116 protein-coding genes and 1 tRNA gene (1 of these 117 running past the window's edge) are annotated in these 88342 nt (G+C 69.1%); 37 read left to right on the forward strand and 80 right to left on the reverse strand.

Going from position 1 to position 88342, the window contains the following annotated elements; genetic code table 11:
- From AC07NB_RS13870 to AC07NB_RS13880, 3 genes are all read left to right on the forward strand, one after another.
- Positions 1–293: the final stretch of an NUDIX hydrolase gene (locus tag AC07NB_RS13870; protein WP_494571973.1), read on the forward strand. Its footprint begins 424 nt before the window's first position; the window shows 293 of its 717 coding nt (coding positions 425–717); the start codon falls outside the window, past its left edge; its stop codon occupies positions 291–293.
- 74 nt (positions 294–367) lie between these two features.
- A complete protein-coding gene (locus AC07NB_RS13875; RefSeq protein ID WP_494571974.1) occupies positions 368–1165 on the forward strand; it encodes a hypothetical protein in 798 nt (265 codons plus the stop codon).
- Positions 1155–1577 carry a DUF5990 family protein gene (locus AC07NB_RS13880; protein ID WP_494571975.1) on the forward strand — a complete coding sequence of 141 codons (423 nt, stop codon included), beginning with the start codon at positions 1155–1157 and terminating at the stop codon, positions 1575–1577. Before AC07NB_RS13875 ends, AC07NB_RS13880 begins: the two co-directional genes overlap by 11 nt.
- A gap of 151 nt (positions 1578–1728) precedes the next feature.
- Here the strand turns inward: AC07NB_RS13880 and AC07NB_RS13885 are convergent, their stop codons facing one another.
- Positions 1729–2295, reverse strand: coding sequence for a hypothetical protein (locus AC07NB_RS13885; RefSeq protein WP_494571976.1), 567 nt, complete (start codon positions 2293–2295; stop codon positions 1729–1731).
- A gap of 129 nt (positions 2296–2424) precedes the next feature.
- Here AC07NB_RS13885 and rpmG point away from each other — a divergent pair, with 129 nt between their 5' ends.
- Together rpmG and AC07NB_RS13895 are read left to right on the forward strand one after the other, a co-directional pair.
- Positions 2425–2592, forward strand: coding sequence for a 50S ribosomal protein L33 (rpmG, locus tag AC07NB_RS13890; protein WP_029417689.1), 168 nt, complete (start codon positions 2425–2427; stop codon positions 2590–2592).
- Between the two features lie 101 nt (positions 2593–2693).
- Positions 2694–2879: a hypothetical protein gene (locus AC07NB_RS13895; RefSeq protein ID WP_291838507.1), complete on the forward strand. Its 186-nt coding sequence runs from the start codon at positions 2694–2696 to the stop codon at positions 2877–2879.
- On the opposite strand, the gene AC07NB_RS13900 is transcribed toward AC07NB_RS13895, so the two are convergent.
- The 3 genes from AC07NB_RS13900 to AC07NB_RS13910 all read right to left on the reverse strand — a co-directional run bounded on the left by AC07NB_RS13900 (position 2876) and on the right by AC07NB_RS13910 (position 5010).
- On the reverse strand, positions 2876–3097 hold the full coding sequence (locus tag AC07NB_RS13900) for a hypothetical protein (protein ID WP_291838509.1): 222 nt from the start codon (positions 3095–3097) through the stop codon (positions 2876–2878). The genes AC07NB_RS13895 and AC07NB_RS13900 overlap by 4 nt on opposite strands.
- 176 nt (positions 3098–3273) lie before the next feature.
- Entirely contained in the window at positions 3274–4638 is a 1365-nt protein-coding gene (locus AC07NB_RS13905; RefSeq protein ID WP_291838512.1) for a PleD family two-component system response regulator, read from the reverse strand.
- Positions 4639–4644: 6 nt separating this feature from the next.
- The gene (locus AC07NB_RS13910; protein WP_291838517.1) at positions 4645–5010 is read right to left on the reverse strand and encodes a response regulator; all 366 of its coding nucleotides are present in this window, start codon (positions 5008–5010) and stop codon (positions 4645–4647) included.
- A gap of 191 nt (positions 5011–5201) precedes the next feature.
- On the opposite strand from AC07NB_RS13910, the gene AC07NB_RS13915 reads away from it, so the two are divergent.
- The 4 genes from AC07NB_RS13915 to AC07NB_RS13930 all read left to right on the forward strand — a co-directional run bounded on the left by AC07NB_RS13915 (position 5202) and on the right by AC07NB_RS13930 (position 8627).
- A complete protein-coding gene (locus AC07NB_RS13915; RefSeq protein WP_492312800.1) occupies positions 5202–6449 on the forward strand; it encodes a DNA polymerase IV in 1248 nt (415 codons plus the stop codon).
- 192 nt (positions 6450–6641) lie between these two features.
- Positions 6642–7100: a RidA family protein gene (locus AC07NB_RS13920; protein ID WP_291838523.1), complete on the forward strand. Its 459-nt coding sequence runs from the start codon at positions 6642–6644 to the stop codon at positions 7098–7100.
- Between the two features lie 148 nt (positions 7101–7248).
- Entirely contained in the window at positions 7249–8409 is a 1161-nt protein-coding gene (locus AC07NB_RS13925; RefSeq protein WP_494571977.1) for a GNAT family N-acetyltransferase, read from the forward strand.
- 11 nt (positions 8410–8420) lie between these two features.
- Positions 8421–8627, forward strand: coding sequence for a hypothetical protein (locus tag AC07NB_RS13930; protein WP_494571978.1), 207 nt, complete (start codon positions 8421–8423; stop codon positions 8625–8627).
- An 18-nt stretch (positions 8628–8645) separates the two neighbouring features.
- On the opposite strand, the gene AC07NB_RS13935 is transcribed toward AC07NB_RS13930, so the two are convergent.
- Positions 8646–9008, reverse strand: a complete 363-nt coding sequence (locus AC07NB_RS13935; RefSeq protein WP_492312798.1) for a phage holin family protein — start codon at positions 9006–9008, stop codon at positions 8646–8648.
- Positions 9009–9112: 104 nt separating this feature from the next.
- On the opposite strand from AC07NB_RS13935, the gene AC07NB_RS13940 reads away from it, so the two are divergent.
- Both AC07NB_RS13940 and AC07NB_RS13945 read left to right on the forward strand, forming a co-directional pair.
- On the forward strand, positions 9113–9550 hold the full coding sequence (locus AC07NB_RS13940) for an HIT family protein (RefSeq protein WP_291840063.1): 438 nt from the start codon (positions 9113–9115) through the stop codon (positions 9548–9550).
- A gap of 82 nt (positions 9551–9632) precedes the next feature.
- The gene (locus AC07NB_RS13945; RefSeq protein WP_291840060.1) at positions 9633–10037 is read left to right on the forward strand and encodes a DUF1761 domain-containing protein; all 405 of its coding nucleotides are present in this window, start codon (positions 9633–9635) and stop codon (positions 10035–10037) included.
- Between the two features lie 12 nt (positions 10038–10049).
- Here the strand turns inward: AC07NB_RS13945 and AC07NB_RS13950 are convergent, their stop codons facing one another.
- Complete coding sequence (locus AC07NB_RS13950) at positions 10050–10403, reverse strand: DMT family protein (protein WP_291840059.1); 354 nt, start codon at positions 10401–10403, stop codon at positions 10050–10052.
- Between the two features lie 61 nt (positions 10404–10464).
- Between AC07NB_RS13950 and AC07NB_RS13955 the strand changes: the two genes are divergently transcribed.
- Positions 10465–10540, forward strand: a tRNA-Thr gene (locus AC07NB_RS13955).
- Between the two features lie 12 nt (positions 10541–10552).
- Here AC07NB_RS13955 and AC07NB_RS13960 read toward each other — a convergent pair.
- The 3 genes from AC07NB_RS13960 to AC07NB_RS13970 all read right to left on the reverse strand — a co-directional run bounded on the left by AC07NB_RS13960 (position 10553) and on the right by AC07NB_RS13970 (position 13194).
- On the reverse strand, positions 10553–10969 hold the full coding sequence (locus tag AC07NB_RS13960) for a hypothetical protein (RefSeq protein ID WP_494571979.1): 417 nt from the start codon (positions 10967–10969) through the stop codon (positions 10553–10555).
- Between the two features lie 81 nt (positions 10970–11050).
- Positions 11051–12922, reverse strand: a complete 1872-nt coding sequence (gene feoB, locus AC07NB_RS13965) for a ferrous iron transporter B (RefSeq protein WP_291840054.1) — start codon at positions 12920–12922, stop codon at positions 11051–11053.
- Positions 12922–13194, reverse strand: a complete 273-nt coding sequence (locus AC07NB_RS13970; protein WP_291840050.1) for a FeoA family protein — start codon at positions 13192–13194, stop codon at positions 12922–12924. The genes feoB and AC07NB_RS13970 overlap by 1 nt, the downstream gene beginning before the upstream one ends.
- A 155-nt stretch (positions 13195–13349) precedes the next feature.
- Between AC07NB_RS13970 and AC07NB_RS13975 the strand changes: the two genes are divergently transcribed.
- The gene (locus AC07NB_RS13975) at positions 13350–13862 is read left to right on the forward strand and encodes a c-type cytochrome (RefSeq protein WP_494571980.1); all 513 of its coding nucleotides are present in this window, start codon (positions 13350–13352) and stop codon (positions 13860–13862) included.
- Positions 13863–13917: 55 nt separating this feature from the next.
- On the opposite strand, the gene AC07NB_RS13980 is transcribed toward AC07NB_RS13975, so the two are convergent.
- The 4 genes from AC07NB_RS13980 to AC07NB_RS13995 all read right to left on the reverse strand — a co-directional run bounded on the left by AC07NB_RS13980 (position 13918) and on the right by AC07NB_RS13995 (position 19955).
- Positions 13918–17151: an efflux RND transporter permease subunit gene (locus AC07NB_RS13980; RefSeq protein WP_494572026.1), complete on the reverse strand. Its 3234-nt coding sequence runs from the start codon at positions 17149–17151 to the stop codon at positions 13918–13920.
- On the reverse strand, positions 17151–18308 hold the full coding sequence (locus AC07NB_RS13985) for an efflux RND transporter periplasmic adaptor subunit (protein ID WP_494571981.1): 1158 nt from the start codon (positions 18306–18308) through the stop codon (positions 17151–17153). The genes AC07NB_RS13980 and AC07NB_RS13985 overlap by 1 nt, the downstream gene beginning before the upstream one ends.
- A gap of 103 nt (positions 18309–18411) precedes the next feature.
- Positions 18412–19194 carry a hypothetical protein gene (locus AC07NB_RS13990; protein WP_494571982.1) on the reverse strand — a complete coding sequence of 261 codons (783 nt, stop codon included), beginning with the start codon at positions 19192–19194 and terminating at the stop codon, positions 18412–18414.
- On the reverse strand, positions 19191–19955 hold the full coding sequence (locus AC07NB_RS13995) for a class II aldolase/adducin family protein (protein WP_494571983.1): 765 nt from the start codon (positions 19953–19955) through the stop codon (positions 19191–19193). The genes AC07NB_RS13990 and AC07NB_RS13995 overlap by 4 nt, the downstream gene beginning before the upstream one ends.
- 146 nt (positions 19956–20101) lie before the next feature.
- Here AC07NB_RS13995 and AC07NB_RS14000 point away from each other — a divergent pair, with 146 nt between their 5' ends.
- The 4 genes from AC07NB_RS14000 (at position 20102) to AC07NB_RS14015 (ending at position 23298) form a co-directional block, all read left to right on the forward strand.
- The gene (locus AC07NB_RS14000) at positions 20102–21244 is read left to right on the forward strand and encodes a DUF2336 domain-containing protein (protein WP_494571984.1); all 1143 of its coding nucleotides are present in this window, start codon (positions 20102–20104) and stop codon (positions 21242–21244) included.
- A gap of 31 nt (positions 21245–21275) precedes the next feature.
- Positions 21276–22058, forward strand: coding sequence for an NAD kinase (locus AC07NB_RS14005; protein ID WP_291839095.1), 783 nt, complete (start codon positions 21276–21278; stop codon positions 22056–22058).
- 78 nt (positions 22059–22136) lie between these two features.
- A complete protein-coding gene (locus tag AC07NB_RS14010; RefSeq protein WP_492312789.1) occupies positions 22137–22613 on the forward strand; it encodes an Hpt domain-containing protein in 477 nt (158 codons plus the stop codon).
- Between the two features lie 154 nt (positions 22614–22767).
- Positions 22768–23298, forward strand: coding sequence for a hypothetical protein (locus AC07NB_RS14015; protein ID WP_494571985.1), 531 nt, complete (start codon positions 22768–22770; stop codon positions 23296–23298).
- 28 nt (positions 23299–23326) lie between these two features.
- Here the strand turns inward: AC07NB_RS14015 and spbR are convergent, their stop codons facing one another.
- Together spbR and AC07NB_RS14025 are read right to left on the reverse strand one after the other, a co-directional pair.
- A complete protein-coding gene (gene spbR / locus AC07NB_RS14020) occupies positions 23327–24469 on the reverse strand; it encodes a SpbR family protein (protein ID WP_494571986.1) in 1143 nt (380 codons plus the stop codon).
- 79 nt (positions 24470–24548) lie between these two features.
- The gene (locus tag AC07NB_RS14025) at positions 24549–25349 is read right to left on the reverse strand and encodes a transglycosylase SLT domain-containing protein (protein ID WP_492312786.1); all 801 of its coding nucleotides are present in this window, start codon (positions 25347–25349) and stop codon (positions 24549–24551) included.
- A 173-nt stretch (positions 25350–25522) separates the two neighbouring features.
- Between AC07NB_RS14025 and AC07NB_RS14030 the strand changes: the two genes are divergently transcribed.
- Positions 25523–26257, forward strand: coding sequence for a TonB family protein (locus tag AC07NB_RS14030; RefSeq protein ID WP_494571987.1), 735 nt, complete (start codon positions 25523–25525; stop codon positions 26255–26257).
- On the opposite strand, the gene AC07NB_RS14035 is transcribed toward AC07NB_RS14030, so the two are convergent.
- Together AC07NB_RS14035 and AC07NB_RS14040 are read right to left on the reverse strand one after the other, a co-directional pair.
- Entirely contained in the window at positions 26258–27268 is a 1011-nt protein-coding gene (locus AC07NB_RS14035; RefSeq protein ID WP_494571988.1) for an NAD(P)/FAD-dependent oxidoreductase, read from the reverse strand.
- A 98-nt stretch (positions 27269–27366) separates the two neighbouring features.
- Positions 27367–29211, reverse strand: a complete 1845-nt coding sequence (locus tag AC07NB_RS14040; RefSeq protein WP_291835411.1) for a phosphoenolpyruvate carboxykinase (GTP) — start codon at positions 29209–29211, stop codon at positions 27367–27369.
- 114 nt (positions 29212–29325) lie between these two features.
- Between AC07NB_RS14040 and AC07NB_RS14045 the strand changes: the two genes are divergently transcribed.
- On the forward strand, positions 29326–30051 hold the full coding sequence (locus tag AC07NB_RS14045; protein WP_494571989.1) for a DUF938 domain-containing protein: 726 nt from the start codon (positions 29326–29328) through the stop codon (positions 30049–30051).
- Position 30052: 1 nt separating this feature from the next.
- On the forward strand, positions 30053–30808 hold the full coding sequence (locus AC07NB_RS14050; RefSeq protein ID WP_291835418.1) for a pseudouridine synthase: 756 nt from the start codon (positions 30053–30055) through the stop codon (positions 30806–30808).
- On the opposite strand, the gene AC07NB_RS14055 is transcribed toward AC07NB_RS14050, so the two are convergent.
- Both AC07NB_RS14055 and AC07NB_RS14060 read right to left on the reverse strand, forming a co-directional pair.
- The gene (locus AC07NB_RS14055) at positions 30805–31335 is read right to left on the reverse strand and encodes a dihydrofolate reductase family protein (protein WP_492312780.1); all 531 of its coding nucleotides are present in this window, start codon (positions 31333–31335) and stop codon (positions 30805–30807) included. The two genes, AC07NB_RS14050 and AC07NB_RS14055, sit on opposite strands and share 4 nt — an antisense overlap.
- A gap of 1 nt (position 31336) precedes the next feature.
- Positions 31337–32011: a glutathione S-transferase family protein gene (locus AC07NB_RS14060; RefSeq protein ID WP_291835424.1), complete on the reverse strand. Its 675-nt coding sequence runs from the start codon at positions 32009–32011 to the stop codon at positions 31337–31339.
- An 81-nt stretch (positions 32012–32092) separates the two neighbouring features.
- On the opposite strand from AC07NB_RS14060, the gene AC07NB_RS14065 reads away from it, so the two are divergent.
- Positions 32093–32533 (forward strand): MarR family winged helix-turn-helix transcriptional regulator, encoded by a 441-nt coding sequence (locus AC07NB_RS14065; RefSeq protein ID WP_291835428.1) that lies wholly within the window; start codon positions 32093–32095, stop codon positions 32531–32533.
- 4 nt (positions 32534–32537) lie between these two features.
- Here the strand turns inward: AC07NB_RS14065 and AC07NB_RS14070 are convergent, their stop codons facing one another.
- Together AC07NB_RS14070 and AC07NB_RS14075 are read right to left on the reverse strand one after the other, a co-directional pair.
- Positions 32538–32786 carry a hypothetical protein gene (locus AC07NB_RS14070; RefSeq protein ID WP_291835431.1) on the reverse strand — a complete coding sequence of 83 codons (249 nt, stop codon included), beginning with the start codon at positions 32784–32786 and terminating at the stop codon, positions 32538–32540.
- 211 nt (positions 32787–32997) lie between these two features.
- Positions 32998–33744, reverse strand: coding sequence for a MauE/DoxX family redox-associated membrane protein (locus tag AC07NB_RS14075; protein ID WP_494571990.1), 747 nt, complete (start codon positions 33742–33744; stop codon positions 32998–33000).
- 71 nt (positions 33745–33815) lie between these two features.
- On the opposite strand from AC07NB_RS14075, the gene AC07NB_RS14080 reads away from it, so the two are divergent.
- Both AC07NB_RS14080 and AC07NB_RS14085 read left to right on the forward strand, forming a co-directional pair.
- Positions 33816–34247, forward strand: coding sequence for a MerR family DNA-binding protein (locus AC07NB_RS14080; protein WP_494571991.1), 432 nt, complete (start codon positions 33816–33818; stop codon positions 34245–34247).
- A 170-nt stretch (positions 34248–34417) separates the two neighbouring features.
- The gene (locus AC07NB_RS14085; protein ID WP_494571992.1) at positions 34418–35086 is read left to right on the forward strand and encodes a hypothetical protein; all 669 of its coding nucleotides are present in this window, start codon (positions 34418–34420) and stop codon (positions 35084–35086) included.
- Positions 35087–35095: 9 nt separating this feature from the next.
- On the opposite strand, the gene AC07NB_RS14090 is transcribed toward AC07NB_RS14085, so the two are convergent.
- Positions 35096–35545, reverse strand: a complete 450-nt coding sequence (locus AC07NB_RS14090) for a MarR family winged helix-turn-helix transcriptional regulator (protein ID WP_494571993.1) — start codon at positions 35543–35545, stop codon at positions 35096–35098.
- Positions 35546–35689: 144 nt separating this feature from the next.
- Between AC07NB_RS14090 and AC07NB_RS14095 the strand changes: the two genes are divergently transcribed.
- The gene (locus tag AC07NB_RS14095) at positions 35690–36463 is read left to right on the forward strand and encodes an alpha/beta fold hydrolase (RefSeq protein ID WP_492312773.1); all 774 of its coding nucleotides are present in this window, start codon (positions 35690–35692) and stop codon (positions 36461–36463) included.
- A 69-nt stretch (positions 36464–36532) separates the two neighbouring features.
- Here the strand turns inward: AC07NB_RS14095 and AC07NB_RS14100 are convergent, their stop codons facing one another.
- Complete coding sequence (locus tag AC07NB_RS14100; RefSeq protein ID WP_492833985.1) at positions 36533–36817, reverse strand: hypothetical protein; 285 nt, start codon at positions 36815–36817, stop codon at positions 36533–36535.
- Between the two features lie 116 nt (positions 36818–36933).
- Positions 36934–37590 carry a glutathione S-transferase family protein gene (locus AC07NB_RS14105; RefSeq protein WP_494571994.1) on the reverse strand — a complete coding sequence of 219 codons (657 nt, stop codon included), beginning with the start codon at positions 37588–37590 and terminating at the stop codon, positions 36934–36936.
- Between the two features lie 107 nt (positions 37591–37697).
- On the opposite strand from AC07NB_RS14105, the gene AC07NB_RS14110 reads away from it, so the two are divergent.
- Positions 37698–38771, forward strand: a complete 1074-nt coding sequence (locus tag AC07NB_RS14110) for a S41 family peptidase (protein ID WP_494571995.1) — start codon at positions 37698–37700, stop codon at positions 38769–38771.
- A gap of 17 nt (positions 38772–38788) precedes the next feature.
- On the opposite strand, the gene AC07NB_RS14115 is transcribed toward AC07NB_RS14110, so the two are convergent.
- The 10 genes from AC07NB_RS14115 to crcB all read right to left on the reverse strand — a co-directional run bounded on the left by AC07NB_RS14115 (position 38789) and on the right by crcB (position 46628).
- Positions 38789–39049, reverse strand: a complete 261-nt coding sequence (locus AC07NB_RS14115; RefSeq protein WP_494571996.1) for a low molecular weight protein tyrosine phosphatase family protein — start codon at positions 39047–39049, stop codon at positions 38789–38791.
- A gap of 56 nt (positions 39050–39105) precedes the next feature.
- Positions 39106–39870 carry a hypothetical protein gene (locus tag AC07NB_RS14120; RefSeq protein ID WP_494571997.1) on the reverse strand — a complete coding sequence of 255 codons (765 nt, stop codon included), beginning with the start codon at positions 39868–39870 and terminating at the stop codon, positions 39106–39108.
- Positions 39867–41399: an acyl-CoA carboxylase subunit beta gene (locus AC07NB_RS14125; RefSeq protein WP_492312767.1), complete on the reverse strand. Its 1533-nt coding sequence runs from the start codon at positions 41397–41399 to the stop codon at positions 39867–39869. Before AC07NB_RS14125 ends, AC07NB_RS14120 begins: the two co-directional genes overlap by 4 nt.
- A gap of 149 nt (positions 41400–41548) precedes the next feature.
- Positions 41549–41848: a transcriptional regulator gene (locus AC07NB_RS14130; RefSeq protein ID WP_494571998.1), complete on the reverse strand. Its 300-nt coding sequence runs from the start codon at positions 41846–41848 to the stop codon at positions 41549–41551.
- Entirely contained in the window at positions 41845–42306 is a 462-nt protein-coding gene (locus AC07NB_RS14135; protein ID WP_291835361.1) for a hypothetical protein, read from the reverse strand. Before AC07NB_RS14135 ends, AC07NB_RS14130 begins: the two co-directional genes overlap by 4 nt.
- Before the next feature lie 79 nt (positions 42307–42385).
- Positions 42386–43159: an ATP12 family chaperone protein gene (locus tag AC07NB_RS14140; RefSeq protein WP_494571999.1), complete on the reverse strand. Its 774-nt coding sequence runs from the start codon at positions 43157–43159 to the stop codon at positions 42386–42388.
- A 14-nt stretch (positions 43160–43173) separates the two neighbouring features.
- Entirely contained in the window at positions 43174–43854 is a 681-nt protein-coding gene (locus tag AC07NB_RS14145) for an HAD-IA family hydrolase (RefSeq protein ID WP_494572000.1), read from the reverse strand.
- Positions 43851–45185: a putative 2OG-Fe(II) oxygenase gene (locus tag AC07NB_RS14150; protein ID WP_494572001.1), complete on the reverse strand. Its 1335-nt coding sequence runs from the start codon at positions 45183–45185 to the stop codon at positions 43851–43853. The genes AC07NB_RS14145 and AC07NB_RS14150 overlap by 4 nt, the downstream gene beginning before the upstream one ends.
- A gap of 25 nt (positions 45186–45210) precedes the next feature.
- Positions 45211–46245, reverse strand: coding sequence for an RluA family pseudouridine synthase (locus tag AC07NB_RS14155; protein ID WP_494572002.1), 1035 nt, complete (start codon positions 46243–46245; stop codon positions 45211–45213).
- On the reverse strand, positions 46242–46628 hold the full coding sequence (crcB, locus tag AC07NB_RS14160) for a fluoride efflux transporter CrcB (RefSeq protein ID WP_494572003.1): 387 nt from the start codon (positions 46626–46628) through the stop codon (positions 46242–46244). Before crcB ends, AC07NB_RS14155 begins: the two co-directional genes overlap by 4 nt.
- A 99-nt stretch (positions 46629–46727) precedes the next feature.
- Here crcB and AC07NB_RS14165 point away from each other — a divergent pair, with 99 nt between their 5' ends.
- The 3 genes from AC07NB_RS14165 (at position 46728) to AC07NB_RS14175 (ending at position 48691) form a co-directional block, all read left to right on the forward strand.
- A complete protein-coding gene (locus AC07NB_RS14165; protein WP_494572004.1) occupies positions 46728–46910 on the forward strand; it encodes a hypothetical protein in 183 nt (60 codons plus the stop codon).
- Positions 46907–47347, forward strand: coding sequence for a DUF2214 family protein (locus AC07NB_RS14170; RefSeq protein WP_494572005.1), 441 nt, complete (start codon positions 46907–46909; stop codon positions 47345–47347). Before AC07NB_RS14165 ends, AC07NB_RS14170 begins: the two co-directional genes overlap by 4 nt.
- A gap of 141 nt (positions 47348–47488) precedes the next feature.
- Positions 47489–48691 carry a hypothetical protein gene (locus AC07NB_RS14175; protein ID WP_494572006.1) on the forward strand — a complete coding sequence of 401 codons (1203 nt, stop codon included), beginning with the start codon at positions 47489–47491 and terminating at the stop codon, positions 48689–48691.
- Positions 48692–48707: 16 nt separating this feature from the next.
- On the opposite strand, the gene AC07NB_RS14180 is transcribed toward AC07NB_RS14175, so the two are convergent.
- From AC07NB_RS14180 to AC07NB_RS14205, 6 genes are all read right to left on the reverse strand, one after another.
- Positions 48708–49208, reverse strand: a complete 501-nt coding sequence (locus AC07NB_RS14180) for a CC0125/CC1285 family lipoprotein (protein WP_291835386.1) — start codon at positions 49206–49208, stop codon at positions 48708–48710.
- A 68-nt stretch (positions 49209–49276) separates the two neighbouring features.
- Positions 49277–50005: an RluA family pseudouridine synthase gene (locus AC07NB_RS14185; protein WP_291835388.1), complete on the reverse strand. Its 729-nt coding sequence runs from the start codon at positions 50003–50005 to the stop codon at positions 49277–49279.
- On the reverse strand, positions 50002–50424 hold the full coding sequence (locus AC07NB_RS14190) for a hypothetical protein (RefSeq protein WP_494572007.1): 423 nt from the start codon (positions 50422–50424) through the stop codon (positions 50002–50004). Before AC07NB_RS14190 ends, AC07NB_RS14185 begins: the two co-directional genes overlap by 4 nt.
- A gap of 52 nt (positions 50425–50476) precedes the next feature.
- Positions 50477–51205 (reverse strand): DUF72 domain-containing protein, encoded by a 729-nt coding sequence (locus AC07NB_RS14195; RefSeq protein ID WP_494572008.1) that lies wholly within the window; start codon positions 51203–51205, stop codon positions 50477–50479.
- Between the two features lie 33 nt (positions 51206–51238).
- Positions 51239–51691 (reverse strand): hypothetical protein, encoded by a 453-nt coding sequence (locus tag AC07NB_RS14200; protein ID WP_494572009.1) that lies wholly within the window; start codon positions 51689–51691, stop codon positions 51239–51241.
- Positions 51692–51758: 67 nt separating this feature from the next.
- A complete protein-coding gene (locus AC07NB_RS14205; protein ID WP_291835399.1) occupies positions 51759–53060 on the reverse strand; it encodes a replication-associated recombination protein A in 1302 nt (433 codons plus the stop codon).
- Between the two features lie 71 nt (positions 53061–53131).
- Between AC07NB_RS14205 and AC07NB_RS14210 the strand changes: the two genes are divergently transcribed.
- Complete coding sequence (locus tag AC07NB_RS14210) at positions 53132–53551, forward strand: VOC family protein (protein WP_494572010.1); 420 nt, start codon at positions 53132–53134, stop codon at positions 53549–53551.
- Here the strand turns inward: AC07NB_RS14210 and AC07NB_RS14215 are convergent, their stop codons facing one another.
- The 3 genes from AC07NB_RS14215 to AC07NB_RS14225 all read right to left on the reverse strand — a co-directional run bounded on the left by AC07NB_RS14215 (position 53552) and on the right by AC07NB_RS14225 (position 57209).
- Positions 53552–54925: a trypsin-like peptidase domain-containing protein gene (locus tag AC07NB_RS14215; RefSeq protein ID WP_494572027.1), complete on the reverse strand. Its 1374-nt coding sequence runs from the start codon at positions 54923–54925 to the stop codon at positions 53552–53554.
- A gap of 69 nt (positions 54926–54994) precedes the next feature.
- A complete protein-coding gene (locus AC07NB_RS14220; RefSeq protein WP_291837083.1) occupies positions 54995–56311 on the reverse strand; it encodes a TCR/Tet family MFS transporter in 1317 nt (438 codons plus the stop codon).
- Between the two features lie 61 nt (positions 56312–56372).
- The gene (locus AC07NB_RS14225; RefSeq protein WP_494572011.1) at positions 56373–57209 is read right to left on the reverse strand and encodes a helix-turn-helix domain-containing protein; all 837 of its coding nucleotides are present in this window, start codon (positions 57207–57209) and stop codon (positions 56373–56375) included.
- Positions 57210–57286: 77 nt separating this feature from the next.
- Between AC07NB_RS14225 and AC07NB_RS14230 the strand changes: the two genes are divergently transcribed.
- A complete protein-coding gene (locus AC07NB_RS14230; RefSeq protein ID WP_494572012.1) occupies positions 57287–58684 on the forward strand; it encodes a serine hydrolase domain-containing protein in 1398 nt (465 codons plus the stop codon).
- Here the strand turns inward: AC07NB_RS14230 and AC07NB_RS14235 are convergent.
- Entirely contained in the window at positions 58681–59922 is a 1242-nt protein-coding gene (locus AC07NB_RS14235; RefSeq protein WP_494572013.1) for an alkaline phosphatase family protein, read from the reverse strand. The two genes, AC07NB_RS14230 and AC07NB_RS14235, sit on opposite strands and share 4 nt — an antisense overlap.
- A gap of 99 nt (positions 59923–60021) precedes the next feature.
- On the opposite strand from AC07NB_RS14235, the gene AC07NB_RS14240 reads away from it, so the two are divergent.
- Positions 60022–60933, forward strand: a complete 912-nt coding sequence (locus AC07NB_RS14240; RefSeq protein WP_494572014.1) for an ABC transporter ATP-binding protein — start codon at positions 60022–60024, stop codon at positions 60931–60933.
- A complete protein-coding gene (locus tag AC07NB_RS14245; protein ID WP_494572015.1) occupies positions 60923–61795 on the forward strand; it encodes an ABC transporter permease subunit in 873 nt (290 codons plus the stop codon). Before AC07NB_RS14240 ends, AC07NB_RS14245 begins: the two co-directional genes overlap by 11 nt.
- 3 nt (positions 61796–61798) lie before the next feature.
- On the opposite strand, the gene AC07NB_RS14250 is transcribed toward AC07NB_RS14245, so the two are convergent.
- The 32 genes from AC07NB_RS14250 to rpsJ all read right to left on the reverse strand — a co-directional run bounded on the left by AC07NB_RS14250 (position 61799) and on the right by rpsJ (position 79752).
- Positions 61799–62275 (reverse strand): GNAT family N-acetyltransferase, encoded by a 477-nt coding sequence (locus AC07NB_RS14250; RefSeq protein WP_494572016.1) that lies wholly within the window; start codon positions 62273–62275, stop codon positions 61799–61801.
- Between the two features lie 100 nt (positions 62276–62375).
- Entirely contained in the window at positions 62376–63245 is an 870-nt protein-coding gene (locus AC07NB_RS14255; protein WP_494572017.1) for a hypothetical protein, read from the reverse strand.
- A gap of 72 nt (positions 63246–63317) precedes the next feature.
- The gene (locus AC07NB_RS14260) at positions 63318–63698 is read right to left on the reverse strand and encodes a DUF4180 domain-containing protein (RefSeq protein WP_492312747.1); all 381 of its coding nucleotides are present in this window, start codon (positions 63696–63698) and stop codon (positions 63318–63320) included.
- A gap of 72 nt (positions 63699–63770) precedes the next feature.
- Positions 63771–64190: a 50S ribosomal protein L17 gene (rplQ, locus tag AC07NB_RS14265; RefSeq protein ID WP_291837102.1), complete on the reverse strand. Its 420-nt coding sequence runs from the start codon at positions 64188–64190 to the stop codon at positions 63771–63773.
- A 108-nt stretch (positions 64191–64298) separates the two neighbouring features.
- On the reverse strand, positions 64299–65318 hold the full coding sequence (locus AC07NB_RS14270; protein ID WP_492312746.1) for a DNA-directed RNA polymerase subunit alpha: 1020 nt from the start codon (positions 65316–65318) through the stop codon (positions 64299–64301).
- A gap of 87 nt (positions 65319–65405) precedes the next feature.
- Positions 65406–65795, reverse strand: coding sequence for a 30S ribosomal protein S11 (gene rpsK / locus AC07NB_RS14275; protein WP_300292379.1), 390 nt, complete (start codon positions 65793–65795; stop codon positions 65406–65408).
- Positions 65796–65804: 9 nt separating this feature from the next.
- On the reverse strand, positions 65805–66173 hold the full coding sequence (rpsM, locus tag AC07NB_RS14280) for a 30S ribosomal protein S13 (RefSeq protein WP_492312745.1): 369 nt from the start codon (positions 66171–66173) through the stop codon (positions 65805–65807).
- A 110-nt stretch (positions 66174–66283) separates the two neighbouring features.
- Positions 66284–67069, reverse strand: coding sequence for a TonB family protein (locus AC07NB_RS14285; RefSeq protein ID WP_494572018.1), 786 nt, complete (start codon positions 67067–67069; stop codon positions 66284–66286).
- 101 nt (positions 67070–67170) lie between these two features.
- A complete protein-coding gene (locus AC07NB_RS14290; protein ID WP_494572019.1) occupies positions 67171–67893 on the reverse strand; it encodes an energy transducer TonB in 723 nt (240 codons plus the stop codon).
- Positions 67894–67986: 93 nt separating this feature from the next.
- A complete protein-coding gene (locus AC07NB_RS14295; protein WP_291837548.1) occupies positions 67987–68547 on the reverse strand; it encodes an adenylate kinase in 561 nt (186 codons plus the stop codon).
- 25 nt (positions 68548–68572) lie between these two features.
- Entirely contained in the window at positions 68573–69949 is a 1377-nt protein-coding gene (gene secY, locus AC07NB_RS14300) for a preprotein translocase subunit SecY (RefSeq protein WP_492312742.1), read from the reverse strand.
- A 105-nt stretch (positions 69950–70054) separates the two neighbouring features.
- On the reverse strand, positions 70055–70645 hold the full coding sequence (rplO, locus tag AC07NB_RS14305; RefSeq protein WP_492312741.1) for a 50S ribosomal protein L15: 591 nt from the start codon (positions 70643–70645) through the stop codon (positions 70055–70057).
- Positions 70646–70813: 168 nt separating this feature from the next.
- On the reverse strand, positions 70814–71011 hold the full coding sequence (gene rpmD / locus AC07NB_RS14310; RefSeq protein WP_291837541.1) for a 50S ribosomal protein L30: 198 nt from the start codon (positions 71009–71011) through the stop codon (positions 70814–70816).
- 5 nt (positions 71012–71016) lie between these two features.
- Positions 71017–71625 (reverse strand): 30S ribosomal protein S5, encoded by a 609-nt coding sequence (rpsE, locus tag AC07NB_RS14315; protein ID WP_291837538.1) that lies wholly within the window; start codon positions 71623–71625, stop codon positions 71017–71019.
- A 12-nt stretch (positions 71626–71637) separates the two neighbouring features.
- A complete protein-coding gene (gene rplR, locus AC07NB_RS14320) occupies positions 71638–71994 on the reverse strand; it encodes a 50S ribosomal protein L18 (RefSeq protein ID WP_291837535.1) in 357 nt (118 codons plus the stop codon).
- A gap of 3 nt (positions 71995–71997) precedes the next feature.
- Positions 71998–72531, reverse strand: a complete 534-nt coding sequence (rplF, locus tag AC07NB_RS14325) for a 50S ribosomal protein L6 (protein WP_291837532.1) — start codon at positions 72529–72531, stop codon at positions 71998–72000.
- 1 nt (position 72532) lies between these two features.
- Positions 72533–72931: a 30S ribosomal protein S8 gene (rpsH, locus tag AC07NB_RS14330; RefSeq protein WP_141626265.1), complete on the reverse strand. Its 399-nt coding sequence runs from the start codon at positions 72929–72931 to the stop codon at positions 72533–72535.
- Between the two features lie 15 nt (positions 72932–72946).
- Positions 72947–73252, reverse strand: a complete 306-nt coding sequence (rpsN, locus tag AC07NB_RS14335) for a 30S ribosomal protein S14 (protein WP_291837526.1) — start codon at positions 73250–73252, stop codon at positions 72947–72949.
- Positions 73253–73271: 19 nt separating this feature from the next.
- Complete coding sequence (rplE, locus tag AC07NB_RS14340) at positions 73272–73829, reverse strand: 50S ribosomal protein L5 (RefSeq protein WP_291837521.1); 558 nt, start codon at positions 73827–73829, stop codon at positions 73272–73274.
- Complete coding sequence (gene rplX, locus AC07NB_RS14345) at positions 73829–74137, reverse strand: 50S ribosomal protein L24 (protein WP_494572020.1); 309 nt, start codon at positions 74135–74137, stop codon at positions 73829–73831. The genes rplE and rplX overlap by 1 nt, the downstream gene beginning before the upstream one ends.
- 1 nt (position 74138) lies before the next feature.
- On the reverse strand, positions 74139–74507 hold the full coding sequence (rplN, locus tag AC07NB_RS14350) for a 50S ribosomal protein L14 (RefSeq protein WP_055832151.1): 369 nt from the start codon (positions 74505–74507) through the stop codon (positions 74139–74141).
- Positions 74508–74525: 18 nt separating this feature from the next.
- The gene (gene rpsQ / locus AC07NB_RS14355) at positions 74526–74777 is read right to left on the reverse strand and encodes a 30S ribosomal protein S17 (RefSeq protein ID WP_141626261.1); all 252 of its coding nucleotides are present in this window, start codon (positions 74775–74777) and stop codon (positions 74526–74528) included.
- Between the two features lie 9 nt (positions 74778–74786).
- Positions 74787–74984, reverse strand: a complete 198-nt coding sequence (rpmC, locus tag AC07NB_RS14360; protein ID WP_291837507.1) for a 50S ribosomal protein L29 — start codon at positions 74982–74984, stop codon at positions 74787–74789.
- Positions 74984–75424: a 50S ribosomal protein L16 gene (gene rplP, locus AC07NB_RS14365; protein WP_291837504.1), complete on the reverse strand. Its 441-nt coding sequence runs from the start codon at positions 75422–75424 to the stop codon at positions 74984–74986. The genes rpmC and rplP overlap by 1 nt, the downstream gene beginning before the upstream one ends.
- A gap of 3 nt (positions 75425–75427) precedes the next feature.
- Complete coding sequence (rpsC, locus tag AC07NB_RS14370) at positions 75428–76183, reverse strand: 30S ribosomal protein S3 (RefSeq protein ID WP_492312740.1); 756 nt, start codon at positions 76181–76183, stop codon at positions 75428–75430.
- Positions 76183–76563 (reverse strand): 50S ribosomal protein L22, encoded by a 381-nt coding sequence (gene rplV, locus AC07NB_RS14375; RefSeq protein WP_291837498.1) that lies wholly within the window; start codon positions 76561–76563, stop codon positions 76183–76185. The genes rpsC and rplV overlap by 1 nt, the downstream gene beginning before the upstream one ends.
- A 3-nt stretch (positions 76564–76566) precedes the next feature.
- Positions 76567–76845: a 30S ribosomal protein S19 gene (gene rpsS, locus AC07NB_RS14380; protein WP_141626256.1), complete on the reverse strand. Its 279-nt coding sequence runs from the start codon at positions 76843–76845 to the stop codon at positions 76567–76569.
- Positions 76846–76847: 2 nt separating this feature from the next.
- Positions 76848–77681, reverse strand: coding sequence for a 50S ribosomal protein L2 (gene rplB, locus AC07NB_RS14385; protein WP_492312739.1), 834 nt, complete (start codon positions 77679–77681; stop codon positions 76848–76850).
- A gap of 5 nt (positions 77682–77686) precedes the next feature.
- The gene (locus tag AC07NB_RS14390; protein WP_056450366.1) at positions 77687–77992 is read right to left on the reverse strand and encodes a 50S ribosomal protein L23; all 306 of its coding nucleotides are present in this window, start codon (positions 77990–77992) and stop codon (positions 77687–77689) included.
- Positions 77992–78666, reverse strand: coding sequence for a 50S ribosomal protein L4 (gene rplD, locus AC07NB_RS14395; RefSeq protein ID WP_492312738.1), 675 nt, complete (start codon positions 78664–78666; stop codon positions 77992–77994). Before rplD ends, AC07NB_RS14390 begins: the two co-directional genes overlap by 1 nt.
- Positions 78666–79424 (reverse strand): 50S ribosomal protein L3, encoded by a 759-nt coding sequence (gene rplC, locus AC07NB_RS14400; protein ID WP_492312737.1) that lies wholly within the window; start codon positions 79422–79424, stop codon positions 78666–78668. Before rplC ends, rplD begins: the two co-directional genes overlap by 1 nt.
- A gap of 22 nt (positions 79425–79446) precedes the next feature.
- Complete coding sequence (rpsJ, locus tag AC07NB_RS14405; protein WP_003164367.1) at positions 79447–79752, reverse strand: 30S ribosomal protein S10; 306 nt, start codon at positions 79750–79752, stop codon at positions 79447–79449.
- Positions 79753–80496: 744 nt separating this feature from the next.
- On the opposite strand from rpsJ, the gene AC07NB_RS14410 reads away from it, so the two are divergent.
- Both AC07NB_RS14410 and AC07NB_RS14415 read left to right on the forward strand, forming a co-directional pair.
- Positions 80497–81255 (forward strand): hypothetical protein, encoded by a 759-nt coding sequence (locus tag AC07NB_RS14410; protein ID WP_494572021.1) that lies wholly within the window; start codon positions 80497–80499, stop codon positions 81253–81255.
- Positions 81256–81531: 276 nt separating this feature from the next.
- Positions 81532–82284 carry an outer membrane beta-barrel protein gene (locus AC07NB_RS14415; protein ID WP_492312736.1) on the forward strand — a complete coding sequence of 251 codons (753 nt, stop codon included), beginning with the start codon at positions 81532–81534 and terminating at the stop codon, positions 82282–82284.
- 157 nt (positions 82285–82441) lie between these two features.
- Here the strand turns inward: AC07NB_RS14415 and AC07NB_RS14420 are convergent, their stop codons facing one another.
- From AC07NB_RS14420 to AC07NB_RS14430, 3 genes are all read right to left on the reverse strand, one after another.
- Complete coding sequence (locus AC07NB_RS14420) at positions 82442–83335, reverse strand: GIN domain-containing protein (protein ID WP_291838202.1); 894 nt, start codon at positions 83333–83335, stop codon at positions 82442–82444.
- A 146-nt stretch (positions 83336–83481) separates the two neighbouring features.
- The gene (locus tag AC07NB_RS14425) at positions 83482–84390 is read right to left on the reverse strand and encodes a cupin-like domain-containing protein (RefSeq protein ID WP_494572022.1); all 909 of its coding nucleotides are present in this window, start codon (positions 84388–84390) and stop codon (positions 83482–83484) included.
- An 8-nt stretch (positions 84391–84398) separates the two neighbouring features.
- Complete coding sequence (locus AC07NB_RS14430; protein ID WP_494572023.1) at positions 84399–85553, reverse strand: GNAT family N-acetyltransferase; 1155 nt, start codon at positions 85551–85553, stop codon at positions 84399–84401.
- Positions 85554–85718: 165 nt separating this feature from the next.
- Between AC07NB_RS14430 and AC07NB_RS14435 the strand changes: the two genes are divergently transcribed.
- From AC07NB_RS14435 to AC07NB_RS14445, 3 genes are all read left to right on the forward strand, one after another.
- Positions 85719–85886 (forward strand): hypothetical protein, encoded by a 168-nt coding sequence (locus AC07NB_RS14435; protein ID WP_291838195.1) that lies wholly within the window; start codon positions 85719–85721, stop codon positions 85884–85886.
- Positions 85883–86647: an SGNH/GDSL hydrolase family protein gene (locus AC07NB_RS14440; protein ID WP_492312733.1), complete on the forward strand. Its 765-nt coding sequence runs from the start codon at positions 85883–85885 to the stop codon at positions 86645–86647. The genes AC07NB_RS14435 and AC07NB_RS14440 overlap by 4 nt, the downstream gene beginning before the upstream one ends.
- Positions 86648–86720: 73 nt before the next feature.
- Positions 86721–87758, forward strand: a complete 1038-nt coding sequence (locus AC07NB_RS14445; RefSeq protein WP_492312732.1) for a L,D-transpeptidase family protein — start codon at positions 86721–86723, stop codon at positions 87756–87758.
- On the opposite strand, the gene AC07NB_RS14450 is transcribed toward AC07NB_RS14445, so the two are convergent.
- Entirely contained in the window at positions 87755–88264 is a 510-nt protein-coding gene (locus tag AC07NB_RS14450; protein WP_494572024.1) for a hypothetical protein, read from the reverse strand. The two genes, AC07NB_RS14445 and AC07NB_RS14450, sit on opposite strands and share 4 nt — an antisense overlap.
- Between the last annotated feature and the right edge of the window lie 78 nt (positions 88265–88342).

An 88342-nucleotide genomic window follows, 5' to 3' on the forward strand; every position in this document is an offset into this window, starting at 1 on the left:
CCGCCCTGTCCTATGTGGCCCGCGCCATCACCCCGCCGGGCCGCACCCGCCGCTTCGACGCCCGCTTCTTCATGGCCGACGTCTCGGCCCTGCTGCATCCGGAGCCGACGGCCGGCTCCGGCGAGCTGGACGAGATCGCCTGGCTGCCCCTGGTCGAGGCCCGGGCGCTGGACCTGCCCGCCATCACCCGCTTCGTCCTGGGCGAGGTGGCCGAGCGGTTGGCGGCCCCGGACCGCCCCCTGCCCTTCGTCCGCATGGTGCGCGGACAGCATGTCGTGGATCATCAGGACTGACGATCCCTGACCGGCGGCGACCGACGGTTGCCTGTTTCCGTTGACTGCGGTTTCCTCGGCGCGGGAGGATTTCCATGCGCCGCCACATCGCCCTCATCGTCGCCCTGTGTCTGACCGCCGCGCCCGCCTTGGCGCAGGAGGCGCCCGACCGGATCGAGGTCGTCATGCGTCCGGACGTCCTGTTCTACAGCATCGAGGACGGCGGCCAGGGCCGCTTCCGGTCCGGCGACAGAGAGGACTGGACCTTCCCCGTCAGCCACGAGGACTATGTCGTCATCCGCGACCTGCTGGAGCCCTACCGCGCCGAGGGCCTCGCCTGCGACAACCCCAAAGCGGACGTCTATCGGGACGGCTACCTGCTCTGGCGGGACAGTCGGGGCGAGGTCCGGCGCCCGAACGACAGCTTCTGCTACACCGACACGTTCAGCCGCAGGTCCATCAACAGCAATCGGGCCTATCGGCAGATGAATGACTGGGCCCGCGCCCGCTTCGTCCCGCCGCCCGGCCTGCCCGCACCGACCACCATGACCCTGGTCTGGCGCTCGTGGGGCAACCGGCTGGTCGAGTGGACCCTGCCGCGCGGCGGTGAGGGGCGATACGTGAACCGCGACGCCGAGCCGGTGACCTTCCCGGTGTCGGAGGAACAGTTCGACCGCTTCCGCGCCCTGTTCGCTCCCTATGAGGGCGTCCGTTTCGAGTGCCGGCGCGTCATCACCGACGGGGCATACGGCAGCGTAATCTGGTCCCAGCCCGGCCACGCGGACCAGTCCCTGAATTTCGACGCCGGCTGCGTCAGCGGCGACGCCGCCGACGTCTTCCAGCGGCTTGAGCAGGCCGAGACGATGCTGGACACGTTCAAGGGTGCGCGCTGACGTGGCCGACACCCCGATCACCCTGCGCCTGACCATCGCCGACCCGGTCGCCGGCGTTCGCTACAGCCTGCAGAAGGACGACGCGCCGCACGAGCCGGTCACGGCGACCGACGCGCCCCTGTCGTTCGAGGTTCCGATCCGCCTGGCCGACGACAACCGCGTCCTGGGCCCCTTCGTACGCCGCGAGGGTCCGGCGCGCCGCTTCGTCTACATCCGGATCGGCCAATCGGCGGGCGACCATGCGACGGAATGGAACCGCCGGGTCAAGATCGACATCCACGACATCCCGCCCGCCCTGTTGGACAAGGCCCGCGCGGGCGCCGTGCTGGAGGTGGTCCTGCCCGGCAGGGGCAAGGACGGCTCGCCCGCCTGCGCCACCGTCCGGCCGGTGAAGGGCTGGACCGCCGCCTGACCGCGTCCGTCCGATTCTGACGCACGCGCATGCCAGACTGACGGCGGTCTTTCCCACCGTTCATCGCGTCCCATCGCCCCCGCGCGCGATATCGTATTTTACGGTCTGGCCGACTTTGAAAACGGAATTCGGCCGGAAACGATCAACCCTATCAATCCGCCAGCGGCCGGGTCAGGTCGAACTCGACGCGGAAGAAGCGCCCGCCCGGACGGCGCAGCTCATAGGCGAAGGTCTGGCCGGGATGCACCTCAACCGCCCAGACATTGGTGGTCGAGACCTGGGCCCCGCCGGCCACGAACTGGTCGATCGAGGCCTGATTGACTGGAAATTCCTGTCGCGAGGCCGTTCCCGCCTCGGCCGTATCGCCGCCGTACATGTGATAGCCGTGGATGACCCCCTCGGGGTCCCGGTGATCGTGCCTGAGCCACAGGCCTTCGTCCGTCCGCGTCACGATCCAGCGCCGCGACCGGTCCCCGCCCACGGCGAAGGGGATCCCGACCTCGTTCAGCGCGCAGTCGCGCACGTGCATGACCAGCCGCTTGCCCCGGAAGTCGGCGTCAGTGGCGTCGGTCGACACCACCCGCCCCTCGAACCGCTGGCCGCACAGGGCGTTGAGCCGGGCCAGGAAGGCGTCCTGCGGATCCGTCGCCTCCTGCGCGAAGGCGGGAGCGGACAGGGACAGGGCGGCCGCGGCGGCGGCGAGAAGAAGCGCTTTCATGCCCGCCACCGTGACCTTTGAACGGCCGATGCTCAATGCGGCGTCGCGCCCGTTGACTTCCGGGCGCGCCTGAGTATGTTCCGCGCCTCTCATTTAGCGGCTTTCGCCGTCCGCAAAGGTAATTGTCCGATGGCCAAGCCGGCTTCCATCAAGATCCGCCTGAACTCGACCGCCGACACCGGCTTCTTCTACGTCACCAAGAAGAACGCCCGTACGATGACCGAAAAGATGGTCGTCAAGAAGTACGACCCGGTCGTCAAGAAGCACGTCGAATTCAAGGAAGGCAAAATCAAGTAAGCATTTGATTTGCTAACGATTTTCGAAGCGCCCGGTCAGCGATGACCGGGCGTTTTTCGTTGTCCGCCCCTCATCCGCGGCAAGGCGTGCTAGGGTGCGGGATGAGCGATCCTGAAGACGGCCAGACCGACGCCCCGCCCGAGGGCGAGACCCCCGTCCAGAGGGCCCTGCGCCTGAAGCAGGCCAGGATCGCGGCCCAGCCGAAGCCCCCGCGTGGCGGCAAGTTCCAGCGTGAACAGGCCGCCCGGATCGCCACCGGCAAGTCCAAGCCCTGGATGAGTCGCTAGGCGGGGTGGCCGTCCAGCAGGGAGCGGATGCTCTGCAGGGCCTTCACATCCCGCCCGTCCGCGCGACCGCCGAGGGAGACCTCGGGGATGATCACATCCAGCATCGCCACGGCTTCGGCGGGCGTCTTGGGGACATGATCGAGAATGACGCGCTCTAGGTTCTCGACCGCCCTGTAGGCGGCGTCGTCCGCTGAGACGCTGAGGTTGGAAAACTGCACTATGGCTTGGGAGAAGGATGCCCGGCCCATTGCTGCCCCTTTCCGACGAAGCTGAGGCGGTGCAGGCCGGGTCGAGGGACCGCGGTCCTGACGGCTGTTCGTCTAAGGTGAAGCTGTCGCTATTCGCGATTTCTGTCCAGTATCAACGTGTTTCAGAAGTTACAGAACGACGATCGTCAGGCCGCCCGGGCGATCACCTGGTTGCGCCCGCGCGCCTTGGCCTCGTAGACGCCCTCGTCGGCGCGCTTGAGCAGGGCGTCGGGGGTGTCGGTCACGCCGTTGAAGGCGGCCACCCCGACCGAGACGGTGATGGTCAGGCTCTCGGCCCCGCCCATGATCGGGAACGGCAGGGAGCCCACGTCGCGGCGGATCCGGTCGGCCACGCGGGTGGCGTCCTCCAGCGAGGCGCCCGGCATGACCACCACGAACTCCTCGCCGCCCAGACGGCACGGCAGGTCGATGGCGCGGACATTGGTGGCCAGGCGCACCGCGAACTCGCGCAGCACCTCGTCGCCGGCGTCGTGGCCGAAGCCGTCGTTGACCGCCTTGAAGTGGTCGATGTCCAGGACCAGCACGGCCACGGTGTCGCCCCCCTGCCCGGCCCGGCTGAGCAGGGCCTGCAGCTGGCCGGCCATGTAGCGGCGGTTGTGCAGCCCGGTCAGCGCGTCGGTGACCGCCATCTCCAGGCTGTAGTCCAGCTTCTGCTTCAGGAAGTCGGCGTAGCGCTTGCGCTTGATCTGGCTGCGCGCGCGGGCGTCCAGCTCCTCGGCGTCCACCGGGCGGGGCAGGATGTCGTTGACGCCCAGCTCCAGCGCCTTGATCAGCCGGGGCCGGTCGGCCGGATCGACCACCGCCAGGATGGGCACCCGCCGGGACGCCTCGTTCGAGCGCGCCTGGGCCACGAAGCGCAGGCCGTCGAACTCGGACGCCGAGACGTTGACGATCATCAGATCGACCGGACCGCGCGCGGCGATCAGGGCCGCCGCCGGATCGGGCTCGTGCACCGGGCGGTGTTCGTCGGACAGCTGGGCCACGATCTTGCCGGCCTGCAGGGCGCTGTCGTCCACGACCAGGACGCGCCCGCCCGAGCCGCGCAGACGGCCCGCGCCGTCGGTGTCGACGCCGAAGCGGCGGCCGCTTTCCTCGCGCTCGCGCAGCTCGTCCATGACCGCCTTGAGCCGCACCAGCGACTTCACGCGGGCGAACAGGATGACGTCGTCGATGGGCTTGGTGACGAAGTCGTCGGCTCCGGCTTCCAGTCCCTTGATCTTGTCCTCGCGCCCGTCCAGCGCGGTCACCAGCACGACCGGGATGTGACGCGTCACCGGATCGGCCTTCAGCCGGCGGCAGGTCTCGAACCCGTCCATGCCGGGCATCATGACGTCCAGCAGGATGATGTCGGGCCGCTCGGCCGAAGCCACCTCGATGGCCGTGTGGCCGTCCATCGCCGTCAGCACCTCATAATATTCGAGGGTCAGCTTGGCCTCGAGCAGGCGGACGTTCGGTTCGACGTCGTCGACGACAAGGATGCGCGCCGTCATGCCGCCCTACCCCAGATGCTTCCGGACGACCTCGAGGAAATGCATCACCGAGATGGGCTTGGAGATATAGGCCTCGCAGCCGCCCTGCCGGATCCGCTCCTCGTCGCCCTTCATGGCGAAGGCGGTCACCGCCACCACCGGGATATGGTTCAGTTCCTCGTCGTCCTTGAGCCATTTGGTGACCTCCAGCCCCGAGATCTCGGGAAGCTGGATGTCCATCAGGATCAGGTCGGGCCGATACTGGCGCGCCAGGGCGAGCGCCTGCAGACCCTCGCGGGTCTGAAGGGTTTCGTAGCCCTGCGAGTCGAGCAGATCATGAAACAGCTTCATGTTCAGCTCGTTATCCTCGACGATGAGGACCTTCTTCGACATCACCACCCGGCCTGTTCACCCCTCTCAGACGCGATTGCGCGGGGGCTTGTGCTCTTCCGAGACAGTCTCACCACGGTTCTCTTAAGTTGACGTGAAGCGCCGGTTTTCCCGTCGCCTGTCCGGTCGTGAAGGCGAATGGAGAGGCGGGCAGGATAGCTTGTGATCGGCCGCTCAGGCACAATCTCCCCTTCATGAAGTCCATCTGCCGCGACTGCCTCTGGACCAGCGACCGCAAGGCCGAGCGCTGCGGCGCGTGCGGGTCGCGGCGGGTCGTGAGCCATGACGAGCTGGACGGCCTGACCATCGCCCATCTGGACTGCGACGCCTTCTACGCCTCGGTGGAGAAGCGCGACCGGCCCGAACTGCGCGACGTGCCGGTGATCGTCGGGGGCGGCAAGCGGGGCGTGGTCTCGACCTGCTGCTACATCGCGCGGATGTACGGGGTGCATTCGGCCATGCCGATGTTCAAGGCGCTGAAGGCCTGTCCCGAGGCCGTGGTGCTGAAGCCCGACTTCCGCAAATACGTGCCCGAGAGCGAACGCATCTTCGGCCTGGTCCGCGAGCTGACGCCCCTGGTCCAGACCCTGTCGCTGGACGAGGCGTGGATCGATCTGGCGGGAACGGAACGGCTGAATGGCGGGCCGCCCGCCTTCCAGCTGGTCCGCCTGCAGAAGCGGATCGAGGACGAGATCGGCCTCAGCGTCTCCATCGGCCTGGCCCCCAACCGCTTCCTGGCCAAGATCGCGTCGGAGCTGGACAAGCCGCGCGGCTTCTCGGTCATCGGGGCGGAGTCCAAGGCCCTGCTGGCCCCCAAGTCAGTGCGCATCCTGCCGGGCGTCGGCCCGGTGTTCGGCAAGACCCTGCAGAGCGACGGCTACGCCACCGTCGGCGACCTGGCCGCCGCCGAGGTGCGGGACCTGGTCAAGCGCTACGGCGAGACCGGCCTGCGCCTTCACGATCTGGCCCACGGCCGCGACGCCCGCGCCGTCCGGCCCGAGCATGACCGCAAGGGGATGAGCGCCGAGACCACCTTCAACGACGACCTGACCTCGGCCCAGGACCTGGAGAGCGAACTCTGGCCCCTGTGTGAGAAGCTGGCCTCCAAGGCGCGCCGCGACGGCGTGGCCAGCCGGGTCATCGTGCTGAAGCTGCGCCGGACCGACTTCAAGATCGTGACGCGGCGGATCAGCCTGCCCGAGCCGGTGCAGACGGCCCGCGCCCTGTTCGCCGCCGGGCGCGACCTGCTGACGCCTGAGCTGGGCCTGCCCTACCGCCTGATCGGCATCGGCATGGGCGAGGTGGTCGACGCCGTCGACGCCCCCGCCGCCCTGTTCGAGAGCACCGAGGCCCGGACGCTGAAGACCGAAAAGGCCATCGACGCGTTGCGGGACAAGTTCGGGAAGAGCGCCGTTGTGGCCGGGCGGGCGTTGAAGGGCTGAGCTGGGTTCTCCCTCGCCCCCTGGGGAGGGTGGACCGAGAAGCGGGACGGGTGGACGCCGAGTTCTCGGACACGAACCCCGCCCTGTCGTCGCTGACGCCCCGACATCCCTCCCCACAAGGGGGAAGGAGAAGGTGATGACGCCTCCTTCCGCACAGGCTAAACCGCCCCCAAATCCCTTCTGGAGCTTCCCATGACCGTCGCCGCCCGTCTCGCCGAACTCGGCATCAACCTGCCGGAACCCGCCAAGGCGGTCGCCAACTATGTGCCCTACGTCCAGACCGGCAACCTGCTCCACATCTCGGGCCAGCTGTCGAACGACGCCGCGGGCGGGCTGAAGGGCACCGTCGGCGCCGACGTGTCCCAGGACGACGCGGTCAAGGGCGCGCGCATGTGCGGCGTCAACCTGCTGGCCCAGATCTCGGCCGCGCTGGACGGCGATCTGGAGCGCGTCGTGCGCGTGGTGAAGCTGGGCGGTTTCGTCCAGGTCGCCGGCGATTTCGAAGCCATTCCGGCCGTGATCAACGGCTGCTCTGACCTGATGGTCGAGGTGTTCGGCGACAAGGGCCGCCACGCCCGTTCGGCCGTCGGCGTCTACAAGCTGCCCCTCGGCTTCGCGGTTGAAGTCGACGCGATCGTGGAAGTCCGCTGATCTCAAAAACGGCCCTCATGCTCCGCTCATCCCGGCGAAAGCCGGGACCCAGTCCTGTCCAGCCTGACGCAGGCGTTTCAGGACGGGCGATGATGCGCACCCGGCAAAAGCTGGTCACCCAAAGCACTGGGTCCCGGCTTTCGCCGGGATGAGCGGAATGGGGTACCAGATCAGGGTCCACAATGCCGTCGCCGAGATCGGCCGGGAGGCGTGGGACGCCTGCGCGGGCCCGTCCGGCGATCCGTTCGTCAGCTTTGACTTCCTGGACGCCTGCGAGGCCTCCGGCAGCGCGGTTCCGCGCGAGGGCTGGGCCGGGCGTCACCTGTCGCTGGAGGACGAAGACGGCCGCGTGATCGGCGTCATGCCGCTCTGGCTCAAGGGCCACAGCCAGGGCGAATACGTCTTCGACCACAGCTGGGCCGACGCCTATGAGCGGGCCGGCGGCCGCTACTATCCCAAGCTGCTGGGCGCCGTGCCCTTCACGCCCGTCACCGGCCCGCGTTTCCTGGCCCATCCGGCAGCCGACGCCGCCACGGTGCGCGAGGCCCTCATCCAGGGCGCGATGACCCTGACGCAGCGGCTGGGCGCCTCGTCCCTGCACGTGAACTTCCCGACCCGCGAGGACTGGGACGCGATGGGGCAGGCCGGGCTGCTGAAGCGGCAGGACATCCAGTACGTCTGGCGCAACGGCGGCTATCAGAGCTTCGACGACTTCCTGTCGGCCCTGTCGTCCAGCCGCCGCAAGACGGTGCGGCGCGAGCGGCGCGAGGCCCAGGCCGGGCTGGATATCCGCGTCCTGACCGGGGCGGAGATCATGGAGGCGCACTGGGACGCCTTCTTCGCCTTCTACCAGGACACGGGCGAGCGAAAGTGGGGACGCCCCTATCTGACGCGCGACTTCTTCAGCCGCCTGGGTGCGACCATGGCGGAGCGGATCGCGCTGGTGATCGCCTTCCGGGACGAGACGCCCATCGCGGGGGCGCTGAACCTGATCGGCCGCGACGCCCTGTACGGACGCCAGTGGGGGGCGCTGGAGGAGGTGCCCTTCCTCCATTTCGAGCTCTGCTATTATCAGGCCATCGACTTCGCCATCGCGCGTGGCTTGTCGCGGGTCGAGGCGGGCGCGCAGGGGGACCACAAGATCGCCCGCGGCTACCTGCCCTCGCCCGTCTACTCGGCCCACTTCATCGCCGACCCGGCGCTGCGCGGTCCGGTGGCCGACTATCTGGAGCGCGAGCGCCCGGCCGTGGAGGCCGAGATGCACGCCATGGCGGAGGAGCTCTCGCCCTTCCGCCGGGACCTGGGCTGAGGAGCACCGAGATGAAGTACACCAAGGGTCAGATCGCCATCGTCGTCCTCGGATTGGCGAGCGTCGCGGCGCTGCTGGTCTTCACCTTCAGATCGACGATCATCGCAAGCAACGGCGCCTTCGTCCTGAGGCCGAGCGACTGGCAGACGCTCGGCCTCATGGTGGTCTGGCTCGTGGGCGGCGGCTACCTCCTGCGGAGATTTCGACGCCGCCGATAGGGCCGGGGATGTCGACCGTCAGTCGGCGCGGCGCGCGTCCGGACCGCCGATGAACCAGCCGGCGATCCAGCTGACGATGCCGGTGACGATGGCCGCGCCGATGCCGGCCATCAGGCCGTCGACCGCGAAACCGCCCAGCAGATAGGCGACCAGGCCGATCACCGCCGCGTTCACCACCAGCAGGAACAGGCCGAAGGTGACGATGGTCAGCGGGAAGGTCAGCACCGTCAGGATCGGCCGCACGATGGCGTTGGCGATCCCCAGCAGGATGGCGGCCAGGATCAGCGAGCCGCTGTCGCTGAACGACACCCCCGGAACGATCCGCGCGGCCAGCCACAGGGCCAGGCAGGTGACGAGGAACTGGACGATAAAACGCAGCATGGCCGATCTCCGATAGGAACCTTGACCATAACACGTGAACGCCGATGGGGCTCCCCTGCCCGCGCACAGATTGCTAGCGTGCGCGCCGAGAGCCGGAGCCCCACATGACCCTTCACGCGCCTTACGACCCCGACAACATCTTCGCCAGGATCCTGAAGGGCCAGATTCCGTCGGTGAAGGTGTGGGAGGACGCCGACGTCCTGGTGTTCATGGACGTCTTCCCGCAGTCGGAAGGCCATGTGCTGGTGGTGTCCAAGACCTCGACCGCCCGCAACCTGCTGGAGATCGAGCCCGAAGCCCTCGCCAAGGTCATGGAGGCCACCCGGCGTACCGCCCGCGCGGTCGAGAAGGCGCTGAAGCCCGAGGGCTTCCAGATCCTGCAGTTCAACGGCGAGGCCGGGGGCCAGACCGTCTTCCACCTGCATTTCCACATCGTGCCGCGCTGGGCCGACCGCCCGATGAAGGGCCACGGCCACGCCCCCATGGCCGACACCGAGGCGCTGCGCGCGCTGGCGGACCGCATCGCCGCCGAACTTGAGTGAACGCCGTTCATTGACGCCGGGCGGCGCGAGCGTAGCCTTTCTTCCTCAGCGGACTCATCCGCGGCCTTGGGAGGGGCATCCAATGGGCAAGCTAAACTGGCCGGGCATCCTGGTGGCGACCGTCGTCGCCTTCTTCGTCGGCTTCCTCTGGTACGGCGTGATCTTCGAGGCGCAGTGGAAGACCCTGACCGGCGTCACCGGCGAGGGCGGCGATCCGATGTGGATGCTGGCCGGCCTGGTCCAGACCTTCATCACCATGATCGGCCTGGGCTGGTTCATCGCCCGCGAGGGGTCGGCGGGCTGGAAGGGCGGGCTGAAGATCGGACTGGTCGCCTGCGTCTGCTTCGCCCTGATGACCTCGGCCTACAACTTCATCTACCAGACCTCGGACATCCGCCTGATCCACATCGACTGGAGCCACCTGCTGGTCATCTACCTGCTGGGCGGGGCGATCATCGGCGGGCTGAAGATCGGCAAGAAGGCCTGACCTGAGGGTGGCCTAGAGCGGCCCGCGGAAGATGAACCACGCCCCGGCGATGATCAGGGCGAAGCCGACGGCGTGGTTCATCGTCAGTTTCTCGCCCAGGAAGGTCACCGAGAAGACGGCGAAGACGATCAGGGTGATGACCTCCTGCATCGTCTTCAGCTCGGCGGCCGAATAGACCTGATGGCCGATGCGGTTGGCCGGCACGGCGAGGCAGTATTCGAAGAAGGCGATGCCCCAGCTGACGATCACCACGATCCACAGCGGCTTGGACCCGAATTTCAGGTGGCCGTACCAGGCCAGCGTCATGAAGACGTTGGAGGCGACCAGCATGAGCACCGGCGCGATGTGAGGAAAGGATATCGGCACGTGTCGCCTCCGCTTGCGTCCCGCCCCATGCGCCAGCATAAGGGCCGCCGTCAAACGGTTGGCCGGCTTAGCTCAGTTGGTAGAGCGCCAGTTTTGTAAACTGGATGTCGCGGGTTCGATTCCTGCAGCCGGCACCATCCCCTGCCCCTTCAGAAGACCAGCCCGGTCCGCGCCTCATGCAGGCGGGCGAAGTGGCGGGCGGCGGCCTCGCCGAACAGCACCGGATCGGCCGAGTGCGCGTCCTCGATCACCGCCAGCACCGCGTCAATGGCGTTCTCGCGCGACGGCGGGCGGTCCTCGGCCAGCCGCTCCAGCAGGGTCAGCAGAGCGTCGCGGCGAAGCAGGGCCTGGGCCTTGAGCACCTTGTCGCCGGCGGCGGCCCGGCGCGGCGGCAACGGGTCGTTGAAGACCGGAATCTCGAGGAAGCCGTCCTCCGCGGGCAGGGCCATGGCGGGCGCGACGGCGGCGGCCTTTCCCTGGCCGCAATGGCGGCAGAGCTCGGCTTGATGGACGTCGGACCACAGGTAGTCGTGGCGGCACGGCGACGGGTTGTTTGACGACTGCATGATCCGACCCCCGGTTGAAAGGGAGATCGACCGCGCGCGGCCGCCTTGTCAACCGGAGTTCGGCGACGGACGCGCCGGGGCTCAGCCTCCGCCCAGCGCCACGGACAGATGGTAGGTCACGAAGGCGGCCAGATAGGCCAGGCCGAACATGTAGACGACCATCACCCACATCCATTTCCACGAGTTCAGCTCGCGCTTGACCACGCCCAGCGTCGCCACGCACTGCGGGGCGAAGATGTACCAGGCCAGGAAGGCCAGGCCTGTGGCCAGCGACCAGTGCGACGCCAGGGTCGCGCCCAGCAGGCTGGTGGCGCTCTCGGGATCGGCGACGGCGTAGACGGTGCCCAGGGCCGCCACCGCGACCTCGCGCGCCGCCATGCCCGGGATCAGGGCGATGACCATCTGCCAGTTGAAGCCGATGGGGGCGAAGATGGGCTCCAGCGCCCGCCCGATCATGCCGGCGAACGAATAGTCGATGGCCGGCTGGGTCGCGCCCTCGGGCGGATAGGGGAAGGTCGCAAGCGCCCAGACGATGACCATCAGCGGCAGGATGATCCGCCCGGCCCGCTCCAGGAAGATGCGGGCGCGGAGCCACAGGTTGAAGGCCACGCTCTTGGGATCGGGCAGCTTGTAGGCGGGCAGCTCCATCATAAAGGGCTCGACCGCGCCCCTCCAGAAGATCTTGCGGATGACGAAGGAGACGATCAGGGCGCTGACGATGCCGGCGGCGTAGAGGCCGAACATCACCAGCCCCTGCAGACTGAGCACGCCCCACACCTTCTCGTTCGGAATGAAGGCGCCGATGATCAGGACATAGACGGGAATGCGCGCCGAACAGGTCATCAGCGGCGCGACCATGATGGTAGTCAGCCGGTCGCGCTTGGAATCGATCACCCGCGCCGCCATCACGCCGGGAATGGCGCAGGCGAAGCTGGAGAGCAGCGGAATGAAGGCCCGGCCGTGCAGCCCCGCCCCGCCCATGACCCGGTCCATCAGGAAGGCGGCCCGGGCCATGTAGCCGAAGTCCTCCAGCAGGAGGATGAACAGGAACAGGATCAGGATCTGCGGCAGGAAGACCAGCACCCCGCCGACGCCCGCGATCAGGCCGTCGACGATCAGGCTCTGCCAGATGCCGTCCGGCATGACGGTGGCGATCCAGGCGCCGAAGCCGCCCAGGACGCCCTCGATGCCGTCCATCAGCGGCGTCGCCCAGGTGAAAACCGCCTGGAACATGACGAACAGCAGGGCGACCAGGATCAGCAGGCCCGCGACCGGGTGCAGCAGTACGCCGTCGATCTTGCCGGTCAGGGTGTCCGGACGCTCGGGCGGCTTGACGCAGGCCTTCATGATGCGCTCGGCCTCGCGGGCCTTGCCGCGCAGGGCGTCGGCGTCCGGGGAGATCCACTCGCTCTCGGCGGTGGCCGACAGGGTCCCGGCGGCGGCGTCGACGGCGGCGATCAGTTCGGCGACGCCCCGGCGGCGCGTGGCCGTGGTCGGGATCACCGGCACGCCCAGTTCAGCCTGAAGCCTCTCCAGATCGATGCGCAGCCCCTGACGCTGGGCGATGTCGTACATGTTGAGCGCCAGCACCATCGGACGCCCGACGGCCTTCAGCTCCAGCACCAGGCGCAGGACCAGGCGCAGGTTGGTGGCGTCGGCGACGGCCACGATCACGTCCGGCGGAACCTCTCCGGCCAGCTTGCCCAGGACGGCGTCGCGCGTGACCTCCTCGTCCGGGCTGCGGGCGCGCAGGGAGTAGGTGCCCGGCAGGTCGAGGACGGTCAGGGCGCGGCCCTCGCCGGTGCGGATGTGGCCTTCCTTCCGCTCGACGGTGACCCCGGCATAGTTGGCGACCTTCTGGTGAGCGCCCGTCAGGGCGTTGAACAGGGCGGTCTTGCCGCTGTTCGGGTTGCCGACCAGGGCGACGCGGGGCGTGCGAACCTGCATGTCCATCAGGCGGCGGTCCCGTCCAGGCGGATCGTAAGGCTGGCGGCCTCGTGACGGCGCAGGGCGACGCGCATGTCGTCGACCTTCATGGCGATGGGATCACGGCCGAACAGGCCCTCGTGCAGCAGCTCCACGCGCGCGCCCTCGACGAAGCCCAGTTCGATCAGGCGGCGCTCCAGTTCGACGGCGTCGCCCTTGTGGTGGCAGTGCTCGCCGACCTGAACGATGACGCCGCGGGCGCCCTTGCGGGCCTCGCTCAGTTTGAGGGTGTCAGACATGGAACTCGTGGAAACGCCGGCGCGAAAAAGGCGCGCCTTTCCTGACAGTGATTATCAGGAGCGACACCTCAGCGTCCACCCCGGCCAAGCGTCGCAGGGCGGTTGTCCGGGCCGGTGTTTGAGCTATCACTGCTCCCGGATTCCGGAGCCTCCTCATGACCCGCCTCGCCCTCGTCCCCGCGCTCTCCCTGGCCGCCCTGCTGGGCCTGTCCGCCTGTAGCGACGGCGGGACCGGATCGGCCGCGCCCGCCGCGCCGCCGAAGCCGGAGCTGACCCCGGCGCAGAAGGCCGTCCTGCTGGCCGCCCTGCCCGCCCCGTACAATCAGGGCGACCTGGACAACGGCCGCCGCGTCTTCGCCCGCTGCCGCTCGTGCCACACGGTGACCGAGGGCGGACCGAACATGACCGGACCGAACCTGTACGGCGTCTTCGGGCGTCAGGCGGGGACCGCGGCCAAGTACAACTATTCGAACGCGGTGAAGACCGCCGGCTTCGTCTGGGACGCCGAAAAGCTGGATCACTGGCTGGAGAACCCGCGTACCTTCCTGCCCGGCAACAAGATGACCTTCCCCGGCCTGCCGGACGCGACCGACCGCCGCGACGTCATCGCCTGGCTGAAGGTCGAGACCGGATACGTTCCGGCGGGGGCTCCGCCGGCGGCTCAATAAAAAGCTATCGTCGTCCCGGCCTTCGCTGGAATGACGATGGCAGACTGGCTGGTCCCTACTCCGCCGCCGCCAGGCCCTTGTCGTTGGCGGTGGTCTCCTGGGCTTCCCACTCCTCGATCTTGCGGGCGGTGTATTCCGGCGACTTGGTGAAGCGCGCCAGCACGCCGTAGATCACGGGCACCACGAACAGGGTCAGCAGGGTCGCGAACATGGCCCCGGCGAAGATCACCACGCCGATGGTCTGGCGGCTGCCCGCCCCCGCCCCGTGCCACAGCACCAGCGGCAGGGCGCCGAAGGCGGTGGCGATCGAGGTCATGATGATCGGACGCAGGCGCAGGGTCGACGACTCGATGATGGCGTCGCGGATCGACCGGCCCTGGTCGCGCAGCTGGTTGGCGAACTCGACGATCAGGATGCCGTTCTTGGCCGCCACACCGATCAGGATGATCAGGCCGATCTGGCTGTAGATGTTCAGGCTGGAGCCCGCCATGACCAGGCCGAACAGCCCGCCGGCGGCCGCCAGGGGCACCGTCAGCATGATCACCGCCGGGGTGATCCAGCTTTCGAACTGGGCCGCCAGCACCAGGAAGACCAGCAGCAGGGCCAGGCCGAAGGCCGCGGCGACGGCGCCGCCGGCCTCCTGCTGGTCGCGCGCCGCCCCGCCCCATTGGGTCGTGACCACGCCCTGCGGCTGCTGGGCGGCGGTCTGGGTCAGGAAGGCGGTGGCGTCGGCGATGGTGTAGCCGGGGTTCAGGTCCGCGCTGAGGGTGATGGCGCGCTGACGGTCCAGACGGCGACGGTCGGGCGTGTCGCCCGAGGTCTGGGTCGTGACCACCGCCGACAGCGGCACCAGCTGGCCGGAGCCCGTGTTGACGTACAGGGCCTCCAGATCGCTGACGTTGCGCCGGTTGTCGCGCTGGGTCTGCAGGATGACGTCGTACTCCTGCCCGCCCTTCAGATAGGTGGTGGCGCGGCGGGAGCCGAACATGGTCTCCAGCGTGCGGCCGATGGACTGGGCCGAGACGCCCAGGGCCGCGGCCTTCTCGGGGTCCACGTCGACCAGCAGGCGCGGGGCGTTCGGCTCATAGTTCAGGCGCGGCCGCGAGAAGCCGGGGTTCTCCAGCGAGGCCGCCAGCATGGGCTGCAGCCAGTTGTAGATGTCGCCGTACTCCGCCCCCGTGACGATCATCTCGACCGAGTTGGAGTTGCCGCCGCCGCGCTGGAAGGCGCCGGGGACCGAGGCGTTGACCTGGGCGTCCGTCTGGCCGCGCAGCTTGCCGTTCAGTTCCTGGGCGATCTCGTCGGCCGAGCGGTGGCGAAGCGACCAGTCGGCCAGGATCAGGCTGCCGTTGCCGGAGTTGTAGCTGCCGCCGCCGAAGCCGGGCGCCGAAACCAGATAGCTGTCCGCCTCGCCGCTGGCCTTGTACTCGGCCAGGATGGGCTCCAGGCCCAGGACGATCCGGCGGGTGTAGTCGAAGCCGGCGCCCTCTGGCCCCTGGACGCGGATCTGCACCCGGCCCCGGTCCTCCGGCGGCACCAGTTCGTCCGGCAGGGTCAGGAACATGACCGTCGCGCCGGCCCCGACCATCACGATCAGGCCGATCACGCCCACGACCGCGATCCGGGTGCCCAGCAGGGCGCGCAGGGAATTGCCGTAGGACTCGCGCAGCTTGTCCATGGCCCAGTCGACGCGCTTGGCGACGAAGCCGCCGCTGTGCGCCGGACGCAGGATCTTGGACGCCAGCATGGGCGACAGGCTGAGCGCCAGGAAGGCCGAGAAGGCCACGGCCGCGGCGATGGCCGCCGCCAGCTCGACGAACAGGCGGCCGACGTAGCCGGGCAGGAACAGCAGCGGCGCGAACACCGCCAGCAGCACCACGGTCGTGGCCACGACGGCGAAGAACACCTGGCGCGCGCCGCGCTCGGCGGCGACCAGGGGCGGTTCGCCGTGGTCGATGCGGCGCTGGATGTTCTCGGTCACCACGATGGCGTCGTCGACCACCAGACCGATGGCCAGCACCAGGGCCAGCAGGGTCAGCAGGTTCAGCGAGAAGCCCAGCGGGGCCAGGACGATGAAGGTGGCCAACAGGCAGATGGGCGCCACGATCGACGGGATCAGGGCGGCGCGCAGGGTGCCCAGGAAGATGAAGTTGACCAGGGCGACCAGCGCCATCGAGATGCCGATGGTGATCCACACCTCGTCGATGGCGTGGCTGGTGAAGACCGAGTTGTCGGACCCGACGACCAGCTCCGTGCCCGGCGGCAGGCTGGGGCGGATCTGCTCGATCATCTTGTGCACGCCGTCGGAGATGGCCAGGTCGTTGGACTGGGCCTGACGGGTGACGGCCAGGCCGATCTGGTCGACGCCGTTGCCGCGGAACAGGCGGCGGTCCTCGGCGGGGGCCTCCACGACGCGGGCGATGTCGCCCAGACGGGTGACATAGGCCGCCTGGCCCTGGATGGCGCCGGTGGCGCCGCTGGGCAGGGCGTTGCTGTTGGTGGCCAGGCCGCTGGTGTTGTTCGAGGCGGCGGCGTTGGAAGCCGAGCCGCGCGTGCCGATGGGCAATTGGCGGAAGTCCTCGGCGCGGGCGTAGGTGCGCGCGACGCGGACGGTGTAGTCCTTCTGGCCCGACTCCAGCGAACCGGCGGGCAGTTCGACGTTCTGGGCCGTCAGGGCGGTCTCGACGTCGGTGACGGTCAGTCCGCGCGCGGCCAGGGCGGCGGCGTCCAGCCAGATGCGCATGGCGTAGCGCTGCTCGCCGTAGATCTGCACCTGGGCGGCGCCCGGCACGGTGGCCAGGCGGTCGATCAGATAGCGGTCGGCGTAGTCCGTCAGCTCCAGCCGGTTCAGGCTGGTCGAGCGCAGGAACAGGATGATGATCGGCTGGCTGTCCGAGTCGGCCTTGGCCACCTCGGGCGGATCGGCCTGGTCCGGCAGCCGGCCGACCACGCGCGAGACACGGTCGCGCACGTCGTTGGCGGCGTCGTCGATGTTGCGGTCCAGCGAGAATTCGATGTTCACGCTCGACCGGCCGTCGCGGCTGGACGAGGTGATGCGCTCGACGCCCTGGATGCCGGCGATCTGCTGCTCGATGGGCTCGGTGATCCGGCTTTCGATGACCTCGGCGGAGGCCCCGGCGTAGCTGGTGTTCACCGACACGATCGGCGGATCGACGTCCGGCAGTTCGCGCACCGGCAGGAAGAAGAAGGCCGCGGCGCCGATCACGCACAGCACGATCGCCGCCACCGCCGCCATGACGGGGCGGCGGACGGAAACGTCGGAGAGCATCATCGGGCGGCGCCCTGGGCCGGAGCGGCGCGGCCGCCCTGCCCCCCGCCTTGACCGCCTCGCCCGCCCGCTCCGCCGACGCGCACAGGGGCGTTGGGCTGGATGCGGTTCAGGCCCGAGCCGACCACGCGGTCGCCGTTAGTCAGGCCGGACAGGATCTCGACGAAGCCGCCCTCGACCGCGCCGGTCTCGACCACGACCCGCTGGGCCGTGGAGCCGCGCTCGCCGTTGGCGATGCGATAGACGAAGGCGCCGTCGCCTTCGTACTGGACCGCGGCCTCGGGCACGGCGATGCCCTGGCGCAGGCCCTGCTGGACGGCGACGCGGACGGCCATGCCGGGCCGGATGCGGGCGCCGGGATTGGGGATTTCGGCGCGGGCGGTGACCGAGCGGGTCGACTCGTTCACCCGCGTGTCGATCAGGGCGATGCGGCCGGTGAAGACCTCGTCGCCATAGGCGTCGATAGTGGCGGTGATCGGCGTCCCCGCCCGCAGGACGGCCAGGTAGCGCTCGGGGATGGGGAAGTCGACGCGGACCACGTCGATGTCGTCCAGGGTGGTGATGACGGCGCCCGGATTGACCAGGGTGCCCGGGGTGACGGTGCTGAGGCCCAGCACGCCCGCGAACGGCGCACGGATGGTGCGGTCCCCGGCGCGGGCCTCGGACGCGGCCAGCGAGGCGCGGGCCGATTCCAGCTCGGTCTCGTACTGTTCGACCATGGCTGCCGAGGCGAAACCGCGGTCGTTCAGGGTCTTGTAGCGCTCGTACATGGTCTGGGCGCGGGCGACCTGGGCGCGGTTGTCGGCGATGTTGGCGTCTTCCTCGCGGGCCTGCAGCTGGACCAGGGGCGTGCCGGCGGCGACGCGCTGGCCGTCCGAGAACATCACGCGGGTGATCAGTTCGCTGGTTGAGGAGGTGATGTTGACCGAGCGCCGGCCACGGGCGACGCCCAGGACGCGGATGCGGTCGCTGAACTCGCGCGGCGCGGCGACGGCTTCCGACACGGCCTGGCCGCGTCCGCCGCCGGGTCCGCCCCGGCCCCCGCCCGGTCCGCCGGCCTTCTCATCGTCGGCGAACGCCATGCGCAGCACGAGGGCGCCGACCATCAGGGCCAGGAGGATCGCCGCGGCGACGAGGAAGAAGTGACGCTTGACCACGCGGCGGGCGCTCCGGGACTTTGGGGACGTGCCGACTTAGCGGCTCTCGCCGTCGACGCAACTTAAGTTCATGTAACGGGTGCTGTTCCGAATTCCGTCGCGGTCAGAAGCGACGCCATAGCCCGATGACCGGACCGCCCGAACGCGGCGTCTCCCGCCCGGCCACGGCCTCGCGCCATCCGGCCTGGACGCTCCAGGATCCGAAGCGCCGGACCAGGGAGGTCTCGACCGACAGCCAGCGCGGCCCGCCGTCGTCGGCCTGCCCGCCGTACGCCTGGTTCAGCAGCATCCACTTGTCGCCGAAATGCAGGCCGAGCGTGGCGTCGATGCGGGTCTCGTCCGGCAGTCCGCCCCGAATCCGCCGCGCCGCCTCCAGCGTGACGAAGCCGCCGGTCGCCGCGCGGGACATCCACCGGGCCCGCCCGAACGAGCGGCCGGCCGAGGCGCGGACTTCCCAGTCCTGGCCGCCGACGCCGGGCGGGGCATAGCCGGCGTTGCGCCCTTCCCCGCCGTCGGCCACGCCGCCGTACAGGGCCACCGCCGTGCGGTCGTCGCGCCAGACCTGCCAATTGACGCCGATCTCCAGCGGCCCGCGGCCCTCGTAGTCGACGAAGGCGTCCTTCCCCGACTGCCAGTCGCCCTTGAAACGGACGGTCAGGCGATCCGTCAGGCCGTATTCGGCGAAGACCGAGACCACGGTGTCGCGGCGATCGGCGGGCAGGTCGGCGAGGCGGCCGTCCGGGTCGAACCCTTCGCCGGCCCGCATGTCTTCGAACTTGACGATCACCTGCCCGTCGCCCTTCGGCAAGGTCCAGGGACCGGCCGCGGCCGGGGCGGCGGCCCCAAGGGCCGCCAGCGTCAGCAGCAGCCCCCCGGCCCGCCTCACACGTCGTAGCCGGGCGACTTCCTGTGGAGCATACGCAACGCGCCCGGCCAGGCGAGGGCCGAAATGAAACCGATCCCCTTGCCCTGCTCCCGCGTCTCGGCCTGGGCCGCGTCGGGGGCGAACAGGACGTGTTCCCGCCCGCCGGACAGGGCCGCGATCTGCTGGGCGCAGGCGCGCTCGAGGAAGAACATGCCGATCCAGGCCGCCGCCGCCGTCGGACCAACCGCCAGGGTGCCGTGGTTGCGCAGCAGCATCAGCGGCTTGTCGCCGAGGTCCGCCACCAGCCGCTCGCGCTCCTCGTGGTTCAGCGCCAGGCCTTCGTAGCCGTGATAGGCGACCTGATGCTGCAGCAGGCAGGCGTTCTGGCCGATCGGCAGCAGGCCCTCCTGCTGCGCCGCCACGCCGACGCCGGCCACGGTGTGCAGGTGGATGACGAAATGTGCGTCATCCCGGGCCCCGTGGATGGCCGAGTGGATGGTGAAGCCCGCCGGATTGATGAAGTTCTCGGTCTCCTGGACGATGTTGCCGTCCAGATCGACCTTCACAAGGGACGAGGCCGTCATCTCCTCGAAATACCAGCCGTACGGATTGATCAGGAAATGATGCTCGGGCCCCGGCACGCGGGCAGAGATGTGGGTGAAGATCATGTCGTCCCACCCGTGCAGCGCCACCAGGCGGTACAGGGCCGCCAGTTCGACGCGGGTGTTCCACTCCGCCTCGGACACCCGAGACTTCAGGGAAGTCATTGCACCGTCAGCCATGGCCGTCGTCCTCGCCTCGTTCTTATGGCGCGCACGCTCGCCCCGGGGCGGGGCCGCGTCAAGATTCAGGTTCCGTTAACCGCCTCTTAGGTTGCAAGCGGTACGGTAAATCCTGCCGTAACCCTAACGGTGCGCCGGAGGCGTGTGTGACCGTTCTCGTCCAGCTCAATCCGTCCCGGCCCCCCGAGCGCGCGCCGCGCGCCGAAGACCTGCTGGCGCTGGCCCGAAACAACAGTCCCGACGCCCGCCAGAGATTGCTTCTGGGCGTCATGGCCCTGTGCGACGCCAGCCCGCCGGACGGCCAGCTGTCCCCCATCCTGGGCGAGATCTTCCTGTTCCTGGCCCGCCAGGCCGAACGCGACATCCGCAAGGCCCTGGCCAGCCGCCTGGCCCACGCCGACTGGGCCCCGCCGGCCCTGGTCAATGTGCTGGCGCTGGACGAGATCGAGATCGCCGCCCCCATCCTGGCCGCCAGCCCCGTGCTGCAGGACGAGGATCTGCTGAGGATCCTGGTCGAGGCCTCGCTGGACCACCAGATCGCCGTGGCCCGCCGTCCAGAGATCAGCGGCCGCGTCGCTGACGCCGTCATCGAGCGCGGCGTCCCCGCCGTCCTGACCGCCCTGGCCACCAACCGCACCGCCCAGATCAGCGGCGAGGGCTTCCGCCGGCTGGTCGAGCATTCGCGCCGCATCGCCGCCCTGCGCGGACCGCTGTCGCGCCACCCGCGCCTGACCGAGGCCCTGGCCGAACAGATGTACCACTGGGTCGGCGCCGCCCTGCGCGAGTCGATCGGCGCCCGCTTCCAGGTCGACGAGCGCAAGTTCGGAAACGCCGTGTACGACGCCGTCGAGGGCGTCATGCGCAAGGACCGGCCCGACGACATCCCCGAGGACACGCCCGAGCGCGAGGAGATGGAGCGCCGGCTGGTCGCCAAGCTGCAGGCCGCCGGCCAGCTGAAGCCCGCCATGCTGATCCGCGCCGTGCGCGAGAAGCGCCTCAGCCTGCTGGTCCACGGCCTGGCCGCGCTGAGCGGCTTCACCGTCAACCAGATCCGTCAGGCCCTGCGCGCGTCCAAGCCCGAGGCCCTGTATTACGCCTGTTCCGTCGTCGGCATCGACCGCGCGGTCTTCCCGACCCTGCTGACCGAACTGCGCAAGCTGAACCACGGCCTGCCCGGCGACCTGGGCGATCCGGTGTGGCAGCGCGGCGCCCTGTCGGCGACCTCCGCGGCCCGCGCCTTCCGCGCCCTGGTCGATCCGGATCCGACCGAACAGCGCATCGCCGTTTGACTTCACAGGCCCGCTCGGCTTGCGTGCGACGGTGACCTCCTCCTCCGACCGCCCTCTTCGCATCGCCTTCGCCGCCTCCGATCGACCGGAGGCCCTGGAGGCCCGCGCGCGGCTGGCCGAGCGCTACGGCTCGGCGCCCGAGGAGCAGGCCGACGTGATCGTGGCCCTGGGCGGCGACGGCTTCATGCTGGAGACCCTGCACACGGTGATGGAGCGCCGCACCCCGGTGTTCGGCATGAACCGCGGCTCGGTCGGCTTCCTGATGAACGACTATGAGGAGGACGGCCTGCTGGAAAGGCTGTCCGGCGCCGGCCGCGCGGTCATCCACCCGCTGCAGATGGACGCCTGGACGGAGTCCGGACAGGTCCACAGCGGCCTGGCCATCAACGAGGTCTCCCTGCTGCGCCAGACGCGGCAGAGCGCCAAGTTGCGCATCAGCGTCGACGGCCGCGTGCGGCTGGAGGAACTGGCCTGCGACGGCTGCCTGGTGGCCACGGCGGCGGGCTCGACCGCCTACAACCTGTCGGCCCACGGCCCGATCATCCCGCTGGATTCGCGGGTCCTGGCCCTGACCCCGATCAGCGCCTTCCGCCCCCGCCGCTGGCGCGGCGCCCTGCTGCCCCACCAGGCCACGGTCTGTTTCGAGATTCTGGAAGCCGACAAGCGCCCGGTCAGCGCCACCGCCGACAATTTCGAGGTCCGGCGGGTCACCCGCGTCGATGTGCGCGAACGCCGCGACATCGCCCTGACCATGCTGTTCGACGAGGGCCGCTCGTTCGAGGAGCGGGTGCTGGCGGAACAGTTCGCGTCCTGAGGGCAAATTCCCCCGCGTGCACGGCTTCTTAAGGTCGTTTGTGCGACCAAAAGCGCCAGTCAATTTCGGGAGCGCCCGGTGAGCAACTCTGCCCAGGTCATTCGTCCGCCCAACACCCTTCGCATGAAGGTCGGTGGCGCCTTCGGCGGCATCGACGCCAATGCGATCGCCAAGGCCGAGGAAGCCCTCAAGGCCATGTCGGCCCAATTCGGCCAGTGGCTGCAGGACGAGATCACCAAGCTGGACCAGGCCCAGGCCGACATCCGCGCCCAGGGCTATAACGCCCAGACGGCCGAGGGCCTGTATTTCCGCGCCCACGACCTGAAGGGCCTGGGCTCGACCTACCAGTATCCGCTGGTCACCCGCCTGGCCGGTTCGCTGTGCAAGATGCTGGATGATCCGGCCAAGCGCATGGCCGCGCCGCTGGTGCTGATCGACGCCCACATCGACGCCATCCGGGCCGTCGTCCGCGACCAGATCCAGACCGACGACCATCCGACCGGCAAGGTGCTGGCCGAGACGCTGGAAGCCAAGGTGGCCCAGCACTTCGCCTGATCGAATACGATCGAGAGTTTCGCGAACGCCCGCCCTCACCGGCGGGCGTTTTGCTGTGTGAGCTTCAAGCAACCTACCGACGGTAGTGAGCCATTGACCTGAAGTTGCCGCATCGCTGACGATGAAGGTCCCTGTAAGCCCCGGACGGACAACCATGTCCTGGAACCACCATTACGCCGCCGGCCTAGCCGCCATCAGCGTACTATCCGCGCCAGCCGTAGCGCAGGCTCAGGCCCTTGCTGGCGACCGGGGAGGACCGCCCGCGGCGGCTGTCGTCGAGATGACCCGTGGTGACGCCGGCGAACGCAGCACCCTGACCTTCTACAAGGATCGCGCAGGCGGCGGCTCACCTGTTTCGTGGCGCGCCGTGCGGGTTGAAGCGAACGGCGCTGCGAGATCCGCCGCCGGGTCCTCATGCCCTGCGCTGATCGAGGCCGTGAGCCGCCTGGAGCGCATCACAATGCCGCGCATCGAGATCCAGCCGGTCGAAGCCGCGGTAGGCTCCCGGCCGACGCCGCCGAACCTGGGCTATCTCCATCAAGCCTATCGCCTCACGATCAGAGCGGTCGCGGCTGACGGCGCGCCTGTCGAACTGACCCTGGCGCACGGAGGCGCGGGCCCCGTCAGGGATTGGCTTGAAGCGTCGATGGGCGATCTGGAGCCGTGCTGGCGGTCCGAGAACTAGGCGGCGGCGCCGATCTCGCCGGGGCGGCCTAGGCCGCGACACCCGTGCGCGACGGGGCGACGACCGGGTCCTGATCCAGCCGTTCCATCAGATAGGCCAGGTCCTCGCGCGGGGCGTTGGGGCGCTGGGTCAGGAAGCGTTCCAGCATCTGCTGGCGGAAGGCGTCGTCGGTGGTGTCCACGCCCTCGGCCTGAAGGGACCGCCAGGTGTCGACCCCGGCGCGGAAGGCCTGGAACAGGCGCGGCGGCAGGCCGGCCCGGTCGTAGATGGCCTTCAGGCCCAGCGGGCCGGCGTCGTGGATCATCAGCCAGGCCCGCTGGTGCGGCGCCCCGGCCAGCTCGGCCAGCCCGTGCTCGAATAGGGCCATCTGTCCCCGCGCCAGCGCCCGCAGCAGCAGGGAGCCGGTCAGGGCGCGCCGCGCATGCAGGGTGGCGACGAACTGGGACAGGTCCGCGTGGCCGGAGGCCTGGTCGACCAGATCGACCGTGGCGCGCTCGCGGGCGAAGGAGGCCAGGCGGATGGCGGTCTCGGGCGCGACCGAGTGGCGGGTGACCAGATGCTCGCGCACGGCCTCGGAGGCCAGTTCGACCAGACGCTCGGTCACCGACAGCGGCAGGACCTGGCGGTAGGCCAGGGCCGCGATGATCTCGGGCGAGGCGCCGAAGCGGTCGACGCAGCGGCCCAGGGCGCTTTCGGCGATGTCGGCGTTGTCGTTGGCGGCCAGCGCCCGCACGGCGGGTTCGGCGCCCACTTCGGCCACGGCGGCGGCGACGTCGCGGCTGACCCGCGGGCGTCCGGCCACGGCGGTCTGGCGCACGACCGAGCCGGCCTGCACGATCTCGATCAGATCCTCGTCCGAGAAGACGGGGGAGAAGTTGATCAGCGGCAGGGCCACGCTGTCGACGTCGGCGGCCAGCCGGCGGGCCACGTCGCGCGGGATCAGGTCCGAGGCCTTCAGCGTCACCGCCATGGCCCGGCGCACCAGTTCGGCGGCGTCATTGGCCAGCAGACGCAGGATCTTGTGGGCGGCGGCGCGGTCGTGCTCATCCAGCTCGGCCTTGTCCATGTTCCGGCACAGCTTGTGGGCGGCGGCGGCGCGCTCGTCCTCGTCGTTCGACTGGATCAGCCGACGGATGTCGATCTCGGTCAGGCTGGCGCGGTAGGCGGTCATGGGACGCTCGAGGTCTGATCAGGCGGGCAGCATCGGCCCGGTATCGTTAACGGGCGGTTCACCATGGCCGGATTCGCGCTCAGGCGTTGGTCTTCTCGTCCGGTCCGAAGGCGCCGCCGAAGCCGCCCGCCTTGCCGTCGCCGTCCTGGCCGAGCAGCAGGGCCAGCAGGCTCTGGTCCTGTTTCAGCCGATCCAGCCGCGCGGCCAGCATCTGATCCCGCTCGGACAGCGGCGGCGCGGCGGGCAGGCCGTCGCCGGCGCCCGAGGCGGGGGCCCCGCCACCCGCCGAGCGCTGCAGGTTGGCGTGGACCTCGGCCACCGTCGCCGGGCGGCCGTCGCGGTAGAAGATCGAACGGTTGGCTGCAGCCGCCTCGGGGAAGATCGACGCAGCGCTGGAGCCCGGACGCCGGTCCATGGCCTCCATCAGCTGAGCCGCGCCCGCCGGCCCCAGGAAGTGGGCCGCGTACAGGTCGCCCGCCCCCGGCTCGCGCCCCGTGCGGCCGCGCAGATAGGCGGCGTTCTGGGCCGTCAGCTCGCCGGCCATGGTCGAGGCGGCCTGGGGATCGAAGCGCAGGTCCAGCACCACGTTGCGGGCCGAGCCCTCGACCCGCCAGCGCCCGTCCGAACCGCGATAGATCAGGTCGGCGTACTGGCCGTAGCCGTGCTTGGCGCCGTGGGCCTTCACCGTGCCCAGCCAGGTCTGTTCGATGAACTGGAACAGGCCCGAGGCGGACGATGTCGGCGCCCGCGCATTGGGGTTCATCGCGCTTTCGCGCCGGGCGGTGCGCACGAGGAAGTCGGCGTCCACACCCGTCGCGCTGGACGCACGCCGAATGGCCGCCTCTACCCCGCCCGACGATGGAATCGCCCTGATGGTCATAATCGTTAATGCTGGGGAACTCTGGTTAATCAGACCTTAACGTGACCGCAAAGTCACGTTCTTTGGTGTGTCCAATCCCGCCAGACCCTCGCCGCAAACCCGCCCCAACGGCAGCGCTCCATTTCCGTCAGGGACGCTGTGGGGACGGCGAAAAGACAGGGAAGAGTACGGCCATGATGATCAGAACAGCGGGCGGGCCAGGACTGGTTAGCCCCATCGACTTCCACGAACGGAAAGGCCCCGGACTGTCGCGCTCCGCCTGGATCGCGATCGGCCTGGTGGCGACGGCCCACATCGGGGTCGGCGTCGCGCTCTACTACCAACGCTTCGAGATGAAGCTGCCGCCGATAGAAGAGACCCCGCCGATGACGGGTCCGATCATCACGCTGGAGCCCCCGCCCAAGCCGAAGCCGGTGGAGAGCAAGCCGGCGGCGCCCAATGCCCCGATCCACGAGACCCCGGCGCCGACCAGGCCCACGGAGATCCTGAACATCCCGATCAATCCGGACGCCAGGCCGACCTCCGGCCCGATCAGCATCCCGACGGTCGAACACCCCACGCCCGAGGCGCCGCCGGCGCGCGAGCCGGTCGCCGAGCCGCCCGCCGTGCGCGTGATCCGCGATCCCAGCTGGGTCCGCCAGCCCACGGCCGAGCAGATGATGCGCGCCTATCCGGCCCGCGCCATCACGGCGGGAACCGCCGGTTCGGTGTCGCTGAACTGCCTGGTCGAGGCCAACGGCTCGGTCTCGGACTGCGCGGTCGCCGGTGAAACGCCGGCCGGTCAGGGCTTCGGCCGCGCCGCGCAGAACCTGTCGCGCCATTTCCGCGTCAGCCCGCGCACCGTGGACGGAGCGCCGGAAGGATCCCGGGTCGCCATCAACCTGCGCTTCGTGCCGCCGGCTGACTGATCAGGCGAACCGGTGGGGCGAGAGGGCCGAGGCGTCCGCAAGAGACGCCCGGCCCTCAAGTGCGTCCGCGACCACATGGGCGACCAGCGGCCCCAGCAGCCAGCCGTTGCGGCGCGGCGCCAGGGCCAGATAGAGGCCGTCCGCGCCGGACGGGCCCGCCATCGGCAGGCCGTCGGGCGATGCGCCCCGGATGCCGACGCGAGGTTCTCCGGCCTCGCCGTCCGCGCCGATCAGGGACAGGCCCATCTCCGCCTGACGGGCGGCGACGGTGCGGTCGGGCGCCACGCTGCGCTCGCCCGCCTCCATCGTGGCGCCGCACAGGGCGCCGTCCGCCGCCGGAGCCGCATAGCCGCCGGGCCCGCGCAGGACCCGTCCGGGCGTGGCGCAGCGCACCGGCGTCAGCTGTCCCCGGATCGGTTCGATGGCGTTGACCCGCCGCGCCACCGCGTCCGGCAGCCCCTCCAGCGCGCGCGCCGCGCCGGTGGCCAGAACCACCCGCGGCGCCGACCAGCGGCGTCCGTCGGCGGCGACCGCCGTCCACGCCTCTACCTCGCGGGACAGACCCGCGACAGTCGCCGCGACGCGCGTGACGCCGGGGACGTCAGACAGTTGCGCCAGCGCCGTCTGCGCCTCGATCCGCCAGTCGTCGGGGGTGAACAGGCCCTCGCCTTCCCTGTGCGCCGCGAAGCCGAGGGCGTGCAGCCGGGCGACGGCGGCGTCCGGATCCGGCCCGCGCCACGCCGCGCCGTCCAGGACCAGGGTCAGGCCGCTTCGCCCGGCGAAGGCAGGCCACAGGTCGCGCCCGCGCTTCAGCAGGGCCGCGTGGGCCGGCGACAGGCCGTCGATCAGGCTTTCCATCGCCGGGGCGATCATCCCCGCCGCCGCGGACGACGCATTGGGACCGCCAGGGTCGAGCACGGTCACGGCATGACCGCGCGCGGCCAGTTCGGCGGCGCTGCACAGGCCGAGCACGCCGGCGCCGATGACGATGACATCAGGGGAGGAAGACACGAGGGGTGAGATCGACCCCTCGTGGTTCTTTTGCAAGAGGCGCTATCGCTCGCCGCGCGGTCGCTCGCTGCTTGAGCACGGGACGCCGTTTGGGTTTGCTACTCCGCCGCGATGGCGGCGGCGCGGTGGGCGTCGATGCGGGCGGTCAGGGCCGCGTGCTGGTCCCACAGGGCCTTGGGCAGGCGATCGCCGAACTTCTCGTAGAAGGCGGGGATCAGGGCGGCTTCCTCGGCCCAGACCTCGGCGTCGACGTCCAGCAAGGTGGCCAGGTCGGCGTCGGTCAGGCTCAGGCCCGACAGGTCCAGCGCCTCGGCCGACGGCACGCGGCCGACCGGGGTGTCCACGGCGGTGGCTTCACCGTCCAGCCGCTCGGCGATCCACTTCAGGACGCGGGCGTTGTCGCCGAAGCCCGGCCAGACGAACTTGCCGTCCTCGTTCTTGCGGAACCAGTTGACGAAGTAGAGGCGCGGCAGCTTGGCGGCGTCGGTCCGGCCGCCCATCGACAGCCAGTGGGCGAAGTAGTCGCCCATGTTGTAGCCGCAGAAGGGCAGCATCGCGAACGGATCGCGGCGCAGCTCGCCGATGGCGTTCTCAGCCGCGGCGGTGCCTTCCGAGGCGACCGACGAGCCCATGAACACGCCGTGCTCCCAGTCGAAGGCTTCCGTCACCAGCGGCACGGCGCTGGCGCGGCGGCCGCCGAACAGGATGGCGTCGATCGGCACGCCCTTGGGATCTTCCCACTCGGGCGCGATGGTCGGGCACTGGTGGGCCGGGGCGGCGAAGCGGGCGTTCGGGTGGGCGGCGGGCTCGCCCGAGGCCGGGTCGTGGCGCGCGCCCTTCCAGTTGGTCATCCCGGCGGGCGCTTCCTTGGACAGGCCCTCCCACCACACGTCGCCGTCGTCGGTCAGGCCGGTGTTGGTGAAGACGGTGTTCGAGGCCAGGGTCGCCAGGGCGTTCTGGTTGGTGTTGCGGCTGGTGCCCGGGGCGACGCCGAAGAAGCCGGCTTCCGGGTTCACTGCGTACAGACGGCCGTCGTCGCCGAAGCGCATCCAGGCGATGTCGTCCCCGATGGTCTCGGCCTTCCAGCCGTCCAGCGTCGGCTGGAGCATGGCCAGGTTGGTCTTGCCGCAGGCCGAGGGGAAGGCGGCGGCGACATATTTGGCGCGGCCCTTCGGATCGGTCAGCTTGAGGATGAGCATGTGCTCGGCCAGCCAGCCCTCATCGCGAGCCATGACCGAGGCGATGCGCAGGGCGTAGCATTTCTTGCCCAGCAGGGCGTTGCCGCCGTAGCCCGAACCGTAGGACCAGATCTCGCGGGTCTCGGGATAGTGGACGATCCACTTGTCCTCGTTGCAGGGCCACGGCACGTCGGCCTGGCCGTCCGCCAGCGGGGCGCCCAGGGTGTGCACGGCGGGCACGAAGACGCCGTCCTCGCCCAGCACGTCCAGCGCGGGCTGGCCCATGCGGGTCATGATGCCCATCGAGACGGCGACATAGCCGCTGTCGGTGATCTCGACGCCCAGGGCGCTGATCGGCGAGCCGAGCGGGCCCATCGAGAACGGCACGACATACATGGTCCGGCCGGCCATGCAGCCGTCGAACAGGCCGTCCATACGGGCGCGCATCTCGACCGGATCGGCCCAGTTGTTGGTCGGGCCGGCGTCGATCTCATCGGCCGAGCAGATGAAGGTGCGGCTCTCGACGCGGGCCACGTCCTTGGGGTCCGAAGCGGCGTAGTAGCTGCCCGGGCGCTTGACCGGGTCCAGCGCCTTCAGCGTGCCCTTGCCGATCAGGTCGGCGACGATCTCGGCCTTCTCGGCCTCGGAGCCGTCGCACCAGTGGACGCGGGCGGGCTTGGTCAACGCCGCGATCTGCTCCACCCAGGCCACGAGGCCGGCATGGTTGGTCGGGGCCGGGTAAAGGCCGGGGATCGATTGGGTCACGCGGGTCTCCTGAACCGTCCTGGCCCGGCGATCTGATGCCGCCGTGGCTTCCCTTGCGTGCGTTCACGCAGTGTTTCAGCGGCAATGACACCGAAGCCGGAGGCCCGTCAACCGATGCACGTTTCAACCTCTCGCGAGGCGGCGGCGACCGGCGGCCTGCATATTTCCGGTCGCGATCCGGGCCTCGCCGGGGTATCCGGCGCCATGCAGACGATGGACGCCCTGAACCCGACTCCCGAAGGGGCCCTCGCCTCCCCGGCCTCGGTCCGCAACGCCGGGCCGATTCTGGAGGTGCTGAAGGCGCACCTGCCCGCGCGCGGCCGGGTGCTGGAGATCGCCGGCGGCAGCGGCCAGCACTCCGTCGCCTTCGCCGGCGCCCTGCCCGGCCTGACCTGGACGCCCAGCGATCCGTCGCCCGAGGCCCGCGCCAGCATGGCCGCCTGGGCCGCCCAGGCGAAGCTGCCCAACCTGGAGCCCCCGCAGACGCTGGACATGCTGGACGAGGCGGGCTGGCCGACGGAGCAGACCGATGTGGTCATCTGCATCAACATGATCCACATCAGCCCCTGGGCCGCGACCGAGGGCCTGATGCGGCTGGCGGGCCGCGCCCTGCGCCGCCCGGGGGGCCTGCTGGCGCTGTACGGCCCCTATCGCGAGGCCGGGGTGGACATAGCCCCGTCCAACGCCGCCTTCGACGCCGACCTGAAGCGCCGCAATCCCGACTGGGGTCTGCGCGATAGCGACTTGGTCATCGCCGAGGCCAAGGCCGCGGGCCTCGCCCCCACCCAAAGGATCGCCATGCCGGCCAACAACATCATGCTTCTGTTCCGGGCGCTCTGACATGGCCTGGACCAGGACCTACGACGGCGCCGAGCCGGTCCGGATCAACAAGTGGCTGGGTCAGTCGGGCGTCTGCTCGCGGCGCGAGGCCGACGCCCTGATCGCCGACGGCCTGGTGTCCATCGACGGCGAGGTCGTGCGGGACGCCGGCCGCAAGCTGGAGACGGGCCAGACCCTGACGCTGAGCGACAAGGCCACGGCCCAGCTGGCCGAGGGCATCACCGTCGTCATCCACAAGCCGGTCGGCTACGTCTCGGGCCAGCCGGAGCCGGACAAGCTGCCGGCCATCCGCCTGCTGAGCGCGGGCAATCTGATCGGCCCGGGCGAGGTCCCCGGCGACATTTCCCTGCCCCCGATCGGGCGGCTGGACGAGGACTCCCGCGGCCTGCTGCTGCTCTCGTCCGACGGGGTGGTGGCCAAGGCGGTGATCGGGCCGGAGTCCGATCTGGACAAGGAATACCTGGTCCGGGTGGCGGGCGACATCACCGAGAAGAAGCTGAAGATCCTGCGCCACGGCCTGATGCTGGACGGCCGCCAGCTGCGTCCGGCCTACGTCAGCCGGATGGAGTCGCACCGGCTGAAATTCATCCTGCGCGAGGGCCGCAACCGCCAGATCCGGCGCATGTGCGAGATGGTCGAGCTGGAGGTTGTCGACCTGATCCGCGTCCGCATCGGCCCGCTGAAGCTGGACAACCTGCCCGAGGGCAAGTGGCGCATGCTGACCGCCGAAGAGCGCGAGGCGCTGGTCGGAAGCTAGGCCGGGACGTAGGTCAGCTGGATGGCCTCCCCGCCGATGCGCTCATGCGACACGAGGCGGAGCGGCGGGCGGGGGCCGGCGAAATAGGGCCTGCCGCCGCCGGTGACGACCGGGTGCAGGTAGATCCGGTAGGCGTCGATCAGACCCAGGTCGCCGAGACTGCGCGCCAGCTCCGGCCCGCCGACCTCGATCTCGCCGTCGAGCTCGGTCTTGAGCTTGCGGACCGCCGCCTCGACGTCGTCCGAGATCAGGGTGGCGTTGGGACCGACCGAGGTGAGCGAGCGCGAGACGACCCATTTGGGGTGGGCGCGCCAGGCCTCGGCGAACTCGCGGTTCTCGGGAGACCAGGCGGGATCGTCGTGGTCCCAGTAGCGCATGATCTCGTACAGGCGGCGGCCGTAGAGGCTGCCGGCCTGCTCGCGCACCTGGTCGATGAAGTGGCGGAACAGCGTGTCGTCGGGCCCGAAGGCGTCGTGGTCGACATAGCCGTCCAGCGACTGGTTCATTCCGAAGACGAGACGCGCCACGTCAGACGCCCCCGGCCAGCGCCGGATTGTTCGCCTCCGCCGCCCTGAAGGGCTTCAGCTGGTCCGCCAGCGCCCGCTTGAACGCCGGACGGGCCTCGGCGCGGGCGACATAGTCAGCCAGGGCCGGGAAGTCGGCGAGGATGTCGGTGTGGCGCAGGTCGCGCAGGACATGGGTCATCAGGATGTCGGCGGCGCTGAACCGGTCGTTGGCGAACCAGCGGCGCCGGCCTAGGGCGGTCTGCAGGTCGCCCAGCCGCTTGCGCAGGAAGGCCTCGACCTCCGGCCGGCGGGCCCTGGCCCAGTCCTTGTCGGCGTTGAACAGATCGATGCCCGCCAGCTCGGCCACGAAGGGCTCGACGCTGTTCATGGCCGCGAACAGCCAGGTCATCACCATGGCCCGGCCCGCGTCGTCGGCGGGCATCAGCTGGTCCGAGTTCTGGGCGATCCACAGCACGATGGCGCCGCTCTCGAACATCTCGACGGTGTCGTCGCGATAGGCGGGCACCTGGCCGAAGGGCTGCATGGCCCGATACTCGGGCGTGGCCTGGTCCTCGAAGCCGATCAGCCGGTCGTCATAGCCCAGCCCGGCCTCTTCCAGCGCCCAGCGGACCCGGATGTCGCGGACCGAGCCCTGGGCGAAGGGCGGCACCCATTTGAAGGCGGTGACCTGGATCATGGGGCGTTCCTTCCACGCGTTCGCGGCGCTGTCCGCACCGTCGTCATTGACGAATAGGTTGATATCAACATATCAGAAGCCATGTCAAACGCCGTGCATCCCTTCGCGACGACCCTGCATATCCGCGACCACTGCCTGTGCCTGCATGCGCAGCGGGCGGCGCGGGCGCTGTCGCGGCGGTTCGACGAGGCTTTCCGCCCGCACGGGATCACCAGCGGCCAGTTCTCGCTGCTGAACAGCCTGAACCGGCCCTCCCCGCCGACTGTCGGACAGGTGGCCGAGACCCTGGCCATGGACCGTTCGACGGTGACGGCCAACCTTAAGCCGCTGGAGCGATCCGGCCTGGTGGCCACCACCGTCGATCCCGAGGACCGGCGCGGACGCCGCATCGCCCTGACCGACGCCGGGCGCGACCTGCTGGCCCGGACGACGCCGGTGTGGATCGCCGAGCACGCGGCGGTCGAGGCCGAGCTGGGCGACGGCGGCGACGCCCTGCGGGCCGGGCTGCGCCGCTTGATCTGAGGCCTTAGACGCGAGCGCCGCCCTCATTGTCCCGTCGCCGGAACAGGCCGCGGACGGCGCCGGACATGTGCGCCAGCCGGGTCGTGCAGCCCTCGATCAGGCCCCGGGCGGGCAGCGGCTTGTCGCTGCGCCAGAAGCACATGTAGCAGGTGAAGGGGCGACAACCGTCCAGCTCGATCCGGGTGCGCCAGTCGGCCTCGAAACAATGCGGGCAACGCACGCGCACCGCCCCTTCCAGTCCTCGCATCCACATGGGCCCTGCTCCTTTCTTCAGGATCCAGAAACCGCGATTACTCGCTATACGTGCATTAGAGATGCGCTGATTCTCGCCACCCGTCTCCTTTTCACGCCCTAGAGCGAAATCGGTTGAGTTGGACACAGTCCAAGTCGGCTCAGATTTCGCTCCAGTTTGAATCTGGACCATTTTTCGGATTCAGGTCGCTCCGACCTGAAGCAAAAATGGTCTAGTGCATAAAGGCCAGCATCCAGACGGCCATGGCGATCATCATCAGGTTCTCGGTCAGGGAGACGAAACCCAGCGGGACATTGGACGATCCGCCGACGCAGGCGCACTTCAACTCACGCTTGTCGATATAGACGGCCTTGAACACCGAGGCCGCGCCGATCCCGCCGATGACCAGCGCCAGCGGCGCGGAGAACCAGGTCAGGACGCCCGCCAGCATCAGGACGCCCGCGCCCAGCTCCGCGAACGGATAGACATAGCCGTAGGGAACCCAGCGCTGGGCCAGCAGGTCGTAGTTCAGGAACATGGTCGAGAATTTCTCGATGTCCTGCAGCTTCAGCATGGCCAGCAGACACATGGCCACGGCGATGAAGGTCGGGATCACGCCGGCCAGCACCGGGCCGTCCTTCAGCCAGGCGATGGGCAGGGCGATCAGCAGGGCCACGGCGAAGACGGCCAGGACCGGCACATAGCTGGTCGCGCCGGGCTCGGGCACGCGCTGGCCGAAGTGGCGGCGCAGGTCGTCGTAGCCGCCGATGCGGACGCCCCCGATAAAGGTCTGGGGCGTGGTCTTGACCCCGTGCTCGGCCTTGAAGGCGTCGGTCTGGGCGCGGGTGGTCAGGTGGCGGTCCTCGACCGTGAACCCCTTGCTCTTCAGCAGCCACAGCGCCTTTCGGCCGTAGGGACAGACGTGGTCGGGCATGACCATGCGGTAGACGACGGCGGTCTTCGATCGGGGGGCTGACATCGGCGGAAATCTCCTTGCCTCAAAGCGGACCCGCCCCATGTAGGTTCCGGACCATGGTACGGAGTCAAGCGATGTCGGGAACGTCCCGCGAGATGACCATCGCCCGGCTGGCGCAGGCCGGCGGCGTGGGGGTGGAGACGGTGCGCTATTATCAGCGGCGCGGCCTGCTGGAGACGCCGAAACGGCCGCAGACCGGCGGGTCGGGCGGCGGGACGCGGCGCTATGGCCCCGCGGCGGTGCGGCGGCTGCGCTTCATCCGCTCGGCCCAGGCGGCGGGGTTCACCCTGGAGCAGATCGGCGAACTGCTGACGCTGGACGCGAGCGACGACAGGGCCCGGGCGCGGGAACTGGCGCAGTCGCGGCTGACCGAGCTGGACGCGCGGATCGTCGAGCTGGAGACGGCGCGGGCGGCGCTGACCCGGCTGGCCGAGGCCTGCGGCGACGGCCGGACGGGTCCCTGCCCGATCATCACGGCGTTCGAGGGAGACGGCGCCGCGCGCTGAAAAAAAACGGGTGCGAAGAGTGCGGATGGAAAGCACCGTCCGAAGCGTCCGATGCGTCCGTAAGGCTTGGTTGTCAAAGACCCGAAGCCGCAGCCTAGCGGGTCCGGACGTCAGAAATGGACGCGCCGCCGTTCGGGGGTAAGCTGGCGGCCATGACCGGGAGCGGCCCCATGAATGTCCTGACCATCCTGAGGTCCGTCGAGGAACTGCTCTACGAAGTCATGTCGTGGCTGCTGTTCTATCCGCGCACCCTGTTCATGACCCTGCGCCACCCGCTGAAGACGATGCGCTATTCGGACAGCGAGCAGCGCGACAAGCCGGACCAGCAGTATCTGGAGACCCTGAGCCCGCCGCTGTTCCTGGTGCTGAGCATCCTGCTGGCGCACGGGATCGAGATGGCGTTCGGCTTTCGGGTCGAGGGCGTCGGCCACACCGCCCTGGGCCAGATGATCACGGGCAACGACCAGAACCTGCTGGCTTATCGCGCCCTGATCTTCAGCCTCAGCCCCCTGCTGTTCGCCTGGACCTTCCTGAAGCTGTCGGGGCGCAAGATCGACCGCGACACCCTGCGCACGCCCTTCTTCTCGCAATGCTACCTGGCCGGCGCCACCGCGATGCTGGTCAGCCTGGCCACCCTGGGGGTGCGCGATCCGCGGGAGTGGACGACGCTGGCGGGGGTGGCCGTCGTGCTGATCGTGACCGTCTGGTACCTGGTCATCCAGCACCGGTGGCTGATGCAGGTGGCGGGCGTGACGCGCCCGCGCGCCTGGTTCTGGTCGATCGGGACCTTCGGCGCGGCGATGGGACTTATGGTGGCGGTCAATCTGGTCGCGTCGTAGCGAACCCCTTCAGACGTCCCCGTCCTTCGACCGCGCCACGGCGTCGGCCAGCCCCCGGACCTTGACGTTCAGGTCCATGAGCTCGGGGACCGTCAGGCCCGAACGGTTCAGCAGTTCGTCCAGCAGGCAGCCGGCGCGGGATTCCAGATCCTGGCCCTTCTGCGTCAGCCCGACCACCACCTGACGCTCGTCGTCGGGATTGCGCCGGCGGTCGACCAGCCCGGCCTGCTCCATGCGCTTGACCAGGGGGGTGATGGTGCTGGGCTCCAGATCCAGGCGCTCGGCGATGCCGCCGACGGTGTGGGGGCCGCCCTCCCACAGGGTGCTGAGCACCAGATACTGCGGATAGGTCAGGCCCAGCTCGTCCAGCAGCGGCTTGTAGGCGCGGTTGATGGCGATGCCGGCGGCGTAGATCGAGAAGCAGAGCTGGCCCTGCAGGGGCACGGCGGGTTTGGGCATGATAGTCTCCTTCACGCCAGAATATGGGGCTTTCGCGAGAAAATACATATCGCGATAAAAAATATCTGGACAACGATCCGAGGTGAGCGTACCAAACAGTTATCGCGATAATGTTTATCGCATAAACATGAAGAGGAAACGATCATGACCACCGCTCGCAAACTGATGGCCTCCGCCGCCCTCGCCGGGGCTGTCTTCGCCGCTGACGGCGCCCTGGCTCAACAGGCCGGTTCCGTGAAGAACGTCGTGCTGGTGCACGGCGCCTTCGTCGACGGCTCGGGCTGGAGAGGCGTCTACGACCTGCTGACCGCCGACGGCTACAACGTCGCCATCGTGCAGAACCCGACGGCGACCCTGGCCGCCGACGTGGCCCTCACCCGCCGAGTGATCGCCGGCATGGACGGCCCGGTCATCCTGGTCGGCCACTCGTACGGCGGCGTGGTGATCTCGGAAGCCGGGACAGACCCCAAGGTCGCGGGCGTGGTCTATATCGCCGCCTTCGCGCCGGACGCCGGTGAATCGGTCTCGACCCTGATCGCCAATCCGCCGGCCGGCGCGCCCGTGCCGCCGATCCTGCCGCCGCAGGACGGCTTCCTGTCGCTGGATCGATCCAAGTTCGCGGCTTCGTTCGCGGCCGACCTGCCGGCGGCCGACGCGGCCTTCATGGCCGACTCCCAGCAGCCGTGGGGCGTCGAGGCCCTGGCCGGCGCGGTCACCACCCCCGCCTGGCGCGTCAAGCCCAGCTGGTACCTGGTCGCCGCCGAGGACCGCATGATCCCGCCCCCGGCCCAGCGCATGATGGCCGCCCGCGCCGGCGCCACGGTGTCGGAAAGCACCGGCAGCCACTCGGTCTATGTCTCGCAGCCCCGCGCGGTGGCGAATGTGATCGAACAGGCCGCCCACGCCGTCGCCCACTAAGCCTGCCCCCGGAAACGAAGAGGCCGCCCGAATCCCGGGCGGCCTCGACGTCGTCTGAGCGATGACCGCCTATTCGATCGGGCCGGGGCCCCAACCGCCGCAGTAGAAGATGGGCGTGGTGTCGTAATAGCCGGACGGCACATAGGCCCGCTGGACCCAGATGTTGGAGCCGAAGCCGCGGCAGCCGATGTCCGAGACCTCGCCGCCGACGATGGTCTTGGCCGCGTCTTCGTACCAGACGTAGTGATAGCCGGTCCATTCGGGCGGCCACTCCTGGGCCTTCATGCCCATGGCGCCGAACGCGGCGAACGCCACGGCCGAGACGACGGCTACGCTTCTGATCTTCCTCAACATGCAGACCTCCCTGGAATGCGCCTCACGCGCGAACTGGAAGGGAGGCCGCGAACGGCCGGATCGCAACTCAAAGTTTCGTGTCGTTAACGAAATCGCCCCTGGGTTGGCCCGCAGCGTCAGCCGAACGCGGCCTCCTCCACGCCCAGTCGCGCGGCGTAGAGTTGGCGGGTCCGCAGCCAGGCCGGGCGGGCCAGGGCGCGCTCGTAGAAGGCGCGGACGTTGGGGTAGTCGTCCATCAGCTCGGCCTCGCGGATTTCGCGCAGCACGGTGGCCATCAGGATGTCGGCGACGGTGAAGTCGCCGCCCATGATCCAGGCCCTGCCCTCCAGCCGGCGTTCCACCCCCTCCAGCCAGCGGCGGCCGATCATGACCAGGAAGTCGCGGGCCGCCGGGTCCGCGCCCATGAAACCCGCGTCGAACATCGAGATCATCGACAGGGCGGGCGAGACGGTGGCCACGGCGGCGAAGCACCATTGAACCACATGGGCGCGACCCTCCGAATCCGGCGGTGTCAGCCGGCCCGAGGTCTCGGCCAGATGGATCAGGATGGCGGCGGATTCCGACAGGACCAGATCCCCTTGCTCGAGCACGGGGATCTGGTTGAACGGGCTGAGGGCCGAGAACTCCGGCCCGTTGGTCTCGCCGCCCAGATAGTCCCAGGCGCGGACCTGATAGGGCAGCCCCATCTCCTCCAGCGCCCACTGGATGCGCATGTCCTTGGTCTCGCCGACCCCGCCGGGGAACATGTTGCCGAAGCCGTGCAAGGTGATCATGGGGTGATAGTGCTCCTTCTCCCCGTACAGGAGAAGATGGCCCGCGTGCATCCGGACGCCGGGCTCGCGGCCTCTCCGCCTTGGGAAACTAATGAGGGGAGCCTTCCATGATCCGACACCTTGCGGCCCTTTGCGCGGCCGTCATCGCCCTGGCCTTCACGCCCGTCGTGGCCCGGGCCCAGCCGGGACCGCCGCCGGATCCGGCCGGCGTGACCCTGAGCGCCGACGAGACCAGAACCGTCGTCCTGTCGCTGGCCCAGGTGCTGCGCGAACGCTTCGCCTTCCGTGACCGGGGCGCCGCCGCCGCGCGCGAGATCGAAGCCATGGAAGGCCGCGGAGAGTTCCGCGGCGCCCGCACCGCCGCCGACCTGCTGGCGCTGATCAACAGCCGCGTCGCGCCGGTGGTGAACGACCGGCATTTCCGCATCCGCTACATGGGGCCCGAGATCATCGCCGGGTTCAGCGAGGGCCCGCCGCCGCCGGAAGAGGTCGCCGCCTACCACGAGGAAGTCCGCCTGCGCGGGTCGGAGATCCCCGAGGTGCGCTGGCTGGCGGGCAATGTCGGCTACCTGCGGATCAACCGGTTCATGGACGCCCCGCCCATCGCCGAGAAGATGGCGGCGGCGATGGGCATGCTGGCCGACACCGGCGCCCTGATCATCGATGTGCGCGGCGCCCCGGGCGGCGAGCCGGCCGGGGTGGCCAACGCCATCGGGCACCTGGTCGACCGGCCCACGCCCACGGTCCACGTCTTCGATCCCGACGGGCCCGCCGAAGGCCGCATCTATCAGGCGGAGCCCCGCACGCCCGCCTTCACCGGCCGCCCCGTCTATGTGCTGATCGACCGCAAGACCGGGTCCGGCGCCGAGGAATTCGCCTATGACCTTCAGGCCATGGGGCGCGCCACCCTGGTGGGCCAGACCACCTGGGGCGGCGCCACGCCCGGCGGATACCGTCCCCTGGCCGCGGGTTTCGCCGCCTTCATCCCGATGCAGATCGTCACCAACACCGTGACCGGCGCCAACTGGGAAGGCGTGGGCGTCCGGCCCGATGTCGAGGTCGCGGCCGATGAGGCCCTGACCGTCGCGCACCGGCTGGCGCTGGAAGCCGTCCTGCGCGACGCCCAGGGCGTCCGGCGCGCCCTCGCCGAGGAAGGGCTGGCGTCACTGGCGGGCGGCTGACGCGGGGGCGGGCCGGATCAGAGATACGGCCCGACCTTCTTCTCCAGCAGGGCCACCAGCTCCGGCTGCATGAAGGCGTAGTCGTCGGGGATGTCGAGGCAGATGACGCGGGCGCGCTTCAGATGGGCCCTGAAGCGGCGCTGCAGCCGGGCGCGGTGGGCGCGCTCCATGACGAAGATGATGTCGGCCCATTCCACCAACTCGGCCGAGCAGTGCTCCTCCGCGTCCGGCGCAAAGCCGGCGGAGGCGGTCTCGACGCCGGGCCGGGACGCGAACACCTGCTCGGCCGTGGGCGAGCGGAGGCGGTTGCGGGAGCAGAGGAAGAGGAGGTTGGTCAGGCGGGACCCGCTCCTGACGGTCCTCCCAGCAGTGCGAGATTGCCTCCCACCCATTCGACGGCTTGAGCGCCGGTAGCTAGGTAGACAAAAGCATCCATTACGCCTTTAGAAATCCCAAGCACCCGCATAACTCTCTCACGAACCTGATCAGGTACGGGGCCTCGCAACTCAAGGACCCGCGTCATAGTACTGCCAACCAGATCGTTCACGTAGTCTCGGACGCCTTCTTGACCAAATAGTTGGTACCTTTCGAGAACCAAAAGAAGATCTGTCAGCTTGCCGATAACAAAAGCGTCTATATCCGTTTGAGATAAGCCAATCTCTTCGATCAGGTCTTGGATCGCTTGAGTGGCCACAACGACCCTCGCCTTCTCCACAGACAAAGATCGTCCACTTAGAATGAGAGAGTCGTGAAAATTCTCCAATCTCTCGATAGTTAGCTCGTTAAGCAACGTCTTGCTAAGATTATCGGTACTGTTTCCGACATTCTTAAGAGCAACAATAGATCTGACATTCGAATTGAGAGTCATCATATACCGCTCTCGACGCTCTTCTTGCACAATGTCCAAGTCTTGGATCGCGCGATCAATTGTTCGATTAAATCGAAGAACGCCGACCTGCCACGGAATACGCTCCCCAATCGAGAAGTGCATCGGGATCGCCTCTGCTATGGTGCGATTTACGGCAAAGAAAGATTGAATCGAGCGCACCTCGTCAAGAAGCAACCCGGCGCTGGTGATGATGCGAGAATCTTTGCTCATAGCGGAATATTATCGTGCTTCTTCCACGGGTTCTCCTGAACCTTGTTCTTCAGCGTCCGTAGCGCCTTGATCAGCCGGCGCCGCGTGCCGTGGGGCATGATCACGTCGTCGATGTAGCCGAGGCCGGCCGCGACGAAGGGGTTGGCGAAGCGTTCCTTGTATTCGGCCTCGCGGGCCGCCAGGGCCTCGGGATCGCCGGCCTCCTTGCGGAAGATGATCTCGACCGCGCCCTTGGCGCCCATGACGGCGATCTCGGCCGAGGGCCAGGCGTAGTTGACGTCGCCGCGCAGGTGTTTGCTGCTCATCACGTCATAGGCGCCGCCGTAGGCCTTGCGGGTGATGACGGTTAGCTTGGGCACCGTGGCCTCGGCGTAGGCGAACAGCAGCTTGGCGCCGTGCTTGATCAGGGCGCCGTACTCCTGACGGGTGCCGGGCATGAAGCCGGGCACGTCGACGAAGGTCACCAGCGGGATATCGAAGGCGTCGCAGAAGCGCACGAAGCGGGCGGCCTTGCGGCTGGAATCGATGTCCAGCACCCCCGCCAGCACCTGCGGCTGGTTGGCGACGATGCCGACCGACTGGCCGTCCAGACGGCCGAAGCCGCAGACGATGTTGCGGGCGAAGTCGGCGCCGATCTCGAAGAACTCGGCCTCGTCGACCGTCTTCAGGATCAGCTCCTTGATGTCATAGGGCTGGTTCGGATTGGCCGGGACCAGGGTGTCGAGGCTGGCCTCGTCGCGGTCGGGATCGTCGTAGCTTTCGCGGACCGGCGGCTTCTCGCGGTTGGACAGGGGCAGGAAGCCGATCAGGCGGCGGACCTCGCTGAGGGCCTCCAAATCGTTCTCGAAGGCGCCGTCGGCGACGCCCGACTTGCCGGCGTGGACGCGGGCGCCGCCCAGGTCCTCGTGGGTGACGACCTCGTTGGTGACCGTCTTCACCACGTCGGGGCCGGTCACGTACATGTAGGAGGTGTCCTTCACCATGAAGATGAAGTCGGTGATGGCGGGCGAATAGACGTCGCCGCCGGCGCAGGGGCCCATGATCACGCTGATCTGGGGGATGACGCCCGAGGCCAGGGTGTTCTGCAGGAAGATGTCGGCGTAGCCGGCCAGGCTCTCGACCCCTTCCTGGATGCGGGCGCCGCCGGCGTCGAACAGGCCGATGATCGGCGCGCCGGTGGTCAGCGCCATCTTCTGCAGCTTGACGATCTTGGCCGCGTGGGCGCCCGACAGGGAGCCGCCGAAGACGGTGAAGTCCTTGGAGAAGACATAGACCAGACGGCCGCCGATCGTGCCGCGGCCGGTGACGACGCCGTCGCCGGGGACGCGCTGCTTCTCCATGCCGAAGTCGTGCGAGCGGTGCTCGACGAACATGTCGGTCTCCTCGAAGGAGCCCTCGTCCAGCAGGACCTCGATCCGCTCGCGCGCGGTCAGCTTGCCCTTGGCGTGCTGGGCTTCGATCCGCTTCTCGCCGCCGCCGAGACGGGCGGCCGCGCGGCGGGCTTCAAGCTTGTCGAGGATGTCTTGCATGGGGCGTCTCCTTGAGCGCTGGCTTAAGGAGACGCGGGGGCGGAGGCAAGCGGCGGGGGGGCGAGGTCAGTGAAGAGTGCTCGTGAGCAAAGGGGTGAGTGGGCCCCGCACTGGCAGTGCTCACCACTTGCTCACCCCTTGCTCACTATTTACTCGCCCGCGATCCCCGCCAGCCTTTGCAGCTCCGCCACATGGCCGGCGAAGGCCGTCCGCCCCGCCGCCGTCAGACTGGCCCAAGTGCGTTGGCGGCCGTCGGCGGCGGCCTTGCGCAGCTTGATATGGCCCGCCTCCTCCAGCGCCTTGAGGTGTTTGGACAGGACCGAGTCCGAGACCTCTAGCGTGTCGCGGATCATGGCGAATTCGGCCTCGTCGGCCGCCGACAGGATGCCGCAGATCTGCAGCCGGCCGGGGGCGTGGATGGCCGCGTCGAAACGGGGCGCGAGCCTCAACGGTCCAGCCTCATCTCGGCGCGATAGACCCGGCGCCACAGGCGCGAGCCGATCAGGGCGACAATGAAGCCGGCGGCGGCGGCGATGGCGGCGATCAACGGAACCGGCGTCTCCGGCGACATGCGCCGCACGATGGCCAGGCCGACGATGCAGGCGGCGAACAGCAGGCCGATGCCGATGGCCACCCAGCGCGCCCATTTGGGCGAGACGCCGGTCAGCTTCAGGCCGGTGCGGCGGGTCTCCTTCTGGAAGATCACCACCAGTCCCATCAAGCCGACAGTGCTCGCGACGACGTTGAACGGCGCGTCGAAGGCCTGCCCCCCGACCATGCCGGCCATGAGAGCGGAATAGGTCAGGTCGTAGCGCCAGCCGCCGGTGGCGACGCGGTCGTGCACGGCGCGGCGGGACTTCTCAATGGCGGCGAGCGCCTCGGTCGGGGTCTGGTGGTCGTCGGTCATGGCGTGTTTCTCACTTTCCGATGTGGAAACTGACGCAGACTTTCCGGATTGGCAAGTGAAAACTTTCCGAGTTGGAAAGTCAGCCTTCCAGCGCCCGGAACCACCGGTCGAACAGGGCGGCCTCTGCGCGGCGGGCGGCGGTGCGGGCGGCGTTCTCCTCGTCGACACCCCAGCGCGATTCCTGGAAGGCTTCGTCGATGCGCGACAGGTCGAAGGCCAGTTCGCCGGACAGCGCCCCGCGCTGCACCGCCAGCCCCAGCACCGCCGAGCCCAGCAGGGGCGTGAGGGCGGCCAGGCCGGTCAGGGCGAAATCGTCGAGCTCCAGCGCCAGTTCGCGCACGCGGGCGACGGCGGCGGGGTCCTGGGCCGTGTGGAGGAGGCCTTCGGCGACCTGGAGCGGGACGCCCAGCTCGCGGGCCCAGTCGCGCCACGGGGCCCACTCGCGCGCCTGCTGTTCGACCAGCGAGCCGGGCGCCTCGGCCGGATAGCAGAGCAGGTCCGAGCCGGCGTAGGCGGCGACCTCGTCGGCGACGGCCTCGCGCACCTGACTGACCCGGTCGATGGCGGTGGAGGCCAGGCGGGTGGCGGGCATGGTCCCGGGCTCGATGAACTCGCCCTGGGCGGCCCATTCGTCCGCGACCATGCGGGCGGCGGCTTCGGTCGGCAGAGTCAGCTTTGCATGCGCCGGGGTCTTGGGCGCGCGGCCGTCCAGCAGGACGGTCCATTCAGACCCCTTGGCGCCCTCCCCTTCGCTGACGTCGACCGTCTTCCAGAAGCGCTTCAGCCGCTCCTCGGACTCGCGGAAGCCCTTGCGGGCGGCGACCATGGGATCGAGGGGGGGAATGTGGCTCATCGTGTGTCTCGAAATCAGGCGTAGCTGCGGGCGAAGCCGTCCAGCACGACGTTCAGTTCGCCGAAGCTTTTGGCCACATGACGCGCGCCGCCGGCGATCTGTTCCTCAACCGTGTGGAAGCCCCAGGCGACGCCCAGCGGCAGGACGCCGGCCTTGACGGCCATGGTCGCATCGTGGGCGGTGTCGCCGATCATGACGGTCGAGGCCGGGTCGGCGTTGCAGGCGGCCATGGCGGCGTGGAGCATGGCGGGGTCCGGCTTGCCCGGCCCGTCCTCGGCGCAGTGGGACGACAGGAAGATCTCGGCCCAGCCCTGACGCGCCAGGTTGCGGGCTACGCCGCGGCGGTTCTGGCCGGTGGCCAGCGCCAGGCGCCAGCCGTCGCGGTGCAGGCGGCGCAGATGGTCCATGGCCCCGTCGTACAGCGGCTCCTCATGTCCCTCGGCGTACATGCGGTTGAAGCTGGCGCGGAAGCCGGCGACGAAGCGCGCCAGGCCCTCGGCGTCCAGGCCCGGCTCCAGCACCGCCATGGCGTGGTCGAGGGACAGGCCGACGATCATGCGGACACGGTCATAGTCCGGCTCGGGCAGGCCCATGTCGCGCGCGGCCTCGCAGGCGGCGCGGTGGATGGAGGCGCGGCTGTCGACCAGGGTGCCGTCGATATCGAAGACGGCGAGCGGGCGGGAGGAGAAGGTCATGCGGGTACGACGTCGAAGGCGATGGTCAGGCGAGGCCGGTCGCCCGTGAACGGGACGGTGCCATGCCACAGATACGAGGGGAAAAGCACCAGCTTGCCGGGCTCGGGCTTCTCGAACCGCACGGGCGGGAAGACGTCGGGCGCGAACGGCGCGCCGCCGAAGCCGAGCCAGCCCTCGTGGCCGCCCGCATCGACTGCCGCCGGCAGCTCGACATAGCAGGCCGAGGACAGCCAGCCGTTCGGATGGACATGGGGGGCGTGGAAGCCGCCAGGCGCCAGCTGGACCGACCAGCAGCCCGCCATGCGCCAGGCGCCGGTATTGCGCCGGCGCAGGGGATCGGAGCCCGGACCCAGACCCGCGACATGGCGGGTGATCGGGCCCTGGACCGCGCCGAGGAAGGCCTGGATCACGGGATCGTCGCTGGCCTTCAGATCGACGGCGGTCTGGGTGCCGTGGCGCAGGCTCTGACCGACCGGATGGGTCCGCAGGCCGTGCAGCCGCCGCAGGGACACGGCCAGGTCGGCGAGGAAGGACGACAGCTCCGGCCAGCCGGCGGGCGTATCGATGACGTGGCCGCGCACGAGGTCGGCGTCGTACCAGGGGCGATCCGCCAGCCGGCGGGCGAGGCCGAGCAGGGACAGGACGCTCTGATCGGCCGGGACGCGTTCCGCCAGCGGCTCGATCACGGCCAAGGCCTCGGCCGCCTCACGCCGGGCCAGCCGCACCTCGGTCAGCCGCAGCCAGGCCCGCAGGTCGCCCGGCGCGAGGGAGACCGCCTTCAGGGCGTGGGTCAGGGCCTGGTCCGGATCGAAGGACAGGGCGGCGTGGGAGGCGGCCAACTCGACCTCCGGATGATCCGGTCCCGGCGCCCCGGTCAGGGTTCGCCAGACGGTCCGGGCGTCGCTGCCCGTATATTCCATCAGGGTGGCGCGCAGCAGGTGCAGCGCCCGGTCGGCGGGGGTCCGCGCCAGCGCCTCGCGCACCGGCGCCATGGCCGGCTCGCCGTCCGCGGTGCGCATCCAGATGAGCTGGGCCAGATCCCGGACGGCGTCGATATAGCCGGGCCGCCGCGTCAGCGCCTCGCGGAAGGCGGCGTCCGCATCGTCGTGCTTGTTCTGCGCCACCAGGGCGCGCGCCAGGACCAGCCAGGTTTCGGGCGCGTCGCCGCCTTTAAGAAAGGCGCGGCGGGCGGCGGCCTCGGCGTCCGCGGAGCGGCCCAGGTCGCCCAGCAGGGCCGCGAGATTGTGTTCCGCGACCGCGCTGGTCGGGCGCGCGGCCACCGCTGCAAGGCGCTCGACCAGGGCCTGGGGATCTCGCGGCGACGGCGTCATTTCAGCCTGACGATGCTGTCGCGGCTCATCGCTGCCGCCTCACGCCCTCGAACGGGTCCTCCCCCGCCCCCTCATGCGGGTCGAAGCCGAAGTGGGCGAAGCCGGCCTTCATCTCGGGGCTCAGCGGCGCCTCGACGATCAGCTTGCCGCCCGACGGGTGGTCCAGCTCGATCCGGTGGGCGTGCAGCTGCAGCTTCAGTCCGCCCGACAGCTCCCTGGACTTCTCGTCGCCGTACTTCGGATCGCCGAGGATCGGATGGCCGATGGCGGCCATGTGGGCGCGCAGCTGGTGGGTCCGGCCGGTGAAGGGGCGCAGCGCCATCCAGGCGGCGCGGTGGGCGGCGCGGCTGATGGTGGCGAAGGCGGTCTCGGCCGGTTCGGCGCGCGGATCCTTGCGCTCGGCCGGGCGCATCATCTCGAAGTCGTTGATGCCGGTCTTCTTCAGCGGCATGTCGATCTGGCCCGCCGACGGCTTGGGGTTGCCGATGACGATGGCCCAGTAGGTCTTCTTGGCCTGACGCCGGGCGAAGGCGCCGGCCAGCCGCTTGGCCGCCTCCGGCCCCTTGCCCAGCAACAGGACGCCCGAGGTGTCGCGGTCCAGGCGGTGCACCAGACGCGGGCGCTCCATCCCCTCGCCCCAGGCGCCCAGCAGGCGGTCGACGTGGCGGCTGGTCTTGGTCCCACCCTGCACCGCCAGGCCGTGCGGCTTGTTCAGGGCGATGACCATGTCGTCCTCGTAGATCACCAGCGACTTGGCGAAGCGGATGTCCTGCTCCGACAGGGTGTGGGCGTCGCCCGCCTGACGCGAGGTGTCGTCGGGGATCGGCGGCACGCGCACGGCGGCGCCGGCGGTCAGGCGGCCTTCGGGCTTGATGCGGGCGCCGTCAACGCGGATCTGGCCGCTGCGGGCCATCTTCTGCACCTGGATGTTGGACAGGTGCGGCCAGCGCCGGCGGAACCACCGGTCCAGGCGAATGCCGTCCTCGGCCTCGGCGACATAGATGGTCAGGACTTCCCGCTTGGGGGCCTCTGCGGGAGAGTCGGGGGTCTCGTCGGTCAAAGTGCGGCTCCGAAAGCGCGGCGGGCCAGCATCAGGCCGAGGAACAGGGCGATGACCGAAGCGGCCACCGAAACGGCGACATAGCCGGACGCCATGGCGAACTGACGGCGCTCGATCATCAGGACCGTCTCCAGCGAGAAGGCCGAGAAGGTGGTGAAGCCGCCCAGCACGCCGACGGCGGCGAACAGGCGCAGCGTCTCGCCCTGCGCCCCGCCCCGGAAGGCCAGCCAGCCGGTCAGCAGTCCCATCAGCAGGCCGCCGACGACATTGGCCGTCAGCGTCGGCCACGGCCAGCCGCCGGTCACGGGCAGAAGCCGTCCCAGGCCGTAGCGGGCCATGGCGCCCAGCGCACCCCCGGCTGCAACGATGAGAAAACGTGTCATGGTGCTGGGCTTATACACATCGCACCGACTTGTGTGAGCCGCTGACTGAGGCATGCTGCAGGGCGTCGGCCGCTCGGTCGGGCTTTACGGGGGCGGCACATGGTCCATGTCCTTTTCGTCGGCGTCGTCTGCTCCATCGTGGGCCTCTTCTGGGGCCTGGTCGTCGCGCTGGTCATCAGGTGGGCCAGGAAGACGCCCAAGATGCCGACCTGGCCGCTGGTCACCGGCCTGTTGCTCGGCCCGGCGATCGCTCTGATGCAGATGGCGCCCGGCATCCGATGACCGACCTGATCCTCGCCATCGTCCACCACATCCTGGTCTTCGGCCTTGTCGCCATGCTGGCGATCGAGCGGGTGCTGGCGGGCGCGCCGGTCGTCGACATCAAGCGGCTGTCGCGGCTGGACGGCGGCTACGGCGGAACGGCGACGCTGATCGTGCTGGTCGGGATCGGCCGGGCAGTCTGGGGCGGCAAGGGTTGGGCCTTCTACCAGGCCAACCCCTTCTTCTGGGCCAAGATCGCGACCTTCGTCCTGATCGGCCTGATCTCCATCGGCCCGACGATGGCCTTCCTGCGCTGGGCGAAGGCCGCGCGGGCCGACGCCGGTTTCCAGCCCCTGATCGCGGAGCGCAAGCGGGTTATCGCCGCGCTGAACCTGCAGGCGCTGCTGCTGATCGTCCTGCTGGCCTGCGCCGCCGCCATGGCGCGTTACCCGTTCTGACCGAAACTTCACTTGCCGGACGACAGGGTTAACGGCGATACCCGAACGGCGGCGCTTCGCGTCGTGAGAGAACGCCGTCCGCCCGGCGGCGCGATCTGCCATAGTGCCGGGCAGCCAGACTCACAGGACCGCCGAAGCGCCATGTCGCACGACGATCACAACCACGCGCCCGACCCGCACGCCTCGCCCTTCGACGGGGGGCACGGCGGCCATGGACACGACCAGCGCCTGCAGGCCGCGCCGAACCCGCCGCCGCCGGGCGCCGGGGATTCGCCCAACCGCGAGGCCCCCCAGCCGACATCGCATACCTCGGCCCCGCCCCTGCGCAGCGCCGACGGCATCCTGCGGCCGATCCAGGACAGCGAGTATTTCTCGTACGACCCGGCCTCGGTGGCCGCGGTCTCGACCCACATTGACGAGTATTTCAACCAGCCGCTGGACCTGTTCCCCTTCTGGGAGAGCGAGGGCAAGCCGGACCGCTTCCACGTCCTGTTCAGCCGCCAGATCGAGGAACGCTTCCCGGTCGACAGCGATATCCGCAAGCTGATCCACGACTACGGCCGCCGCGTCTTCCGCGCGCTGGTGGTGCACGTCTCGGTCAAGCGGGGCAGTCAGCTGGCCGCCCTGGCGGCCTTCACCCTGCTGGCGACGCTGGGGCCGACCTGGTTCTCGACCTGGACCGGCTCGCCGCCGATGGGGCTGGGCCTGGCCTTCGCCTCCATGCTGGCCGTGGTCGGCGTCTTCTGGGCCGCGCAGGCGATCCTGTTCATCCAGTACCGCTTCCAGCTGGAGAACGACTCCTACGAACTGTCGCGCGAGATCGTGACGCGGACGCGCGAGCTGCAGAACCTGTTCACCAGCGCCCGCGCCATGGCCGACCAGGCCGAGACCCAATACCAGATGGACGGCAAGGGCTGGGGCCAGCGCGCCCTGTACCTGACCCGCCTGACCATGTGGATCGGCGCGCGGATGGAGTACCTGGAGAAGTACGTCCAGATGGAGCTGTGGCGCGTCCGCCGCGAGCGCTACTGGATGCGCTGGGCGCAGCGGATCATGACGCCGATGGTGTTCGTGGTCTGGCTGGCCCTGTTCCTGCTGGAGCCCGCTCCGGCCGACGCAGGCGCGTTCCGCGCCCTGCAGGCCGTGGCCGTGGCGCTGGGTCTGGGCGTCAGCTGGCTGTCCTACTTCCGCTGGCGCACGCCGGTGGCGGCCATCCAGGACAAGCTGGGCGTCGAGGGCTGGGTCCGCTACGCCTCGCTGGACGTCGACAACGCCGTGGCCGACCAGGTGCGGCGCGACAAGGAGCGGCTGGTGGAATACCGGGCGCTGACGCGGGGGCGTTGACGCTGGGGGCTAGCCCCTACCGCCGCAGCGCGTCGCGCACGCCGCGGGCGTCATAGGCTTCAGGCCGATCCGGGCGCTGGCCGCGGCCCATGACCACCTCCAGCGAGGTCGAGGTCGGGGACGGGCCGCTGAAGTTCAGGCCGACGCCGACGCCCACGCCGGACGAGGAATAGCGGCCATAGGGGCTGGAGTAGCGGCCGCCGCCGTAGCTGACGCCGACGCTGGGGCGCATGCCGCCCGCGCTGTCGGGACGGCCGTCGGTCCAGCGCTGGGTGACCTCGAACCAGTCATAGCCCTCGGCCGTGGTCAGCTCGGCCGCGCGCAGCAGGGCGTAGTCGGCCACCGGCCCGGGCGCGCCCACGCCGTTGTAGGTGACGCGGAAGCGGTTGGATTCGATCCGCTGTTCGGAATAGCCCTGCCCGTTCGGCCCCATCTGGGCGCCGTAGGGGGCGAGGCTGGCGCAGGCCGACAGGCCGAGACCGGCGGCGAGGACGAGGGGCAGGACAAGGCGCTTCATGACAGGCTCCGAGGCTTCCGGAGTTTAACCGTAGCGGGACGCAGTGGTTCCTGTCACGGCGGCTGACGCTACGAGAGCCCCGCCGCCGCCTTCAGCGTCTCGAAATCGTCCGGCAGCGGCGCTTCCACCGTCGCATAGCCGCCCGACGGGTGTGGGAAGACCAGCCTGGACGCATGCAGCATCAGCCGGGGAGCCGCGCGGCCGGCGAAGGTCAGGGCGCCGCCGTAGCGCACGTCCCCGGCCAGGGGCCGCCCGATCGAGGCCATGTGGACCCGCAGCTGGTGCATCCGCCCGGTGGCCGGGTCCAGCTCGACCAGGGCTCCATCCTCCGAGGCGGACAGGGTGCGGTAGCGGCTCAGCGCGGCCTGGGCGCCGGGCGTGTCGGCGCTGACGGCGCGCATATAGCTTTCACGCCCGACCTCCTGCCGCAGCAGAGGCGTGTCGATGGTCCCGGCCCGGGGCTCGGGCGCCGCCGACAGCAGAGCCTGATAGGTCTTCTTGAACCGCCGCGCCTGCAGCGCCTTGCCGAGGAAGCCGGCGGCGGGCTTGGTCCGGGCCGCCAGGATGACGCCGGAGGTGTCGCGGTCGAGCCGGTGCACCAGCTCGGGCCGCTTGCCGTTCGAGCGCATGAAGGCCCACAGCAGGTCGTCCAGCGTATGCGCCTGGATCCGCCCGCCTTGGCTGGACAGGCCGGACGGCTTGTTGAAGGCGATGACGTGCTCGTCCTCGAGGATCACCCACGAACGGACGGCGGCGATCTCGTCCTCGGTCAGGGCAACGGGCGCGCGGGTGGTCACGAGGCGGGCTGGCGCGGCGTCCAGCGGATGCGCTCGAAGCGGGCGATCAGCCCGGTCACGACGCCGGTGATGATCCCGGCGAAGGGGCCGACGAACAGGGTGGCCAGCAGGATGCGGTGGGCGGCGATCACCTGTCCCCCGGCCTCGATCTGGAGGAAGGCCGACAGCCGGGCGTTCAGGTGCACCGCCCAGGCCATCAGGATGAAGGCCAGGGCGCCGGCGATCAGCGCCTTGCCCCGGCCCAGCGGGGCCAGCAGCAGCACGATGGCGGCCCCGTAGAGGAACAGGGCCAGCACCTCCACCACCTGGGCCGAGCCCGCGCTGATGCGATAGCCCAGCAGCCACTGGGCGAGGACGCCCAGCCCGACGAGGCAGACGGCGGCGAGGGTCAGGGTGGGACGCGGTGCGGTCAGGATCATGCCCGACCGCTTAGCACAGTCCGCCCCAGACCCAAGACCTGGGCCCAAGCCCTCAACGCCCGACCGCCTCCGCGACCGTCAGGGCATCGGAAAGCGCGGCGAAGGCGGCGGTGTTGTCGAAGATGCACCAGGTCGGCGCCGCGGCGCGCTCGGCCTCCAGCGTTCGCGCCATGCCGGCGAGGACCTGCGGCGGATAGGCGGAATAGTAGATTCGCGGCGCCCCATGCAGGCGGTAGTAGGTCAGGCCACGCCAGCCGCCTGGCCGGTCCGCCCCTACATGCGGCGCCGGGTCGGCGGCGACGCGGGCGATCCGGCGCTCGGCCAGCCAGCCGTCCATCTCGTTGGAGAACCAGTCGCGATGGCGGGGCTCCAGAGCGACAGGGGCGTCGAGCCGCTCCCGCACGGACTTGAAGAAATCGTCGACCATGGCCGCGTCGAAGCCGAGCGACGGCGGCAGTTGGACCAGCAGGACGCCCAACCGCTCGCCGAGCCCGGAGACCTCGGCCGTGAAGCGATCCAGCCCGACGTCCGGATCGGCCAGCCTCTGATCATGGGTCAGCAGGCGCGGAACCTTGACCGCGAAGCGGAAGTCCGGCGGCGTCGAGGCGGCCCAGCGCTCCCAGGTCTGACGGCGGTGCGGGCGGTAGAAGCTGGTGTTGACCTCGACCGCGTTCATGCCGCGGGCGTAGCGTTGCAGGTGCGTGCCCGGCGGCGGAAAACGGTCGGCGACGGCGGCCGGAACGCTCCAGCCCGCCGTGCCGATCCTGAGGTCGAAGGTCATGCTGGGGCAAGGCGCGAGCCCGCCCCGGGTTCCTCAGCGCAGCACGCCGCGCTTGCGCATCGTCCAGGCGTACCAGGCCAGGAAGAGCGCGATGACGACGATCACCCACGGCATGTACTGCATGATCGCCATCGCCTCGGGCAGCGGCGGCATCGGATTCATCAGGCCGTGGATCAGGCTGACCACCGCGCCGAGAAGGGACAGGCCGAACGCCCAGACCGCCCAGCGACTACGCAGCAGCAGCAGGATCGAGCCGGCGACGGCGCCCCAGACCCCCAAGGCCCACGGCACATACATCCAGGTCGGCATGCCGATGAAATAGTCGATCATCGGCTGTTCGAAGCCCGAGGCCCGCAGATAGGCCTCGCCCTGCGTCGTGGTCATGATGAAGTCGTAGCCGCCGTAGCCGCTCCACAGCAGCGACAGCACCCCCACCAGCCAAAGGTGCCAGGGCGTCTTCACGGTCATTGAATTGCTATCAGTCATGGTCCCCTCCCAAGGTCATGTGACGGCGGGAGAATGCTCCGGAACCGGCGTTACGGCAACGGTGAGACTATTCCTGCATCCGCGCCCGCATCTCGGCCCAGCGGTCCAGCCGCTCCTTGACCTTGGCCTCGTGGCCCTCGCCCTTGGGCTGGTAGAAGACGCGGCGCTCCATCTCGTCGGGGAAGAAGTTCGCGCCCGAGAAGCCTTCCGGGGTCGAGGGATCGTACTGGTAGCCCTTGCCGTAGCCGAGCTGTTTCATGAGCTTGGTGGGCGCGTTGCGGATGTGGGCGGGCGGCATGAAGGAGCCGGTTTCGGCCGCCGCGCGCTTGGCCGCCTTGAAGGCCTCATAGACCCCGACCGACTTGGGCGCGGTGGCCAGGTGGACCACCGCCTGGGCCAGGGCCAGCTCGCCCTCGGGACTGCCGAGGAAGTCGTACGTATCCTTGGCCGCATTGGCGACGAGCAACGATAGCGGGTCCGCCTCGCCGATGTCCTCGACCGCCATGCGCACGATCCGGCGGGCCAGATACAGCGGGTCCTCGCCCCCGTTCAGCATCCGCGCCAGCCAGTAGAGGGCGGCGTCGGGGTCCGAACCCCGAACCGATTTATGCAGCGCGGATATGAGGTTATAGTGCTCTTCTCGACTCTTGTCGTAAGCGGGCGCGCGCTTCTGCAGGATGCCGGCCAGGGCCTGCACGTCCAGCGGCTCCACACCCTGCAGGTCGAACAACACCTCGGACATGGTCAGCAGGTAGCGGCCGTCCCCATCGGCCAGGGCCAGCAGGGCATGGCGCGCTTCCGGCGTCAGGGGCAGGGTCTTGCCCTCCATCGCCTCGGCCCGGATCAACAGTTGATCCAGCGCCGCATCGTCCAGCCGCTTCAGCACATAGACCTGCGAGCGGGACAGCAGCGCCCCGTTCAGTTCGAACGACGGGTTCTCGGTCGTGGCCCCGACCAGGGTGACGATCCCCTCCTCCACGAAGGGCAGGAAGCCGTCCTGCTGGGCGCGGTTGAAGCGGTGGATTTCGTCCACGAACAGCAGGGTCGACTGGCCCGCCGCGCGGCGCATGCGGGCCGCCTCGAACGCCTTCTTCAGATCGGCGACGCCGGAGAAGACGGCGCTGATCTGCTGGAACTGATAGCCCGCGGCCTTGGCCAGAAGGCGGGCGATGGTGGTCTTGCCGGTGCCGGGCGGCCCCCACAGGATCATGGAGCCCAGGCGGCCCGCCTCGACCATGCGCCGGATCGGCCCGCCCTCGCCCAGCAGATGGTCCTGCCCGACGACCTCGTCGAGCGTCTGCGGCCGCAGGCGGTCGGCCAGCGGGGCGTCGGGGGGATGGATGCCGGAAGCTTCGAACAGGTCGGTCATGGACGCCCAGAGATAGGCGTTACCGTCGCGGTTTTCACGCGTTACTATGGCCGCGCACCAAGGAGAATGACATGGCGGACGCTCCGAAGCCCCAGGGACCGGCCACCGGCGTCAGCCCCCATCTAACCATCCCCTCGCGCGGCGGCCAGGCGGCGATCGAATTCTACCAGCGCGCCTTCGGCGCGAAGGAAGAGCGGCGCATGCTGGCCGAGGACGGCGAGCGGCTGATGCACGCCGCCCTGGTCATCAACGGCGCCAGCGTCCTGCTGGCCGACGAATTCCCCGAGTACAACGGCGAGCAGGACATCGTTCCGCGCGGCGTGACCCTGCACCTTCAGGTCGACGACGCCGACGAATGGTGGAACCGCGCCATCCTGGCCGGCGGCGTGCCGCTGTTCCCGCTGGCGGACCAGTTCTGGGGCGACCGCTACGGCCAGCTGAAGGACCCCTTCGGCCATACCTGGTCGATCGGGGCGCCGATCAGGGCCTGATCAGCGGATGGTCCCGGTCATGGTGCGGCCGCGGCGGTTGATGGTCACCTCGGCGCCGCGTCCGACATTGGCCAGTTGGGTCAGGGCGCTGACCGGACGGCCGTTGACCGCCACGACCACGTCCCCGGCCTGGAAGCCGACCCGGTTGGCGTAGCTGCCGCCCTGCACCCTAGTGATGAACGCTCCCGCCAAGAAGGGATCGCCGCCCAGGCTGTCAGCCAGGGCCGGATTCAGCGCCACCGCCTGCACCCCCGACAGGCCGCCCTGCTGGATCAGGGTCGCCTTGCCGGTGTCCGGGTCGCCGGGCAGCGGCGCGATTCGGGCGTTCAAAGTCTGGCGGCGGCCGTCGCGAACGAGAGTGACCTCGACTGTCTCGTTCGGGTCGTGCAGACCGACGCGGAAGTTCAGCCCGCCCTGGTCGTTGATCTCGGCCCCGTCCACGGCGGCGATCAGGTCACCCTCGCGGATGCCGGCCCGCGCGCCGGGACCGCCCGGCCAGACCTGGGTGACCACGACGCCCTGCGGGCGCTCCAGGCCCAGGCTGCGGGCGATGTCGGCGCTGACCGTCTCGCCCTTCACGCCCAGCCACGGACGCACGACGGTGGTCGCGCCACCGACGGCGTTGTCGACCACCCGCTTCACCATCGAGGCCGGGATGGCGAAGCCGACGCCGGACGAGGTGCCCGAGCGCGAGAAGATCGCCGAGTTGATGCCGATCAGGTCGCCGTCCATGTCCACCAGCGCCCCGCCCGAGTTGCCCGGGTTGATGGCCGCGTCGGTCTGAATGAAGGAGCCGCTGTCGGAGATATTGGTCTCGGTCCGGTTCAGGGCCGAGATGATGCCGTTGGTGACCGTCTGGCCGACCCCGAACGGATTGCCGATGGCCAGCACCAGGTCGCCGACCTGCTGCTCCTCGCGGTCGTCGATGTTGAGCACCGGCAGGCGTTCGTTGACGCCCTCCAGCTGCAGTACGGCCAGGTCGGAGCGTTCATCGCCCAGCACCACGCGGGCGTTGAACTCGCGCCGGTCGTTCAGGATCACGCGGATGGAGCTCATGCCGTTGACGACATGATAGTTGGTCACCACCACCCCGTTCGGCCGCACGATGACGCCCGAGCCGACCGAGCCGGTCTCGCGCTGGCCCGGCATGCCGAAGAAGGGATCGCGGACCTGCTGCACGCCCCGGGCGGCGATGTTGACCACGGCGGGGGCGGCGGCGCGGACCACTGGGGCGAAGCTGGACTTCACCGCCGTGGCGTCGCCGGGCACGACCCGGTTGTCGGAGAAGACTCCGTCCTGGGCCTTGGAGGTGTTGGGTTGTCCGCAGGCGGCGAGCGTGAGGGCGAGGGCGAGCGCGAGAGAGCCGGTCTTCATCGTCATCCGTAGCTGGTCAGGGAAGGACACGCCCTATTCCGCTCCGGATTTCGGGCCGGATCAAGGCGGTTAGGCTTGCGCCTCGGCCGCCTCCGTCCGCGACGCCTGCCGCGCCACGATCCAGCTGATTACGGCGGCCAGCAACAGGACCGCCCCCGCGATGTAGAAGGACAGGCCGGGATCATAGAGGCCGCCGACCAGCAGACGCGACGCCGGTCCATGGCCGGCCCAGCTCTCGATCCAGCGCGCCACGCTGTCGAAATGCCCGCCCGTGGAATGGGTGTAGACCCAGCCGAAGAACAGCGGCGACAGGACGCCCGCGATCGCGCCGACGCTGTTGTTGGCGCCCTGCAACTGGCCCTGCTCGTCCTCGCCGACGCGGCGGGTCATCAGGGCCTGCAGGGTCGGCATGGCGAGGCCCCACAGGGCGTTGGGCAGCATGGCGGCGACAAAGGCCCAGCCCGTGGGGGCCCATCCCATCAGGCAGATGCCGATGGTGCCGCCGAACAGGCCCAGCACCAGGGTCGGACGCTCGCCCAGCCGCTTGGACACCGGCCCGACCAGGACCCCTTGCACGACCATGTCCAGCAGACCGACCAGCGCCAGCAGCAGGCCGACCTGCACCGGGCCCCAGCCGTAGCGCAGGGCTGCGTACAGCACGAACACCGCCGAGAAGACGTGGTGGGCGAAGTAGAGCAGGAAGTTCACGACCGCGAGCCCGGTCAGCTCGGCGTGGCGCTTCAGCAGGATCAGGGCGCCGACCGGATTGGCCCGCTTCCAGCTGAACGGCATCCGCCGGTCCAGGGGCAGGCTCTCGGGCAGGACGAACAGGCCGTAAAGGAAGGCCACGCCGGACAGGACCGCGGCGAACCAGAAGGGCGCGCGCGGACCCAGCTCGCCCAGGAAGCCGCCCAGGACGGGACCCAGCACGAAGCCGCCCGAGAAGGCCGCACCGATCAGGCCGTAGGCCTTGGCCCGGTTCTCCGGTGCGGTGATGTCGGCCATGTAGGCGAAGACGGTGGTGAAGCTGGACGAGGTGATCCCGGCGATGATCCGCCCGGCCGCCAGCCACCACAGGTTCGGCGCCACCGCCATCAGCACATAATCCAGCGCCAGCCCGGCGCAGCTGATCAGGATGACGGGCCGGCGGCCGTACTTGTCGGACAGCGAGCCGATGATGGGAGAGCAGATGAACTGCATCCCCGCCCACAGGGCCACGAACACGCCGTTGATCCAGCCCGCATCGGCGTTCGAGCCGACGAACTCGACCACCAGCTGCGGCAGCACGGGGATGATGATCCCCATGGCGATGACGTCGAGCACCGCAGTCACCAGGATGAAGGCGATGGCGGCGCGGCGGACTTTCAGGTCGTTGAGGGCGTTCATGCCCCGGTGGATAGCGCTCCGGGCGTCCGGACGCCATCCGCACCGGTGCGGCGCCTCGCGATCAGATGAGGGTGTGCACCAGCCGGTCGCGGCTGGCGATCTTCGACGCCCGGTAGGCCGAGATCGTCAGGCCGGTGAGATCCATCAGGTCGCGGGCCAGATGGGAGTCGTCGGCGTATTCCAGACGGGCGTCGTCCTCGTCGCCCGCCGAGAGCCAGGGCGAGGGATGCAGGGTGCGCAGCAGGCGCTGAAGGCGGGCGATCCGCAGCACGCGCTTCGGCGACCAACCGATCAGGCGATGGCAGCGCTTGTGCAGCGCGCGCTCGGAAATGCCGCATCCGCGCGCGATTCCGGCGACGGGGCCGCGGATGCGGTGCTGAAGCATGGCGTCCATCAGCGCCTCCGCGGGGTTCGGCTCCCCCGCCCGACCCATCAGGACGCGAAGCCAGGCCTCCGCGGCGGCGATGCGGTCGGTCGCCGTCGGCGCCTCCACGATCCGGGACAGCCCGCGCCGCGCTTCGGGATCGAGAAGGGCGTCCAGATCCATGCGCCGGTCGGCGATCGGCCCCTCCGCCGCCCGGGCCAGCACCGCCGCGCCCCTGAGCGTCAGCACGGCGACGAAGGCGTGCATGGGCTGCTCGGTCCGGGACCACGGCGTGGTGGACGACGGCCCCCACAGGCCCACGCGCGGCGCGGTCGCCGCCGCCATCCCGTCCGTCAGGTGGACATCGGCGCCCAGCATGATCTGGATCAGCGGGGCCGGCACGGGCAGTTCCCGCATGCCCTGAAGCGCGGTCAGGTCCTTCCGCTCGACGAAGGCCGAGACGAACGGCTGAAGGTCGGGCGACGCGGCCCGCGAGGTGAGCTCCATCCTGGGCGACGTCGGCAGGGCCAGCACGGGTTTGTCCGGTTCCGATTTGTACAGGAGATGATCCGGGGATGGCGCTAGCGTCAATCCAGCCGGAGACGCCGCCCATGATCCGATCCCTCGACCGACTGCTGTGTGTCTCCGCCATGACGGTGGTGACCGGCGTCTCGCCGGGCGACGCCTTCGCGGCCTCCCGCGATGCCCTGGCCGCGATGCGGGAAGGCGTTCAGCCGGGGTGCGCGGTCGCCGTGCTCGATCCGGCCGGGCCGAGGTTCGACGCGGCGGGCCTGACCGATCTGGAGGCCGCAACGCCGATCACCTCGCGCACGGGTTTCCTCATCGCCTCGGCCTCCAAGCAGTTCACCGCCCTGGCCGTCCTGACCCTGGTCGATGCGGGCCGGATCGAGCTGGACGCGCCGGCCGACCGGTGGCTGCCGGACATGGCCGGGGCCCTGCAGGGGGCCACGGTGCGGCAGTTGCTGAACCAGACGGCGGGCGTGCGCGACCACACCATTCTGATGGCGCTGTCGGGGATCGAACGCCTGAGCGAGGCGCCGCCGGACGCGACGCTGGCGATGATGCGCGGACTGGACAGCGGCAACTTCGCCCCGGGAAGCCGCGCCGCCTATTCCAACGGCAACTATCTGATGCTCGCGCAGCTGGTGGAGCGGGTGGCGGGCCAACCCCTGGCGGACTACGCCCGCGAGACCGTCTTCGCCCCGCTGGGCATGACCGGGACCGGCTTCACGACCGAGGGGCTGACCGCCCATGGCTATCGGCGGCTCCGGGACGGAAGCTTCCGGATCGCGGACGACCAGCCCTCCCTTCCCGGCTCGGGCGGTCTGGTCACGACGGCGGAGGATCTGGCCCGCTTCGACGCGGCCTTCCGGGCCGGCCGCGGGCCGTTGACCGCGACGGTGAGGGCCCTGTTCGTCGAGCCCGGCCGTCTGGCCGACGGCTCGGTCGCCGTCCTGCCCGAATTCGGAACGCCGTACGGCGCCGGCGTCGGGCTGGAAGACCGCGACGGCGTCGTGTGGCTCAGCCATGACGGCGGCTCGGAGGGCTTCCGCGCGGAATACGTCCGGCAGGCGGAAACGGCGGTCGGGGCGATCGTGCTGTGCAACCGCACCGACGTGAATCCGGGCGCGATCGCCGAAGCGCTTCTGGGTGTCCCCGCGACGGCGCCCTCGCCGCCCGCTCCATCAGCACCGCGTCCCGCGCCGGAGCCGGCGTCCGAGGCCGCGCGCGCCGGCCTGGTCGGGCGCTGGACCTCGGCGGAGACCGGCATCGACTATGACATCCGCCCGGCCGAGGAAGGGGTCCGGGTCACGATCCGCTCTCCCCTGTCGCCCGAGCCGATCACCGAGGACTGGGGCGGATTGAGAGCGGGCGCCGACGGCGAGGTGGTCACCGGGCCGCTGCGCCTGAAGGCGGACGGGGACAGGCTGACGGTCAGCTTCGGACGACGGGTCGAGGCTCTCGTCTTTCGCCGGACGGCCTCCTAGCGCGCCATCGCGGCCTCGGTGTCCGCCGCACGGCCGTCGCCCGCCGGGACCGGGAGGTTCAACAGCCGGGCCAACAGGGGCTGGACGTCGACACTGTCCATCTCGGGCAGGCGGACGCCCTGCGCCAGGTCAGGTCCATGGGCGATGAACAGGGCGCGCATCTCGGGCGCCTGGTTGTCGAAGCCGTGCGCCCCGCCGCGAATCCGGGCCGGATCGACCCGCGCACGCGTGCCGATGATCCAGCCCGTCTCGGCCAGGCAGAGGATGGCCGGGATGCGGGGGTTGGTTCCGTAGACCAGCCGGGCCGGGATCTCGCCCTTGCGCCAGCATTCCACGTGCGGCGAGGCGCCCAGAAGGGCGGCTTCGACCTCAGCCTCGCGGCCCGCGACGGGATCCAGGGTCGCCACAGGCCCGTGGCCCATGACGTTGAAGGCGGCGGCGTCGACCTTGTCGTCGAGGAAGACGACCCGTTCGCCCGAGATCGGCGCCATGCCGTGATCGGCCACGATGACCAGATCCGCCTCGATCCCCTGCTTCTCCAACCCGTCCAACAGCGCCTTCATGGCGGCGTCGATATCGGCCAGCACCGCATTGGTCTCGGGGGCGTCGGGGCCGTACTCGTGCCCGGCGGTGTCCAGCACGTTGAAATAGAGGGTGGCCAGCTGCGGCCGCTCCGCTTCGGGCAGGCTGAGCCAGGCCAGCAGGATGTTGACCCGCGCCAGCGACGGCACCGTCTGCTCGAACGGCAGCCAGTAGGTCGGCCGCACGCCCCGGATCGGCGCCTCGGAACCCGGCCAGAACAGGGTGGCGGTGCGAAGGCCGGCGTTCTCGGCCGTCACCCAGATCGGCTCGGCGGCGTCGTACCAGACCCGGTCCATGACCTCCGCCCGGGCGCCCAGCGAGAAGCGCCGCCCCGGCAGGTTTGGATCGGTCATCGTGTTGTAGACGACGCCGTGGTGGTCCGGGTGCAGGCCGGTCGCCAGCGTATAGAAGTTCGGGAAGGTCACGCTGGGCCATGACGGGCGCATGCCGCCCTCGGCCTGGACGCCCTCAACCGCCAGTCGTGACAGGGTCGGGGTCAGGCCTCGCTCCAGATAGTCGGCGCGGAACCCGTCGATGCCGACCAGGATGACGGGCCGATAGGGCGCCTGCGCCGGAGCCGGGGCCTGGGCGTGCACCGGCAGACCGGCCGCCAGCGCGGCCGCGAGGGCGAGCAGGAACAGGGGACGCAAGACCATACTGGAGCTCCGCGGAAGGGACGGAGATTGCCTAAGCTTAATCTGCGACAGCACCACAACGCCTTGCCTCGGGCGGTCCACACGGCCAAGCTCCCCTCCATGAACGCTGTGATTGAAACCCGTGGGCTGACCAAGACCTACGGATCCGTGCGCGCCCTCGACGGGCTGGACCTGACCATCCCGAAGGGCGGGGTCTATGGCGTGCTGGGGCCCAACGGCGCCGGCAAGTCGACCCTGTTCCGCATCCTGCTGGGCCTGATCCGCGCGACGGACGGCACGGCCAGCGTGATGGGCGGCGGTGTCGGCGACGTGGGCGCCATGCGCCGCATGGGCTCGATGATCGAGACCCCGCGCTTCCCGCCCTTTATGACCGCCCGCCAGGTCCTGCGCTGGCTGGCGCTGGAGCACGGCGTCGGCGGCGAGACCGATATTCCCTACTGGCTCGAGCGCGTCGGCCTGACCCAGGCGGCGGACCGCAAGGTGCGCGGCTTCTCGGTCGGCATGATGCAACGCCTCGGCGTCGCCGCGGCGCTCATGAGCCGCCCCGAGCTGGTCATCCTGGATGAACCGACCAGCGGCATGGACCCGCCCGGCATCCAGGAAATGCGCGCCCTGATCCGCTCGCTGGCGACCGAGGACGGCGTCACCGTCGTCCTGGCCAGCCACCAGCTGCTCGAGGTCCAGCGCGTCTGCGACCGCGTGGCGATCCTGAACAAGGGCAAGCTGGTCCGCGAAGGCGCGGTCGGCGAACTGACCGCCGTCGGCGAACGCCTGCGGCTGGTCGGCACGCCGATCGAGAAGGTTCTGGGCGCGCTCAGCGTCACGGCGACCCGCGACGGCGACGCCGTCCTGGCCGATATCAAGCGCAGCGAGGGTCCGGCCCTGATCCGCGCCCTGGTCGAACAGGGCGTCGACATCCACGAGGCGCGCTGGGTCGGCACCGATCTGGAAGCCATCTTCTTCACCGAGACGGGCTCCGTGCAGACCCCGGAGGCCGATCATGCTGGCTGACGCCATCCGCGCGGAGAATTTCCGCCTCTGGAAGAACCGCACCACCCTGCTGTGGAGCACGGTCTTCGTGCCGGTCATGGGCCTCATCTTCGGCGCCGTCGGCATCTTCGTGATGAAGGCCAGCGAGGCGAAGATCACGTCCGACACCAAGATGCCGCCGCAGGTGCTGGAGCTGATGTCCTCCACCCCGATCAATGTGGTCGAGTCCATCGCGGAGAACGCCGGCAAGCTGGATAACCCGGCCCTGCTGCTGTTCGTCCTGATCGGCGCGGCGACGATCTACGCCGGCGACTACCGCTGGGAGACCTGGCGGCTGATCAGCGCCCGCAACAGCCGCGCCAACCTGCTGCTGGGCAAGCTGGCCGTGACGGCCATGCTGGCCCTGGCGGCCATGGGCCTGATGCTGGTCGGCGGGCTCTTCGAGACCCTGATTCGCGCCAGCGTCTTCACCCGTCCGCTCACCTTCGGCCTCACCGGCGAACTGTTCGGCCAGTTCCTGGCCGGCTTCGGCCTGAGCTGGCTGCGCATCGTTCAGTTCACGATGATGGGCATGCTGGCCGCCGTGGTCACGCGCTCGCTGCTGGTCGCCCTGTTCGTGCCGCTGGTGGTGGGGGTCGCCCAGTTCTTCACGCCCCAGATCCTGGCCCCCATGGGCGTGATGCCCGACGCCTGGCTGTCGGTCCTGCTGAACCCGGGCGCCGCCATGGACGCCCTGAAGCTGGTCGTGATCCAGCCCGAAGGCGCCCCGCCCCTGCCCGACGGCATGCTGCTGAAGTCGGTGCTGAGCATGACCCTGTGGACCTTGGCGCCGCTGGCCGGGGCCCTGGCCTGGTTCAACCGGCAGGACCTGTCCAAGGAGTAGCGGTCAGAACCGCTTCTCCATCCACACATCGGCCCGGGCATAGGGACTGGGCCGAGGCGGCAGGTCGGTGAAGCCGAAGCGGCGATACAGGGCTATGGCGTGGGTCTGGGTCCGGCTGGTCTCCAGGTACAGGCGCGGCGCGCCGGCGGCCCGTGCCGCCGCCTCGCAGGCTTCCAGCAACAGCCACCCGAGGTTCAGCCCTCGCGCCTCCTCGATCACGCCCATCTTGCCGACCTCGAAACCGCCGTCGTCCATCGCCATCACCGAACAGCAGCCGACCGGCCGCCCATCCCACTCAGCGATGAAGATGTGGCCGCCCTTGTTCAGGATCGCCCCCTGGGGATCGCCGAGCACAAGCTCATCCTTCGCCTCCAGCACATAGCCCGCCGCGCGCAGCCAATCCTCATTGAGGGACCGCCACGCCTCCGCATGGTCGGGGCGGAAGGTCTCGATGGTGATCACGGCGTCGGCTGTCGGCATGGCGGTCTCCCTGCCTTCCATCTGGGAAGCGGGAGCGGACGGGAAAAGCCCCCTTCCCTACAAGCGCGACAGTTTGGGGGCGCGACAGTTTGGCGGCGTGTCAGCCGGCCTCGGCCGGGAGGGGCCAGCCTTCCCGCGCCCGGGCCGTGGCCGCGGACAGGTCGAGGGCGACCCCGCCCGCCGCCGCACAGGCTTCGGTCAGGTCGGCCGTCACCGCGAAGGTCGCCGGATCCCGCAGGATGGCGGCCAGTTCGCGCGGCCAGTCCACGGCGCGGCCTTCCGTATGCAGCCCTCCAGTCGGCACGAAGGCCTTCGGCGCCGCGGTCTCCGCCTCCGGCCTCGCCCGGACGCAGGCGAAGGCCTCGAACCGCCGACGCGCCAGACCGGTCAGATGCAGCCGCCGCCGCTCGGCGACCGGATAGGCGTACTCGGCCCCCATCCGCACCAGACAGCCGCCGCCCAGCGCAGCTCGGCGCCCGTACAGGTCGGCACGGATATGCTGGTCCGACGCCCAGCTTCCATCCGCCTCGAGGCGGACATGGCGGATGCAGGGATTGTATTCGGGCAGGGCGTCCGCAGCCCATGAGGCCGAGAAGGTCTGCGGCCCGCCGGTCAGGACCCGGTCCAGCCCATCGGCCGCCGCGCCGGCCAGGGCGAAGGGCGCGATCGGCGCCGCCGCCGCATAGGCCCACCACGGCGCGTCCGGGACCTCGCGGGTTTCCAGCCGGATCACGGTCGCGGCGGGGAAGCAGGCCGGCTCCAGACGCGCCGAACAGACCAGATCGCCCGCCGTCACCGCGTCCTGAAGCTCGACCGCGCGCCCATCCGACAGATCGGCGCGATAGGCCTGCCCCTTGCGGACGTGATCGAGCACCCGGCGCGCGTCGGGGCGGTCGTACTGCAGGCTCTGCACCGGATAGCAGCCGGCCAGGCCCAGCACGGTCGCCAGGGCGACAAGACGGTTCCGCATCCGGGACTCTCCTTACGTGTCCGCCCAGCCTGCCAGAGCCCCGCTCCGGTCCAAACGGTCGGCGGCGCGAGGTCAGGTTCCGTCAGGTTGGGCGGTCAGCCGGGCCTCCAGCGCCGCCAGGTCCGGAACGAACCACACCCGGCGGCCGGCGTTGGACTCGCGCACGAAGTCGCGCAGGGCGTCGCTGGCCTCGACCTCGGCCGAGATGTCGCCGACGATCGCCAGCCGGACCTGATAGGTGACGAATTTCTGGATCACCGCCCCGGCCAGACCCGTACGCAGACGCAGGAAGTCCTCGCCCAGCCGCGCCGTCGGCAAGACCAGCCAGTCCACTTCAAGACCCCACAGCCCGCCGATCAGGTCCAGCGCGTCGGCCTCGCGGGTGACGCGCGGTCCGGCGGCGTCGCACAGGAAGACCGTGCGGCCGCCCAGCGTTGTCATTTCGTCGGCCATGCCGAACTCCGTCCAAGAAAAAAGGCGGCCGGTTCGCACCGGCCGCCTTCTTCAGTGCCCCAACGAGGAAGCTTACGCTTCGTCGTCGCCCTCGATTTCATAGACCGGACCCGAGTCCAGGCCCTTGGCGTCCACGTCGCGATCGACGAACTCGATCACGGCCATGGCGGCGTTGTCGCCGTGGCGATAGCCGGCCTTCATGATGCGGATGTAGCCGCCGTTGCGTTCGGCGTAGCGCGGGCCGATCGTCTCGAACAGCTTGCCGACCTGCGGCACGTCACGAACCTGGCTGATCGCCTGACGGCGAGCGTGCAGGTCGCCCTTCTTGGCGAGCGTGACCAGCTTCTCGACGAAGGGACGCAGTTCCTTCGCCTTGGGCAGGGTCGTCGTGATCTGCTCGTGCTTGATCAGCGACGCAGCCATGTTGGCGAACATCGCGGTGCGGTGGCTGGCCGTGCGGCCGAGCTTGCGATAGGCGGCGCCGTGGCGCATCGGGGTCTCTCCTACTCAACCCTGGTTTCCACGATACCGCGTGGACCTGGGGCTCTATCATTCTAACCGCTCCGCGATCCCGAAAGGGTCATGGGCGGAGGGTTGAAACTAGATCTGGTCGTCGAACTTCTTGGCCAGGTCTTCGATGTTTTCGGGCGGCCAGTTCGGCACATCCATGCCGAGCGACAGGCCCATCGTCGCGAGAACTTCCTTGATCTCGTTCAGCGACTTGCGGCCGAAGTTCGGGGTGCGAAGCATTTCGCCCTCGGTCTTCTGGATCAGGTCGCCGATGTAGACGATGTTGTCGTTCTTCAGGCAGTTGGCCGAGCGGACCGACAGCTCCAGCTCGTCGACCTTCTTCAGCAGGGCCGGGTTGAACGGCAGATCGGGCTTGCCGTCCGTCGCTTCCACAGCCTTCTTCGGCTCGTCGAAGGTGATGAAGATCTGCAGCTGGTCCTGCAGGATGCGCGAGGCGTAGGCCACCGCGTCAACCGGCGAGACGGCGCCGTTGGTTTCGACTTCCAGCACCAGCTTGTCGTAGTCCAGCGACTGGCCCTGACGGGTCGGCTCGACGCGATAGGCGACGCGCTTGACCGGCGAGTACAGGGCGTCGACGGCGATCAGGCCGATCGGGGCGTCTTCCGGACGGTTGAACTCCGAAGCGACATAGCCCTTGCCGTTCTGGACGGTCAGTTCCATGCGCACCGAAGCGCCGTCATCCAGGGTGCAGATGACGTGATCCGGGTTCAGCACCTCGATGTCCGCGGGGACGTCGATCTGGCCGGCCGTGACGACGCCGGGGCCCGTGGCGCGCAGGGTCATGCGCTTGGGGCCTTCGGCGTGCATGCGCAGCGCCAGTTGCTTGATGTTCAGCACGATGTCGACGACGTCTTCCCGCACGCCTTCCAGCGACGAGAATTCGTGGACGACGCCGTCGATTTGAATCGCGGTCACGGCGGCGCCTTGCAGCGACGACAGGAGAACGCGGCGCAGGGCGTTGCCGAGCGTCACGCCGAAACCGCGTTCCAGGGGCTCAGCGACCAGGCGCGCCTTGCGCTGGGGGTCGGAGCTCGCCTCGATCTGCGGCTTCTCGGGACGGATCAGCTCTTGCCAGTTTCGTTCGATCATGGGTGTCCCTCGGTACGGAGTTCGCCGGCCCCTCGCTCCTCGTCAGGGGCGCCAGGACCGGCGGAGATATAGTCGGCTACGGTACGCTTAGACGCGGCGGCGCTTGGGCGGACGGCAACCGTTGTGCGGCATCGGCGTGACGTCGCGGATGGTCGTGATGGTCATGCCGGCGGCCTGCAGGGCGCGCAGCGCGGATTCACGGCCGGAACCGGGACCCGAGACGTTGACTTCCAGCGTCTTCACGCCGTGTTCGCTGGCCTTCTTGGCCGCGTCTTCAGCAGCCATCTGGGCCGCGTACGGGGTCGACTTACGCGAACCCTTGAATCCCATGTGACCGGCCGACGACCAGGAAATCGCGTTTCCCTGCGCGTCGGTGATGGTCACCATCGTGTTGTTGAAGCTGGCGTTCACGTGGGCGACGCCCGACGTGATGTTCTTGCGCTCGCGCTTCTTTACGCGACCCGGTTCCTTGGCCATCGTTATCTCTTACTTCTTCTTGCCGGCGATCGGCTTGGCGGGACCCTTGCGGGTGCGGGCGTTCGTGTGGGTGCGCTGGCCGCGGACCGGCAGGCCCTTACGGTGACGCAGGCCGCGGTAGCAGGCCAGATCCATCAGACGCTTGATGTTCATCGACGTCTCGCGGCGCAGGTCGCCCTCGACGGTGTGATCACGGTCGATGGTTTCGCGGATCTGCAGCACTTCGGCGTCGGTCAGTTGATTGACGCGACGGGCGGCTTCGATGCCGACCTTACCGGTGATGTCCTTGGCGGCGGCCGGGCCGATGCCATGGATGTACTGCAGCGCGATTTCGACGCGCTTGTTGGTCGGGATGTTGACGCCAGCGATACGGGCCACGAAGCTCTCCAGATACGCGTGTGCGGACGCAATAAACGCTCCGGTCAACAGACCAGGAGCGTGACGCGCCCTTCGCGGAAGCGGGCCTTATACAGGGGATTCAGCTTCCGTCAACGGGTTGGTTGCGCCTCGGCCTGCGGCGGGGGCGTGAAAAAGATGACGATATCCTCGCGGTGGGACGACTTCACCCGCCCGTTCACGGTCGGAGGCTGCCGCCGCATCAGCCGGACCGCCTGCAGGGCCGCCATGCCGAATCCCTGCCCGCCGGGGCTCTCCGAGCGCACCCGGCAGCGTTCGATGCGGGTGCTGGCGTAGGTCACGCAGTTCAGCACGACCCGGCCCGACAGCCTGCGGTAGGCGGCGTCGCGCGGATAGTGGGCGTCGCGCTCGGCCGCGGTCAGGGTGCGCACCCAGCGCGAGGGGCTGTCGCCCGCGCCCGCGGCGTCCCCCGAACCGGTTCCGGAGCCGGCTCCCACGCCGCCGCCCTCGCCCGCCTGGGCCCCCGCCGCGCCCTGCAGCGCGCCCGACGGGGCGGCCTCAGGCTGAACCGCGGCCTCAAGGCCCGGATTCAGGGGCGGGATCAGGGTCTGGGGCGCCGGCTCGATCGGCGCGGTCAGGCTGTCCGGCTCGGGCGTGGAGTCCAGCGGGACATGGACGGAGGACGGCGTGGCCTGGCGGGCCGAGGCCTCGGTCGTCTGCGTGGCGGCGTCCGGCTGGCCGCCGCCCCCGCCGGGGAACAGCATCACCTCGATGGCCGGGATCTCGGGTGGGAACACCCCGGCCCGCTCCAGCGCCAGCCAGAGGAAGGCCAACAGGTGCAGGATGAGGACGATCAGAAAGGCGGTGTAGCGCGAGCCGCGCGACGTCCTGGGCGGCTGGTGATCGATCACGAGCATGGCGGCGCCCCTCTCCCGTTCCGGCTCCCACCGGCACTATCCGCCAGTTTTGCGTGCGGGCAACCCCCTTCGCCGAACCGCAGTCTTCCGACAGCCCGGTCTCAGGGCCAGATCACCCCGATGGTGATGCGTCCCCCGGCGACGGGCTGGCCCGAGGCGGCGCGGGCCGGGCGAATGCGGAAGCGGCTCTCGGCGATGCGGACCGCCACGGCGCCGAACCCCTGCCCCGCCGGCCGCTCGTCAACCACGCGGCAGCCCTCCACCCGCTCGTCAAGGCGGATCACGCAGGTGACGGTGACGTCGACCCCGCGCGCCCGGCGGCGCAGTTCGCGCGGGGTGTCCTCGAAGATCTCGCGGGCGCTGGCCCCCTTCAGGATGATGGGGCCGACGCCCGAGCCGGGCCCGTCCCCGGCGCCGACGCCCGTCCCTGCGCCCGTCCCCTGCCCGCCCTGCCCCATGCCCGGCTCGGCCGAGGCGATCGGGGCCACGCCGACCGTCAGGGCGGGCTCGGGCGCCGGCGTGACCGGCGCGGGCAGCTCTGGCGGGACGTCGGGCGGGCGCGGCGTGACGTGGACGCGCGACGGCGCGGCGGGCGCCCCTCCCCCCTGGCTGCGCACCGGCTGTTCCGGAGGCGGCGGAGGCGGAGGCGGCGGCGGAACCGTCGGGCGGAACAGGATGACGTTCAGCGGCGGCGTGGGCAGGACCAGCGGCCCTGTCGGCCCGCCCCGGCCAATGAGAACGGCCACGACCAGGTGCGCCGCGAGAATGCTCGCGGCGATGCCGGCGTTGCGGACCCGGCGGTCCTTCAGGATCGGATGTCCCATCTTCACCGGCGTTCTATGCCACATGGCACATGAACGCGCGCTGTCACGGATCGTACGCCTGCCCGGTCGAGCAGGCCCCGGATCAGGGCCTGATCAGGCCAGGGCGGCGTCGATGGCGGCGGAGACGGCGGCGATGGAGCCCATGCCGTCGACCTCGGTCAGCAGGCCCTTGTCCGCATAGTAGGGCAGCAGGGGCGCCGTGTTGCGGTTGTAGGCGTCCAGACGGACCTTGAAGCTTTCGGGATTGTCGTCCGGACGGCCCTGGTCGGCGAACCGGGCCGAGACCCGGTCCAGCAGGGCGGCGTCGTCGACCTTCAGGCGGATGACGTGGTCGATCTGCTTGCCCAGCTTGGCCAGCATCTCATCCAGGGCCTCGGCCTGGGCCAGGGTGCGGGGGAACCCGTCGAAGATGGCTCCGCCGGCGTCCTCGGCGGCCTTCAGCTGGGCCTCGATCAGGGCGATGACCACGGCGTCGGGGACCAGGTCGCCGCGCGACATGATCGCCTGGCAGGTCTGGCCCAGCTCGGAGCCCGAAGCGATCGCCTCGCGCAGCATGTCGCCGGTCGACAGCTGGATCATGCCGCGGGACTCGACCAGGCGCTTGGCCTGCGTGCCCTTGCCCGCCGCCGGCGGTCCGAACAGGATCAGATTCATCGCCGCCCTCCCCGTGCGATCAGACTTACCGGCGCGCGGGCGCGGTCACGCCCTTGCCCCGGCCGCGCAGCTTGGCCTTCTTGATCAGGCCTTCGTACTGGTGCGCCAGCAGTTGCGACTGGATCTGCGCCACGGTGTCCATGGTCACCGAGACCACGATCAGAACCGAGGTGCCGCCGAAATACAGGCCGTTGCCGAAGTTGGCGACGACGATCTCGGGCAGCAGGCAGACGGCGGTGATGTAGGCCGCGCCGATCACCGTCAGACGGGTCAGGACGTAGTCCAGATACTCGGCCGTGCGCTTGCCCGGACGGATGCCCGGCAGGAAGCCGCCGTACTTGCGCAGGTTCTCGGCGGTGTCCTCGGGATTGAAGGTGATCGAGGTGTAGAAGAAGCAGAAGAAGACGATCAGGATCGCGTACAGGGCCGAGAACAGCGGCTGGCCGTGCTGCATCTGCGCGGTGACCAGCGGCAGCCAGTCCATCCACGGCGGCAGGTTGGCCGTCGCGGTCAGCGAGGCGACCGTCGTCGGCAGCATCAGCAGCGACGAGGCGAAGATCGGCGGGATCACGCCCGCGGTGTTGACCTTCAGCGGCAGGAACGAGCGCTCGCCCCCAGCCATCCGGTTGCCTTCCTGGCGCTTCGGATACTGGATCAGCAGGCGGCGCTGGGCGCGCTCCATGAAGACGATGAACATCACCACGGCCACGGCCATGGCGGCGATGAAGATCAGGGCGAACGGCGACATCTGGCCTTGCTGGGCCAGGCCGAACAGGCGGGCGATGGTGCCCGGCAGGACGGCCACGATGCCGGCGAAGATGATCAGCGAGATGCCGTTGCCGACGCCGCGCGCGGTCACCTGCTCGCCCAGCCACATCAGGAACATGGTGCCGGCGGTCAGGCAGGTCGTGGTGGTGATGATGAAGAACAGGCCCGGCTCGTCGATCAGGCCGGCCTGGCCGTTCAGCTGGGTGGCGATGCCGAAGGCCTGCGCCAGCGCCAGCACGACCGTCAGATAGCGGGTGTACTGGTTCAGCTGCTTGCGGCCGCTCTCGCCGCCTTCCTTACGCAGCTTTTCCCAGGGCGGGTACACCGCGCCCATCAGCTGCACGATGATCGAGGCCGAGATGTACGGCATCACGTTCAGCGCGAAGACGGCCATGTTCTGCACGGCGCCGCCGGAGAACATGTTGAACATGTCCAGGATGCCGCGGTTGCCGTCCGGATTCTGGAAGAAGGCCAGGAAGGCCTCGTTGTTGATCCCGGGGATCGGCACGTAGCAGCCGATACGGAACACGACCATGGCCAGCACCGTGAAGAGCAGGCGCTTGTGAAGCTCGGTCGCACGCGCGAACGAGCCCATGTTCATGTTTGCTGCGAGTTGTTCGGCGGCCGAAGCCATAGTGTCACCCCGACTGATCAGAACGCGGCGCATCGGACGACGAGTCCGCGCCTGCGTCCAGATAGGAGAAGGGCGCCCTCGTGGCGAGGGCGCCCCCTAGTCTTTTTACTTCGCAGCCGTGCGCTTGGCGCGGGCCGAGACCTTGTTGGCGTCGCCCTTGGGCGCCTTGGGAGCCGGAGCCTTGCCCTTGGCGGCGTTGCGCTTCTCGACGCGGGCGGCGGCCTTGGCTTCAGCGGCGATGCGCTCCTGAACGACCGAACCGCCGGCGGCTTCGATCGCCTTGACGGCGCCGGCCGAGGCCGACCACACGACCAGGTTCAGCTTGGCCTTGATTTCGCCGGTGCCCAGAACGCGGACGCCGTCCTTGACGCGGCGGATGACGCCGGCGGCGACCAGGGCGTCGCCCTTGATCTCACCCTTGGCGTCCAGCTTGCCGGCGTCGATGGCGTCTTGCAGGCGCCACAGGTTCACTTCGGCCAGCTTCAGCGCGTTCGGATTGTTGAAGCCGCGCTTGGGCATGCGCATGTAGAGCGGCATCTGGCCGCCTTCGAAGCCGCCGATGGCGACGCCCGAACGCGACTTCTGACCCTTGACGCCGCGACCGGCGGTCTTGCCCTTGCCCGAGCCCGGGCCACGGCCGACGCGCATGCGCTTCTTGTGGGCGCCTTCGTTGTCGCGGATTTCGTTCAGTTTCATGTGCCTGATCCTTTCGGGTTCTAGCGCCCGCTCAGGGAGCGGACTCGGCGTTGATGTCTGTGTCGCGCCCCGGACAGGTCCGGAACGCAAGGAAGGGCGGCCTATAGCCGCCCTTGCCCTGCCGCCGCAAGCGGCGACTTGTCCCGCCCCCGAAAGGGCGGGAGCAGCTTACTTCTCGACCACGACGACCATGTGCGCGACCTTGGCGATCATGCCACGGACGGACGGGGTGTCTTCCAGCGTGGACTCGCGGCCCACGCGGTTCAGGCCCAGGCCCGACAGGGTGGCGCGCTGGTCCGACTTGCGGCGGATCGGCGAACCGGTCTGGCGGATGGTGACGGTGGCTTTGGATTCGGTCTTGGCCATGTCTATCAGCCCTCGATGGCTTCAGGCGACGAGGCGCCGTCGTTGCGGCGGCCCATCAGGTCGGCGACCTTCTTGCCACGCTTCGAAGCGACCTGACGCGGCGACGACTGGACCTTGAGGGCCTCGAACGTCGCACGGATCATGTTGTAGGGGTTCGACGAACCGGTCGACTTGCCCACGACGTCCTGGACGCCGAGGGTTTCGAGCACGGCGCGCATCGGACCGCCCGCGATGACGCCCGTTCCCGGAGGAGCGGCGCGCATCATGATCTTGCCGGCGCCCCAACGGCCGTTGCCGTCGTGGTGCAGGGTGCGGTTCTCGCGCAGCGGAACCTTGATCATGGTCTTCTTGGCTTCTTCGGTCGCCTTGCGGATGGCTTCCGGCACTTCGCGCGCCTTGCCGTGACCGAAGCCGACGCGGCCCTTGCCGTCACCGACGACCATGAGGGCGGCGAAGCTGAAGCGACGGCCGCCTTTCACGGTGGCGGCGACGCGGTTGATGTGCACCAGCTTCTCGACGATGTCCGAGTCCGGACCGTCGACGGCGGGAGCGTTGCGGTTGTCACGACGGTTGCGGTCGTTGCCGCCGCCGCCGCGTTGGGGTTGTTGCGCCATCTGTCGCGTCCCTTAGAAGTTCAGGCCGGCTTCACGCGCGGCTTCCGCCAGCGCCTTCACCCGTCCGTGATAGATGTAACCGCCGCGATCGAAGACGACGTCGGTGACGCCCTTCTCCTTGGCGCGCTCGGCGATCAGCTTGCCGATGGCGGCGGCCGCGGCGACGTCCGAGCCCTTGCTGCCCTTGCCGCCTTCCAGCGACGAGGCGGCGGCCACCGTGACGCCCTGGACGTCGTCGATGATCTGGGCCGAGATGTTCTTGTCCGAACGGGAGACCGACAGGCGCAGGCGACCGTTGGCGACAGCCTTCAGGCGGCGACGGTTGCGCTCCGAGCGGCGCTTGGCTTTTTGTTGAAGAGAGAGAGCCATGACTTACTTCTTCTTGCCTTCCTTGCGCCGGACGGTTTCGCCCTGGTAGCGCACGCCCTTGCCCTTGTAGGGCTCCGGCGGACGAAGCTTGCGGATGACGGCGGCGATCTGGCCGACGGCTTGCTTGTCCGCGCCCGAGATCTTGATCTCGGTCTGCTTCGGAACAGCGAAGCTGACGCCGGCCGGCGGATCGATGTCGACGTCGTGCGAGAAGCCGAGCTGCAGCGACAGCTGGTTGCCCTTCATCGCCGCGCGATAGCCGACGCCGACCAGTTCCAGCGTCTTGTCGAAGCCGGTGGTGACGCCGACGACCATGTTGTCGACCAGCGTGCGCGACAGACCCCACATCGCGCGAGCGCGTTGGGTGTCAGCCCGCGGGGTCAGCGACAGCTCGTCGCCTTCCTGCTTGACTTCGATCTCTTCAGCGACGGTCCAGGTGCGTTCGCCCTTGGGACCCTTCACCGAGACGGTCTGACCGTCGAGGGCGACAGTGACGCCCTTCGGGATCGCGATGGTTTTCTTGCCGATACGGGACATCTTAGTAGACCCTGCAGAGGACTTCGCCGCCGACGTTCGCGTCGCGGGCGGCAGCGTCCGACATGACGCCCTTGGACGTCGAGAGGATCGAAATGCCGAGGCCGTTCTTGATCGGCTTCAGATCGCTGATGGCCGAATAGACGCGACGGCCGGGCTTCGACACGCGGGCGATCTCGGCGATCACCGGCTGGCCGTCGAAGTACTTCAGCTCGATCTCGAACTGCGGGAACTCACCCGGGTTTTGCACCAGGTTGTAGCCGCGGATGTAGCCTTCGTCCTGCAGCACGTCGAGGACGCGCTGGCGCAGGCGGGAAGCCGGGGTCAGCACCTTCGAACGCTTGCGGGTCGCGGCGTTCTTGATGCGGGCGATCATGTCGCTCAGGGGATCGTTGATCATCATGACTTTATGCTCCCCTTACCAGCTCGACTTCGTCAGGCCGGGGATCTGACCCAGGTTGCCCAGCTCACGCAGGGCGATCCGGCTCATCTTCAGCTTGCGATAGTAGGCGCGCGGACGACCCGTCACCTCACAGCGGTTGCGGATGCGGTTCGGCGCGGAATTGCGCGGCAGTTCCGCCAGCTTCAGGCGCGCTTCGAAGCGCTCCTCAAGCGGGAGGGACTCGTTGTTCGCGGTCGCCTTCAGGGCGGCGCGCTTGTCGGCGTACTTCGCGACGAGGGCCTTGACCTTCTCGTTACGGTTTACAGCGGACTTCTTAGCCATTGTCTGTTTCCCTTCCCGCTCAGTTCACGAACGGGAACTTGAACTCGGTGAGGAGAGCCTTGGCTTCCTCATCGGTCTTGGCCGTGGTGCAGACGATGATGTCCATGCCCCACATCTGATCAATCTGGTCGTAGTTGATCTCCGGGAACACGATGTGCTCCTTCAGACCCGTGGCGTAGTTGCCGCGACCGTCGAACGAGGTGCCCTTCAGGCCCCGGAAATCCTTCACGCGCGGCAGCGCGATCGTGATGAACCGGTCCAGGAACTCGTACATCTGGTCGCCGCGCAGGGTGACCTTGCCGCCGACAACCATGCCTTCGCGCAGCTTGAAGCCGGCGATGGAGTTGCGGGCCTTGGTCGGCACGGCCTTCTGACCGGCGATCTGCGTCAGATCCTTGAGGGCGGCGGTCGCCTTCTTGGAGTCGGCCACGGCTTCACCGATGCCCATGTTCAGGACGATCTTGTCCAGCTTGGGGATCTGCATCTCGTTGGTGTAGCCGAACTTGGTCTTCAGCTCGCCGCGGATGCGCGAAACGTACTCGCCCTTGAGGCGCGGGGTGTATTTGGTGTCGGCCATCAGATGACGTCTCCCGTCGTCTTGGCGAAGCGAACCTTCTTGTCGCCTTCAACCTTGAAGCCGACGCGGGTCGCCTTGCCGTTGGCGTCGGCGATCGCGACGTTCGACAGGTGAAGCGACGCTTCCTTGTTCTTGATGCCGCCCTGCGGGTCACCCTGGGTCGGACGCGTGTGGCGCTGAACCATGTTGATGCCCTGAACCAGGACGCGGTTATCGGTCGGAAGGACCTTGAGGACCTGGCCGGTGCGGCCCTTGTCCTTGCCGGTCAGGACGACGACGTTGTCGCCCTTTTTGATCTTGGCGGCCATGTTACAGGACCTCCGGAGCCAGCGAGATGATCTTCATGTGGTTCTTGGCGCGCAGTTCGCGGGGAACCGGGCCGAAGATCCGCGTGCCGACAGGCTCGTTCTGCTTGTTGACGATGACGGCGGCCGACTTGTCGAAACGGATGACAGAGCCGTCCTTGCGCATGATGTCCTTGGCGGTGCGCACGACGATGGCGCGAACGACGTCGCCCTTCTTCACGCGGCCGCGCGGAATCGCTTCCTTCACCGAGGCGACAATGGTGTCGCCCACCGAGGCGTAGCGGCGCTTGGAGCCGCCCAACACCTTGATGCACATGACCCGGCGAGCGCCCGAATTGTCGGCCACCTCCAGGTTAGTTTGCATCTGGATCATAGGATCCGATCCTTCTCTTTACGAAGCCGAGGCGGCCGAGGCGTCCGACAGGACTTCCCAGCGCTTCAGCTTGGACTTCGGGGCGCACTCGACGATGCGGGCCAGGTCACCGACCTTGAGGGCGTTCGCTTCGTCGTGGGCGTGGTACTTCTTGGAGAGACGGACAGTCTTCTTCAGGACCGGGTGCAGCAGGGTGCGCTCGACCTTGACGATGACAGTCTTGTCGCCCTTGTCAGAGACGACCACGCCTTCGAGAATTCGCTTCGGCATATTCGTTCCTTACGCGTTCACGCGCTTCTCGCGCAGAAGCGTCGAGATGCGGGCGATGTCTTTGCGCACTTCACCAACGCGGTGAGTCTTTTCCATTTGGCCGGTGGCGGCCTGGAAACGCAGGTTGAACTGTTCCTTCTTGAGCTTCAGCAGCTCGTCGGACAGCTGGTCGGCGGTTTGCGACCGGAGATCGGCGATCTTGGCCATCAGGCAGCAGCCTCCACATGGGCGACGCCGGCGTCGAGGCGGGTGACCACCTTGGTGCGGACCGGCAGCTTGGCGGCGCCGAGGCGCAGCGCTTCGCGAGCGATGTCGTCCGGCACGCCGTCGATTTCGAACAGGATACGGCCCGGGTGGCAGCGCGCGGCCCAGTGGTCCACGGCGCCCTTGCCCTTGCCCATCCGGACTTCGGCCGGCTTGCCCGTGACGGGCAGGTCGGGGAAGACGCGGATCCAGACGCGGCCCTGACGCTTCATCTGGCGGGTGATCGCGCGGCGGGCCGCCTCGATCTGACGCGCGGTGATGCGTTCCGGCTCGACCGTCTTCAGGCCATACGAGCCGAAGTTCAGCGAGAAGCCGCCTTTGGCCGAACCGTGGATCCGGCCCTTGAAGGCCTTCCGGTACTTGGTTTTCTTCGGTTGCAGCATGACTTAGTTCTCACGTCCCCGGTCACGGCGCGGACCGCGATCCCCACGGGGACCGCCGCGTTCGCGGCCTTCATTCGACGACGGACCCGAGGCTTCCTGGGCCCAACGCTTGTCCTGGGCCATCGGGTCGTGCTCGAGCACTTCCCCCTTAAAGACCCAGACCTTCACACCGATGATGCCGTACGTCGTCTTGGCCTGGATGAAGCCGTAGTCGATGTCGGCGCGCAGGGTGTGCAGCGGCACGCGGCCTTCGCGATACCATTCCATCCGCGCGATTTCAGCGCCGCCGAGGCGGCCCGAAACGTTGATGCGGACGCCCTTGGCGCCGAGACGCATGGCCGACTGCATCGCGCGCTTCATGGCGCGGCGGAAGGCGATCCGGCGTTCCAGCTGCTGCGCGATGTTCTCGGCGATCAGCTGCGCGTCGGTTTCCGGCTTGCGGACTTCGACGATGTTCAGGTGAACTTCGCCTTCAGTGCGGGCCGAGATGTCCTTGCGGAGCTTCTCGATGTCGGCGCCCTTCTTGCCGATCACGACACCCGGACGGGCGGCGTAGATCGTCACGCGGCACTTCTTGTGCGGGCGCTCGATGATGATGCGCGACACGCCGGCGGCTTGCAGGCGTTCCTTGAGCCACGTGCGCAGCGCCAGGTCCTGGTGCAGCAGGCGGGCGTAGTTCGCGCCATCGGCGAACCAGCGGCTGTCCCACGTGCGGTTCACGCCGAGGCGGAAACCGATCGGATTGATTTTCTGACCCATCAGGCGGCCTCGCCGGCTTCACGGACCACAATCGTGATCTCGCTGAACGGTTTCAGGATGCGCGACGAGCGACCACGAGCGCGGCTCGCGAAACGCTTCATCACCAGGTTCTTGCCCACGAAGGCCTCGGCGACGACCAGGTTGTCGATGTCGAGGTTGTGGTTGTTCTCGGCGTTCGAGATCGCCGAATACAGGACCTTGCGGACGTCGGTGGCGATGCGCTTACGGCTGAATTCCAGCTCGTTGAGCGCCTTCTGCACCGGCAGGCCGCGGATCGACTGGGCGACCAGGTTCAGCTTTTGCGGGCTGATCCGGACGTTCACCAGCTTGGCGCGGGCTTCCGTGAGGGCGACCCGGCGGGGATTTTTGGTCTGGGCCATCAGTTACTTCCTTTTGGCCTTCTTGTCCGCCGCGTGACCCGGGAAGTTCCGGGTCGGGGCGAACTCGCCGAACTTCATGCCGACCATCTCTTCAGAGACGATCACCGGCACGTGCTTCTGGCCGTTGTGGACGCCGAACGTCAGACCGACGAACTGCGGCAGGATGGTGGAGCGGCGCGACCAGGTCTTGATCACGTCCTTGCGGCCCGACGTTTGAACGGCGTCGGCCTTCTTGAGCAGATACCCGTCGACAAACGGGCCTTTCCAGGAGGAGCGAGCCATTCTTAGCGAGCCTTCTTAACGTGGCGAGTGCGGATGATGTACTTGTCCGTCGCCTTGTTCTTGCGGGTCCGGGTGCCCTTGGTGTCCTTGCCCCACGGCGTAACCGGGGTGCGACCACCAGAGGTCCGGCCTTCACCACCACCGTGCGGGTGGTCGATCGGGTTCATGGCCACGCCGCGAACGTGCGGACGCCAGCCCATGTGACGCTTGCGGCCGGCCTTGCCGAGGTTCTGGTTCATGTGGTCGGGGTTCGAAACCGCGCCCACCGTGGCCATGCAGCCGTCCAGGACCATGCGAAGCTCGCCCGAGCCGAGACGGATCTGGGCGTAGCCCTGATCGCGACCGACCAGCTGGGCGTAGGCGCCGGCCGAGCGGGCCAGCTGGGCGCCCTTGCCCGGCTTCATTTCGACGTTGTGGATGATCGTGCCGACCGGGATCGAGCGCAGCGGCATCGCGTTGCCCGGCTTCACGTCGACCTTTTCACCGGCGACCACCGAGTCACCCGCCTTCAGGCGTTGCGGCGCGATGATGTAGGCCTTTTCGCCGTCCTCATAGACGATGAGGGCGATGAAGGCGGTCCGGTTCGGATCGTATTCCAGGCGTTCGACGGTCGCCGTGGCGAACTTGCGACGCTTGAAGTCGATCTTGCGGTACAGCGTCTTGGCGCCGCCGCCGCGGAAGCGGACGGCGATACGACCGCCCTGACCGCGTCCGCCCGACTTGGTCAGGCCTTCGGTCAGCGACTTCTCGGGACGGCCCTTGTGGAGCTCCGAGCGGTCGATCAGCACCAGGGCGCGACGGCCCGGCGAAGTCGGATTGTAGGTTTTCAAGGCCATCTGGATCAGAGCCCCGTGGTGACGTCGATCGACTGGCCTTCAGCCAGCGTCACGATCGCTTTTTTGATGTCGACCCGACGGCCCATGATGCCGCGGAAACGCTTGGTCTTGCCCTTTTGAACCAGGGTGTTGACCTTCAGCACGTTGACCTTGAACAGGGCTTCGACCGCAGCGGCGATCTCGTCCTTCGAGGCGTTGTCCGCGACGCGGAAGACGACCTTGTTCTGTTCCGACAGGATCGTGGCCTTCTCGGTGATCACCGGAGCCAGGATGGTGTCGTAGTGACGCGCGGTGGGTTGAGCGCCGGCCATTACGCGGCTCCCTTCACAGCTTGAGCCTGCTCGCTGCGCGAGGGCTTGTAGTCGGCATAGGTGGCCTCGATGGCTTCGACAGCCGCCTTGGTCAGCACCAGTTTGTCAGCCCGCAGGATGTCGTAGACGTTCAGGCCGGCGTTCGGCAGCACGTTCACCATCGGGATGTTGCGAGCGGCCAGACCGAAGTTGGCGTCAACTTCCGGACCGGCGATGATCAGGGCCTTGGCCCAGCCCAGCTTGCCGATGGTTTCGCGCAGACCGGCGGTCTTGGCGTCCTTCAGGGCGATGCTGTCGACGACGACCAGGTCGCCGGCCTTGGCCTTCGACGAGAGCGCGTGACGCAGGGCCAGGGCGCGGACCTTCTTCGGCAGCGAGAAGCCGTGGTCGCGAACGACCGGACCGAAGGCGCGCGAGCCGCCGACGAACTGCGGGGCACGGCGCGAACCGTGACGAGCGCCGCCGGTGCCCTTCTGCTTGTACATCTTCTTGCCCGTACGAGAGTTCTCGTTGCGGGTTTGAACCTTGTGGGTGCCGGCGCGGCGCTTGGCCAGCTGCCAGTTGACGTAGCGGGCCAGCAGGTCGCCGCGGATGTCCGAGATGCCGAAGACGACATCCGACAGTTCCACGTCGCCGGCAGCCTTACCGTCGAGTTTGATGACCGAGAGTTTCATTACGCTTCACCGCCTTCGGTGGACTCGGCGGCCGGGGCTTCCTCAGCCGGCGTCTCAGCCGGTTGAGCCGCAGCGGCGGCCTTGTTCGACTTCACGCCGCCGGGGAACGGGGCGTCGGCCGGGCGGGCCTTCTTGACGGCGTCACGGATCTTGACCCACGTGCCTTCGTGACCGGGGACAGCGCCCTTGATCAGGATCAGGCCGCGTTCCGCGTCAACGCGGAAGACGGTCAGGTTCTGGGTAGTGACGACTTCCTGGCCGAGGTGGCCGGCCATCTTCTTGCCCGGGAACGTACGGCCCGGATCCTGACGGTTACCCGTGGAGCCGTGCGAACGGTGCGAGACCGAAACACCGTGCGTGGCGCGCAGACCGCCGAAGTTCCAGCGCTTCATGGCGCCGGCGAAGCCCTTACCGATGGTCTCGGCTTGGACATCGACCTTCTGGCCGGCGACGAAGTGATCGGCCGAGAACTCGGCGCCCACATCCATCATGGCGTCCGCATCGATGCGGAACTCGGTGACATAGGCCTTCGGTTCCACTTCCAGCTTCGCGAAAGCTTCGCGTTGAGCCTTGTTGGTGTTCTTGGCCTTCTTGGTGCCAGCGCCCAGCTGGAGAGCGACGTAGCCGTCACGCTCCTGGGTACGTTGGCCGACGACTTGGCAGCCGTCGAGCTGAAGCACAGTGACCGGTACGTGCGCGCCGTCATCGGCGAACACGCGGGTCATGCCCAGCTTCTTGGCGATCACGCCCGTGCGCATCGGATCCCGCCTCTTTCTTCGATTAAATCTTGATCTCGACGTCCACGCCGGCGGACAGGTCGAGCTTCATGAGCGCGTCCACGGTCTGCGGGGTGGGGTCGACGATGTCGAGCACGCGCTTGTGCGTGCGGATTTCAAACTGCTCGCGCGACTTCTTATCGACGTGCGGAGAGCGGTTCACGGTGAACTTTTCGATCAGGGTCGGCAGCGGGATCGGACCACGAACGGTCGCGCCCGTGCGCTTGGCGGTGTTGACGATCTCGCGCGTCGAAAAGTCGAGGACGCGGTGATCGAAGGCCTTGAGCCTGATGCGGATGCTTTGATCCATATCGGTAGCTATTCCCAAGCAGGCGAACCTGCGTCCCTGTGAACCATTTCAAAGACCGGAGGTCTTCAGGCCAAAAGGCCTTCAGAGTACGCACGTCCGCAAAAACGATCGGCCCACGCAGTCGCCCGCGGAGGCCGTTGATGTCCCAAGGAGCTGCAAAGAACAGGTACTCAGGTCGTTCCTGCGAACCGCGTCTGCAACCCACCCGAGGGCTTCGTTGCACAGCCGGTCCAACAAGAGTGGGCGCTTATGCCGATTGAGTCCCGATCCGTCAAGCGGCGAAACTGTGTCGGCGCGGGGTTTTCCCCCTATTCGACCAGACGGCCTCCGGCGGCGTTCCAGCGCGGCGGAACAGGGGGAGGATCCCGGCCTGCCGAACCTGTCCCGACCCGCGCCGCGATCCTTTCCGCCTTCCGGCCGATCCCGCCGTCGGACGGTCCTCGCCCTCCCCTATATATAGAGTGATCCGACGCGCGCCCCGCCGCGGCGGAACCTGATCGCCTCGCGCCGACAGAATCGGCGGTCCGCCGCCCGTCTCCATTGAGGCACCCCCACCGAGAACCGCCGGTTTCCGACGCCGGGACGAAACCGCCGCATTCGCGCCACAATGCGTGGCCGTGCCGCCACAGGGTTCGTACGCCATCGGTTTGTGACGCGTTTGTAATGGCAAAGCTCTTTCCCGCGCTGGTAGCCGTGCCGCTCCGCAGCGCGACTCCCCGCAGCTGCCAGCAACCTGTAGGCATCATGAAGACCCTCTTCCTCGCTACGGCCGCCGTCGCGGCCTTCGCCGCCGCCCCCGCCCTGGCCCAAACCGCCCCGACCGGCTCGATCGGCGCCACCTGGAACCAGGCTGAAGCCGACAGCGTCGACGTCGACGGCTACGCCATCGACGGCGTCGTCGCCGGCCCGGTCAAGGGCGACTGGACCGTCACCTTCGGCGCCAAGATGGCGTGGGACGACGGCACGATCGACGACAACAAGACCTTCTCGGGTCAGCTGCACCTGACGCGTGAGTTCAACGGCCTGCGCGCCGGCGGCTTCATCGCCGCCTCCGACGCCGCTCCGGGCGCCAGCCTGCTGAGCGCCGGCGCCGAAGTGCAGAAGTACTTCGACAAGGCCACCCTGACCGGCGCCGTCAGCTACGGCACGATCGACGACCTGGACGCCGACCTGTGGTCGGTGGGCGTCGACGGCGGCTACTACGTCCTGCCGAACCTGCGCCTGAACGCCAACGCCGCCTACAGCAAGATCGACGTCTCGGGCACCGACCTGGACGCCTACAGCTACGGCGCCGCGGCCGAGTACCAGATCAACGGCAGCCCGATGAGCGTCTTCGCTTCGTGGGACCGCACCACCCTGGATGACGTCGACCTGGACGTGGACACCCTGTCGCTGGGCGTGCGCTTCAACTTCGGCGGCGACCTGCAGCAGCGCGAACGCGCCGGCGCCAACCTGACCCGTTCGGTCGGCGGCGCCGCGGGCATCTTCGCCCTGGGCCTCTAAGCCCTGCTGAAGACCTGAAAGACCGGGGCCCCGGCGGAGCGATCCGCCGGGGCCCTTTTCAATTCCGTGGTCGCCCTAAGTCGGCGAGTTCGCGGCGCTTCCGCGGCCTTCGGCCCCAGTCCAGACACAGCGGCGCCACAATGCGTTGCCCATCGGCCACATGGCCCAAAGTGCTGTTTTTGTGACCCTTTTGTAATAGCTCCGCCACGCGGACGGCTGTTAGCAACGCCGCCGTGGCGCCCTCCCCCCGGCGCCGCCCAATAAGGAAATCAAAAAATGAAAAAGTCTCTCGTGCTGGCTTCGGCCGTCGCCGCCACCCTGGTCGCCGCTCCGGCCTTCGCCCAGTCGGGCCCGGTGGGTTCGGTCGGCGTCTCCTACTCGAACAGCTCGGTCGATTTCGGTTCGACCGACGCCGACACCGACAGCTACGCCATTGACGGCGTGGTCGCCGTTGACGCCTTCGCCGGCTGGACCGCCACCTTCGCCGGTTCGGTCGCCCACAACGACGACGCCAACGACACCGGCGTCGCCGGCACGGCTCACCTGACCCGCCTGTCCGGTTCGGACCTGCGCTTCGGCGGCTTCGTCGGCGCGGCCGACGCCGGTGACGAAACCGCCTGGACGTTCGGCGGCGAAGTCCAGAAGTACCTGGCCAACGCCACCCTGACCGGCTCGGTCGCCTACACCACCGCCGACGACATCGACGTCGACGCCTGGACCGTGGCCGGCGACGCCGCCTTCTACGTCACCCCGAACCTGCGCCTGAACGCGGGCCTGGGCTATTCGAAGGTGGACATCGTCGGCACCGACGCCGACCTGTGGACCTACGGCGTGGGCGCCGAGTACGAGATCTCGAACACCCCGTTCTCGGTCGCGGCCGGCTTCAACCGCGGTGACATCGAAGACGTCACCATCGACACCTGGACCATCGGCCTGCGCTACAGCTTCGGCGGCGGTCTCCAGGCTCGCGACCGCGCTGGCGCCGCCCTGCCGGGCGCCGGCGTCGCCGGCCTGCTGGGCGCCCTCTAAGGCTCCCTAGTCGATATCGCGTAAGCGAAGGCCCCGGCGGAGCGATCCGCCGGGGCCTTTTGCTGTCCGGGACCCCCTGCCCGACTGAACGGCGGGCAGGAAAAAGGCCCGGGGGGTTCCACATCCCCGGGCCTTTCCCGTTACGGCGACTGCAGGATCAGTTGCCGATTCTCACGTCCCCTCCGCCCATGATCGAGCGGCTGATCGAGCCGGTGGCGCGGGCGATGGTGACGTCGCCGCCGCCGACGATGGAGACTTCGACGTCCCCGGCGACACCGCCGAAGTTCACGTCGCCCGAGCCGGCGATGCTGATCTCGACATTCGGAGAGGTCCCGTTGCGGACGTCCACGTCGCCGGAGCCGCCGATGGCGACCTCCAGGGGACCGTCGAGGCGCGAGACCGTCACGTCGCCCGAGCCGCCGATCGAGACGTCCAGGTCCCGGGTGGCGCCGGCCGTGACCGAGCCCGAACCGCCGATCGCCACTTCCAGCGAGGACGAGGTCCCGGCGCGGATATCGCCCGAACCGCCGATGCTCAGCGACATCGAGCCGTCGACGTTGGCCACATCCCAGCGGCCGCAGCCGCCGTGACCCAGCTCCAGCGAGCGGGCGCCCCGGCCGACCGAGCCGTAGATGGCGCCGCTGGCGTTCACGTTGACGTCGCGAGGCGTGCGGATGACGATCAGCGGGGCGTCGGCGACGTTCACGCGGCCGACGCCGCGGACCTCGGCCCAGGCACCTTCGCCGGCGCGGCCGCCGTTGGGGCCGTTATTGCAGTTGTTGATGCCGTCGTTGTCGCCGTTGAACAGGCCGCCGCGGCGGCGCAGGCCGCCGTTGACGCGGATTTCGTCGCCGACGCGGGTCACTTCGACGCGCGGCAGGCGGGACGAGCCCTGTTCGACCTCGACGGCCACGTCGGCGCGGTCCTCGACGACCACGGCCACCCGGGCCACGGCGTAGCGGATCTCGACGTTCGGCTCCTTGGCGAAGGCGGGCCCGGCCACGGCGGCGAGGGCGACGGCCGATACGGCGGTGGCGATTGCGAGTTTCATGGTGGACCTCCCTGTCCTGAATGTGAGGAAAGGGTGCGTCCGCCCGGGGCCGAAGTCACTTTAAAACGAGGTCATGACCCCGTTGTAAGAATGCCCGCCGGAAGGCCCGCCCCGCCTGAGGCGGACAGCCTTCCCTGTCTGGAAATTCAGACGCGCAGGGCGCCCGCGCCGTCGGCGACGCCGACCTCCGGCTCGAAATCCCGCTCGAAATGCTCCAGTCGGCTCTTCAGCGCGCCGGTCCGTTTCAGCGCCAGCGAGGCGGCCCAGCGCGCCGCCAGCTCCGGCGTCGCCATCCGGTCGGTCATGCGCGGCCGCGCGCCCCGGCTGCGCAGCACGGCGTTGGTGTACAGCGCCCCGTTGCGGAACCGCGACGGCCAGGTCTGGAAGTCCATCGACAGGGAGACGCAGAACCGGTCCAGGTTCTCCACCCGGTGCGGCGCGTAGATCGGCCAGGTCAGGGCCTGCCCCGGCTCCAGGTCCATCACCTGCGCGTCCTGTTCGAACGCCAGGGTGTAGGGCAGTTCCTCGGTCGTCTGGCGCGCGACCACCTGCTCCATGTTCTTCTCGGGCAGGTGCTGCTCGTCGCCCGGATAGACGTAGACCCGCTTGCGCCCGCGCATGTGGAACAGGACCACGCCCGCCGGATCGAAATGATAGGGCACCCGCGCCTTGGGCGAGGACAGGATCAGCTGTCCGGCGTTCTTCACCGCCCGCATCCCCGGATAGGCGCCCTGCACCTTGCCGAACTCGGTCAGGGCGGCGGCCCACAGCTCCGGCCAGCCGGTCTCGACCTCGCGCATGTTGACCCACAGCCGGCCCCGCTGGATCGCGGCCAGCAGCTCGGCGCCGTCCAGACGACCGCGCGCGCCGGTGCGCAGGCTGACCTGCCCATCGTCGTCGTAGTCGTACAGGTTGATGTCGAACAGCTCGGCCGGATAGCGGTCCAGGATGGCCGCCAGCGACTCGTCGGTGGCGAAGCCCTGCTCCACCAGCGTGTGCGGATGGACCTGGGCCTGATGGATCGGGCCGGAATAGCGGGTGCGGGTTTCGGTCATGGAGTGTCTCAGGCCGGAACGCGGTTGGTGGAAGACGCACGGGCCTTTGCAAGGGCGGCGCCCGCCGCCTGCATCGCGCCCTTGAAGCGGTTGGCCGAGGTGGTTTCGCAGGCTTCGATCGCGGCCCAGCGGCGGCGCACGCTGGCGCGCAGCTTCTCGCCGCGCCCCTCGCCCGCCAGATCCAGCGCCCTGACCGCCGCCTGGCTGACCGTCGCGCCGAGACCGGGCTTCAGGACCATCGCCTCGCGGACGACGTGCGCCCCGTTGCAGAAGTATTTCTTGTAGTGCTCGCCCTCGAACCCGAAGTCGAAGGTGCGGTAGCCCAGCGCGGCGGCCAGCCGCATGGTGTCCATGCTCAGCAGGATGCCGGGCGAGCAGCGCGCCAGCGAGGGCTCATAGCCGGGGAACCAGAAATGATACTGGTCGCCCGCGTGCAGCGAGAATTCGATCGCCGTCAGCCGGTCACCGGCCCACAGCCCCGCCATCGAGGCGCCGAAGCCGTTCTCGCCCTGGGTCTGCAGCAGGGCGTGCAGCAGGTCGGCGGTCCAACCGCAGGCGAAGATGTCGTGCCGGTTGGTGCGCCTGTACTGATCCCGCTTCAGGTCGATCAGCCAGTCCAGCAGCTTGGGATCGTGCAGGCCGCGCTCGACCCGCAGCGGGCCCAGTTCGGCCTCCATGCTGCGGCGGGCGCGTTCCTTGTCCTTGAAGAATTTGCCGAAGGTCGCACGCCGCTCGGCGTACCAGCCGTCATAGCCGTCGTCGCCCAGTTCGACCTGCACCGTCCGCCGGTCCTCGCCCAGCGGGGTGTCGCCGACCCAGGCGGTGACGTTCAGGCGGGCCCCGCCCAGCAGAACCGAGACCTCTTCCAGCGTCGGGCCGTCGCCCGGGCGGGCGATGACCCCGTGATAGTCGTTCATCGGCGCGGCCAGCGGCTGGATCGCCGATCCGCGGCGCTGGTGCGGGAAGAACCCGGTGATCTCGCCGTCCCGCGAGAAGACAGCCACCGCCGCGTACGGGCTGACCTGTCCGGCCACGCGGGTGAAGCTGGGCCGGAAATAGGGACTGTTCAGCGCCGGGTTGGCCTCCAGGAAGGCGCGCCACGCCGCCCACTCGGCCTCGCCCAGTTCGCTCGCCTTGAGGATGTCGACCTTGAACCCGGTCATAGCCGTCCTTCCGCCCCCCGGACCGTCGTTTCCGGGCCGTTGCAGCAGACGTCATGCCACGGCGCCCGTTTCGGCCCGGTGAGCGTTCATCGTTAATGAATCCTGCCCGCGGGAGCCCCCCGCGCGTCATTGACGTTGACCTTGTCCCATCCTCAGGAGAGCCTCATGGCCGATCCCAAGCGCCCGCCCAGCCGCGAAACCGAGAACGAAAACCAGCGCCCCGACCGCGACGGCCAGCCCCCGCGTCCCGCCACCGAACCGGCGGGCTCGGGAGACTCGTCAAACTCGGGCGAAACCGCCACCGACCCCGCCACCGGAAAGCCCAATCCTTGAAGACAGCCGTCCTTCTGTCCGCCTTCGCTCTCGCCGTCCCCACGACCGCCCTCGCCCAGCGAGCGCCCGCGCCTGTTCCCGCCCCGGCCATCGCGGTCTGCCCGCTGGAGACCGGCTTCGTCGCCGACAACGGCGGCCTGACGCGCAGCCGGGCCGCGGTCCGTGCCGGCCGCCTGACCATTCTCGCGGTCGGCTCGTCCTCCATCGAGGGCGTCGGCGCCAGCCGCCGCGAACTCGGCTTCGCCCCCCTGCTGGAACGCGGGCTGGAGCGGCGCATGCCCGGCGTGGACGTGACGGTGATCAACCGGGGCATCGGCGGCGAGACGGCCCGGGAGACGGCCAACCGGCTGGAGCGCGAACTGGCCGCCGGCCGCGTCGACCTGGTCATCTGGCAGTTGGGCACCAATGACGTGCTGCGCGACCGGATGGTCGACGATGTCTTCGCCGACTTCCACCGGGGCGAGGCGGTGCTGCGGGCAGCCGATGTCGATGTGCTGCTGATCGACCCGCAGCGCCTGCCGGAGGACACCCGCAACATGTCGTTCCGGGGCCGCAATCCGGCGCTCGGCGAGATGGCCCGCCGGATCGCCGAGGAGGGCCGCAAGGGCGGCTACGCCGTGCTCCGCCGCTTCGACGCCATGGCCGGCTGGTCCGGACTGGAGCGCGGCGGCGTCGGTCCGGACGATCTGCACCTCAATGACGCCGGCTACGCCTGCTGGGCCGAGGTGACCGCGGAAGGCCTGGCGCCCCGGTTGCTCTGACCCGGCGACCGGCGTTCGGGAACAAGCCCCGCCGGGGCGGGTTGGCTTCGGACCTGCAACGCACCGGAACCGCATGACCTTTCGCCTGATCCTCGCCTCGACCAGCCTGCTCGCCCTCGCCGCCTGCGGCCAGCCCGACCGCCCCGCCGACGCCCCCGCGGCGGCCCAGGCGGGCGCGCCCGTTCTCACCGCGAACCAGATCGACGAGGCCCGGATCACGACGCCCGTGGTCGCCGCTCCGCCGGCCCAGGCGCCCGCGCCCGGCGCCGTGGTTCCGCCCGATCCGGCCCTGGTGCGGCTGCAGGTCCTGCTGGACCGCTCGACCTTCTCTCCGGGCGTCATCGACGGTCTGGCGGGCTCCAACCTGCGCCAGGCGGTGGCGGCCTACCGCAAGGCCGCCGGAATGCAGGGCGACGCCATCGACGCCGAACTGATGGCGAAACTGACCCAGGCGGACGGCGCCCCGGCCATGACCACCTACACCCTCAGCGCCGCCGACGCGGCGGGTCCCTTCAGCCCGCCGCCCGGCGAACTGGCCGAACAGGCGGCCAGGGGTGTTCACTATTCCAGCCCGCGGGAGCGCCTCGCCGAGCATTTCCATATTTCCGAGACCCTGCTGCAGGGCCTGAACCCGGGCGTCGACTTCCGCCGGGCGGGCCAGCGCATCATGGTGCCCGCCATCGGCGCCGCGCCCCTGCCCGCCGAAGTGGATCACATCGTGGTCGACAAGGCCGAGGGTTCGGTGAGGGCCTTCGCCGCCGACGGCCGCCTGCTGGCCTTCTATCCCGCCACCATCGGCAGCGGCGACAATCCGACCCCCAGCGGCACGGTCCGGGTCAACGGCGTCGCCCGTAACCCGGACTACACCTACGACCCGGCCAAGCTCAGCTACGGCCCCGGCGACCGCAAGATCGTCGTCCCCGCCGGACCCAACAATCCGGTCGGCGTGGTCTGGATCGACCTGAACAAGCCCAGCTACGGCATCCATGGCACGCCGGATCCGGAGAAGATCGGCAAGACGGCCTCGCACGGCTGCGTCCGCCTGACCAACTGGGACGCCTGGCAGCTGGCGGCGGCGGTGAAGCCGGGGGTCGAGGTGCGATTCGTCTAGGCCGGAGAAAGATGTCCGTGCCTCGCCACGACACGGCGGCAGAGAGCGACAAAGTCCGCAAGGCTCATGTCGTGCTTGCTGTCGTTGGTGCGCCAGCCGCAGATGACGAAGTCATAGCCGTCGCCGTCACCGCTGACGTGATCGACTGAGGGAAGCAGCGCAAACCCGGCCTTGTAGGCGGACCGCCCCGCCTTTGAAGCCGCATTGTCATAGGTGCTTATCTGAGCCCAGTTCAGGGGCTCGCCCGTATAGTGATCCAGTCCGCCCGACGCCACGACCGCGGCGTGGATGGCCGTCTTGTAGGCGCTGACGGTGACGGGCCAGGTCACGCGCTTGCGGTCCCGGATCACGTGGGCCTGGGCCTTGCGGTGGAGCCAACGGACGTACTGCTCTCGCGTCACGACGCCGCTCAGGAAATCAGGAAGCGAATACAACACCGGCATCGGATCATCCTTCGGAAGCGCAAAAGAAAAGCCCCGCCGGATCGCTCCGGCGGGGCTCTTCAACTCAGATCGTCAGACCGTCGATTACTCGATGATCTTGGCGACGACGCCGGCGCCGACGGTGCGGCCGCCTTCACGGAT

This window comes from Brevundimonas sp. GW821-FHT09G01 (assembly GCF_059416065.1).

Excerpts from the sequence above, each read along its gene's own strand:
- AC07NB_RS13875 (WP_494571974.1), top strand. The coding sequence starts at position 368 with ATGCGCCGCCACATCGCCCTCATCGTCGCCCTGTGTCTGACCGCCGCG.
- AC07NB_RS13885 (WP_494571976.1), bottom strand. The coding sequence starts at position 2,295 with ATGAAAGCGCTTCTTCTCGCCGCCGCCGCGGCCGCCCTGTCCCTGTCC.
- rpmG (WP_029417689.1), top strand. The coding sequence starts at position 2,425 with ATGGCCAAGCCGGCTTCCATCAAGATCCGCCTGAACTCGACCGCCGAC.
- AC07NB_RS13895 (WP_291838507.1), top strand. The coding sequence starts at position 2,694 with ATGAGCGATCCTGAAGACGGCCAGACCGACGCCCCGCCCGAGGGCGAG.
- AC07NB_RS13905 (WP_291838512.1), bottom strand. The coding sequence starts at position 4,638 with ATGACGGCGCGCATCCTTGTCGTCGACGACGTCGAACCGAACGTCCGC.
- AC07NB_RS13910 (WP_291838517.1), bottom strand. The coding sequence starts at position 5,010 with ATGTCGAAGAAGGTCCTCATCGTCGAGGATAACGAGCTGAACATGAAG.
- AC07NB_RS13915 (WP_492312800.1), top strand. The coding sequence starts at position 5,202 with ATGAAGTCCATCTGCCGCGACTGCCTCTGGACCAGCGACCGCAAGGCC.
- AC07NB_RS13920 (WP_291838523.1), top strand. The coding sequence starts at position 6,642 with ATGACCGTCGCCGCCCGTCTCGCCGAACTCGGCATCAACCTGCCGGAA.
- AC07NB_RS13925 (WP_494571977.1), top strand. The coding sequence starts at position 7,249 with ATGAGCGGAATGGGGTACCAGATCAGGGTCCACAATGCCGTCGCCGAG.
- AC07NB_RS13930 (WP_494571978.1), top strand. The coding sequence starts at position 8,421 with ATGAAGTACACCAAGGGTCAGATCGCCATCGTCGTCCTCGGATTGGCG.
- AC07NB_RS13935 (WP_492312798.1), bottom strand. The coding sequence starts at position 9,008 with ATGCTGCGTTTTATCGTCCAGTTCCTCGTCACCTGCCTGGCCCTGTGG.
- AC07NB_RS13940 (WP_291840063.1), top strand. The coding sequence starts at position 9,113 with ATGACCCTTCACGCGCCTTACGACCCCGACAACATCTTCGCCAGGATC.
- AC07NB_RS13945 (WP_291840060.1), top strand. The coding sequence starts at position 9,633 with ATGGGCAAGCTAAACTGGCCGGGCATCCTGGTGGCGACCGTCGTCGCC.
- AC07NB_RS13960 (WP_494571979.1), bottom strand. The coding sequence starts at position 10,969 with ATGCAGTCGTCAAACAACCCGTCGCCGTGCCGCCACGACTACCTGTGG.
- feoB (WP_291840054.1), bottom strand. The coding sequence starts at position 12,922 with ATGGACATGCAGGTTCGCACGCCCCGCGTCGCCCTGGTCGGCAACCCG.
- AC07NB_RS13970 (WP_291840050.1), bottom strand. The coding sequence starts at position 13,194 with ATGTCTGACACCCTCAAACTGAGCGAGGCCCGCAAGGGCGCCCGCGGC.
- AC07NB_RS13975 (WP_494571980.1), top strand. The coding sequence starts at position 13,350 with ATGACCCGCCTCGCCCTCGTCCCCGCGCTCTCCCTGGCCGCCCTGCTG.
- AC07NB_RS13980 (WP_494572026.1), bottom strand. The coding sequence starts at position 17,151 with ATGCTCTCCGACGTTTCCGTCCGCCGCCCCGTCATGGCGGCGGTGGCG.
- AC07NB_RS13995 (WP_494571983.1), bottom strand. The coding sequence starts at position 19,955 with ATGGCTGACGGTGCAATGACTTCCCTGAAGTCTCGGGTGTCCGAGGCG.
- AC07NB_RS14015 (WP_494571985.1), top strand. The coding sequence starts at position 22,768 with ATGTCCTGGAACCACCATTACGCCGCCGGCCTAGCCGCCATCAGCGTA.
- spbR (WP_494571986.1), bottom strand. The coding sequence starts at position 24,469 with ATGACCGCCTACCGCGCCAGCCTGACCGAGATCGACATCCGTCGGCTG.
- AC07NB_RS14025 (WP_492312786.1), bottom strand. The coding sequence starts at position 25,349 with ATGACCATCAGGGCGATTCCATCGTCGGGCGGGGTAGAGGCGGCCATT.
- AC07NB_RS14030 (WP_494571987.1), top strand. The coding sequence starts at position 25,523 with ATGATGATCAGAACAGCGGGCGGGCCAGGACTGGTTAGCCCCATCGAC.
- AC07NB_RS14045 (WP_494571989.1), top strand. The coding sequence starts at position 29,326 with ATGCACGTTTCAACCTCTCGCGAGGCGGCGGCGACCGGCGGCCTGCAT.
- AC07NB_RS14050 (WP_291835418.1), top strand. The coding sequence starts at position 30,053 with ATGGCCTGGACCAGGACCTACGACGGCGCCGAGCCGGTCCGGATCAAC.
- AC07NB_RS14060 (WP_291835424.1), bottom strand. The coding sequence starts at position 32,011 with ATGATCCAGGTCACCGCCTTCAAATGGGTGCCGCCCTTCGCCCAGGGC.
- AC07NB_RS14065 (WP_291835428.1), top strand. The coding sequence starts at position 32,093 with ATGTCAAACGCCGTGCATCCCTTCGCGACGACCCTGCATATCCGCGAC.
- AC07NB_RS14070 (WP_291835431.1), bottom strand. The coding sequence starts at position 32,786 with ATGTGGATGCGAGGACTGGAAGGGGCGGTGCGCGTGCGTTGCCCGCAT.
- AC07NB_RS14075 (WP_494571990.1), bottom strand. The coding sequence starts at position 33,744 with ATGTCAGCCCCCCGATCGAAGACCGCCGTCGTCTACCGCATGGTCATG.
- AC07NB_RS14080 (WP_494571991.1), top strand. The coding sequence starts at position 33,816 with ATGTCGGGAACGTCCCGCGAGATGACCATCGCCCGGCTGGCGCAGGCC.
- AC07NB_RS14085 (WP_494571992.1), top strand. The coding sequence starts at position 34,418 with ATGAATGTCCTGACCATCCTGAGGTCCGTCGAGGAACTGCTCTACGAA.
- AC07NB_RS14090 (WP_494571993.1), bottom strand. The coding sequence starts at position 35,545 with ATGCCCAAACCCGCCGTGCCCCTGCAGGGCCAGCTCTGCTTCTCGATC.
- AC07NB_RS14095 (WP_492312773.1), top strand. The coding sequence starts at position 35,690 with ATGACCACCGCTCGCAAACTGATGGCCTCCGCCGCCCTCGCCGGGGCT.
- AC07NB_RS14100 (WP_492833985.1), bottom strand. The coding sequence starts at position 36,817 with ATGTTGAGGAAGATCAGAAGCGTAGCCGTCGTCTCGGCCGTGGCGTTC.
- AC07NB_RS14105 (WP_494571994.1), bottom strand. The coding sequence starts at position 37,590 with ATGATCACCTTGCACGGCTTCGGCAACATGTTCCCCGGCGGGGTCGGC.
- AC07NB_RS14110 (WP_494571995.1), top strand. The coding sequence starts at position 37,698 with ATGATCCGACACCTTGCGGCCCTTTGCGCGGCCGTCATCGCCCTGGCC.
- AC07NB_RS14120 (WP_494571997.1), bottom strand. The coding sequence starts at position 39,870 with ATGAGCAAAGATTCTCGCATCATCACCAGCGCCGGGTTGCTTCTTGAC.
- AC07NB_RS14125 (WP_492312767.1), bottom strand. The coding sequence starts at position 41,399 with ATGCAAGACATCCTCGACAAGCTTGAAGCCCGCCGCGCGGCCGCCCGT.
- AC07NB_RS14135 (WP_291835361.1), bottom strand. The coding sequence starts at position 42,306 with ATGACCGACGACCACCAGACCCCGACCGAGGCGCTCGCCGCCATTGAG.
- AC07NB_RS14140 (WP_494571999.1), bottom strand. The coding sequence starts at position 43,159 with ATGAGCCACATTCCCCCCCTCGATCCCATGGTCGCCGCCCGCAAGGGC.
- AC07NB_RS14145 (WP_494572000.1), bottom strand. The coding sequence starts at position 43,854 with ATGACCTTCTCCTCCCGCCCGCTCGCCGTCTTCGATATCGACGGCACC.
- AC07NB_RS14150 (WP_494572001.1), bottom strand. The coding sequence starts at position 45,185 with ATGACGCCGTCGCCGCGAGATCCCCAGGCCCTGGTCGAGCGCCTTGCA.
- crcB (WP_494572003.1), bottom strand. The coding sequence starts at position 46,628 with ATGACACGTTTTCTCATCGTTGCAGCCGGGGGTGCGCTGGGCGCCATG.
- AC07NB_RS14165 (WP_494572004.1), top strand. The coding sequence starts at position 46,728 with ATGGTCCATGTCCTTTTCGTCGGCGTCGTCTGCTCCATCGTGGGCCTC.
- AC07NB_RS14170 (WP_494572005.1), top strand. The coding sequence starts at position 46,907 with ATGACCGACCTGATCCTCGCCATCGTCCACCACATCCTGGTCTTCGGC.
- AC07NB_RS14175 (WP_494572006.1), top strand. The coding sequence starts at position 47,489 with ATGTCGCACGACGATCACAACCACGCGCCCGACCCGCACGCCTCGCCC.
- AC07NB_RS14180 (WP_291835386.1), bottom strand. The coding sequence starts at position 49,208 with ATGAAGCGCCTTGTCCTGCCCCTCGTCCTCGCCGCCGGTCTCGGCCTG.
- AC07NB_RS14190 (WP_494572007.1), bottom strand. The coding sequence starts at position 50,424 with ATGATCCTGACCGCACCGCGTCCCACCCTGACCCTCGCCGCCGTCTGC.
- AC07NB_RS14195 (WP_494572008.1), bottom strand. The coding sequence starts at position 51,205 with ATGACCTTCGACCTCAGGATCGGCACGGCGGGCTGGAGCGTTCCGGCC.
- AC07NB_RS14200 (WP_494572009.1), bottom strand. The coding sequence starts at position 51,691 with ATGACTGATAGCAATTCAATGACCGTGAAGACGCCCTGGCACCTTTGG.
- AC07NB_RS14205 (WP_291835399.1), bottom strand. The coding sequence starts at position 53,060 with ATGACCGACCTGTTCGAAGCTTCCGGCATCCATCCCCCCGACGCCCCG.
- AC07NB_RS14210 (WP_494572010.1), top strand. The coding sequence starts at position 53,132 with ATGGCGGACGCTCCGAAGCCCCAGGGACCGGCCACCGGCGTCAGCCCC.
- AC07NB_RS14215 (WP_494572027.1), bottom strand. The coding sequence starts at position 54,925 with ATGAAGACCGGCTCTCTCGCGCTCGCCCTCGCCCTCACGCTCGCCGCC.
- AC07NB_RS14220 (WP_291837083.1), bottom strand. The coding sequence starts at position 56,311 with ATGAACGCCCTCAACGACCTGAAAGTCCGCCGCGCCGCCATCGCCTTC.
- AC07NB_RS14230 (WP_494572012.1), top strand. The coding sequence starts at position 57,287 with ATGATCCGATCCCTCGACCGACTGCTGTGTGTCTCCGCCATGACGGTG.
- AC07NB_RS14235 (WP_494572013.1), bottom strand. The coding sequence starts at position 59,922 with ATGGTCTTGCGTCCCCTGTTCCTGCTCGCCCTCGCGGCCGCGCTGGCG.
- AC07NB_RS14240 (WP_494572014.1), top strand. The coding sequence starts at position 60,022 with ATGAACGCTGTGATTGAAACCCGTGGGCTGACCAAGACCTACGGATCC.
- AC07NB_RS14245 (WP_494572015.1), top strand. The coding sequence starts at position 60,923 with ATGCTGGCTGACGCCATCCGCGCGGAGAATTTCCGCCTCTGGAAGAAC.
- AC07NB_RS14250 (WP_494572016.1), bottom strand. The coding sequence starts at position 62,275 with ATGCCGACAGCCGACGCCGTGATCACCATCGAGACCTTCCGCCCCGAC.
- AC07NB_RS14255 (WP_494572017.1), bottom strand. The coding sequence starts at position 63,245 with ATGCGGAACCGTCTTGTCGCCCTGGCGACCGTGCTGGGCCTGGCCGGC.
- AC07NB_RS14260 (WP_492312747.1), bottom strand. The coding sequence starts at position 63,698 with ATGGCCGACGAAATGACAACGCTGGGCGGCCGCACGGTCTTCCTGTGC.
- rplQ (WP_291837102.1), bottom strand. The coding sequence starts at position 64,190 with ATGCGCCACGGCGCCGCCTATCGCAAGCTCGGCCGCACGGCCAGCCAC.
- AC07NB_RS14270 (WP_492312746.1), bottom strand. The coding sequence starts at position 65,318 with ATGATCGAACGAAACTGGCAAGAGCTGATCCGTCCCGAGAAGCCGCAG.
- rpsK (WP_300292379.1), bottom strand. The coding sequence starts at position 65,795 with ATGGCCAAGGAACCGGGTCGCGTAAAGAAGCGCGAGCGCAAGAACATC.
- AC07NB_RS14285 (WP_494572018.1), bottom strand. The coding sequence starts at position 67,069 with ATGCTCGTGATCGATCACCAGCCGCCCAGGACGTCGCGCGGCTCGCGC.
- AC07NB_RS14290 (WP_494572019.1), bottom strand. The coding sequence starts at position 67,893 with ATGGGACATCCGATCCTGAAGGACCGCCGGGTCCGCAACGCCGGCATC.
- AC07NB_RS14295 (WP_291837548.1), bottom strand. The coding sequence starts at position 68,547 with ATGAATCTGATCCTGTTCGGACCGCCGGCGGCGGGCAAGGGCACGCAG.
- secY (WP_492312742.1), bottom strand. The coding sequence starts at position 69,949 with ATGGCTTCGGCCGCCGAACAACTCGCAGCAAACATGAACATGGGCTCG.
- rplO (WP_492312741.1), bottom strand. The coding sequence starts at position 70,645 with ATGAAACTGAACGAAATCCGCGACAACGAAGGCGCCCACAAGAAGCGC.
- rpmD (WP_291837541.1), bottom strand. The coding sequence starts at position 71,011 with ATGGCCAAGACCGAATCCAAAGCCACCGTCACCATCCGCCAGACCGGT.
- rpsE (WP_291837538.1), bottom strand. The coding sequence starts at position 71,625 with ATGGCGCAACAACCCCAACGCGGCGGCGGCGGCAACGACCGCAACCGT.
- rplR (WP_291837535.1), bottom strand. The coding sequence starts at position 71,994 with ATGGCTCTCTCTCTTCAACAAAAAGCCAAGCGCCGCTCGGAGCGCAAC.
- rplF (WP_291837532.1), bottom strand. The coding sequence starts at position 72,531 with ATGTCCCGTATCGGCAAGAAAACCATCGCGATCCCGAAGGGCGTCACT.
- rpsH (WP_141626265.1), bottom strand. The coding sequence starts at position 72,931 with ATGATGATCAACGATCCCCTGAGCGACATGATCGCCCGCATCAAGAAC.
- rpsN (WP_291837526.1), bottom strand. The coding sequence starts at position 73,252 with ATGGCTAAGAAGTCCGCTGTAAACCGTAACGAGAAGGTCAAGGCCCTC.
- rplE (WP_291837521.1), bottom strand. The coding sequence starts at position 73,829 with ATGGCCGACACCAAATACACCCCGCGCCTCAAGGGCGAGTACGTTTCG.
- rplX (WP_494572020.1), bottom strand. The coding sequence starts at position 74,137 with ATGGCCGCCAAGATCAAAAAGGGCGACAACGTCGTCGTCCTGACCGGC.
- rplN (WP_055832151.1), bottom strand. The coding sequence starts at position 74,507 with ATGATCCAGATGCAAACTAACCTGGAGGTGGCCGACAATTCGGGCGCT.
- rpsQ (WP_141626261.1), bottom strand. The coding sequence starts at position 74,777 with ATGCCGAAGCGAATTCTCGAAGGCGTGGTCGTCTCTGACAAGGGCGAC.
- rpmC (WP_291837507.1), bottom strand. The coding sequence starts at position 74,984 with ATGGCCAAGATCGCCGATCTCCGGTCGCAAACCGCCGACCAGCTGTCC.
- rplP (WP_291837504.1), bottom strand. The coding sequence starts at position 75,424 with ATGCTGCAACCGAAGAAAACCAAGTACCGGAAGGCCTTCAAGGGCCGG.
- rpsC (WP_492312740.1), bottom strand. The coding sequence starts at position 76,183 with ATGGGTCAGAAAATCAATCCGATCGGTTTCCGCCTCGGCGTGAACCGC.
- rplV (WP_291837498.1), bottom strand. The coding sequence starts at position 76,563 with ATGGCCCAGACCAAAAATCCCCGCCGGGTCGCCCTCACGGAAGCCCGC.
- rpsS (WP_141626256.1), bottom strand. The coding sequence starts at position 76,845 with ATGGCTCGCTCCTCCTGGAAAGGCCCGTTTGTCGACGGGTATCTGCTC.
- rplB (WP_492312739.1), bottom strand. The coding sequence starts at position 77,681 with ATGGCCTTGAAAACCTACAATCCGACTTCGCCGGGCCGTCGCGCCCTG.
- AC07NB_RS14390 (WP_056450366.1), bottom strand. The coding sequence starts at position 77,992 with ATGGCCGGCGCTCAACCCACCGCGCGTCACTACGACACCATCCTGGCT.
- rplD (WP_492312738.1), bottom strand. The coding sequence starts at position 78,666 with ATGAAACTCTCGGTCATCAAACTCGACGGTAAGGCTGCCGGCGACGTG.
- rplC (WP_492312737.1), bottom strand. The coding sequence starts at position 79,424 with ATGCGCACGGGCGTGATCGCCAAGAAGCTGGGCATGACCCGCGTGTTC.
- rpsJ (WP_003164367.1), bottom strand. The coding sequence starts at position 79,752 with ATGGATCAAAGCATCCGCATCAGGCTCAAGGCCTTCGATCACCGCGTC.
- AC07NB_RS14410 (WP_494572021.1), top strand. The coding sequence starts at position 80,497 with ATGAAGACCCTCTTCCTCGCTACGGCCGCCGTCGCGGCCTTCGCCGCC.
- AC07NB_RS14415 (WP_492312736.1), top strand. The coding sequence starts at position 81,532 with ATGAAAAAGTCTCTCGTGCTGGCTTCGGCCGTCGCCGCCACCCTGGTC.
- AC07NB_RS14420 (WP_291838202.1), bottom strand. The coding sequence starts at position 83,335 with ATGAAACTCGCAATCGCCACCGCCGTATCGGCCGTCGCCCTCGCCGCC.
- AC07NB_RS14425 (WP_494572022.1), bottom strand. The coding sequence starts at position 84,390 with ATGACCGAAACCCGCACCCGCTATTCCGGCCCGATCCATCAGGCCCAG.
- AC07NB_RS14430 (WP_494572023.1), bottom strand. The coding sequence starts at position 85,553 with ATGACCGGGTTCAAGGTCGACATCCTCAAGGCGAGCGAACTGGGCGAG.
- AC07NB_RS14435 (WP_291838195.1), top strand. The coding sequence starts at position 85,719 with ATGGCCGATCCCAAGCGCCCGCCCAGCCGCGAAACCGAGAACGAAAAC.
- AC07NB_RS14445 (WP_492312732.1), top strand. The coding sequence starts at position 86,721 with ATGACCTTTCGCCTGATCCTCGCCTCGACCAGCCTGCTCGCCCTCGCC.